This is a genomic window from Streptomyces sp. YIM 121038 (genome assembly GCF_006088715.1).
In the GTDB taxonomy this organism is placed as follows: Bacteria; Actinomycetota; Actinomycetes; order Streptomycetales; family Streptomycetaceae; genus Streptomyces.
On sequence record NZ_CP030771.1, the window covers coordinates 1 to 114,076 of the forward strand.

Here is a 114,076-nt window from a genome sequence, read left to right on the forward strand (position 1 = left end):
TGTTGGTGACGTTCTCGTACTGGCCCCATTGTGGCCAGGTCGACCACCGCGTCATTCACCCACGCGTCGTCCAGGGCCGCGTCGTTGCCGGTGCTCCAGGCGTCGACGATGCGGTCCCAGTGGCGGACGTTGAGGGTACGGAACTGCACGACCCGCTGGTGGGGGCGGCTGACACGGGACTGGTTCAGGGGGTGGAACTCCACCCGAGTACCGCGGCCTTCACGATTGAGACGACTGGTCAGGTACCGGGCCACGTTACGGCGGCGCACCGTGCGGTAGGCCGTCTCGATGTGCTGCAGGTTCTGCTTGGAGGGGCTGCGCTGGCCGGCCAGCCAGGCCTTCAGGGTGCGGTCGGTGACGGTGAGGCCGGCCGCACGGGCCGCTTCACGGGCGTGGGGGGTGCGGGTGAGGTAGTGCAGACGGGCCATCAGACCACGGCGCGCGGTAATGGGCGTGGCGATGAATCCAGCGAGCCGGTCGAGCTGCCGGGCAACAGCCTCGTGGCCCTTGACGCCATGGGCACCGTACTTACCGAACTCCATCGTCCTTTCCGGCACTTTCCCCTCCTCCCATCACCATAATCGCTTGGTTACACACTACCGCAATTCCCGCTACTCCGCAGTGAGTTGACGGCCATTTCACAGGCTTTTCATCGCCGGAATTTCGAGGTGGTGATTGGGGTGTGTGTTCGACTGCTCGCTCGGGCGAGGAGGGATGTCCCGCATCCGGCAGACAGCGCCGGGCGTGGCGGTCTAGGTTGTCACAAAAGGAAGTTGGTTGGGTGTTCGGCTGATCCGCGGGCACCCCTGCAGAGCATCTCCGGGAGCTGATCGTGAAGGTGGATGCGGCCGTCCGGTCGGAGGCCGAGCTCGCGGCGTTCTACGACCACCAGGACGACGCCGTCGCCGCCATCATGCGGGTCTACACCCCCTCCCCCAGGGCGCGGCGTCCGCGGTTCCGGGCCCAGCTGCACATGGCGCCCGGGCTGGGCAAGACGTGGGTGGCCGCGCGGATCGCGGGCCTGGTCGCGGCGCGGGGGTCGTTGCTGATGGTGGTGCCCACACGGGCGCTCCTCGAGCAGACCTACCAGGTGCTGCGCGCGGCCGGACGCGGCGGGCCGGTGATCGCGGTGTACGCGCCGCGGGACGCCGCGCTGGCCGGTGAGCCGGGGGTGCGGGTGACGACGGACCCGCGGGTGGTGGCGTGGCACGCGAACGCCTTCGCCGCCCAGGGCGGCCGGTTCACGGTGCTGGCGACGTACGCGAGCGTGGAGAACTCACTGATTGCCGGGCACCGGCTGAGTGTGGAGCGGGACGGGGCGCGGCCGCTGCCGGAATGGGACCTGCTGGTGTGCGACGAGTCCCACCACACCGAGACCTCGCGGGTGTGGGGGCGGATCAACGAGCAGCACCTCGTGCCCGCGTGGCACCGGTTGTCGATGACGGCGACACCGCGGCTGCTGGGGGCGGTGCACTGGGATGAGCAGGGGCGGCTTCGGGCGAGTGATCCGGTGGTGCGGCTCTCAGAGCGCAGGCACGGCCCCGTCGCCTACCGGCTGGGGCTTCGGGAGGCACAGCGGCGCGGGAAGCTCGCGCACAGCCCCGTGGTGGCCGCCGAGGTCGACGAGGCGCGTCTGCGCGAGCTCGTCGCGGCGCGGGGACGGGCTGACGCGGGAGTGCGGGCGGAACTGCTCACCGCGTCGCTGGGGGCCGTGCTGCGGGCCGCAGGGCGGGTGGGGTGCCGGCGGCTGCTGACCTACCACTCCACTGTGGCTGGAGCACGCGCGGCCGCGGCCTCGCTGGCGCAGCTGGCGCGGGTGCTGCATGGGCAGGGGACGTCGGCGCCGCGGCGGGTGTGGGCCGCAGCCCTGCATGAGGGCACCCCGGCCAGGGAGCGGCAGCGGGCCTTGGCGGCGCTGGCGGCGGGCACAGATCTCCGGGGGCGGCCGGTGGACCTGGCGGTCGTGTGTTCCGTGCGGCTGCTGAGTGAAGGCGTGGATGTCCCGGCCGTCGACGCCGTCGCCCTCGTGGACCCGCGCGCGGCGCAGGGCGACCTCCTGCAGATCGCCGGACGCGCCGTGCGCTACGACCACGGGAACCCGGACAAGGTCGCCTCCATCATCGTGCCCGTCCTCCACCTCGCCCAGGCCGCTGACGACACGCTGGTCGGGCCGGACTGGGTGCCGGTGATCAACATGCTGCGCGCACTGGAGTCCTACGAACCCGACCACACCGACCGCGCAGACGAGGAGCCGGAGGGGCCGCAGGAAGCCGTACGGCGGCTGGAGCGTGCCGGGCGCAGCAGCAGCCGCGGCCCCCACCGCGTGCAGCCGGCCACGGAGGCGCGTGAGCGGGCCGAGGAACGCGCGCGCGAGCTCCAGCAGATGCTGGAGCTCACCCGGCAGCGCTCAGCGGCCGTGGTCGCGGACTGGCTGAAGATCACCGTGCTGTCCGACCCCGTCACCGCCGACACCGAACGCCTCATGCGCGCCGTCACCGCCTACCACCAGCGCACCGGGCACCTGCGGGTGCCGGTGGACTGGCAGGAATCCCTCCCCGTCGACTACAGCCGCATCCCCCTGCTCGAGAAGGAGAGCGAGGAGCAGCAGGAGCTGGCGGAGGGGCTCGGGGAGGATCTGGTGCCCGAGCTCGCGCAGGAGCCGCAGGTCGTGGTGCGGCTGGGGTGGGAGCTGGAGCGGGTACGGCGGCAGTGGCGCCGCGACCGCGACGACCTGCGCACCCTGGTCGCAGAGCTCGGGCCCGAGGAAGGCCTGGAGGTCTGGCGCGCGCGGCCGCGGCGGATGCCCGCGGACCTGGCTGCCCTGCTCGGCGAGTACGGGTTCGTGTGGGAACCCCGGGCCTCAGCACGGCAGCTCCTGGTCGAGGCAGCGCGGGAGTACGCGGACCGGTACGGACACCTCCTGCCCGGCATCGAGGAGACCATCAGCATCGATGGGCAGGAAGTACGCATCGGGAGACTGCTGAGCGAATGCCGCAGACCCTCCTGGGGCGCCCGGGACGAGGAGCAGGACGTTGCCCGCGTGCTGGAGAAGCTCGGCGTGTGGCGGGTGCGGGACGGCGCACCCTGGAACGCTGGGTGGGAACGCAAGCTCGTCCTCCTGGAAGCCTTCCACGCCCAGGGCGGGCGCCGCGGCGAACTCCTCACCGGACAGCGGGTCTTCCGCGGGGACGATCTCGGCAAGTGGCTGTGCGACCAGCACCGACGGTGGCCCCGGCTGGCAGAGGAGCAGCGCCAGGTGCTCCTGGAGCTGCGGATGGGGCCAGCCACGGGCGACAGGCGGGTCAAGACTGCGGGCGCGGCCCGCGTGCCACGCAGCCGCACGGAGCGGCTGATGGAAATCGTCACCGCCGCCCGCCAACACCTCGAGGAGATCGGCCCGCTCGTCGGCGAAGACGGCCGGCACTGTGTTCACGACACCTACCGGCCCCGCGTTAACGGCATCGAGGTACAGCTGCGGCGACGCCTCAACGCAGTGCGCTCCCGCTTCCCCACCTATCCCCCGCAGCAGCAGGCGCTGTTCGCAGGTCTCGGCCTGCCCTGGGCGGAGACGGCCCACGACAGCGCGCAGGAGCAGCTGGGCGGCCCGGTACCGGGGCATGCCCCGGACGGATCTGGAGGCACGATAGGGGTGTGAAATGGGATACGAGCGTCGAAGTCCGCGTCGAAGCGGGCTGGCAGGCAGTGCATGCTGAGGGACGGGTGCGGGGCGAGCTGCTGGAAGCGGCTTACGAGGAACCCCGCCTGCGGCGGCTGTTTCCCTGGACTGGGATGGGAGAGCTGCACTTCAGCCGCTGTACCGAACCACGGTGGACCTGGGACATCCCTTACATTCGGCCCGCCGCTGGCGGCACCTACCGGGTCTCCGGCCCGCTACGGAGCCAGACGGTAGGCCCGGCAGCCACAGCGCGGGAGGCCATCGCCATGGTGATCCAGCACCTCCCGTCAGGCTGCGGCCCCGCTTTCCTCGGCACCCCCGAGGAACTCGCAGCTCATGAAGCCGCAACACAGAAGCAGCAGACACACGAAGGCTGAAGAATCGGGCACGCGGCCGTGTGCCGGAATCTGACCGGCCAGGCCGGGAGCAAGCCGGCTGCGGCGACGTCATGAAGTTCCGTGTCCGTGGAGCAGCTGCTGCATCGGGGCGTGAGGGGTCGGCGGTCCCTTGTGCCAGTCAGTCCTGCTTGAGGGGGAGAATGAAGGGAAGGAATGCCAGGTGGATTTCCCGCTCGGCATCGTCGTTGGCTCGAATCACGAAGTCGTAGCGGCCGTCGGACGGCCGGGCATCAAGGGTCCGCTTGTGGTTCGGGTGCTCTTCGATCTTCTGGATCGCTTTGCGGATCGTGCTCGTCGCGTCTCCCCGTCGGATGAAGAGCAGCAGGGCGCCCTTTGAATCGCGCCACACGTGATACTTCAAGAGTTGGGTGAGTGCATCACCGACGACTTTAGGGCCGTCCCAGATTTTGCACTCCCCAATGAAGACATTGCGGTCTTCCACACGGACCAGGATGTCCGTCTTGCCGTCCCCGTTGAACAGCTCGCCCCCGCTTGCTCCCATGAACGTGCTGTTCAAGCTGACCAAGAGCAGGTTCCTGATGTCTTCCTCGCCCAGTTTGGCGATGGTTCCAGGGGTCCGCTCGAGAGCGTTACGGGAGTGCGTAATGACGCGAATTGCCTCTTCGTAGTCCTTCTCCAGGAGTTCCCATTCGGGCTGGAACGGCTGCGCGGCTACGGGATGGCGCCGGGGCATCACCTGCCGACGGCTGACGGGAACGGAGAACGCTGGCGGCCCGTCATGCTGCCGCACAGGGATCCCGAGAGCAGCTTCGAGCTCCCGATCGGCGAGGATCTTGCGCTTCCTGAGCGACACCCGCTCGGACACCGTCTTCCTCAGGAATTCGTTGTGGCCCGCGATCTCGGAACGTGCGCTGTCCAGGTTCTTCTCGATGATGTCGAGTTCATCATTGATCTTGTGCAGGACGACGGCGGGGTCAGAGGTCTTCCCACGCCAGATCACCTCGATCTCTGAGCCCACGATCTTCGCGGTCTGTCCGCTCAGCAACGACGTGTAGGCACCCGGGCGGTATCTCATCAGGTCCAGGTCGCCCTCGCAGGGCACCAAGAAGGTGATCTCAGTCTGCCGGATCTCCCGGCGCCCCATGAAATCGTCAACGGTCGAGATGTGGTCGCTCGAGGGCAGTCGCTGCATCCGGTCCCGATGCACCACGGGAGCCTGTGCTCCGTACTCATCGATCAAGTGCTCAATGATGTCGGTCTCGGGCGACGCCAACAGATCATCCGCGTCCCAGGCGTTGATCGCTTTCATGGCCTTGTCCAGGCGACCTGCAAGAAGTTGCCGGAGACTGCCTTTACCGAATGGCCCACTGTGCTCACGCATGCCCCCATTGTGAACACCACCACTGACAATCGGTACGAGGGCAGCGGTACGCAGGATGCGTACGGCTTCGTCGGCAGGGCGGGCCGCCGAGTCCTGGACGCAGCCGCCAGCACCAGAGGACCGAAGCCGTCGCGGTGACAGCCCCGGGCCCGCTGTGCACTTCTACGCGAGCGCCCTGCCCAACGAGTGCCCTGCACCCTGGTCATGAGCCGGGGTGCCGGCGGAACACGGTCAGGCACAGGCCACACAGCACGGGTCCTTGCTCATAGAAGAACGGTGTGACCTGCTGGCGGCGGGGCGGGACGCATTCACAGGCGATCGCGAAGCGGGTACCGGACCGGGCGGTGCGCGGGGCTTCGACCATCTGGACGGCGGCTTGGAGCTGGACGGCGGCCGCGGCGTCGAGTGCGGTGATGACGTCGGTCCACCGGGCGGCCTCGGTGTCGGTGAGGATGCTGTGGGCCCTGCCGACAAAGGGGTCCGAGCGGCGGGGCGGCAGCAGACCCACCTCCCGGGCCAGGTACGCGCTTGTTGTGCCAGCGTCGGTCGCCGCCGCTGACATCGGTGATCCCCCGGTTCAGGGCCAGCCCGTGGGCGGCATGGTGCAGCAGCCCTTCCAGCATCAGACGCACTCCGTGGCTCAAGGTGGCGGCTGCGACCTGCAGTTCCATGACCAGGCGGCCGTCGCGGACGAAGCGGCGGCCTGTGCGCAGCGTGGTGCACCTGGTGGGATCGTGCTTGCTGGCGGTGGGCGGGGTGGTGACACAGATGTCCGGCACGGCCGGGTGGCGGGCGCGGATTTCCTTCCACACGGTCTCGATCGCGCTGATGATGACCGCGCCGTGGGCGACCGGTGCGGTGCTGGGCCGGACCGGCTCCAGACGGGCAGTGGCTTGGGCGGTGGGGGGCGGGCTGGTCACGGCGTGGTGCCTTCCGAGGTGGGTGGGATCCGCGGGCCCGCGATTGCAGGGCTCGGGGGAGGTTGTATCGGGTGTGAGGCCTGGTAGGCGTTGGGGGCGCGGGCGCGGCGGGGGCGGGGGTGTTGTCGGGGGGCTGGGGGGGTCCATCTCGTCCAGGCCGTCCAGGACCGGCAGTACCAGGTGGTGGCGGACCACAGCGAACGTCCGCAACGCCCGCTGATGACCCCTCTATGTCGTTTCTTTTGGATCATCTGGTCGCGATGATCCGACGTGCCCCGTCTGCTGGAGGTGCCCGCCGGGGCGGGTGTTTTGCCCCGGCGGTGGTGAGCCGTCCTGATCAGGGGTTGTCGCCGTCCGGCGGCGGGGGCGCGGACTGCTGGATACGTTCGCGCTCGACATCAGCGTTGATCTTCGTGCGGCGGGTCTCGCCGCGCTGCTCAAGGTGCGTCTTGACCATGGTTCCGGTCTGGCGCACCGTCTCGACGCCCACGGCGCCGGTGGCCATCGCCTCGTAGCAGGCGGAGCCGACCAGCGATTCGTTGAGTGCGGGATCGTAAGGATGGCCCGGGGTGGGCCCATTCGTCGTCATGACCTCATGTTCTGGGCCCGGCGCCTCACCGAGCCAGCATCTGCGGCCGAACGGGTGGGTGTACCGGAGGGCTGGAGGGTGCAGTGCCCGTGTTCAGCCCCAGGGGTGGCCTGACAGATTTAGCCGAACGGGCTCCCCGGGCCGTGCCGGGGCGATAGACCGGACATGACGAACAGTCAAGCACCGGGACGCCCGCAGGGAGGGAGCACCACATGACACGTGCTGCAGAGGGTCGCGGAGTGGAGGGGAGTCAAGACGGTTCGATGACCGAGACCGAGTCGATCTTCACGCTGCCGTACACCGCCGACATCACCCGCGCCGACGTCGATGCATTGGACGCCTTCATGACCGCCCGGCTGCACGAGCTGCGCCTGGCGCACCGCAACGACCCCGAGGTCTGCCGGGTAACCCACGGCCTGGGGGCCGCGATCAATCGGCAGCTGTTCGAGCTGCGCCGCGACTTCGCCGACGACGGCACCGCCGAGGCGCTGGAGGCCCGGATGGGGCACTGGAACGAGCTCTGCCGGCTCACCGCGGGCTGGCGGGACACCGAGGGATATGACGTCGACCGCTGGCAGCAAGTCGCTTTCCGCGAAGCCCGGCAGGCTGCCGAGGCAAAGAACCACAGCGACTGGTGGGAGGCCCAGCAGGCGGCGGATGCGGTGGTGGCGGACGAGCGCGCCCGGCGGGCCCACCCATGACCGCGGACCGGCCGGTGTGCCTGCTGCGCTACGCCGACGAGCTGACCTGGGCCGACGTCGAGGCGGTCCACGACTACCTCATGGATGGGGTCCGCCCGCTGGCCTACGACGGCCCGTCCGGCAACGCACAGAGGACCGCCCTCGGCTTCGCCACCGCGCTCACCCACCTGGCCGCCGCCCTGCACCACGACCTCCTCTACCGGCAGAGCGCCGGGCCTGCCGTCGAGGCCGAGCGGCTGCGCCGGGTGCGCGCCACCTGGAACAGCGTGTGGCACCTGGCCGCTCCGTGGCGCGGCGCCGAGGGCTACGACGCCCGGCGCTGGCTCCAGCTCACCTATCTCACCCGCCACGACGAGAAGGAGCACACCGCCCGATGAGCATCCTGCAGGCCACCGCCGACGCCGCGGCCACGCCCGAGACAAGGGAGCATGTGACGGGCGCTCAGCCCGGCGGCCGTCAGCGGACTCGGGAGGCGAATGGATGGCGTTGCTAGCCGCGCTCGGCGACGGCGGCCAGCGCATCACCGTCCACGTCGCCGACCAGGACGGCGCCGCACTCGTCATGGCGCTCTCCCACCAGGACGGGCCCGGCCCAAGCGGCGAGGCGTTCCTGGAGGAGATCGCTGCGCTGGGGGTGCTTTCCTGCGGGGCCGACACCGGACGCGACGAGCCGGGCAACCGGCTCTGGGCTCTGCTGGAGCTGTAGGCCAGGCTCGTAGAGGTCGTCTCACAGGTAGCGGATGTATTCCAGCTGGTCGCTGGCGAGCCACTGGGCTCCGTCCGGGCCGCCCGGCCCCTGCCGTTGGTGGAGTCGGTTGCGTCATCCCAGCGAAATCGGGCCGATCGGACCGCCGGCCACCGAGTCCCGGCAGGCGAGGCAACCGGCGTCGGCGCAGTGGGTGACGCCCTGATCGGAGATCATGGCGTCGACCGCGGCGGCAAGGGTCTCCTTCGCTGGGTAGACGCTCCACAGGCACCCGCCCACCCGGGCAGTGCGTGCCAGCGGCTGCAGCCAGGGTCCCAAGCGTGGGAATCCCTCTGAGCACGAGCCTGTCTCCACCATGATCACTCGGTCGTCTGCTGTGCGCGCCCAGCGGATGGGCAGCTGTCGGCCGGAATCCTGTTCGGCCAGGTGGAGCGCGGTCATCCGGTTCAGTCCGACACCCACCAGAAGGATGGAGCCGTTGGTGTCTGCAAGGGCACGCACGGGTCCATACACATTGGTCGGGGTCTGAGTGTCGACGAGTTCGGCGGCTTGTGGCCCGATGGCTGCGAAGGAATTGAGCGGGTGCTGGCCGCGCCTCGCCGCGCCTCGGGCGAGCAGTCGGGTCGGCAGTACGCCCATGCCTGGGTTGATGACGCCGCAGTCGACGGTGTAGTGGGCGGCTGCCTCGGGTCTGGCCGCCGCCTCGTCGGGCAGAGCCGCGTAGTCGATGCCGTTGCGGGCCGGGCGCATCGTAATTGGTGGAATGACGCCGAACTGCGGTTCGGTGAACGACGGGACCAACACGGTGCAGCCGCGGGAGAGCAAGGCGTCCAGTACAGCGTCCGCTCCGCCCTCGATGGGCTCGCCGAAGGACCGAAGCGATGCATGGATCATGACCGGCCGTTGCGCCAGTGCCAGTTCGTCGATGGTTGCGACGAGTTGTTCGGCAGTGATCACCATGATGCCGCGTTCCCTTCTGTCCGGTGCTCCGCGTGATCTGAGTGGTGAGTTGTGAAGTGTTCTCAGGCGACGTGGCGTGCGTCGGCGACTTGACCGTGCTCGAGCTGCTGGAGTGCCGAAAGGGTCGCCAGTGTGTCGGGGTGGGGCTCTCCGAGCACCCGGCGCCGGGCCCTCAGGACCTTCTCGTACTCCGCCGCCGCCTCGTTCCAACGACTTTGCAGGGTCAGGACCCAGGCCAGTTCGTGGTGGGCGGACAGGGTGTGGTGGTGCTCGTCGCTGAGTATCCGCAGGCGCGCGTCCAGCAGTTGCCGGTACATCACCTCCGCTTCGGTAGACCTACCGCGCCTGGCCATAATCCACGCCAACTCGTGGATTGTCGTCAGTGTGTGCGGATGTTCCTCGCCGAGTACCTGTCGCCGGGTCCGCAGGACGGGCTGCAGCTCGGCCTCGGCCTCCTCCAGCCGCCCCTGGTTCGCCAGCGCCCAGCCGAGTTCGTGACCGGTGTACAGAGTGGCGATGTGCTCCTCACCGAGTGTCCTTTGGAGAGCGGGCAGGACACTCCGGTAGCCGCTCTCCGCCTCTGCCCAGCGTTTTTGGGCGGCGGCGACCCAGGCCAGCTCGTGGCGGGTGACCAGCGTGTCGGGATGATCCTCGCCGAGTATCCGCCGACGTGCCAGGTACACCAGTCGGTACATGCCCTCCGCTTGGTCGTGGCCGCCCATGGTGGCCGTCTCCCACGCAAGCTGGTGCTGGAGTTGGAGGATCAGAGGGTGATCCTCACCGAGGCTGGACGCGTGGTCCAACGCAGCACGGCACAAGCTTTCGCCGACACTGATGGCTCCACTCTGGTCGAGGGCGCAAGCTGTGGTGCAGGCGGCTGAGATCAGCGCTGCGAGGGGCTCATGCACCAAGTGCAGGGCAACAGTGCCGAACAGGGCATGCAGATGCGCACCGATCAACTGGAAGCGTCGCCAGTCGGCGGGCGCGTACGGACTCAGACCGGACAGGGCCGAGGTGATGAGATCGACGGCGACTCGCCGAACGCGATCCGCGTCCGGCTCGCCCGGGCGCGCGACGCCCGACGCCAGGTGAATACGGTTGCTGTCAGCCACCACCGGGTGGATGACGATCGCAGTCTGCGGACCGGATATCCGCGCTTCGATCAGGCCCAGCCTGCTCAGGCCGCGCAGCGCCGTCTCTAGTTGGTCTGCGTCGCTCTCGTCCCCCTCACCGGCATGGCCAGCGGCTGGCGGCCGAAGCAGGCACGCGAGGTAGCGTACGTCGAGCAGGTCCAGCGGTATCGAGGTTGCGGCGGCCCAGCAGGAGAGCAGGCGGAGCAGGGGACGCGCGTGCGGCACTCCGCATCGCGCCAGATCGTCCAGGGAGATTTCCCACGTCCGCGTCACCATGGCGCGAGACTCCGCCTGAGGGTCGTCCAGTAGCGGCGCCCTCCCAGCGCTGTCGAGTGCGTGGTGGTAGGCGGTGAAGGTTCGCCACCGCGCAACGGCGGAGTCCAGATATGTTCCGGCGAGATACAGCGCCAGTGGCAGGCCGCCCAGCCGCTGGGCCAGCAGCCGCGCTCCGGCCTCGTCTCCCGCCTGGGGGGCCAGGTCGAGCAACACCCGGACGCTGGCGTCCTCATCCACCGGACCTATGGGACGCACCTTGGCGTGCCGCCCCCACGTTCGCGGGTCGCAGTCCCGGCTTGTCACCACGGTCAGTCCGCACGGGGACGGACGTATCCAGCCGGTTCCGTCACTCACCGCTGATCCGCCTCCCGCGACGGAACGCCTCCATCCGCCCCGCCATCTCGACATACCCCCGGCAAGCACCGCAGGATCGTCAGCGTTATCGAAGATCAACAGCCATCCGGGCGCTGTCTGCTCCAGCAGCGACCAGAACCGGTCAGGGGCGTCCGGCGCCCCTGATGCCACAGCATGCAGGTCGGCGGGGGTGGCATCCAGCTGCCGGGCGACCGTGACCAGCCCGGCCGTGAGACTCAACTCATCCGCGGCCGAAATCCACCACACCCGCCTGCCCCGACGGCGCACCCTCCTTCCGCGGAGAGCACGCTCGGCCAGCGCCACCGCCACCGTCGACTTGCCGACACCACCAAGCCCGACAAGCACAATGGTTGCCGCCGGGGGCCTGCGCAACCACTCCTGCAACTGTCCCAGCACCAGGTCGCGGCCGCGCGTCTCGACCGGCAACCGCCCAGTGGGCGGCACCACCGACGCCCCCAGCACCGACGGCGTCCGCGGCACCGGGTCCTGACGGTTGTCCACCGGCTGGACCCGTAACTGGATCCACGTCATACCTAACCCGGCACACGTCCCCAACGTGCCCGCCGCCGTCCACACCAGGCTCGCGTCCACCAGTCCCCCCGGAATAGAGCGCCTAGGGCTCCGTGACACAGACTTCCAGCCGTGCTCTGCGCATAAACCAGCGCAATGACGCAGCCGTGGAACACAGGGAGGCGCTCCACGGCAGTCCGCGGGACGAAGTACGCACCACACACAGGTCGAAGATGCGTGAAGGCCTTGATGCGGCTCCGCGAAGCCAGCCTCCGCGGCAACAGGCGCCTACGCGTACCTGTGGACTGGCACGAAACCCTCCCCCTCGGCTACACCCGCGTCCCTCTGTTCAAGAAGAAGGACAAGGAGCAGCAGAAGGTGGCGGAGGAACACGAGCAGGATCAGGTGCCCGAGCTCGCGGGAAGGCAGGAGCTGGCGCAGGAACAGAAGCCCGAGTCCGACCTGGACCGGGCCGCAGGACAGGGTCAGGAGCAGGTGGAAATGCAGGACCGGGAGCGGGCCGAGGGACAGGCAGGGGGGGCGGGGGCGAAAGTCGACGGAGAAGCAGGAGCGGGCTGTGGGGCTAGGGGTCGTGGTGGTCCGGCTGGAGCGGGTGCGGCGGCAGTGGCGCCGCACCCGCGACGCCCTGCGCACCCTGACCGCCGAGCTCGGCCCCGAGGAAGGGCTAGAGGTCTGGCATGGGCGGCCGCGGCGGGTGCCCGCGGACCTGTCCGCCCTGTTTGGCGAATACGGGTGCATGGGAAAGCCGCAGGCGTCGGCCCGGCAACTGCTGCTGGAGGCGGCTCGGTTGCACGCATAGCCATATGGGCACCGCCTGCCCGGCATCGAGGAGACCATCAGCGCCGACGGGCAGGACGTGCGGATAGGGAGACTGCTGAGCGAGTGCCGCCGACCCGCTTACGGTGCGCGGGAGCAGGAACGCGACGTGGTCCGCGCGCTGGAGGAGCTCGGCGTGTGGCGGGTACAGGACGGAGCACCCTGGAACGCCGCCTTCGAGCGCAAACTCGTCCTGCTGGAAGCCTTCTACAAAGAGGGCGGGCGCCGCGGCGAACTCCTCACCGGACAGCGGATCTTCCGCGGCGATGATCTCGGCAAGTGGCTGTGCGACCAGCACCGCAGGTGGCCCCGGCTGGCAGAGGAGCAGCGCGCGGCGCTCCTGGAGCTGCGGATCGGACCGGCCACAGGCGACCGGCGGGTCAAGACCGCGGGCGCGGCGCGTGTGCCGCGCTCGCGTACCGAGCGGCTGATGGAGATCGTCACCGCTGCCCGTCAGTATCTGGAGGACGTCGGGCCGCTGGTCGGCGAGGACGGCAGGACTTGCGTCCACGACACCTACCGGCCCCGCATCAACGGCATCGAGGTGCAGCTGCGGCGGCGGCTGAACGCGGTGCGCTCCCGCTTCCACACCTACCCCCCACAACAGTAAGCCCTCTTCCACGGCCTTGGCCTGCCCTGGACACAGACCGCAGACCACGGCACGCGGGAGCAGGCACAGCAGCGGGAAGACGGCAGGCAGTGACGGTGTCCACAGGGCGTGAGCCACGTTGTGTGGGGTGTGGCCGAAGAACCTGACGCCAGCGCCTCCACACCACACGCCAACGACAGGCCCGACTCACCGGTGAGCAGCTCCAGCAACTCGCCGACCTCGGACTCCACTGGGCAGCAGATGGACAACGGGCATATAGCTGAAGGGGAGCCTGTCATCCCGTACTTGATCAGATGCTTTGTCCGTGCCATGCCTGGTAGACGGCGATGGCAGTCGTGACGGCAGTCGCCACGACGGGTGTCCACAACCGTACGGTCCTGGCCCAGTTTCGGTTCCTGCGCCGCCCCTCGGACCATGTCTTGTGGTGTGCTGATTTCTTGCCGTGCATCTGTCTCTCCCGTTGGTCCCGTCCCCGATGTCTTGTTGGGACCAGCGTGTGTCTGCAGCATTCCCACAGTCACGGGAGTGTCCGACCGGGGGCACGGGAGGAGCGGGTCATGGCACTGCTCCGAGACCTGCGGTGCGCGCCATGGTGATGAGCTGCGCGCGGTCGGTGGCGCCGAGTTTGGCTTTGATGTCGGTCACAGCGTTCTCGACCCGCTTGGTGCTGATGCCTAGGCGGGCCGCGGCGCTGGCGGTGGTCTGCTTCGGGGTAGCGATGATGTTGAGGATCTCCCTTTCCCTGGAGGTCAGTTGGGGGAAGGCGGCTTCGCGTCGGGCTGTGCGCAGGTCATCGAACCAGGGGCGCATGCGGGCCGTGTCGGAGAGGTTGAAGATCCACGCGCCGGCGGCGACGTCGCGCACCGCGCGGATGATCTGTGTGACGTCTCCGGCCTTCATGAGGAAGCCCGAGGCGCCGGCTCGCATCGCGGCCATGACGTTGGGGTCTGCCTCGTACTCGGAGTGGACGAGAACCTTGGTTCCGGGGCGGGCTTTTTGGATTTCCTGGGTCGCCCACAGTCCGCTGCCGTTGGGCATTCGTACGTCCATGACGACGACGTCGGGACGGAGCTTGATGGTCTGCTCCACGGCTTCGTGGCCGTCGCTGGCTTCGGCGACGACGGTGATGCCGGGATCGGATTCCAGCAGTACGCGCAGTCCGTACCGGGTGAAGGCGTGGTCGTCGGCGATGACGACACGAATGTCCTGGTCCGTCATGTGATCCCGCCCTTCACTGTCTGTTTGCTGTGTTGTGTTTCTGCGCCGGGCAGGGAAGGCGGCAGGCGCGTGACGACTTCGGTGCCTTGGCCGGCACGCGGATGGATCTGGCAGGTTCCGCCGATCTCGGCGGCACGTTCGCGCATGGACCCCATCCCCACCCCGGGCCGGAAGCGGTCGGGAAGTCCCCTGCCGTCGTCCGCGACGGTCAGCACGAGAGCACCGCCCAGTTCGACGGTCACCCAGCAGTTATCGGCGTGGGCGTGCCGGAGGACGTTGGCGACCGCCTCGGCCACGATCCAGTAGGCCGCTTCCTCGGTTGCCGCGGGCAGCCGCGGGATCTCGTCGGGCAGTGCGGGGTGCACGGTCAGCGGCACGCGCTCGAGATAGATCAGAACGGCTTCACGCAGCCCCAGCTGATCGACCGGTGAGCGCAAGCCCGTGGAGATCCGGCGCAGGTCTTCGGTTCCTTGGCGCATATGGACCAGGGCGGTGGTCAGCAGTCCGTGCGTGGCGTCGAGGTCGGTGTGCAGCTTGGTGAGGGCCGCTTGGAGGGTCCAGGTGGCTCCGGTGAGCACGGGGCCAACCCTGTCGTGGAGGTCTCTGGCCAGTCGGCGGCGTTCTTCGGCCGCCGCGGCGACCGCGTGCTCTTGCGCGCTCAGCAGGGCCAGCGACAGCCGCACGGCTGATGCGGCCTGCGCGACGTGCCGGGCCACGTCCCGCAGCAGGCGAAGATCCGCCGCCGAGAAGCGCTCGTCCAAGGGGCGGAGCCCGACCATCAGGAGGCCGATCTCTTCGCTCTGATGTACCAGGGGTAGTTTCAGCGGTTCCCGGACCTCGGTGCCGTGGGTGGCTACGCGCATCCGGTCGATGCCCGTCGCCGAAGTGCTGTCCAGTTCGATGGCCACGTAGGGCAGACGCAGAGCTTCGGCCACGGTCGCAGCAGCTTCGGGCAGGATCTTCTTCGGATCGCTCGTTGCTTCCATACGGCGGCCGAGCAGGGCCAGTGCCGTATAAGGGTCATCCCTCAGGCCATAGACGAGCCGGCTCACCGAGCGCTGGAGCAGCGTGCGCAGGGGCTGCAGCACCACGGCCACCACGCCCGTCGCGAGCAACGGAGCCACCCCGGAGGCCGAACGTTGCAGCAGCAGCCCGAATGCGCTGACGATGCCGATGTAGAGGCCGACGACACCGGCGGTCAGTCCGGCGTAGATGAGCGTGCTGCTGAGCATCCGGTCGATGTCGAACAGGTTGTGGCGCAAGATCGCGATAGTGATGGCCGTGCCGAGGAGTACCGGCGCCAGATCAACAGCAATCGTTCCGGCAGGGTTGTCTCCCACCAGGATCTGTATCGCCACCAGGAGGATGGTCATCATGGTGGCCCAGGCCACCCAGTTCAGCTGCCGGCGCAGAAGCCCGGTGGAGTTCCGATACCGAAACAGCAACGAGGAAACCGACACCAGAAAGGGGACAAGGATCGCAAATACCGACACGAGGCCCACGTGGGTCACGCTGAACAGCAGTGCTGCGATGCCCACCGGGTTGGAGACCGAGGGAAAGTACCCGAACCCCAGCGGCCCCGGAGCGAAAGCCCCGATGGACACGCTGATGAGCCCGCAGACACTCACGTACCGGGCGGCGAACCGCCAGCGCACAGACGACAGATGGCCGTTGGGGAAGAGCAGGAAGAGGAACATCAGCGGGAAGATGAAGAGCACGAAGCCCCAGCTGCTGATCCAGGCAGCCAGCACGCCGCCCGACAGCTCCCGCGGCACCGCATAGAGCCCATAGGAATGGCTCAGGAGGTCGAGGGACGCACCGAATCCGGCGGCCAGCAGCAGCCACCCCGCGGGATTGCATGGTCGGCGGGTCGCCGCCAGCAGCCCAAGCGTTGCGAAAATCAGACCGGTCGGGGATTCCGCGGCGATCAGCCACCACGGGTGATATTCCGGGCGTGGCGTTGCACGCGACAGGACTGCGAAGACGCCATTCGCAGTTGCGGTGGCCATCGCAGCGATACACAGGCCCCAGGCTGTTCGCTTCGTCGCCAAACGTGACAGCCAGCCCAGTATGCGGGGAGTCGCCGTGTGCGCCGTGTGAGCTCCCGTGAGCTCGTTCATGGCTCACCTCCAGCACGGTCACTGTCGCGGTGGCGTGGTCCCGGCTGCAAGGGACTCGCCTCCCGGGTTGCCGGGAGCTGTGCGCCGGGCAGGCTGCGGGGAAGACGTGCGATGTACGCGCGGCCGCCGCCGGAGCGGGCACGGAACTCGCACATGCCCCCGATCGCGATGGCACATTCCCGTATCGAGGCCAGCCCTTCGCTCGGCCGAGCGGCTCCGGGCGGTCCCTGGCCGTCGTCGGCAACGGTCAATGTGAGGTGCCCGTCGCTCAGTTCCAGGCTCACCCAGCAGCATGCGGCGCGAGCGTGCCGGAGCACATCGGTTACCGCCTCGGTCAGGATTCGGTACACCGCCTCCTCGACCGCCGCAGGCATCGGGGGGAGCAGGTCGGGCATGTCGGTGTGCACGGTCACGGGGACGCGGTCGAGGTAAGCCAGAACGGCCTCACGCAGCCCCAGCTGATCGACGGGTGAGCGCAGCCCCAGCGCGATCCAGCGCAGGTCGTCGGAGCCCTGCCGGATATGGACCAGTGCCCCGGTCACGAGGTCAGCGGCCCTGCTGGGGTCGGTGTGCACTGCCGCGCAGGCCGTCTCTACGGCCGAGGCGGCATGGCTGAGCACCGGTCCGACACTGTCGTGGAGGTCCCGGGCCAGGTGCCTGCGCTCCTCGGCCCGTGCAGTCACCGCCCGCTCCTGCTCCTGCAGCAGGGCCAGCGACAGCCGTACCCCCGCTGCCGCCTGCGCGAGGTGGCGGGCCACGTCCGCGAGCAGACGCAGGTCCGCGCCCGAGAAGCCGTCCTCGGCCGCTCTCGCCGCGACCGCTAGCGTGCCGATCTCCTCGCCTTGATGGACCAGCGCGAGCCGCAGCGCCACGGGGCGCTCGGCTCCGTGTACCGCGAGGCGGCCTCCTGCGGCGCCGTATGCCGCCGCACGCTTCACTTCGACGGCTACGTAGGGCAGGCGCAGGGCCTTGGCGATGGTCGCGACGGCCTCGGGCAGCAGCTGGCGGGGGGCGAGCACCGTCTCCAGGCGGCGGTCGAGGCCGGCCAGTACCGCGTACGGATCCTCCCTCAGCCCGTAGACCAGACGATTGACCACGCGCTGCAGCAGCGCACGCAAGGGCTGGAGGACGACCGCCACGACACCGGTCGCCAGCAGGGGAGCCTTCGCGGTGATGAAACGCTGCGACATCAGTGCGAACAGGCTCACGGCGCCGATGTAGAGTCCGGCCACACCCGCGGTCATCCCCAGGTACAGCAACGACCGGCTCAACAGGCGGTCGATATCGAAGAGGTTGTGGCGGACGATCGCGATCGCGATGGACACGCTGAACGTCACGAGGATCAGATCGATAGCGACGCTGATCCAGGGGTCCTGGAGCAGCACCGCCCCCGCCAGCATGACCAGGCTCGCCAGCGCCGCGAACGCCACCCATTTGAACTGCTGCCGGGACTTTGCATTCGTGCGGCGGTAGCGGGCCAGGAGTGAGAGGGCGCAGAGCACGAAGGGGCCGGCCACCTGCACCGACGACAGCAAGGCTTCGTATGGGACGTAGAACGCCTCCAGCGGCAAGAGGCCGAGCGGGTTGCGTACGTTCGGGAAGTAGTCACGGTCAATCGTTCCCAGCAAAAGGGCAACGGACAGTGGGACCCATACTCCGCACACACCCGTGTACCAGGTGACGATCCGCCATCGGCCGGACGGCAGCGCGCCATCAGGGAAGCACAGCAGCAGGAAATAGAGCGGAAAGAAGTGCAGAGCAAAGGCCCAGTTGGACACCCACGCCGCCAGGATGCCTGCGGGAAGGTCCCGCCCAATTGCATACACAGCGTAGGCGTGCCCCAGCGCGTCGAGCGCGCCCCCGAACCCGGACACCAGCAGCAACCACCCGATCCGGTTCCCAGGGCGACGCCGGGCCACCACGAAGCCCGGGTAGGCGTAGGCGACGAGCGGCACGGGCTCCGCCACGGCGAGTAACCACGGGTCCCAGTCGGGCCGGGGGTCCCCTCGGGTCGGCACGACGCACACCAGGGTGAGGATCCCCATGCCCGCCGTAAGAATCCATAACACCCACGCGGCCCGCAGCCTGACCAGCCGGCCCCGCGCACCCCCCGTGCCCGGGGCCGGCTCCTGTACCAGTCCTGCCGATTCGTTCACGGCCCACCCCGCCACGTCACCCGCACAAGAGACCCAGCCCCTACAAGGCAGGTGCTCTAGTCACGTGACGAACCTCCCAGAACCACGCTCTTCAAGACAACGCAGAGAGACGCAAGTACGAAAAAAGCCATCCCGCCGCGCATTCTCGGGCCCCGAAGACCGCGAGCCGAGGAGCACCCTCCAGCGACCGCAGGTGTGTTCCTCAGCCGCTCAAGGCGCCGGTCTCCCCTGCTCACATGACGGAGGGACCGCACACACCCGGCGGACGGGATGCCCACCCATCAGGGCCCCGCCAAGGCACAGCAGACCGAGGTGGCAGCTGGAGGCTGGCCGGAAGGCAAACAGCAGGTCATACCCGGGGATGCGTCGGCGGGCGGGCAGCGCACCCCTGCGTCGCCGCAGGAGGGGACGCGTTCCTCCCGGGACAGGCCCATCGCACCGTCAGTCCGCTTCGTATACGGCCCTGCGGACCGTACGCGTCGGCCTTGCCAATGAGGTTTAGGGGCACCTTCGCCCACTCATGGTGGAAGGCGGGCGCTGCGGTGCGGACCTCGTCGGCTCCCAGGCGGTCGATCCTGTTCCAGGTAGAGATCCGCGCGGCCTGTTCCCTGCGCAGCTTCTTATAGCCGCGCTGGTCACCGATGAACACGACAGCAGGACGGCTGTGGCTGTCTCCCGCGTCCCACAGAGAGCGAATCAGACGCAGGCAGTCGGCGTTCAGGTTCTGTACATCGTCAAGCACCAGGGCATAGCGGCGGCGGGCGAGTGCCTCGTGCAGCAACGCGTCCACCGCTGCGGGCCGGTGGGGCACAGGCCCGTCCAGCACCAGGGCGTGGAAGAGTTTCTCGCGCAGGGTGCGCGCGGTGGAACTGAAGCGGAGCCATGGCCAGATCATTTGCTCGCATCCGATGGTGCGCAGCGCGATGGAGGCGCCGAGTGTCTTGCCGACACCTGCGTCGCCATGAAGGCACGTCATGCGACCGCCCTCAACGGCGTCCTTGATCGCGGTCTTGGCTGCGTTCAGTGCCCAGGTCGGCACCAGTCGGGCCAGTCGCCGGGAGTGCCGAACTCTTCTGTCTGGCCAAGGGCAGAACTCATGTCGGGATCCTCTGCGGTCAAAGCGGCTGTCGGCGGCAGTGCCGGAAGCCTCAGAGCGGACGTCGAGTGGTGGGTGGGCGCAGACGCGCCCGGGCCGAAAAGGCCGGGGCGGCGGGGGCGGCCGGGACAGGGACGTTCACGTGCTGGCAGCGGGCGGCGGTGTGCCAGTCCTCGGCGGGGTGCGGGTGTGTGACGGCCGGGATGTCGAGGCCGGCGTCGCGGATGAGGTGGTCGAAGCGGATGGAGGTGCCGAAGCAGCCGGCAAACAGCCCGAAATGGTCGGCGGTGCGCGGGGTGCGGTGGCGGAAGGCGAGGGCGGCGGCAAGCAGGGGGCGGGCGCGGGCCGGAATGGCGTACATGTGCCGGGGGCCGGGCGGCATGCCGATGTAGATCCTCGAGTCGCGGTCGATGGCCAAGAGGGTGGCCTGCTCGTCGACACTGGTGATCTGGGTCATGGACAGCAGGGACGGGTCGGTGCCGGTGAACAGCAGGGCGGCTGCCGCGGCGGCGCGCAGCGGATTGGGCAGGTTCGTGGTGAGAGTGTGAGCCACGTGCGGGGTGATCGGCACGGTGGTGACGCCGGGGCCGCAGCGCGCGGCGAGGTCGTCAGGGACGTCGAGGTGGAGCTGCCGGCCAAGGAAGTGGGCCTGGGCACCGCGTACGCGGGCGAGGGTGTGCCCAGGGCTGGGGCTTGAGACAGTGAGGCGGGACAGGAACAGGCGCAGGCTCTCCATGTCCTTCCAGTCGGTGGGTTCGTGCGGGCCGGTGCCCTCGTCCGGGGATATGACGGTGGCCGTCGCCGCGGGCGTGAAGCTGGGGTGACGGGCCAGCCAGGTGCGGGCGGCGGCGTGGCCGGCCCGGTACTGGCTGTCGGTGCGGGCGAAGTCGTCCTTGTTCAGGTGGCGTCTGCACTCCTGGAGGAAGGAGGCGGCGTCGCCATCGGGCAAGTCGGGCAGCGGAGGGATGTGATCGGGCGGGGGCGGGCCGTGGCGTCGGCTTGTGTCGGGCGGGCCGATGGCGTCCAGGATGGCGGGGGTGCCGGAGACGGTGTGTGGATCGGCGAGGCCGGTGGCGGCAAGGCGTGCCCGCAGGCGGTACTCGGTGGCCTCGGTGGAGGTGTGGGCGATGAGGACGAGGCGGATGCCGGTCTCGGCGCGCCAGGTGGCCAGGCGCGCCAGGCGTTCGGGGGTGAGGCGGTGGGCGCGCAGCACGATGGCCTGCTTGAGCCCGGTGGTCAGGGTCCAGCAGGTCACGGCGCGCCAGGCCGCGTCTGTGGACATCCGCTCGGCGTCGGGGCGGGTAAAACTGTCGCGGCCCATGGCGCGCAGCAGGTCCAGGGCGAGGTAGGCGAGGCTGTTGGTGTGCGGGGTGGGATCGGCGGTGATGCAGCCGCCCTGGGGGTGGGCTCGCTGGTGGGCGGCGTGGTGGATGGTTCGGTCGTCGCTCGCGTCCAGCAGGAGCGTGACGGGCGGCGGGGCCGACGGTGCGGTGAGGTGGGCGGGGGCGGTCATGGGCGGTGGGAGGTGTCGATACGGCGGATGATCTGCCGCAACAGACCCGGGTGGGGGCTGGTTGCACCGGTGGCGGTCAGGGTGCGTTGGATGTGGTGGGTGAGCAGGGCCCAGCGGCGCAGGCTTCCGTGGGCGAAGTCGCCGTCCAGCGACCAGAGATGATCGTGTGCAACGGTCTGCCACAGCGGGTGCAGGACGGGAACGGTACGGGGAATCTCATCACGGGCCAGCGGTGGGAGGGTGAGCCACTGCGCGGTGCGGGTGTGGAGCATCTGCTGGGCGCGCAGGGCCCGTTCACCTCGCTGTCCGGCGATCAGGACGGTGCACAGTCCGCCGGGAAGGTCGTCGTGCAGGAACCGGAGGTACTCGAAGCATGCCTCGGGCATCCGGTCGGCTTCGTCGACGACCACGATGCGCGGCCTGGCTCTCAGCGCACGGCGGATCAGGGCGTCGGCAGCCGCCGGTTCGGCCGGCGCAGCGTTCTGCAGTTCGAGAGCGTGGTGCAGGTGGGCGCGCAGGTCGGCCGGCCGGGGCCTGGCTCCCAGACGCAGCGAGACGCGCGCCTGAGGGAAGCGGGTACGGGCAGCGTGGTGGACGGCGAAGGTCTTACCGACTCCAGCGTCGCCCAGTACGCACAGGAAACGCTGCTGCTGGCAGGCCTCGGCGAGCGCGTGATCGACTGCCACGAGACCGGGAGTGAGGACGGTGCGCGCCCCAGGAAGGCTGAGGAAGTGCAGTTCCGGGGGCGCTGGTTGACCGGCGAGGGGGAAGGGCCGTGGTGCCGCCAAAGGCCGCGCCGCCGTCTTGGTCAGCATCGGGCCAGGGCCCAGTCGACGACCTCATCGTTGACCTGCTCGACGCCGAAGTACTCCATGCCCTTGATGACGTGCTTGGTCACCTTGACCCACTCGCGGAAGGAGCCCAGCGCGTACTGGGTGTCGACCCGCTTGAGCAGCGCCTCGTCCACACCGCGCCACACGGGGTGGGAGTCGGGGACGGTTTTGAGGATCTCGTCCTCGGTCATCGCGAGGATCTCCAGGCGAATGTAGATCCGGGAGGCGAGCGCCGGGTCGCTCTGCAGGGTCTCGTAGGCCTCGCGGCCGCCGACGAAGACGATGGCGGGCTGGGGGTCGCAGTTGTCCCACAATTTGCGCAGGAACTCGAAATTCTCCCGCCGGTACTGCTGGGCCTCATCGCACACGATCACATACGGACGCCGCGGCAGGGCTTCGCGCAGCAGCTTGTCGAACGCGGTCGCAGTGCCGGGCATCTTGCAGTTGAGCCGCATCTGGTGGAACAGCTCCTCGCGCAGGTCCTTCGGCCCGGGGCGGGAACGGGCGAAGTCGAGGGGGAGGATCAGGTCCGGGTTCATCTCCTGGATCGTGGCGCGGGTGGAGAAACTCTTGCCAAGCCCCGGGTCGCCGTAGATCACGGACATGGCCTTCGACTCGACGGTGTCGATGACGGTGTCCTTGATCTGCAGCAGGGTGTCCGTGGCGACCAGCGTGGAGTCCTTGAGGCCGAGGAAGTGCTGCGGGCGCAGGTCGGGGCGGCGCCTCGATGCCTCGCCCGGTGATGCGGTGACCGGCTGGCGGCGCTGGCCAATGTGCTTGTGCTTGGGGGCCGTTGTCACGATGCGTCGTCCTTAGATGTGGTGTCGGTGAGGCCGGGGCGTTTCCACGCGGCCGGGATCGGGGTCAGGGGCCGGTAGGGCTGTGCCCGACGGCGAGGCAGCGGGGGCGGGACGGTGCCCTTGAGTTCGGCGCGGGCCTCCCGCTCGGTCATACGCAGGGCTCGGACAGGCACCTCGGGCCGGGTGGACGGCAGGTGGCGTTCCCGCTTGCGCTCGCCGGAGCGTTTCAAGGCCCGCCGCAGCTCCGCGCTGTGCTCATCGCGGTCGTGCAGCACCTTGGCGCGCAGTTCCTCGCTGGCCTCGTTGCTGAGGAAGGCCCGGCCCAGGTAGCGGTTGCCGCGGAAGGTGTACAGATCGATCTCGTGATGGTGGTGCGGCATCCACCGCACCCGGACCTCGAGCCCGATCCGGCCCACCCCGTTCTCGGGCATGTAGGCACGCTTGTTGAACTCCACCCCGTGACTGGTGATCTTGCGGGGCCGGTGGTCGCTCTCCAGCATCAGGGCGCGCAGCTCGGCCGCGCTCGGCTCGGGCCGGACCTCAGCGGGATCGGCCAGCCAGGCCGCAAGCGGCGTCATACCGGTGCGCTCGATGACGTGCTCGGTGTTGTGCTTCTCGACCCACTCGCCCAGCAGGCCCACGAACGCCTCGAAGGTCAGCGGCGGGTCCGTCTCGCCGAGGCGGCGGCGGTGATCAAGCCGGGGCGCCTTCGTGTAACGGGGCAGGTCGGCGAAGAAGCGGGTCATGCTGGTGTGGTTCAGACGCTCGATACCGCCCTTGTGGCGGGCGCTGCGCACCCGGTGCACCGGCACGCCCAGCAGGCCGAAGGCGCGCAGGACGGTTTTGGACAGGAAGTCGGCGCCACCGTCGACGCGCACCAGGTGCGGCAGCCCGCCGGGCGGGCCGTAGGGGGCCTCGCGCAGCACGGCCATACGTACCGCGGCCAGGACCGAACCGCGGTGCGCGGAGCCAGCGGTGACCGCCCAGCCCATCACATAGCTGGTGCCGCGGTCCTCGAACCACGTCACCCACACCCTCGACGGCTTGCCATCGGGCATCATCACGACGGTCTCGGCCTGCTTGTGATCCCCCTCCCACACCTCATTACGGGCCACCGCCGGCCGCTGGAACGCCGGATCAAACCCCCGAGCCGCGGGAATCCCCTCCCGCAGGCCCGCCATGAACCCCGGATCAAGATCCCGGGCAATCGCATCGTGCAGCGTCGTCAGTCCCGGCGGCTTCTCCCCTGCCGCCACCGCCACCTCGACCAGGCGCTCATGAGCGCGCTTCACGTTGCCCTGATAATCAGCGAGGACATCGATGATCTCCTCGGTGATCCGGAACCGGCGACGTTCCGGCTTCTCCACACTGCCGGTCTCCTCCGCGCGGACCAGCCAGCTCCACACCGTCCTCTTGTGCACACCCACCGCGTCAGCGACCAGCCGTACATGTCCGGTCGTCAACTCCCCCGCGGCCCGCAGCCGCAGCAACTGAGCCACCGCCGCAGGCCTGAGCTCATCCCGATGCCGCCCCAAACCGATGTCCATGGCCTCGGACGCGTCGCCAGTCTCTGTCATCGGTACCCGTGACAGGGGTGAACGGATAACGCAACAAGGGGCACGATGCCAGCCTCCAGCAGTCAACAGCCGCCCCACACAAGGGCAGTTCAAGCAACGCCCGTGGCGAGCGCGACGGAAGCGACGCTAGAGCCCCCCACGCGGAGAGGCAGGCCGAGACCTCCCCAAGACGAGTGACACCCCATCGATCCGCCCCCGGCTCGGGCACACACGCGCTATAGAGCTCGCCACGAAGGAGATCCGACGAACACGCCACCCGCCGGTCCGGGGTCATCACCACCAAATCCGGATCACCGCCACCAAGATCAACCAGCTGACACGGCCAACGACCAGCACAAAAACGATCCCGCATCAATGGCGAGGAAACCCGAACACCCCAACCCCTCTTCCCCGAACCTCACATCGGCCAAAAGATCCTCACTGACCGATACGGGAGGCCGGCGGGAGCCAAGGTAATGCCTCAGGATCTCCACAACGGGGGCGGCCTGGTCGTGTGGGAGGGCAGTGTCGGTCGGGGGACCGATGGTAGCGAGTAGCTCGGCGCGTTGGTGTGAGCTCAGCAGGTGTGGTGGAGCTGCGAGTTGGAGTTCCTCTTTCGTCCGTGGGTGATGCTGAGGGGGCTGGTCGGTCGATGTGTGTGGCGTGGTGGTGGCTGGGCGCGCGCAGCGGGCGCGGTGGTGCCAGTCGGGGCCGGGCTGGAGAGGGCCGAGGGCGGGGATGTCCACTGCGGCGTCGTGGGCCAGGTCTGTGAGCCGGTGGCCGAAGGAGCTGCTGAACAGCAGGAAGTGATCTTGCGCCTGCTCTGAGCGGCGGAACCGGAGAGCCGTGCGCAGCACGGGGCGAGCTCGGGGCGGGACGGCGTAGGCCACGGCGGGTGGCGGAGTGGTCGAACCGTGTTCGGGGTGCCAGACGTCGGGGACGGCTAGACGTGTGCAGCGCTCGTCGAGGGCGGCGACGGGGGTGGCGTACAGGGCGTCGGGGTGGGTTCCTGTCGTCAACAGGGCTGTCAGTGCGGCTAGTTGGAGTGGGTGGGGAATGCCGCGGCTGATGCGGTGGGCCGTGTATGGCGTGAATGGGCGTGTGGTGGTGCCCGGCCCCGTGGCCGTTTCGAGGTCGTCGGGCAGGTCCAGGAGGAGACCGGCGCGCAGGAATCCGGCCTGGGCTCCGCGCAGCCGGGTCAGAGTGTGGCGCAGGCTGGGGCTGCTGGTCGTCAGCCGGGATAGGAAGAACTCCAGGTCCTGCTGGGTGGGCAGACCTGGGTGGCGGGTGAGGTAGGCCCTGGCCGCATACAGGCCGGCCCAGTACTGGGCATCGACCCGGGCGAAGTCTGCGGCGGGCAGACAGCGGCGCAGCTCGGCGCGGAAGCGGGCGACCGGGAGGCGTGGTAGGTCCGGCAGGGGCATGGTGTGGTCCGGGACGGGCTGAGGGCGGTGTGGGGTGGGCGGGCCGAGGAGATCGAGGGCCTCGTGGCTGTCGGTGATCTGCTGCAGGTCGTGGTCGAGGTGGTGGCGGGCGAGCCGGGTGCGCAGCTGTGCGGCGGCGGTACGGGTGGGCGGCTGGGCGATCAGGACGAGGTGGATGCCGGTGTCCTGGCGTAGCTGGGCGATGTGGCGGGTGCGGGCCTCGGCGAGGTGGTGGGCGCGCAGGATGACGAGGCGGCGGATTCCCAGGACGGTGATCCAGCAGGCGGCGGCCCGCCAGGCGGGTGCGGCGGTGATGGGCTCGGATGCGGTGGGCTGGTAGTCGGTGCGGCCCAGGGCGCGCAGGATGTCCCGCGGCAGGTAGGCGGTACGAGGTGTGTGCGGGGTGAGGTCGACCGTGGCCTGGCCGGCCTGGGGGTCTGAGCTGGCCCGGGCCGCTTGGAGCACGCGGGTGTCGTCGTCCACGTCGATGATCAGTGTGACGGGCGGAGGCGTTGGGGGTGTCATCGGGGGTCTTCGTGTGGCGGGAGACAGCCGTCGAGCGTCGTCTCCAGCAGGCGCTTGCCCGAGGGTGAGGCGCGGCGTTCGAGGCGCAGGGTGTGGTGGGTGATCTGGGCCCAGCGGCGGAAGTTGCCGTGCCCGTGACGGGCGTCGAGGCGGTCGAGGACGTCGTTGTCGGCGTCGTGCCATCGCGGGTGGAGCTGCGGGATGGCGCGGCGTACCTCGCCGGGGGTGAGCGGGTGGATCTGCAGCCAGCGGGTGGTGCGTGTGGCCAGCAGGGGCTGGCGGCGCAGGGTGTGGAAGCCCTTGGTGCTGGTGGCGAGGATGAGGGTGAGCTGGGTGGTGGGGTCGTCGAAGAGGTAGCAGAGGTACTCGACGCAGCCGGTGGTCAGGCGACTGGCCTCGTCCATCACCAGCAGGTGCGGGTGCGCGGCGAGTCGGGTGCGCAAGGCCGTGTCCAGGATGCCCGGATCCCGCGTCGGCGGGATGGGGAGACCGGCAGCGAGCAGCAGCTCGGCGCGTAAAACGAGCGGGGTCGGAGCAGGGCGCGGGCTGAGATGGCAGATGTGTACGTCGCCGGGCAGCGCGGGGCGGGAGTTGAGCGCAGTCTGCAGGGCGTAGGTCTTGCCGCAGCCTGCGTCGCCGTAGAGGCACATGACGGCTTGCTCTGCCAGGGTCTGCTCCACAGCGCGGGCGACCGCGTCGAGGGCAGGGACCCGGACGGTCCGGGCACCGGGGAGCGACAGGAAGTGCTGTGGGCCGGGGCCGGGTAGGGCCGGAGGCGTGCGCGTGCTGCTGACGGTGGGCGTCATGCCTCCCCCAGACGGGCGAAGGCCCAGCGCAGCACCTCTTGGTCGACGCGTTGCCTGCCCAGGCGCTTGAGGCCGAGGCGTACCTGGGTGGTCAGCCAGGCCCAGTCGCGGAAGCTGCCGTGGGCGGCGTGCGTGTTGGCGAAGAGGATGTCGTCGGGTTCCGCGTTCTCCCACACCGGGTGGAACAGGGGGATGGCCTGGAGGACTTCTTCGGGGGTGAGGCGGGAGAACTTCTGCCAGATGAAGATCCGCGAGGCGAGCATCGGCTCCTTGCGCAGCACGGTGTAGCAGCCCTGGCCGCCGACGAAGACGATGGCCAGCTGGGTGGCGTAGTCGTCCCACAGGTAGCGGAAGTACTCGAAGGCCTCGGAGTTGAGCCACTGGGCCTCGTCCACGATCAGTGTGCGCGGGCGGGCCGCGAGTGCGTCCTTGAGGAGGTGGTCGAACTCCGACGGGTGTGCGGGCGGGGTGCCGGCCAGGTCGAGCGCGGCGAAGATCTCGTGGCGCACCGCGCGGGCGGTAGGGCGGGAGCGGAACGCGATCCGGCGCACTTCCTCGTCGGGCTCCAGCTCGCGCAGGCAGGTGTTGACCGAGAGGGTCTTGCCGAAGCCCGCGCCGCCGTAGACGCACATCATCGCCCTCGCCTCGATCGTGTCGGCGAGGTTTTCCCGTGCTCTGAGCAGGGCGCGGGTGGCCACGATGTGCGCGCCGGGCAGCTTCAGGTACTGGTCGCCCTCGGCCGGGGGCAGGGTGGTGGTCACTGATGCTCCTCCTTAGGTGGAGCCGGGCCCGTCGGTGGGGCGTGGCGCAGCAGGGGTGCGCCAGTGGCTCGGCGCTGTGGCGGGTGGGATCAGGTCGGGCAGGGCGAGCTCAGCCGCATCGGTCAGGTGGGCTGCGGTCAGGGCCTGGTCGGCCTCGGCCGAGGTGAGGGCGCCCAGGCGTTTGGGCTGTTCGGCCCGGGTCACCGCCGCGTACTTCGGGCGGGTACGCCGCGAGGCCTGGGCCAGCGCGCGGGCTAGACGACGCTTCTCGGCGTCCTTGCCGCGGCGCAGTGCCCGGCGCTGCTCGTCGGTGGCCGCGTCGGCCAGGTGGGCCGTGCCCAGGTGCTTGCCCGTAGCGGCGTCGAAGACTTCGATCTCGTGGTCGTGGTGCGGCAGACAGCGCACCCGGACCTTCGTGCCCGCGTCCGCGCCTCCGGCCATCCACTCCCCCACGTAATACCGGTTATTCCACCGCACGCCGCTGGTGGTCAGCGTGCGGATGCGGCCGTCGTCCTCGAGCGTGAACGCCCACAGCAGGGAGCGGTCGACGTCGTGGACCGGGGTGGGGTCCTGCTGCCACGCCTCAAGCGGCGTACGCCCGCCCAGCGCCTGGGAGGAGTGCTCGGTGTTCCACCAGCCGATCCACTCCAGCAGCTGCTCGACGAACACGGAGAACTCCATCAACTCGCCCACCGGCACACGGCCGCCCCGTGCGGTGCCCGGTCGCACCGAGGCGGTCGGGGCGTGGGTGTAGCCGGGCAGGGCGGCGAAGAACATGCGCTGGGCGCAGCGGTTCAGGTTCTCCACCGTGCCCTTCAGTTCCGGCCGGTAAGCGGGCAGGTCCTGGATCGGCACAGCGAACGCACCCAGAGCCTGGGCGACGGTGTGGGAGAGGAAGTCGGAGCCGCGGTCGATGCGTACCAGGGCGGGCAGGCCCCCGATGGGGCCGAAGGCGTCGTTCTCGTTGCGCTGCAGGGCTATGCGTAGCGCGGCCAGGATCGCGTCTCGGGAGGGCTGGTGCGGAGTGATCGCCGCCCCCGTGATCGCCTTGGTGGCGCAGTCGATGAACCACGTCACCCATGGAAAGACCCGCTGGCCGTCGAGGAGGACCTCGATGGGGATGTGTTTGTGATCGGCTTCCCAGCAGGCGTTCCGCCATTGCTTCGGGCGGCGCAGGTGAACGTCATGCCTTCGCCTCGCGCGTTCTCCCCCGGCCAGGGCGGCCCGCTGGCCGGCGTTCAGGTCGAGGCGGATCGCACGGTGCAACGTCGCCAGCGACGGTGGTGGTGCGGGCGCCTCGTTTCCTTCGACGGCGTCCTGGGCGTGCTCGGCCAGGGCCTGGGCGTGCTCGGCCAGCAGTTCCCGGTGTACCGCGGCGGCGTTACCGCACCATCGAGTGAGGCGTGCGTGCAGTTCGGGCGTGACCGTGAAACGCAACCGTGGGGCGGGGCCGGTACGGCCCTCATGCCGAGCGGCCTCGAGCCACCGCCACACCGTCCGCAGTGACACCCCCAGCGACGACGCGACCAGACGAGCGTGCCCCGTGGTGAGTTCCCCGCGCTCGTCCAACGCCAGCAGACGCGTGACAGCCTGCTGGCGGCCCAGCAACCGCGGCACCACCGGGGCTGGCGTCTCGCTGGCCGCGTCGAGGTCCATGCCTGAGGCGGGGGTCTCGGATGGAATGGATCGGTGGGTCATACCGACACCCTCAGCCCACGGCGCTGATCCATCGGCGGGTACAGGGAAAATCTGCAGTCAGCCGGGAACAGCCCCTACACTCCCCTGCTCGCTCAGTGAGCAGCTCAACGACACCGCGATCGGCGCCGGGGTGACACTGTGCCCGCGCGATCGGCGAAGCTAGCGACGCCTATGCACAGGCGCGTTCCTCTGTCTGTGGGAGGCGGTGCGGTCTCACGTGTTGGGTAATGCGGTGAGCTTGGGGGTTGTTCCAAGGTCTGTCAGCAGGCTGATCTGCGGGGCTGGCTTACCTGCTCTTAGGCGTCCTTGTCGCTCTGAGCTGAGCGTCTCGACTGTGCCGTGTGACCACTGAGGCTTCGCAGTGGCCAGGATGAGGCCGGCTGCTCCGACGAGTGCGCATCCTTCCATGAGTTTGCCCGCCTCGCGCTGCCGCTCGCGGACGCTGTTACCAAGGGAGTCGTTGCTTTTGGCTTCTCCCAGCCACAGATCTTCGCTGGTGGCCAGGGCGAAATCCATCTCCACGAAACGGTTGCCGCTCTTGAGGAGTTCGAATTCCTCGCAGACGAGGGCTTGGCGTGACCAGTGCTGATTACGCAGGAACCTCGTGGCCAAGAGCGGTACGTCGCCGTTGTTCACGACGAGTTCCAGCACTGCTGGGTGCAGATCGTAGAACCAGCGGGGTTCATCTGCGGCTGGTCTCCAGTGGCTCTTGGTGAGCTGGTTCTCCCCTTCGCAGCGTCTGCAGCGGTAGCTCTGGCTGATCTCAGCAAGTGGGTAGAACTCGAGGATGGGGCAATGGCCGCAGCCAAGGATCAGCCCGCGGCGTAGCACGCCCTGTGACGTCCACTGGTCGATCTGGTTTCTGCGCGCTTCCAGGTTCCAGGTGTCGTCGTTATGAGCCACGATGGCTTCCCAGGACAGGACGACAGCGGACTTCAGTTTCCACCGGCTGTGTTCCGGGCCATCGTGGTTCGTGGTGTTCTGGGCGAAGCGGTGCAGCAGAGGCCAGCCCGGGCTAGCCGCCAGTGCTTCCAGAGCAGTGCGGGATCCAAGGAGCCGTTCCATGATGGCGGCGCGTTTCCCCGCCGGGCTGGAGCGGATGGTGGTGTCGTTTGCTGAAGCTGCGATGTGCAGGATGCGCTTGATGCCTGGCCAGGCCAGCTTGGGAGAGGCAAGCGTGCCGGTCAGGGATGCCCCGCTGGGTACGAAGTCGTAACGGTGAGACCAGTAGGTGATCCCTCCGTCTGCGGCACGGACGAAGGTCTCCCATGGGTTTTGGCCTGTTGCCGTGACCGTGGACGATCCCAGTACGGCGAGTGGGGGGACAGGGTGTTTGCCGGCGGTGAGAGTGATCTGCCAGCGGTGCTTGTCTGGGTCGAGGCCGCGTGGGACCTCGGCAGCCAGCGAGAGCGATGTCTGGAGTGATCCGTCGGGTTCCTCTCTCGCGGGAAGGGAGCGCGGCTGGTCCCAGGCGTCTTTCAAGACGACCATGATCGGGTGGTTGAGATCGATGTCGAGAGGGTCGACTGCCTCGAACGGGCGCTCCACCTCTGCAGGCTGAGTGTGCCTGACGGGGCGCTCGTCCCATCGTGCGTCGATGTGCCGTTGGGTCTCTGCCACGCTCAACGAGGCGCTCGTCACCTGCATTTTGCCGGATGCGCGGCCGGGGAACAGCCACATGTCGCTCACAGACGCTTCCCATGGCATCCATGTCACCGCGCCAGGGGTCTGCCGGAGGACCTCAGCCAGAGCAAAGTCCTCTGGCTGGTCTCCCAGAACGACGATCCGGTCTGGGCGCTGGAGGGCTCTCGTGACCGGGATACACCGTCCGGCCTCATGGGAGCGCACCGCGCGCGCTCCATCGGGTGCGCTGGGGTGCAACTGTGACAGCAGCGGGGACTCGGCGCCGCGGAGCGCTGCCTCCCGCCACTGTTCAGCCGAGACGTCCCCGCCGGTGCCAGTTGCCTGGGCCTGGATACCGACGTGCATCGCATAGGCCAAGGCCTCCACCGAGGTCACAAGTCCCCTTGGAACACCGATGACGGGAACTGCGGCAATCGCGGCCAGTGGCGTCAGATCACGCACATCGTCATGATCGAACAGGTGACTGCACTGGACATGCTCCTCGTGATGGTTCGTGCCCACCCGCGAGCGCAGTGCGTCAGCAGTCGCCACAGCCTCGCGGATCAGGGGATCGTCCCACGGGTGCTGGCGGACCATCACTTTGAACTGATCAGCACCGGGGCTGCCGGAAAGCTGCTGCACGGCCAGCATCTGCTCGATACTGCCGGGGTAGAGAGCGTCAAACGTGTCCCATGACGGCCCGTAGGCCATCACATGATCAGGGTGCGAATGCGCCAGGCACCGCTCGATTGCCGGATGTCCGACTGCGCTCGCCGGGATCACCACACTCCCGCTGCAGCCCCATATTGCCGACAGCCGGGCCAGGGCTGCTGCCGTCCACTGGACCCAGTCCTCCTCCCTGTGTGGCGCGACTACCACGACTCGGGGTGGTCTGGCTGCGTACGACAGCGGCAAGAAGGTGAAGGACTGACCAGGCATTCACCCAGTTTGTCACCCCATTAGCCGCTAGCCAGCACGAAAGCCTCTTCTCACACAGCACAGCCATCAAGACCACACGTCAGATGGGAGTATCCCGTCCCCACCACAAGTGGGTGATCGCCGTCCCCGTCCATTCGCTCAGGGATCTTCAGCACACTGACACGCCCATCGTCACCCAGATGACACCACACACCACCCATGTCGATGACACCGGCGAACACATCACCACAGACCAGCACGGTGCTGTACAAGTCCAGCGGCAACAGTGACACCCTGCTCAGACCAGTGACACACCCACACAGATTCACAGCCGGCGCCGGGCAACTCCGTTGCCCGGCAACCGAATCGCTCCGCGATTCGGTTCAGGAATTCGCTCCGCGAATTCCTGTGGCTGGCTACGGGGTTGACGAGCCGTCACTTTTGGCTTTCCCTTTCGATCTAACAGGGTGTCAGAAATTTCTGGGGCTCTGAAGTTCCATCAATCCCCAGTCGGAATCGGCGATCCCCCACAAATCCCGTGAAGCTAGGCCGCAAATCCAATATTCGAAACATACTCGAACTGCCCCCACTGCGAGCCGAGATCCACAACAGCGTCATCGACCCACGCCTCGTCAAGGGAAGCGCCATCACCTCTGACCCACGCCTCAACAATACGGTCCCAGTGACGGACGTTCAGCGTACGGAACTCCACCACCCGCTGACGCGGCCTCTCCACCTGCGACTGGTTCAACGGATGAAACTCCACCCTAGTCCCCCGGCCATCACGGTTCAGACGAGCCAGCAGATAACGGGCCACATTACGGCGACGAACCGCCCGGTAAGCAGCCTCGATCCTCTCCAGATTCCGCTTCGACGGACTCCGCTTACCCTCCAGCCACGCCTTCACCGTACGGTCAGTAACCGTCAAACCCGCCTCACGCGCAGCCTCACGAGAACGCTCAGTACGCGTCAGATAATGCAGACGCGCCACCAGACCACGCCTCACAGTAATGGGAGTAGCAATGAAACCAGCAAGCCGGTCGAGCTGACGAGCAACAGCCTCATGGCCCTTGATGCCACGAGCACCATACTTACCGAACTCGTCATTCCTCTCCGGCATCCCGATCCATTCCCTTTCCCACTACCCGTACACCACGGCCTCCAGAATACCTCAACTACCCTCACCCTGATGCGAGTTAGCACATATCCAAAGTGTGAAATCTAATAATTCTCTGGGGCGGCAGAATACAAGACGTTTCAGCTCGCGCTCCTGGTGCAGCGCGGCGAGTAAAAAGCCAAGGCTCTGGATAAAGCATGAGCGGCGGCTGGACACACTGGCGCGCTGGTGCTGGCAGCTGCCGACGATCGCCGCCCTCGCCGGGGTGACCGGCGCTGAGGCTGGCCCGGTCGCCCGCTGAGACGTCTGATCTCCCTTCGTCTTCGGATGGGAGGCCTTTCGTCTTTCGTACACGCGGCTACGCTCGCGGCATGGCTGACTATGTACAGGTATCGACAGCAACTGAACACCGCCAACAGGCAGTCGAGCTGGCCCGCAGCGTCGTGCGTGAGCGGCTCGCGGCAGGTGCCCAGATCATCGGCCCGGTCACGTCCGTGTCCTGGCACGCCGGGGAGTTCGGCACCGGAGAAGCACGAGCAGGAACGAGAGTCGGCAGACGGACAGGAGCAGCAGCGCACGAAGGCGCAGGGAAGCGAGCAGCATCGGGAGCTGGCGGAGGCGCGGCGGCAGGGGCAGGAGCTCGCGGAGGGGCAGGCGGGCCGAGCACAGGATCAGGAGCCCGCAGTGAGCCTCTTTCATCCTCTGCTGGAGGGTGAAAGAGGCTGGCCGAGGGGTGTGGTGAGGAAGCAGGGCACCTCGTCGTCGGCGTACAGGTTCCACTCATCACACCAGCGCCCGGAGGAGCCCACTGCAGCCAATTTTGTGCGCACAGAGAACACTTGGAAGGCGCTACCAGACAAGCATCGCTTGTACGGACCCGTAACTTCTACACGCAAGGGGCCCGTCTGCAACTGACGGTTCCGCGCGCTGTATCAAGGGAGTGAGTCATGAGTTCTCAGGTGAAGGCATTCGGGTTCGGCATGCCGTGGGAGTCGTTGTACGGGTACAGTCAGGCCACTCAGGTGGGTGACACGGTTTATGTGTCGGGGCAGCTGTCTCATGACCGTCACGGCAACTTCGTGGGTGCCGGCGACTTCGCACTGCAGGTCCGCACCACGCTGGAGAATCTGGACCTGGTGCTGAGGCAGTTCGGGGCCGAGCGTAGCCAGATAGTGGAGACCACGGTTCTGGTGAGGAACCTGCGGGAGAACTTCGACACGACAGCACGCCTCCACGCCGAGTACTTCGGGGAGCACCGGCCCGCCAGCACGGTCATGGGCGTTTCCGACTTGGCACTGCCGGACCAACTCGTGGAGATCGGCGCGCTCGTGCGTCTCGATGTGAAGCCATAGGTGAGGAGGCCGGCCTGATTCCTTCGGCCTCTTTCATCCTGAATAGTTACAGGTCAGCAGCGTCGAGGGCGACGACCGGCTACGACGCGGGGAAGAAGGCGACTGGGCGCAAGCGCCACCTGGCCGTGGACACCCGCGGCCTGCCGGTATCGATTTCGTGGATCATGAGATCCCGGCGCAACTGCCGCGACTACGAAACGCTGCCCCAGCACGCCGAAGCACACCTGGCCTGGAGTGTGATGGCCCTGATGACACGCCGCCTGGCCAAACCCGTGGCCGCATGGCGCGAGCCCAAGCCCCCGGCCCGCACCACTCACCGGAGAACTGCCGCGCAGGGCGCGCCACCTTGGCGGCGCACCCCTGCCGGCTAGCCGAAGAACACCGAGTGCACGGTCGTCGCTCCGCCGTACGCGCCGCCGGTGTTGGGCGGCAGCGTGTCCTGCGGGATGGTGCAGGCCTCGTCGCGGTAGAGCGTGGCCACGGTGTCCGTGAAGTTGTCGACGACGCCGGCGCCGCCCGGCATGACGATGCACTCGTCGTCCGGAGGGTTCTCCATGACCATCCGGAAGCCCGTGTCGGCCCGGTTGTAGGCGAACGTGCCGCTCGCGGCCTGAGCGCTGGTCGACAGTCCCGTCACCAGCACGGCCGCCGAAGCGGCCACCACGGTCATCCGGGCCAGTCGTTTCCACCTGTGCATGAGGGACCCCTGTTCTGTTTGCGGGCGGTATCCGGTTCCACAACAGCAGCCGTGTCCGCGAGCCCGCTGCCCTCCGGCCAGGAATGCACTCAAAAGGGGTGGCGGCACGGCGTACGCTCCGGGGCACGCGACCCGCCAGCCACCGACCCGCGAGGGAACCGACCGGCTGCACCCGAACACACCCTGAACCCGTTCTGGCCACCACGAATCACTCACAGCGAGGTGAGCGAGCGTGGCCTCGCCTCCCTGTGCGAGGACGTCATCAGGTATGGCCACAAGGGGCTCCAGGAGCTCCTCCACGTCGGCGTTCGCGAGGGCAGGGGCCGATGCTCCGTTTGCCGACCTGGGTGCCTCGGCGTCGGAGGCGTATGCGGCTGCTGAGGTCGTAAAGATGGCGCCTGCCGTGATCACCGCCAGTAACGCGGTGCAAGTGCGCGCGGAAGGGGCGCGGTTGGACGAGCTGTTGTACATGCTTGGTGTTTCCCCGTTTGTCTTTTCATGTGGCGCGGATTCTGCGCCGTGGGTGTCTTGGCCGCTCGGCCAGCGGCGAGAGCATGGCAGCTCCCCGGCCCCGGCAGCCGAAGACTGGGCTACGGCCGCGCCGTCGTACTCCACAAGCTGACGGCCCGGCCACCGCAGGGACACCTCCACAGCCCCTGCTCGCGTAACGGCCCACCTGGCGCGTGCAGGGTCCGGGGGACGGCGAGGCGCACGTGCGGGGTTCGGCGGCTTGATGGGCACGGTGAACGGCATGAGAAGAGCTGACGAGCGACACGCGGTCCCTGCGCCGGCCTCGTAGGTCAGCAACGTGGCGCCGACGCCGCTTGTCAGGGTGTCTTGACACTCGTTGCACGTCAGGGCACCCTGACAGATATGGGAGCTGAGGACACACCGGCCTCGCTGGCCGGACAGGTCACCGACAAAGACCCCGAGATCGGACTGCAGGCCGTCGTCGCCCTGCGCCGCCTGCTGGAGGAACTCGAGCGGGTCCACGTCGACAACGCCCGCAGCCAGGGCTGGTCCTGGCAGAGCATCGCCACATCGCTGAACGTCAGCCGGCAGTCAGTGCACGAGAAGCATGCGAGCAGGCGTAAAGCCGAAGGCAAGGAGAAGTAGGATGTTCGAGTTCTTCACCGACCGGGCACGGCACGCCGTGACCCTGGCCCAGGACGAGGCGATCGCCCTCGGCCACGACTTCATCGGCACGGAACACCTCCTGCTCGGCCTGGCCGGCACCGACCGGAGCACGGCCGGGGAGGTACTGCGCAAGCAGGGCGTCGAGCAAGCGCGGATCAGGCAGGAGACCCTCCGCATCCTGGAAGCCGCCGGAGTCGCCACAACCGGCGGGCAAGGCGCGAAGGACGCCCTGTCCTCCCTCGGCATCGACGTCGAGGAGATCCAGCGCAAGGCCGACGACAACTTCGGCCCCGGCGCCTTCCAGTACCCCCGGCCCACCTACACCCAGGACGCCACCAAAGCCCTCGAACAGACCCTGAGCGAGGCGCATGCGCTCGGCCACGACAGATTCGGCACCGAACACATCCTGCTCGGTCTGCTGGCCGCAGGAGAAGGCCGTGGCCTGGACGTCCTGAACGCCCTGGAGGTCGACCGCGCGGGGCTGCGCGAGGCGGTACTGGCCCGCGTGGCCGGGGGCGCCTCGTAGCACCGGCTGCGGAGATGAGCCGCCCCGCTCATCTCACGCGAAGGCCGGCCTCGCACCGGCCGTCTCGCCGCGGGCCCGTGCGGAAGCCCCGGCTCCCGCACGGGCCCGCGGCGTAGCGGGGGGGCGGGCCGGCTACCTGTCGTCGTTGATCCAGTCGGTGTAGGGCGGGACGGCGGTGCAGATGTCGGGCTTGAGCAGGCTGTTGCACCCGGGAGAGGGCCTGGTGGCCAGCGCGGTGAGGGCGCCGTCGCCATTGAAGGCGGGGCCGCCGTCGTCACGATACAGATACCCCGTGCGGTCAGATGCAGCCCGGCGCAGGCCATCGCGGGATGAATCTCCTGGTCGGTACCGTAGACGAGCTGGCACTGCAAGCAGCAAACGCAGGCTTTCGTCGTCCCCAGGGGCCCGAGGCGGGAGTGCCTGAGGGACAGGGCGGCCTGCACTGAAGGCGAGGCCAGGCAGGTTGAGGCCGGCGGTCGGTTGTGTGCGGGCAACTCGGCACCGACCCGGCCCGCGACTCGCGCCCGGTGGGCCGCCGCCCACCTCAGCCAGGCCCTGCGTCCGTCCCGCGCGTGCACGGGTGGTCCCCGCTCCCCCAGCACCGCCGATGCCAGCTGCACGCCTGCCGGGGAGCCCGCGGCGAATGCGCTGGAGCAGGGCGTGGCCACCCGGAGCCCAGACGACGGACGGCAGTGCGCGAGAACAGCGAGGCGGCCCGCGCCAGGAGCAAGCCGGTAAGCAGCGGTTGTGGGACCCCGGACTCCCCCACCACAGAGCCAGGGTGCCCCTGTCGGCGTCGATGATCCGGCCGGACAGGGGCTCTGGGTGCTCGGCAGTGTCCTCCCTGCCCCGCTTGGGGGCATAGAGGACACTGCCGAGCACAGTAACCAACCCCGTCCTGAGGCGTTGCGTTTCCCGGGGGAGGACGATCGGCTACGGAGAAACGGAAGTGACGGAATGTCGGACACCGCAAAGCGGCGAATCTTCGCCATGCTGGATGTCGACGGCGACGGAGTCATCACCCGGGCCGAATACCTCGGCCGGGTCGACCGGGCTGCGGACGCCTGCGGCCGGGACCCAGAGCATGCCTTGGTGGCCGCCGCCCGCGCGGCCCACGAAGAGGTGTTCCGCCAGATGGACAGCAACGCGGACGGCACCGTCACCTACGAGGAATACCGCGACTGGGCCGGACACGACGCCTTCGAAGAATCCTGCCGCCCCGCCCTCGGCTCCCTCTTCGATCTCGCCGACCACGACGGTGACGGACACCTCACCCGCGACGAGTTCACCCGGCTGCGCGCGGCCACCGGCAACAGCCCCGAAGGCGCCGACGCCGCCTTCACTGCCCTCGACACCCACCGCAACGGCCTCATCCAGCGCACCGTCTACCTCGCCGCGATCCACGACTTCCTCACCACCGGCCACTCCCCCATGACCCACGCCTACCCTCCCGGCACACCTGCAACAACCACCCACTGACCCGATCCGCCCCGTCCCGCGCCTGTGCCTGTGCCTGTGCCTGTGCCTGCAGCTAGGAGAACGGGCGGAGCTCGCCCGACCCTGACCCTCCGGTGCCGCTGCGGCGGGCCCGCAGGACTGTGGTACAGGCTGGTCACGGGCCCCTCGACGGGCAGCGCGTGGGTGGCGGTGAAGCCGTGCTCGTGCAGCAGGCACCACCAGGCGTCGGCGCCGTAGGAGTAGTGGACGACCGGCAGGTGGGCGCCGTTGCCCAGGGTGAGGTTGTCCACGCGGCGGCCGGGCAGCTCGCCGTCGCGCGGGCCGTTGACCGAGAAGGCCAGGATGCCGCCGGAGCGGAGCCGGTGGTGGATCACGGGCAGCAGCCGGGCAGGATCGGCGTGCCAGAGGGCTCCGTAGATGGAGAAGCACACGTCCAGCACGGGCAGCTCGCGGAGTACCTCGGCGGCGTCCCCGACCCGCCAGGCCAGGGCGGGCGGCAGCTCACCGTTCTGGGGCCAGGGATCTGCCATGGGGGTCCACCACGTCCTCTTGCTCCGCGCCCGCGGCTGGCGGGGGCGTTTCGAGTCCAGCTGATGCCCGGCGCTCGCTTTCTCCGGCGTGGCGTGCACCGCGCCATGGGGATCGGAGGGGCTGCGGACGTCCACCCGCCGCGCGGGAGCAGGCGTTTGGCCAGGCGGGCCAGTGCTGCCGCCCAGGCCAGAGACCTTAGATCCCTCCGACGAGGACGGCGAAGAAGATCACACCGACGCTCCCGGTGAGCACTCCGGCCAGCGACTGATTCCGGTTGAAGCCGCTGGCCAGCCCCAGCAGGCCGAAGGTCACCGCGAGGACGCCCGTCAGCAGAGCGAACGCGATGCCGATGACGGCGCTGAAGACGGAGGCGGTGACCGCGGCGCCCCCAGACCGAGAGAGACCGGCCCGTACAAGGTCGCCGCAGTGTCGTTGGCGCTCGGGCTGTCGCTCATGTCGGCTTCCTCACCCCGGTGACGGAACGGGGAATGCGAACCCTGCCTGCCCCCATCATGGCCCTGCCCAAGAGGGGGTGAACGGGCGGGGGCAACCCAGCGGCCACGAGGCCTGGCCAGGGAGCTAAGGACCTCCCGTACGCCTAAGGACCCGCCCCGCCGGAAGATGCGGAACCTTCCCGATGCCCCGGCCCCTCCTGGGAAGCGAGAGTGGAGTCATCGCACAGAGCGAGACACCAAAGCCCAGGGGGAGAAGAAAATGTTCGACTACGAAATCCACCAGTTCCGCACCGCCGAGCTCGCCGCCCAGGCCGCCCACCACCGCCTCGTACGCGAAGCCCTCAAGGCCGCCAAGCCGCGCCGCCGGGTCCTCGGCCGGGAAGGGGCCGAGGCCCGCCTGACGGCCGCCCGCACCGCGGCCACCGACCGCTACACCCGCGCCGCCTGACCCATGGGGCGAGCACCAGCATGGGTCAGTAGCCGCCATGAGGCCGCGTGACTCCGCACCGGTGCACGGCCTCGTTGACCTCCCGCCAGATCCCGCGCAGGAGGGACGGTGCGGCCCCGTCTCGCCGCTCGGTTCCGTCACCACTTGATGGTGCCGCAAGGCCCCTCGGATGGCCCGCGTGCTGGGCCTCGCGCAGTGCCAGCAGCCCGCACGAAGCGGCGGTGGCGGCCGCCTCGTCCAGGACCTGGTCCACGGTGAACGTGCCGGTGCCCGCCATCTGCAGGAACTCGGTCGTGAAGTCCGCGCCGTTTCCTGCCAGTGCGATGGCCGCGGCCTGCGGCGCCGTCGGCAGCGGGAGCAGGCCCGGCGCCTGCGGCCGGTCCGGGGCATCGCCGAACCCCACTTCGTGGATGGGCTGTTCCGCCTCGGCGGTGACGCACCGCGCGGTGAAGGTCCGCTGCTGGCCCTGCGTCTCCCTGGTGACGGCGGCCTGCCAGCACGCGGCGTCCTGCGCCCCCGCGCTGCCCACGCAGCAGGCGGAGGGGATCGTGGCCGCCCACCCGCGCGTCTCGAAGGAGTGAGCGGACGCCGGCCACCGCACCACCGCCATCGAGCGCGGCGCTCGCCCGGGCATCGACGTCCACCCCGTCCAACACGGCCCGGCGCCCCGGGGGTTCGCAGTCATCCCGCGCCGATGGGCGATGGGGCGAACATCGGCTGGCTCGTGCGCCAGCGCGGACTCGCCCGTGACTACGAGACCGGCCCAGGGGACGGCAAGCAGGAGAATCATCAGGATTCCCAGCCCCACAGTCATGAAGCCGAAGAAAATGCCGCAGAACCTGGCACCACGATTCCCCTGCCACAGCCCCCAGGCTATCGAGCCCGGCAGGACCGTCAGCAGGGCGAACAGGAGCCACTGCGGCGCGCCTCGTATGAGCGCGACGAGTACGATCGCCAGAGGCGTGACGGCCAGGACCCCCCAGATCACGACCGCCCACATGACCGGCGTCGGTGGTTTGCGCGTCTTTGCTGAAGTCACTTCGCGGAGCATAAAAGCACTGGACCGGGAGGGGTCCCGATGCGGCTTCCTCACACCAGACTTGAAGCACTCAAGCAACCCTGGCCTGCGGCAAGAGGATGTGCCCCAGACACTGCGAGCACGCTCCCCCAGCCGCCACCCGGGCCATGACGAACAGTCCGGGCTAAGGCCGAGGACGCTGTGCGTGCTGCTCGTGCGGGGTCTCGGGCTGGCGTATCCACGCGGCCAGGAGGCGGAGTGCCTCTTCGGAGCTGGAGCCTGCTTCGGCGGTGTAGACGCTCAGCCGCTGGTCGGGATCGGCGGGCAGGGTGAGGGACTCGTAGTTGAGGGTGAGCGGGCCGACGATCGGGTGGTGGAAGTGTTTGCTGCCATGCGTGTGGCGGTGCACGTTCTGGTCGGCCCACCAGCGGCGGAAGTCCTCATCCGCGATGGAGAGTTCACCGACGAGTTCGGCAAGGAGCGGGTCGTGGGGGTGGCGTCCGGCGTCGCGCCGCAGCGAGGCGACGATGTCCCGGGCGTGGGTGTCCCAGTGGGTGTACAGCGAGCGGGCGGTCTCGTCGCCGAACATGAACCGCACCAGGTTCCGCTCGCGGTGCGCCAGCGCGTCGAAGTCGGTGAGCAGCGCACGTGCCATCTGGTTGGAGGCGAGTACGTCCAGTCGCCGTCCCAGTACCAGGGCGGGGGTGTGTTCGAGGATCCGGAGCAGGTCGTGCAGCCCCGGGCGGACCGGCTGCGGACGCGTTGCCGTGCGGCGGGGCCTGCCCGTGACGGGCTTGGCGAGCTGGAACAGGTGGGTGCGTTCGACGGGGTCGAGGCGCAGCGCGCGGGAGATGGCGTCCAGGACGGTCTCGGAGACGTTCAGCCGGCGTCCGCGTTCCATACGTACGTAGTAGTCGACGCTCACGCCCGCCAGGTGGGCGATCTCTTCGCGGCGCAGTCCTGGCACGCGCCGGGTGCCGCCGTCGTCGGGCAGGCCCGCCTGGCGCGGGGTGATCCGTGCCCGCCGGGAGCGGAGGAATTCACCGAGAGCTGTGTTGCGGTCCATGCCGTTCACGATAGGGCCCAAGATCGGCCGGATGGTTCGCGAAGGGGGGACTGGCAGTCCCCCGGTCGGGCTGTCCCGGGGGCGGAGCGGGCCCCCGGGAAGACGGTCAGTGGCCCATTCGGGTGCTGAAGTGGAGCGTGTCGAGACCGGCCGGGCCTGACCGCCGCGGTGGGTCTGCGTTCGCATCGTACGAAGGGAACTCCTGTGTCGGACACCAAGACATTCCTGATCACCGGCGTCAGCACCGGCCTGGGCCGCGCCCTGGCGCGTGCGGCGCTGGCCGCGGGCCACCGGGTGGTGGGCACGGTGCGCACGCCCGCCGACGCACGGGGCTTTGAGGCGGTCGCCGGTGACGCGCACGCCCGCATCCTGGACGTGACCGACCACGACGCGGTGGACGCGGTCGTGGCCGAGACCGAGCGCGATCTGGGCCCGGTCGACGTACTCGTCGCCAACGCCGGGTACGGCCATGACGGGCTCTTCGAGGAGTCGTCGATGGACGACCTCCGCCGCCAGTTCGAGGTGAACGTCCATGGAACCGTGGCGGTGATCAAGGCGGTTCTGCCGCACATGCGGGAGCGCCGTCGGGGCCACATCATCGCCGTCACCTCGATGGGCGGGCTGATCACCATGCCGGGCCTCAGCTTCTACCACGGCAGCAAGTTCGCGGTGGAGGGCATCCTCGAGACGCTCGGCAAGGAGGTCGCCGGTTTCGGCATCCATGTCACCGCCGTTGAGCCGGGCAGCTTCCGGACCGACTGGTCCGGCCGCTCGATGATCCGTTCGCCCCGGGCGATCGCCGACTACGACGAGCTGTTCGAGCCGATACGCGCCCGGCGCGTCCACGGCAGCGGCACCCAGCCGGGCGACCCGGACAAGGCCGCGGCCGCGGTACTGCGGATCGTGGCGGCCGACCAGCCGCCGGCGCGCCTGCTGCTGGGCAACGACGCGCTTCGGCTCGTGCGGGCCGGACGCGACGCCTTCGAGCGCGACCTGCGGGCATGGGCCGGGCTCTCGGCCTCCACCGACTTCGACGACGTCGGCCGGTCCGCCTGACGTCACCTGTCGGCGGGGCCCCCGGGCGCGGGGTCCCGCCGGCGGCCGTCAGCAGCAACCCGGCCCGGCCCGTACTTGGTCCACACCGCAGACGGGGATGCTCGTAGCCGCCTCGCGCCACCCGGCGCCTGCTGGTCACCGGGTCACCGGGTCACCGGGGAGAGGCCACAGCTCAAGCCGAGGAGCCCAACGCCCTACGGACCGGCCCACGGCCACCTCCACGACCGCAGGTGCACGGCCTCCGCGAGCCGCCCGACGGCGCCGTAGGCCGTGGTGCCGTGCCCCGGCCCGCGAGTGCGGTGTCCGGCCCGGCCGGTCAGGCCGCGGGTGGGATGTTGTGGTTGACGCGGAAGAGGTTGTGCCGGTCGTAGCGGCGCTTGAGTGTCGTGAGGCGTTCGTAGTCGCGCGGCCGGTAGGCGCGGCGTACGCGCGTGGCGGTCTTGTCGTGGTCGGTGAGGAAGTTGGGCTGGGTGTGCCCGGTCAGGGAGGGGCCGAGGATGTCGAAGACCTGCTGCTGCCCGGCTTCGAGGGCGGCGTCCTTGGCCGGATCCGGGGCCACGTCCGCGACGAACAGGTTGAACGCGGCATCGCGCGGTCCGACCGCGTTGGGGTGCTTGGGGGCACGGGCGAGCGCACCGCCGAGGTGGCGGATCTCGACGACCATCGGGGGGCGGTCGGCGTCGGGGCCCGCGGCGCGCAGCAGGCGCCCAAGGGTCGCGTCGTCCAGTGCCCGCAGCGCACCGGCGCGCTCGCGCGTGCGGATCGGGCCCGCCGGGTCGGCGTAGATCTTCGCGAGGTCGGTGTAGGGCATCTCGGCCACGCTGTCCTGGGCGGGGCCGAGGGCGCGCAGCGGGCGCAGCAGTTTCTCGCCCTCGGCCGCGTTGCCGGTGAAGGCGACGCGCAGCTTGGCGAGGGTCTTGCCGCGCAGTGGCTCGGGGAAGGCGGGGCTGTCGGTGGGGACGTTCACGATCACCAGTGAGGTCGTCATGCGTTCGGTGAGGGTGCGGGTGAACTTCTGGTAGGTCTTGAGGAGTTCGGGTACGCCGCCGGTGAACAGCATGTTTCCGCCGTACAGGCGGGTGAGGGGGAAGAGCGCCGTCTCGATCTCGGTGATCACGCCGAAGTTGGACTTGCCGCCGCGCACCGCCCAGAACAGGTCGGCGTCGCGGTGCGGGGTGAGCCTGCGCCGCCGTCCCTTGGCGTCGACCAGGTCGACGCGGGTGACGTGGTCGGCCGCGAAGCCGACGGTGCGTCCGATCACCGGGAGGCCGCCGCCGCTGGTGTACCCGGTGACGCTGACGTCCACGGCCGAGCCGCTGGCGGGCGCCAGGCCGTGGGCGGCGGCCGCGTCGATGAGTTCGGAGAAGACCACGCCGGGGCTCACCACGGCGGTGCGCCGGGCGGCGTCGATGCGGATGCGCTTGAGCCGGCGGGTGTTGATGAGCAGTCCGCCGTGTGCGGAGCGGGCGATGCCGTGGCCGGTGGCCTGCACGGCGATCGGCACGCGGTGGTGGGAGGCGATGCGTACGGCGGTGGCGATGTCATCGGCGTGGCACGGCACGACGATCGCCGCCGGGTGGTGGTCGATGACCCGGTGGTAGGCGGCGCGCTCCGCGTCGTAGGCCGCGTCCCCGCGGACCAGTACCCGGTCGTCGGGCAGGGCGCGGCGCAGCTGTGCGGCCAGAGCGCGCTCGCCCCGGGTCGCGGTCGTGCTGTCCTGGGCGGGCGCCGGGGCGGCGGCCACCGCACCGGCGGCGACGGCGAGGGCGCCGGCCCCCGCGGCCTTGAGCGCGGTGCGGCGGCCGGGCTGCTGCTGTGACACCTGGTGCTTCCTTGTCTCTCGTGAACTCTCGTGCCGTACGGATACGGCGACGCCGGGGCGTCACGGAGAAAGCTGGCATCTGGTGATCAACAGCGGTTCAACGGTGGGTAAGCGGGCCGGGGTGCGGCTTCTGTGGCTGCGTGGGGTGGTCCGGGGCTGTTCGCCTCAGACCACCCCAGCTGCGGCGCGGCCGGGACGGCCAGCCAGGGGCGGTCGGCCGTGTCGTCGAGGTCGGGCCGGCCGTGCCGTCAGGGGCCTTTGCTACTGGTGCGGGGTGCGCGGCTGGATCCGGTGGTCGAAGGCGGCGCCGCCGACGTCGACCGTGGTCAGCCCGCCGTCGATGGTGAGGACGGCGCCGTTGACGTAGGACGCGGCGGGTGACAGCAGCCAGTCGATCGCCTCGGCGACCTCCTCCGGATCGCCCGGCCGCCCGGCGGGAGTCAGCAGGGTCGCCTCCTCGTACGCCGCCTCGGTGCCGCCCTCGAGGCCTGCCTCCGCCGCGAACCGGGCCATCCGCTGGTCGGCCATCTCGGTGCGCACCCAGCCCGGGCACACGGTGTTGGCCCGCAGCCCCTGGGGCCCGTAGTCGACAGCCAGGGAGCTGCAGAGGTGGAGCAGGGCTGCCTTGGATGTCGCGTAGGCGGCGTTGCCGGCGCCGTTGCGCAGGGCTGCGACCGAGGCGACGGCGACCACCGCGCCGCGGGCGGCCAGCAGATGCGGCAGCGCGGCGCGCAGCAGCAGGAACGGGCCGGTGAGGTTGGTCCGCATCAGCTCTTCCCAGTCCTCGACCGTGGTGTCGCCGACCGCGCCCCCTCTCCCGGTTCCGGCGTTGAGCACCACACCGTCGAGCCTCCCGTAGGCCGTCACCGTCGTTTCGACGAGGTCGCGCACGGCCTCGGGGTCGCCGGCGTCGGAGGGGTGGGCCAGCGCTCCGGTCTCCTTGGCCACCCGGTGCAGCGGCTCGGCTCGCCGCCCGGAGATCACGACCTGGTGCCCGGCCGCGCGCAGCAGCCGGGCGGTGGCGGCCCCGATTCCCGTTCCCCCGCCCGTCACCAGGACAACACGCTGTTCTGCCATGGTCGTTCGCCTCCAAAGATCGGCTTCCGGTTCCCCGCAGGTCGAGCATACGAAGCGCTCGTGCTGCCGGGTCGGCCGGGCTGGCCTGGTCGGAGCAGGCCGTGAAGTGCCAGGACTCTGCCTGTTGTTGGGGGCCCGCGGCTTCACGACAACGCACGGCATCCCGCCAGGTCCAGCCCGGCCGGAGTGAGGAGGCCTTCCTGGAGGCGGTCGCCGCGCTGGGGGTGCTGTCCTGCGGTGCCGCACCGGACGCGGCGAGCCGGGCGGGCGGGCCGCCCGGAGGGGAGCCGAGTTGGCATCGCGTGGTGATCCTTGGGGCTGCCCGGGCACCGGCCCGGGTGGGTACGGGAGGACCGGCCCCGCATCCGGCTGCGGCCCTTTAGGCTGAATCGCTCTGGGATCCGATCGGGTACATCACGGAGGTGTTCATGGGGGAACTGGACGGCCGTACCGCGCTGGTGACGGGCGGCTCGCGCGGGATCGGGCGCGCGGTCGCTCTGCGACTGGCCGCCGAGGGGGCGCTGGTCGCGGTCCACTACGGCGGCAACGACGCGGCCGCTGCGAAGACCGTGGCGCAGATCGCCGAGACCGGCGGCCGGGCGTTCGCGGTGCGGGCCCGGTTCGGTGAAAGCGGCGCGGTGGACCGGCTGTTCGACGGGCTCGCTGCCGGGCTCGCCGACCATGGTGCGGACGGCCTGGACATCCTGGTCAACAACGCGGGCATGCACTCGGTCAGTTCGATCGGGCAGCTCACCGAGGAGGAGTTCGCGCGGCTGCTGGCCGTCAACGTGAGTACGCCCGTCTTCGTGGTCCAGCGGGCGCTGGCGCTGCTGCGGGACGGCGGGCGGATCGTCAACGTGGGCTCGGCGTCCACCCGGATCGCGGACCCCCACCAGATCGGCTACACCGTCACCAAGGCGGCGCTGGCCGCCCTTGGCCCCTCGCTCGCCAACGAACTGGGCCGGCGTGGGATCACCGTGAACACGGTCGAACCCGGGGTGGTGCTGACCGACATGATCGCCCACTACGCCGAGGTGCCCGAGGCGGTGGCCGGACTCGAGGCGATCACCGCGCTCGGACGGATCGGCGAGCCGGAGGACGTCGCGGACGTGGTGGGCTTCCTGGCGGGACCGCGGGGGCGCTGGGTGACCGGCCAGAGCATCGACGTCTCCGGCGGCACCTATCTCGGGCCGATCGCGCCCCGGTGATCTGGCGCGGGCGCGTACCGGGGCCGTGACGTCGGCCTGCGCCGCCTCAGCGAAGTGCGGTGCTGGTCCTCCCCGGTGCCTTGGCGGCCGTAAGGGCCAGCGGCACCTTCTTCAGCTCCTGCTGCGCGGCCGCGCAGGCCGCCGGGGCCGGTGAGGATGAGCGGGGCGCTCCCGGCCGGATCCGGGGCACGGGTGAACTGGCCGCGCCCAAGGGACGGCGGACTGCGGCGCGGACCGGGAGCCCGCGGGCGCTGGCGGGATGAGGACCGGTATGTGCGCCTGCGTGTGCGGCAGGGGCCCGGGTAGCGCGCGCTGGGTGCGCGGGTGGCGGGCGGCGTATCGGCCCAGGCGCTGCGGCAGGCACATCAAGACTCGGGCGTGCCGGGCGGAGAGGGAGGCGAGGTCGCCGCGGTCCCGCGCGGCGAGCGCCCCGCGCACGTCGGCTTTCGCTTCCGTGAGCCAGGTGAGGGCGGCTCGGATTGCCGTGCTCCCGGCCGCGTCGGCCCCCTTGCAGCCGGGCCACGCCCTGGGGCCGTTCAGGCGGATGCTGTTGGCGATTTCGGACCTGATGCCTGCCCGCGCCGCGCTGAGGCGACTTCTGGCCGAGCTGGTCGGCGGGCATGAGGACGGGCGTGCGGGGCTCCCCGTCAACGGCGCGTGCCGGGGGCGTCCTGCCTCCCAGGCTCTGATGGTTGAGAGGAAGCCGCAATATCATTCATTCGGGTGATTATTCGCTAAAACCCTCAACTCTGCCTATACGGGGTGGATCCTGCAACTGCGGCGTGATTCTCACTGGCCACGACAAGAGGGGAAGGACCCTTCATGCGTGCACTCAACCGAATCGGCAGGGCAACTCTGGCCATCGGCGCGGCCGCCGCGCTGGTCACGGGCCTGTCCACCAGCAACGCCCAGGCCGCCACCGGCACGTTCTTCTACACGCGGGCGGACAACGGGCATGAGACGACCCTCAACGTCCCGACACCCAATGGCACATGCATCGCCGTCAGCGGTGGTGCACGTGATGCGCACAACGACACCGACACCGACGCCACCATGTACACGAACAGCACCTGCACGGTGTTCGCCGGCTTCGTCGGCTCCCGGAACTTCGAGACGTTCTCGTCCCCCTTCCCGACCTTCGTGAAGTTCGGCTAGCCCCGTTCCCCTGCCGGGGGCGGCGCCCGGTCGTACCGACGATCAGTCCGTCGCCGCCCCCGGCCACCGGCGGCCGCGCTCCGGCCGGAGGTACCTCGTTCACCGGCCCCTGGCAGCGCGTCGTCGCTGATGCCGCCCTCGCGGGCCGCCTCCGCACGCGTCCCGACGAGGCGGCAGGAGGGCATAGCGCCCCCGTCACGTCACGTCGGCCGGATGCGGGTGCGGATCGAACAGATGCAATAATCGTCGCTGTGACGATAATGATCGAGGATGTGCGGTCCGCGGTGCACGAGATGTCCGCGAAGCTCTACGGCGGGCGCCGGTACGACCTGGTCGGGTTCAGCATCCGCGACGGCTCCTACCCCTGGATCGAAGTCCACGACGGAGTCATCCACTGGACCCTGATGGAGCGCGGCGTGCGATACGGCCCCACCACCACCGAGGACCTGCACGAGGCCATGCACTGGGTCGCTCTCGACGCCACCAGGTCCATGGCCATGCGCTGGGAGCTGGGCCAGCGGGACCGGTGGCCCGAGGACCGGGACACACGGATCGGCTGGAACGCCAAGCAGGTCGCCCTCCTGCGTCTCCTCGATGACCAGTGGGCCGAGGAGTACCGGGCGGATATCCCCGTGCGATGCCCGGGAGTCCGGCTTGAGGACGTGGACGCCCACCCCCTCGCCGCCTGGGTCGCGATCAAAACCGCCGACGAGTCCTTCCTCGCCCGGCAGTGGCGCACCCTGCGCGACAAGCTGCGCGAACCGTACTGAGTTCCCCGTGCCCCTGGCCCTGCCCGCACCGCCACCGGCCGCATTGCGCCCCCTCCCCCGTCTCGCGCTTACGGTGTGCGGGTCACCCACAGCAGTTCCGCCGGCCAGCGGTGTGCCCAGTGGGGCGGGTCGGTTTCGTTGCAGCCGTTGGGTCTTCCGGGTTCGGGCCGCGGCTCGATGAGGTCGTCGATGACGAGACCCGCGCCGCGCAGGACCCTGACCCAGTCGCCGCAGGTGAGCTGGTCGCGCCGTCGCCTTCGGCGGTCGTGCTCGCGCTGGTAGGCGCTGCTGATCCGGTTCCAGAGCCGCCGGTCGGCGGGGATGCTGTCCACGCGCCGGCTCCAGCACTGCCTGCCGGGGGCGGTCAACACGATGAGGGCACCGGCCCGCCCTCGGCCCCGGTCGGGCCGGCGCGTGCGCGGGCGGTCACCGACGAGGCGCGCGGCTTGTCACGGCTGCTCATTCAGCAGCCTCGCCGTCACCGGTCCCGCGACCAGCGGCTGCAGGGGCACGCAGTCGTGGACGTTCCCCTTGAGGTCCGAACATGATCAGGTACTCGACCGGTCCGGTGGATCCGGCGTTGGCGAGTCCGTGGGGGACGCGGGTGTCGAACTCGATGACGTCCCCGGCGGTCAGGACGAGGTCCTGGTCGCCGAGCGCGATCCACAACCGCCCGTACAGGACGCACAGCCACTCGTAGCCCTCGTGGGTCCCCTGGCGGGGCCGCCCGGGCGGCTCCCCGACGGCGGGCAGGACGTGCTTGTGGGCGTGCAGGCCGCCGACGTACCGGGTCAGCGGCAAGACCGCCTTGTCGTCGCCGAAGCTGTGCGGCGCCGTGCTGCGGGGCCCGGCCGCAGGGGCGGGTGCGGTGCCGGCCAGCTCGTCCAGGGAGACTTCGTATTCCTTCGCCAGCTGCAGCACCACCTCCAGGGTGGGCTTGCGCCGGCCGGTCTCGATCCGCGACAGCGTGCTGGACGAGACGCCGGTCGCGCGGCTGACAGCGGCGAGCGTGACGCCGCGGCGCTCGCGCACGGCCCGCAGCCGCGGCCCCATCGCCGCCAGCGTCCGGGCCACGTCGTCCCCTGCCACCGTCCCCGTTCCCTCCCGCCGCGCCGCTTCACCGCCCTGTCCTGCAACCTTGCCAGACCGGCAACGCTGATCGCGCCGGACGGCCGCGGCACCGCATGATCGACGGGTCCCCGCCGGCCGCCCACGAACCGAGGAGAAGTCCCCATGCGATCCCAGCCGACCGCCGCACCGCGCCACCGCACCGTCCAGGCCCCGGCCGGGCGCCTGCACCTGGTGGAGCAGGGCACCGGCCCGCTGGTCCTGCTCGTCCACGGCTTCCCCGAGTCCTGGTACTCCTGGCGCCACCAGCTCCCGGCCCTCGCCGCGGCCGGGTTCCGGGCAGCGGCGATCGACGTACGCGGCTACGGCCGCTCCTCCAGGCCCGCCGCAACCGACGCCTACCGCATAGTCGACCTGGCGGAGGACAACGTCGCCGTCGTGCGCGCCCTCGGCGAGGAGAGCGCGGTGATCGTCGGCCACGACTGGGGCTCCAACATCGCCGCCGCCTCCGCCCTGCTCCACCCCGAAGTCTTCCGCGCGGTCGGCTTGCTGAGCGTCCCCTACGCACCGCCCGGCGGCCCCCGCCCCACCGACGTCTTCGGCCGGATCGGCGGCCCCGAGCAGGAGTTCTACGTCTCCTACTTCCAGGAGCCCGGTCGCGCCGAGGCGGAGATCGAGCCCGACGTCCGCAGCTGGCTCGCCGGCTTCTACGCGGCCCTGTCCGCCGACACGATGCCGGCCGAGGGCGAGCCCGACCCGCACTTCGTCACCCGCGGCGGCCGGCTGCGCGACCGCTTCCCCACCGGCCCGCTCCCCGCCTGGCTGACCGAGGACGACCTCGACGTCTACGCCGCGGAGTTCGAGCGCACCGGCCTGACCGGCGCCCTCAACCGCTACCGCACCATGGACCGCGACTGGGAAGACCTCACCCCCCACCGCGGAGCCCCGCTCACACAGCCCGCCCTGTTCATCGGCGGTGCCCTGGACGCCTCCACCACCTGGATGGCCGACGCCATCGACGCCTACCCCACCACTCTCCCCCGCCTGTCGGCCTCCCACCTCCTGGAAGGCTGCGGCCACTGGATCCAGCAAGAACGCCCCGACGAGGTCAACCGCCTGCTGACCGACTGGCTCACCACGACGCAGAGCTGAACCAGGCCGACTGCCAGGGCAGCTTGGCGCCGCGTTCCGGGCGGGCCGCACCGAGGCAGCCCGCGCCGGTCTGCTCGCCGAGGCCGAACAGCCGCACCGCACCTGGCCAACAACGCAGGCGTGGTCGGCCCCGCGCGCACGCCCGCCAGGTGCCTACCACGCACTTCGAACACCACCCGGGCACCGGCAGCCTGACCACGGATCAGGTCCGCCTGCGGGGCATCCGGCCGGACCTCCGGCCGGGATCCCTCACGACGTACAGGGCCGCTTCGGCGACCGTCCTCTCGGTCAGTTCCCCGCCCCCGCGCTTCACAGCGCGGCTGAAGAGCCGCCGCACCCGGGCGTAGAAGTCACCGCCCGCCTGCGTCGCGACGGCCTGGGCGAAGGGAACGACGGCCGCGGCCCCCCACGATCATCGCCGCATCGATGGCGCGCAGCACCGCCACGGCAGCCGCACCAGAAGGTCGCCCCTTCTGCTGCCCGGCGGTGCAGGCTCTGCGGTCCGCGTGCCGCTGCCATGCGCCCCCTCGAACGGGCTGCCGAGATCACGGCGAGCTCAGTTGAGCGGCAGCCCCTGACCGAGAAGGGATGATTGGTTCAACTATGCCTGAAACAGGGGGTTTTGGCGCTCAACGGAGGGGGCCGATGCAGTCTGATGGCAGGGGGAGACCCACATCAGGGCCGAGGTCGTCACGATCCAGGAGGTCGGTGCCGCCTCGAGCACCGGGCAGGCCAGGCTCGTTGGGGTGTGGCCCGTCTCCCTTCCCATCGCTGAGTCCGACGAGGACTACGACTGGGACTGGGACTGGGACATCGCGGACAAGATTGACTGGATCATTCATCACATCACCGGGGGCTTCAAGCTCTACGCCACCAAGGGCTGGGGCGGCCTCCTCCAGGCGAAGACCAACGGCACAGGCGCGCCCCGCGCTTCCCACGTGACGGAGGGCGCGGCTGCCGGCTCCAGCGGGCGTGATCACGTGCTGGGCCCCGCGCTGCCCCGGTCGTCTTCTAGGGTCGTTTCCATGATGATCGATACGGGGACCACCGGCCCGCTCTTCGATGCCCTGCGGGCGGACGCTCTCACCAGCCCGGATCAGCTGGCCGAGCTCTACTCGCAGCCGAACCCGAACGCACTGCGCAAGGAGACCGACCACCTGACCGAACAGACCCGCGCGCTGATCGGCTGTTCCTCCCTGGTGTTCATAGGCAGCGCCGACGCCGAAGGGCGGGCGGACGTGACGCCGCGCGGGGGCCCGGCCGGGTTCGTCTCCGTGCTGGACGAGCGGACCCTGGTGATTCCCGACGCGACCGGCAACAAGCGGCTCGACACCCTGCACAACGTGCTGCAGACCGGGCGTGCCGGACTGGTCTTCCTCATCCCCGGCCGCCCGACCACGCTGCGCGTCAACGGCCGCGCCTGCGTCTCCGCCCGCCCGGAACTGCTCGAACAGCTCACGCCCGTCGGCAAGCCGCCCGTCACCGCGCTGGTGGTGCACGTCGAACAGGTCTACCCCCACTGCCCCAAGTCGCTGATGCGCGCCCACGCGTGGCAGCCGGAGAAGTGGGTGTCCGCCGACGCCCAGCCCGCCAGCGCCGAGGTGACGCTGGCCCAGCTGAACCTGCCGGGCCTGACGGTCGAGCAGGTCGAGGAGGCCGAACGGGAGTCGCTGCGCCTGCGTTACGAGTGAACCGGACGCGGGCGCGCCCCTCGCCTCCCGCGCCCCGCCTCCTGGGCTCCTGCGGCCGCGCTGCGGCATGCCTGCGGGGCCCCCGGGGCGGGGCCCGGCCGGCGGGCTAAGGCACTCCCCTGCGTCTAAGGCCCCCGCCTCGCTGGAAGATGCGGAACCTTCCCGATGTGCCGCATCCGCCTGGGAAGCGACAGTGGAGTCATCGCACAGAGCGAGACACCAGCACCGCAGGGGGAGAAGAAGATGTTCGACTACGAGATCCACCAGTTCCGCGCCGCCGAGCTCGCCCAGGAAGCCGCCCGCCACCGCCTCGTACGAGAGGCGCGCAAGGCCGCCGCGCCGCGCCGCCGGGTGCTGGGCCGGGAAGGGGCCAAGGCCCGCCTGACGGCCGCGCGCACCAGGGCCGCCGACCGCTACACCCGCGCGGCCTGACCCCCGAGGTGCGGTGACCGGTGCCGGTGGCGGGCGTCGCCCGGACGGGTGTTCGGGGTTGCGGGGCTTGGGTCCCGTGCGCACGGTGAGTGCGCGTACAGCCTTGTCGCACGAGTCGCCGAGCGGTGCTGCGGGTACCCGCCGCCGGGGCGGCCCGGCCGATCTCCCGCCTGGAGGCCCCGTCATGCGCCACTCCGCCCGCCGCCGTGCCGCGGCCTGCGCGCCGCTCCTCGTCCTGGGTGTCCTGCTCGCGCCCTGCGCCCCGGCGTGGGCCGATACCGGGCGGGCGAAGAGCGTGCGTGCGCCGGACGGCCGGCGTGATCTGATCAACTTCGGCACCGTCAAGTGGTTCAACGCCGAGAAGGGGTACGGCTTCATCGCGCCGGACGTCTCCGGCCCGGACGTCTTCGTCCACTACTCGCAGATCATCGGCGTGGGGTACCGGAGCCTGCGGGAGGGCCAGCGCGTGGAGTACCAGGTGGCGGAGGGACCCAAGGGCCCGCAGGCCGTGAACGTCGTCCCTCTGTGAGCGTGCGTCACCCGGGCCGGCGGCGCTCACGGCCCGGTGCGGGTGCGGGGCCCGGCGGCCTGCGGCGTCACGCACCCCCGCCCCGCCCGGCGGGCGGTGCCGCGGGGCGGGGCGGGGGCGCGTGAGGGGCCGGGCGGGCCGGGGGCCGGACGGGGGTCAGCAGGCTCCGAGGTCCTGCCAGACGCCCCACTGGCCGGTGGTGCCGGGTTCCTCGCCGGTCGTCCACCACTTGGCCTTCCAGGTGTGGCCCTTGTGGGAGACCTGCTGGCCCGCGGTGTAGACCGTGCCGGAGGCCCAGGGGGCCGCGGTGCACTGGTTGCCGCTGCCGCCGGTGATGGTCAGGGAGTAGGTCGTGGAGTGGGCGGCCGAGGGGCTCGTGGCGGTGACGACGAGGCTGTAGGTGCCGTTGACGGCCGCCTGGGTGGTGGAGACGGTGAGGGTCGAGGTGTCGCCGGCCGTGACCGAGGCGGGGCTGAGGGAGGCGGTGACCCCGGCGGGTGCGCCGCTGACGCTCAGGTCCAGGGTGCGGGCGCCGCCCGCGGTGACCGCGGTCTTCAGGGTGCTGGTGGCGGAGGTGCCTGCCTTGAGGGTGGCGGCGGGCGGGGAGAGGGCCAGGGAGAAGTCGTCGCTGGGCGGGGTGTTGCCGCCGGTGAAGGGCGCGAAGACGCGGGAGAAGTCCCAGGTGCCCTGTTCGATGCCGGAGCAGTCGTCCCTGGCTCCGCCGCCGGGGCACTTTCCGTTGTCGCGCTGCAGGGCCCAGAAGCTGAGCGTGTTGATTCCCTTGGCGGTCGCCCAGTCGTAGACCGTTGTGGCGTTGGGCAGGGTGAAGGTCTCGGCGGGGCCGAAGTCGTCGACGCCCGGCATCTCGGTGACGCCGATCATGCCCCAGAGCTGGGCGGGGGTCTTGGCGGGGTAGAGCTTGGCGAGCTGGTCGTACAGGCCCTGGGCGGCGGTCTTGGTGTCCTGGGCCATGTCGTGCTGGGCGTTGTCGTAGTAGTCGAACGTCATGATGTTGGCGACGTCGACGCGCGCGCCGTTGGTGACCGCGTTCCTGAGCAGGGCCAGGCCGCTGGCCGCCAGGCCCCGGGTGGTCGTCGGCAGGGTGTAGGAGATCTCCAGCTTGCGGCCCGTGGAGGCGGCCCAGTCCTGGACCTTTTTGATCGCCTTGTTGCGGCGGTCGATGCCCGCGGTGTTGTCCAGGGCGTCGACCTCGATGTCCATGTCGAGCCGGGGGACGTCGTAGGTCGTGATGACCTTCTGGTAGACGGCGGCGATCTGGTCGACGTCGGTGCAGCTGTCGGCGATCTCGGTTCCGGTGGTGTCCGCCGTGTAGCCGCCGAAGGAGGGGATGACGTCTCCGCCGCGGCCCTGGATCGTCTTGATGTCGGCGCCGAAGGACTTGGTGTCGACGGGCAGTGAGGTGTCGCCGTTCCAGTAGGCGGTGCAGGAGCCCTTCGTCGCCGTCTGGAGGAAGGCCATCGTCAGGTGCTTGGCGCCGGACTGGGCGCTGAGGGCGGCGGGGCTCTCGCCCGTCCAGGACTCGAAGTAGGGGGCGAAGACGTGGGCGGGCAGCGGGGTGGCGGCCTGGGCGGGGGTGCTGGAGAGCGCGGTCAGGCCCAGAGCGGCCACCGCGGTGGCCGCCGCGGCGAGAGCGGCAGGGAGGGAACGCAGACGTCTCATGGCCATCCCAAAGGGGTGAAGGGGCGTCAGGGAGGGTCTGACGCAGGGCTGTTGCCCCACGAGGTAGCCATGTGGTCATAGGCATGTCAATGGTATGGACCAAGCAAGGACTAGGCCAATTCCGGGGCGTTCCGTGCCGACGGCGGCCGCGGGCGGGGCCGCGCGGCGGGGGCCGCTGGTCAGACGGCCGTCCCGCCCCGGGCCGCGGGCGGCCGTCCGGGGCGCCCGTCCGTACCGCTTGACCGTAATTTCAACAACCTCCGGGCCCGGCGGGACCCGCCCCCGTGCGCGCCGCCCGCGTACGCTCCAGGGCCTGGCGGGCGGCGAGATAGCCCGCGACCCGGAACGCCAGCTCGTGGGAGCCGAACGCATCGGCGCGGGCAGCGCGCAGCACCGCCCGGACGGCCACCACGATGCCGTGCCCGGGCAGGCGCAGCTGCTCCTCGATCCCCGCGGCCGCGGCCGCGAAGAAGCGCGGCAGGTCCCCGGCGGGCTCGTACTCCACCGTCAGCCCCGGGGCCGTCTCGAAGACGAAGCCCTCGGCGGCGGGCTCGAAGTCCACGGTGACCCCCGCGAAGTGCGGCGCGCAGTTCTGGCGCTGGTGCAGCACGCACACGCCGCGGACCGGGTACGGCGGGAACCGGGGCGGCGCCAGGGTCATGCCGCAACGCTACCCCGCACGGGTGAACGGCCGCCGCGTGCCGGGGTGTCCGCGTCCCCGCGACGGGGCAGGGTTCCCGCGGCGAGACAGGGTTCTCGCGGGCGGGCTTCGGGAGGCGGGCAGGGTGAGCGTGGACCGGCACGGCCAGGTGATGACGGACACCGGCGCCGCAGCGGTGCGGCACTACGAGCAGGCCCTGGAGGACCTCCTCTTCTTCCGCGGAGAGGTGTCCGGGCAGGTCGGGGCCGTGCTCGAGGCCTCGCCCCGCTCCGCCATGGGCCACGTCTTCCGCGCCTACCTCGGACTGCTCGGCACGGAGGAGAAGGACGCGGCCGAAGCGGCCGCAGCGTTCACCGCGTTCCGCCAGGGCATTGACGCGGGCGGGCTGAGCGTGCGCGAGCGCCTGCACACCGAGGCCGCCTCCTGCTGGCTGGCGGGCGACCTGCACCGGGCCGGCCGGCTCCTGGGCGACCTCGTGGTGGCCCACCCCAAGGACGTCCTCGCCCTGGCCGTCGGCCATCAGATCGACTTCTTCACCGGCAACGCCGTCCTCCTGCGCGACCGCATCGGCGGCGCGCTGGCCGCCTGGGACCGCGAGGATCCGCACTACGGCCTGCTGCGGGGCATGTACGCCTTCGGCCTGGAGGAGGCCGGGCACTACACCCTGGCCGAACAGGTCGGCCTGGAAGCCGTCGAACGCAACGCCCGCGACGTCTGGGGCATCCACGCCGTCGTCCACGCCCTGGAGATGCAAGGACGGCACGAGGACGGCATCGCCTACCTCGACGCCCGCACCGAGGCCTGGTCGGCCGGCAACTACCTGAACGTCCACAACTGGTGGCACTACGCCCTGTACCTGCTGGAGACGGGGCGCACCGACAAGGTCCTGGCCGTCTACGACGCGGCCCTGCACCACGACGGTTCGGCCGGGGCGGCGATGGAGCTCCTGGACGCCGCCGCGCTGCTGTGGCGCCTGTACCTGGCGGGCGCCGACACCGGCGGCCGCTGGCCCGTGCTGGCCGACGCGTGGGCGCGCCGGGGCGACGGGCCCCACTACGCCTTCAACGACGTCCACGCCGTCATGGCCTACGTCGGGGCCGCCCGCACCGGCGACGCCCAGCGCCTGATCCGTGAGCGGGAGAGGTGGCTGCGCGAGGCCGGTGCGGGGCCGTCCAACGTCTCGATGACCGCCGAGATCGGCCTTCCGGTGTGCCGGGCGCTGGTGGCCTACGGGCAGCGGCGCTACGCCGAGGTGGTGGACCTGCTGCTTCCGCTGCGCTACCGCTTCCAGGAGTTCGGCGGCAGCCACGCCCAGCGGGACGCCCTGCAGAAGACCCTCGTCGAGGCCGCCTTGCACGCGGGCCGGTACGACCTGGGCCGCGCGCTGCTGAGCGAACGCATCAGCCTGCGCTCCCGCTGCCCCTACAACCAGCGGGCGTGGGCGCGCCTGACGGCCGGGCGGCGGCCGGGGTCCGGGTGAGCGACGGGGCGGCCCGCGGGCGCCCCGGCCCGGCGGGCGGGTGCCCGGCTGTGTAGCGCCCTGCCGCGGGGGGGGGTGCTGGCGGTGGGTGTCGGTGTCAGGGGCGGTGTCAGCGGGGTGTCAGGGCGCTGACAGCAGCGGCGGAGATCGTAGAGACATCAAGCACCGACCCGGTGGCTCTCACCACCGGCCGAACCGCTCAAGGAGCACCCCATGTCTCTGGCCCTCATCGCCCTCACCGACCAGGACAAGAACACCCTGCGCACCGCCGCCTACGGCGCCGTCTCGCTGATGGCCGCCGCCGACGCCGCCGGAAAGCCCCACAAGACCGCCACCCAGGGCACCATCGCCCTGACCTCCGCCACCGGCCAGGTCGGACACGTCCTCGCCGAGAAGACCCCCCTCAAGAACCTCAAGGGCACCACCACGGCCGCGCTCGCCGAGCACGTCCTGCCCGCCCTGACCGCGGCGATGCAGCTGCTCCAGCGCCACTCCCCCGCCGAGGCCGCCAACTTCCGCGCCACCGTGACCACCGCCGTGCAGGCGGCCGCCCGCGCCCACCGGGCCGAGCCCGGTCCCGCCCTGGCCGCCATGGCCCGCAAGATCACCGATGCCCTCGACGCCGCCTGACCGCAGGGCCCGCCCGGGCCCTGCGCCCGCGCTGCCCGCGTCGCCGTACGGGGACGGCGGGCCGGCCGCCCGGCGGGGGTTACAGGTGCAGGAGCATGAGGATTTCGTCGCGGTCGTCTCCGGGGGCCAGGCGCAGGGCGCCCGGCCAGCGGCCGATCTCCCGCCAGCCCAGGCGGGCGTAGAAGGTCTCCAGGCCCGCTCCGGCGCGCGCGGCCAGGTGCAGTTGCTCCAGGCCCATCTCGTGGGCCGCGACGTGGTGGGCGTGTGCGGTCAGGGCGGCGCCGATGCCCCGGCCGCGCATGCTGGGGTGGGTCTGCACGTGGTGCACGGTCCCCCAGTGGGCGGTCAGGGGCGAGGAATCGCGGCGCAGGTGCAGCCAGCCCACCAGTTCGCTGCCGTCCCAGGCGGTCAGCAGGCGGGACGTGTGCGGGGCGAGGCCCTCGATGATGGTGTCGAGGGCGGGCGCGGCCTGCTGGGTGCCGATGGGCGGTAAGGGGAAGCCCGCGGCGCCGCCGTCGTTGGTGACATCGACCCAGCACTCGAGCAGGGCTTGGCGCACATGCGCGTCGATGTCCCGGGCCGAGGCGACTTGATGCAGGTGGAAGGAGTCGGTGGTCATGGCGCGGAGTCTGGCAGGGCCCACTGACATCGCCCGCCGTGCTCCGGGGCTCCGGCACACCGCCCGGGGTGACTTCGCGCCAGGGCGGGTGCGGCGGGTGTGCCGGTGCGCGCCGCCGGTTGTCGTGGCGGCGCACATCCGCTGCCTCGCCCGGGCGGGGCCCGCTCGTGAGGCCCCGCTGATCGCGCGGGTGGGCGGGGTCCGCGGGGCCGGTCGCCTTGTGGGTGGTGTGCGCCGTGTCCGGGCTCGCCGGGTCGATCCGTACCGGCCATCCCGCAGGCACCGCGGCCAGGACGGCGCCATGCCGCACGGCCACCGGGTGTCCTCGGCGCGCCCGGCCCGGCGGGCAACTCGGCGGCCTGCCCGGCGGCATGCGTCACCCGGTGGCCGTCCAGGCGGTGGCCGTCCAGGCGGTGCGTGTCAGTGGCAGGGACTACCTTCGGGTGGCCCGAGGTATCCACCGGTCTCTACGGGCTCCACGGGCTCGACGAAGAGGATCGCCACGCATGGCTCTGCCGGCTTCCGCCGTTCACGGCGTCGCTCTGACCGAACGCGTCATCGCCCGCGTCGAGGCCGACCCTTCCCGGCCGGTCCTGGACTACGCCCCGTGGGCCGGGCCCTGGAGGTCCGCCCCGTCCTCGCCGCTGCCCGCCGGCGTGCTGGACGGCGCCGTGTTCCCCAGCGGCCGCCCGCTGCCGCCGAGCCTGCGGCGCTGGCTTGCCTTCGACAGTGAACTGCTGTGCCGCTTCGGCTGGTTCGGGCCCGCGTACGGGTTCACGCCGCGCACGCTCGGACAGCTCGCGCGGGAGGAGTTCGGCGACGGGTGGGGGGCGTGTTACGAGCCGCTGTCGGCGCGCTTCGACGAGTGCTTCCTGCTGCCGGGCGGATCCGACTCCCGCCGGGTCCTGGCCACCGGCGCCGTCGACGAGTACGGCGAGTACCCGGTGTTCGCCCTCGACATCGACGACCTCCCCTGCATCGAGCTGATGTACCCGGGCCTGGATGTGTACCTGGCGGACACGGCCGGGCTCGTCACCCGTGCGGGGCACGGCTATTCCGCGCTGGCCGACGACCCGGCGTACGGGCCGCGGATGCGGGCCCACGCGCGCCAGGTGTTCGCCGGCGAGCTCGCCCAGGAGTGCCTGGGGTGAGTTCGCCCCGGTGTGCCGTGCCGTCGGGGGTCCAGGCGCTCGTCGCCGCCGGTGGCGCGGGCAAGGTCCCAGGTGGGGATCAGGACGTCAAGCGGTGAGCATGCGGCTGCCCTGCGTGTCCCCCTGGTGGCTTTCCGCGCCCGGCCGCGCTGCCGCCGGGCGCGGCGGCAGCGCGGGGCGCCCGTGCGCAACAGTGGCTGCCGCGGCTCTTGTTCTCGGTGAGCCGTGGGGGCACGCTCGGTGACCGAGTGGGCGACGTAGAGTTCGTCCTGATCTTTTCCGAGGGGCGCGGGCGGTGACCGTACGAGTGCGTGCGGGTGCCGGGAGGGAATGTGGGATGCGTTCACGCAGCAGGGCAACGGGCGCGGCCGGGGCGGGAGTTGAGCCGCAGGGCGCGGCGGGGCCGGGCGGGGAGGGGGTGGGGCGGCGGCGGTTCCTCGGGTTCGTGCTGGCCGCTCCCACCCTGGTGACGGCCGCCGAGCTGGGGGCGGCGCCCGCGGCCGAGGCGGACATCACCGAACTGGTGGACCTCAACGACGTGATGACCACCGCGGCGCTGCCGACGTCGAACCTGATCACGGTCGAGGTGCACGCCGACGGCACGGTCTCCTTCGCGCTGCCGCGGGCCGAGGTCGGCCAGGGCATCACCACGTCGACGGCCATGCTGATCGCCGAGGAGCTGGACGTGCCCCTGGAGCGGGTGCGCGTCACCCTGGCCGATGCCCGGCCGGAGCTGGTGTTCAACCAGCTCACCGGCGCCTCCAACACCACCATCTCCACCTATCTGCCCATCCGGGTGGCCGCCGCCGTCGCCCGGGAGCGGCTGCTGCGGGCCGCGGCCGCCGAACTGCGCGCCCCGCTCGCCGGTCTCACGCTGCGGGCGGGCACCGTCACCGACGGCGCGGGCACCGCCATCGGCATCGGTGCGCTCGCCGCCAAGGCGGCGAGCGTCACGGTGCGGCGCGCCTGGGTGGACCTCAAGGACCGCGCGGACTTCACCGTCATCGGCCGGCCGCACAACCGCATCGACGCGCTCGCCGCGGTGACGGGCCGCAAGAAGTTCGCGATGGACCTCGACGTGCCCGGCGCGCGGCCGACCATGGTGTGCCGGGCGCCGACCATCAACGGCCGGGTGGGTTCGGTGGCCAACCTCGATGAGGTGCGTGCCATGGCGGGCGTCACCGATGTCGGCGTGGTCTCCACCGGGGTCGCGGTGCGCGCGCGGACCTTCGGGCAGTGCATCGAGGCCGTGCGCGCGCTGCGGGTGGCGTGGCGGCCCGGCAGCGCGGACGGGGCCTCGGACGAGTCGGTGCTCCAGGAGCTCAAGGAGGCGGAACTGCCGCTGGGGCTGCCCGCGCTGACGCCGTCGGTGGAGGCCCGCTTCACCTTCCACTTCCGCGGCAACAGCGCCCTTGAGCCCAACTGCGCGATCGCCGACGTGCGGGCGGACCGGGCGGAGATCTGGTCGGGCCTGAAGGCGCCGATCGTCGCCAAGCAGGCCATCGCGGCCCGCCTGGGGCTCGCCCCGGGCGCCGTGACCGTGCACGTCACCGAGGGCGGCGGCTCCTTCGGGCGCAAGCTGTTCCTCGACGCCGCGCTGGAAGCCGCCGAGATCTCCCAGACGTTCGGCAAGCCGGTCAAGCTCATGTGGCACCGGGCGGACGACGCGCGCCAGGGCCGCGCCCACCCCATGGCCACCTCCCGGGTGCGGGCCGCCTACGCCGGCGGCACGGTGCTCAGCTACAAGCAGCGGCACACCAGCGTGGCCACCGACTTCGGCCACGGGCTCGGCGAGGTCTTCACCGCCCTGGCCGCGAAGCTGCCGGTGGGCGACGCCGCGTTCTCCCAGACCTTCTTCCACCTCACCCAGTCCATGCCCTACGACATCGCCGTGCACAGCCGGCTGCTGAGCGAGACCAACAAGGGCTTCAACACCGGCAGCATGCGCGGGGTCTACTCCCCCGACGTCGTGTGCGCGCGCGAGCTCATCATCGATGAGCTCGCCGCGAAGACGCGCCAGGACCCCCTGGCCCTGCGGCGCGGTCTGCTGCGCGAGAAGCGCTTCCGGGCCGTCCTGGACAAGGCGGCCGAAGCCGGCGGCTGGGGGCGGCCGATGCCGGCCGGGACCGCGCAGGGCATCGCCTTCCACGGCGAGTACCGGTCGGCCAGCGCCGTCCTGGTCGAGATCGACTGCCGTCCCGAAACGGTGAACAGGCCGGTGCGGGACGGGGTGAGCGGGCCGCGCGTCACCAAGGCCGTCGTCGCCGTGGACGTCGGCCTGGCCGTCAACCCGCGCGGCCTGGAGGCGCAGATGACGGGCGCCGTCATGGACGGCATCGCCCAGGTGCTGACCTCCAGCCTGCACCTGCGCGAGGGACACTTCCTCGAGGCGAGCTGGGACAACTACTTCTACACCCGGCAGTGGAACACCCCCCTGGAGCTGAAGGTCCTGCTCATGCCCTCCGCCGGCGGCGAGCCCGGCGGCGCCGGGGAACTGGGCGTGGCCGCCTCCATGGCCGCCGTCGCCTGCGCCTACGGGCGGGCGACGGGCACCATGCCCACCCGCTTCCCGGTCAACCACGGCACGCTCTCCTTCACGCCCAAGCCGACCGTGCCGCCCGTGCCCGCCTCGCCCACCGACGGCCTGGACCACGTCCGCTGAACCGCCCCGCCCCCACCCCCGCCCCCTGCCCGTCAAGGGCCGCCCCACACCGAGGAGTTGCCGTGCCCGAGCACACGTTCCGTCTCAACGGCGAGCAGGTCACCGTCGAAGCCGCCGATGACGAGCGGCTGTTGTGGGTGCTGCGCGACCTGCTGGGCGTGACCGGGCCGAAGTACGGCTGCGGCATCAACGTCTGCAAGGCCTGCACCAGCCACCTCAACGGCAAGGCGGCCAACCCCTGCGCCATCCCGGTCAAGGACCTCGCCCCCGACGACGAGGTCACCACCATCGAGGGCCTGGCCGCCACCGTGGACGCCGAGCTGCACCCGATGCAGCAGGCCTGGCTGGAGCAGGACGTGGCCCAGTGCGGCTACTGCCAGCCCGGCCAGATCATGGCCGCCGTGGCCCTGGTGCGCCGCCTCGCCCAGGAGGGCCGCGCCGTCACCGACGCCGACCTGGACGGCATCCGCAACATCTGCCGCTGCGGTACGTACCCCCGCATCCGCGAGGCGATCCGGGCCGGCGCCGAGCGGATGTGAAGCATCCCCGCGGGCCTGCGGGGCGTGCCGGGCGCGGTGGCACCGGCGGGCCCGCGGCCGGTGTATGATCTTCACGTAACTCCGGTGCAGGGCACGGGAGTCACGCGTCTGTGGTCCAAGGAAAGACGTCCATCATCCGATGGGAAATGCAGGTGCAAGGCCTGCCGGGCGCTCCACACGAAGGCCCCCTCCGCCCGGAGGGGGCCTTCGCCGTTCCCGGGCGGGGCCGGGGGCTGCGGCGGTGTGTCACGGGGCCTTCAACGTACGGAAAACGCTATGTTGCGTTCATTTTCGGGTCAACGAATGAGGTGGCCCGTATGGGGTGGGTGCCCAGTTCAGCAGGGGGAAACTCTTGCAAAGGGCCTGCTGGTTAATGCAATGAGTGGCTGATTCATGCTTTGCAACGAGCTGTATCTGTACGCACACTGGCCACCGCACACCCAGCGCACGAGGTGACCATCCATGCCAGGAAACAGACTGACGCAGCAGGACCGCCGGCTCATCGCGGCGGGGATGGCCGACGGGCTTTCGTACACCGAGATCGCCAAACGCCTGCGGCGGCCGACGTCGACCGTCACCCGGGAGGTGATGCGCAACGGCGGCCCCCGCGAGTACCGGGCCGACCGCGCCCACCACGCGGCCGGGCGCCGGGCCCGGCGCGGCAGGCCCCCCGCCGCGGGCGCGGCGCAGCCCTCGGTGCCCGATGCCCAGGCCCACGGCTACGGCCGTGACGCCCAGGCGGTGCGCGACTTCGAGCAGCAGCTCGTGCGGCTCCTGGTCGGCATCGGCCTGCAGGGGATGGTCTCGCGGGTGCTCGCCTGCATCTGCGTCACCGACTCCGGCAGCGTCACCGCCGCCGACCTCGCGCGACGCCTGCACGTCAGCCCGGCCTCGGTCTCCAAGGCCATCAGCCAGCTGGAGCAGCAGGAGATCGTGCGCCGCGAGCGCGACGCGGGCCGCCGCCACGACCGGTACCTGATCGACGGCGACGTGATGCACCGCGCGATCCTGGGCAACCTGCGGCGCAACGCCGCCCTGGCGCAGACCGCGTACGAGGGCGCGGGCATCCTGGGCGCCGACACGCCCGCGGGGGCGCGGCTGCGGGGGATGGGCCTGCTGCTGGACCACGTCAGCCAGAGCATCATCCGCTCGATGCGGCAGTGGCGGGACCTGACCGCCCCCGTCCCCTCCCCCGCCGCCGCGGTGGAGCAGGAGTAACAGCGCGCCGCGGCGGGGTGGTTCACAGCTGGCGCAGGGCGCCGCCGTCCACCGCCCATTCGGCGCCGGTGACCTGCCCGGCCAGGGGCGAGAGCAGATAGGCGATGACGCGGGCGACGTCGTCGGGGGTGCCGATGCGGCCGGTGGGCAGGCGGCGCACCTCGCGCACGAAGTGGTCGACGGCTTCCTCGCGGGGGCGCTGGAAGCGGGCGGCGAGCTGGTCGGCGAAGCCGCCGGGGGCGTCGAACAGGGCGGTGCGGGTGGGGCCGGGCGAGACGACGTTGGAGCGCACCCCGCGGGGGCCGAACTCCGCGGCCAGGGTCATGGAGACCGACAGCAGCGCGGTCTTGGCGGCGGCGTAGTCGACGACGGGGGCGTCGGGGAAGCGGGCGGCCTCGCTGGCGACGTGGACGATGCTGCCCGCCCCGCGCTCCAGCAGGGCGGGCAGGGCGGCCCGGCTCATGCGCACCGCGGAGTGGAAGTTCAGCGCGAAGCTGTGCAGCCACTGCTCGTCGCTCACGTCCAGGAAGCCGGTGCGCGAGGTGAGGCCGCCGACGTTGTTCACCAGGCCGTCCAGGTGCCGGTGGCGCTCCAGGACGGCCTCCAGGAGGCGGGCGGGGGCGTCGGGGTCGGTGACGTCGGCGGCCAGGCAGTCGACGGCCGGGCCCGGGGCGGTGATCGTGTGGGGGGTGCGGGCGACGGTGACGACCTGTGCGCCCTCGGCGGCCAGCAGCCGGGCGGTGGCCTCGCCGATCCCGGCGGAGGCTCCGGTGACCAGGAAGACCTTGTCCTTCAGGTGCAGTTCCACGACAGAGGTGTCCGGTTCCTTGACGTAAAAAGGGGGGGCCACCGCGCGCGTCCCCGGCGGATCGGGGGGCGGGCGCGGTGCGGAGACCTCAGGCTAGGGCCGGGCGGGGCGGGCGCGGGGCCCGTGGGGGGTGACTGCGCTCGATCGGGTGTGGGTGGATCACCTGTCGGTCGTTCAGGTGTCCGCCCGCCGGGGCAGTGCCCGGTCCACCAGCGGGGCGGCGGCGCCGGTGTAGTGGGCGGGGTCCAGCAGCGGGGCGATCAGGGCGCGGTGGGCGGCCAGTTCGGGCCGGGCGGCCAGGACCTCGGCCAGCGGGCGCCCGGTGCGGGCGGCCTCGTCGGAGGCCTGGGACAGCAGCGCCTTGGCGCGGGCGCGGCCCAGCGGCGCGCTCAGGGCGGCGGCGAGGCGTTCGGCCAGCATGCGGCCCTGGGTCAGGCCGGTGTTGTGGCGCATCCGCTCGGGGTCGGTGCGCAGGCCCTCGGCGAGGGCCGCCGCGGTGTGGGCGGCGCCGCCGACCAGGCGCAGCGCCTCGCGCAGCGGCTGCCATTCGGCGTGCCAGGCCCCGGCCGAGCGCTCGTCCTCCGAGAGCAGGCAGTGGAAGAGGGTGGCGGCCAGGGCGGGCACCTGCAGGGCGGTGCTGCGGATCAGGGTGGACAGCACGGGGTTGCGTTTGTGGGGCATCGCCGAGGAGCTGCCGCGGCCGGGCCGGGTGGGTTCGGTGACCTCGCCGATCTCGGTGCGGGTGAGGGTCTGGACGTCGATGGCGAACTTGCCCAGCGCGCCCGCGGTGAAGGCCAGGACGGCGGCGGTGTCCGCGATGGGGGTGCGCAGGCTGTGCCAGGGCAGGTCGGGGGTGGCCAGGCCGGTCTCGGTGGCGAAGGCCAGGGTGAGGTCCTCGGTGTAGGAGGCGGGGTCGGCGGCGGCGGTGGCGTGTTCGAGGTAGCCGGCCAGGGTGCCCGCGGCGCCGCCCAGGGAGACGGGCAGGCCGCCGTCGAGGAGGCGGTCCAGGCGGGTGAGGGCGTCCTGGACGAGCTGGCGCCAGCTGGCGGCCTTCAGGCCGAAGGTGGTGGGCAGGGCGTGCAGGGCCAGGGTGCGGGCGGTGGCCAGGGTGTCGCGGTGGGTGCGGGCCAGGCGGGCCAGGGCCTGGGCGGTGCGGTGCAGGTCGGCGCGGATCAGGCGCAGCGCGTGCGCGGTGACCAGCATGGTGGCGGTGTCGAGGATGTCCTGGCTGGTGGAGCCGCGGTGGACGTGTTCGGCGGCCGCGGGGTCCAGGGCGGCGACCTCGCGGGTGAACTCCTTGACCAGCGGCACGACCGGGTTGGCGCTCTCGCGTGCGGCCAGGGCCAGCAGGCGCGCCTCGATGCGGGTGGTGGCGGCGGCCCGGGTGATGACGGCGGCCGCCGGGGCGGGGATGGTGCCCAGGCTCGCCTGGGCGCGGGCCAGGGCGGCCTCGGCCGCCAGCATCGCGTGCAGCCAGGCCTGGTCGGTGACGGCTTCCTCGGCCGGGACGCCCGCGCGGACGGGGGCCAGCAGGCCGGTGTCCTGGGCGGGCGCGCCCGCACCGGTGCCGGTGCCGGGTGCGGGGTGGCCGCTGCCGGGCAGGGGCGGGGCGGGGGCCGGGGCGGGCCCGCTGGGTTCGGGCATGGGAGCACCTCGCTGGGCGGGACGGGCACAGGGCGGCGGTAGGGGGCCGGGGCCCGCCCCCGGCGGCGGGGGGGGCGGGCGTCCGGCGGGTCCCGCCGCCCGGCGGGCCGGGGCGGCGGGAGGGGCGGGGTCAGGGGGTGATGGCCTGGGGGAAGCGGAAGAAGCCGTGCGGGTCGTAGCGGCGCTTGACCTGGGTGAGGCGCGGCAGGTTGGTGCCGTAGTAGGCCTGGGCGAAGTCGGCGAGCTTGGGGTCGGGGTAGTTGACGTAGGCGCGGCCGTTGGAGTGCGGGTCGACGGCGGCGAAACAGCCGTCGACCCAGTCCTGTGCGGCCTTCTCCTGTGCCGCGGTGGGCTGCGGTGTGCTCAGGTCGATGCCGCACACGCAGGTGAACTCCGCGTCGCGGTGGACGTAGGCGGTGGCGTCGGAGGCGACGTGGTTGGCGTTGCCGCCCAGGGCCATCAGGCTGATGACGCGGGTCTGCCCGGCGCTGCGGGCCGCTTCGAAGGCGCTCAGCAGATCGCCCAGGCCGCCGGCGGGCAGCGGGCGGCTGAACATGCGGCCGCGGTTCTTGGTGTAGGTGGTGCGCGGCAGGCTCGCGCCGGTGCCGCTGGTGTGGCACTGGGGGGTGGTGAGGGTGGCGCAGCCGAAGCGCTGCATCATCGCCTTGTCGTAGGGCAGTTCCTCGCTGACGCGGGAGGCGGGCGCGCTGCCGACCAGGGAGACCAGCTGGTCCAGGGAGGTCTTCAGGGGGCCGGCGGTGCCCAGGTAGGCGCCGGTGACCATGGCGGTGGGCACGGCGCCGGGGCGGGCGTCGGGCAGCAGCAGGACGGCGTCGGGGGCCACTTCGGGGGCGGCGTTGCGGGCCCACTGCTGGTAGCCCACCAGCATGTCCTGGGCCTTGGCCCAGTCCCAGGTGAGGGTGAAGGTGGTGGCCACGGGCACCTGGGTGGGGGCCAGTTCGAGGTCGGTGATGACGCCGAAGTTGCCGCCGCCGCCCCCGCGCAGCGCCCACAGCAGGTCGGGGTTCTGCTTGGCGGACGTGGTGACGACGCGGCCGTCGGCCAGGACGACCTGGGCGCCGACCAGGCGGTCGCTGGCGGGCCCGTACTTGCGGTGCTGCCAGCCGTGGCCGCCGCCGCTCACGAAGCCGCCGGGGCACACCGTGGGGCAGAAGCCGCCGGGCACGGCCAGGCCGTGGGCGGCCAGCTGGGCGACGACGTCGACCATCTGGGTGGCGGGCCCGACGTGGACGGTGGAGCCGCTGGTGCGCACCGAGTTGAGGCGGGTGAGGTTGATGACCAGGCCCTGGGTGGTGGACCAGCCGGTGAAGCTGTGGCCGCCGCTGCGGATCGCGGTGTGGATGTCGTTGTCCTGGGCGAAGCGGATGCAGGTGGCCACGTCGGTGGCGTTCTCGCAGTAGGCGACGGCCTGCGGGCGCAGGTGGTCGAACTGGGCGGAGGCCAGCTGCCGGGCGCGGTCGTAGCGGCTGTCGCCGGGCAGGACGAGGTCGCCCTGGAGGGCCGCGCACAGCTGTCCCCAGTTGGTGCGGGGCCCGCGCGGCGGCCGGGGCCGTGCCTGGGCCAGGGGTGAGCCGACCAGGAGTGTGCTGGAGGAGGCGAGGGCGATACCCGCGCCGGCGCCCAGGAGGGCCCTTCTGGTGGGCATGGTGTTCCCTTTCGTGACGGTGTGCGGGGTGCTTGAGGTGGCGGGCCCGTACGGGCGTTGCGTACGGGGTACGGATCGTGGCGTGGCGTACGGGGTACGGGGCGTGGCGTGGCGGGTGGTCAGGGGGTGTGGGGGGCGAGGTAGCGCATCTGGTCGGCCGGGTAGCGGTCGCCGCGGGCCGCGTCGGGAGGGATGGCCTCCTCGATGCGGGTGAGCTCCTCGGGGCTGAGGGGGGTGTCCAGGGCGCCGAGGGCCTCGGCCAGGCGCTCGCGGGTGCGGGCGCCGATCAGGGGCACGATGTCGGGGCCCTTGGCCAGGGCCCAGGCGATGGCGGTCTGGGCGACGGTGGTGCCGCGCTCCTTGGCCAGGGCGCGCACGGTCTCGACGAGGTCGAGGTTGTACTCGGCGTTGGCGCCGGTGTAGCGGGGGGTGTGGCCGCGGACGTCGTCGGGGGTGAAGGCGCGGCCCCGGGGCCAGTTGTCGCTGATCAGGCCGCGGGCCAGGACGCCGTAGGCGGTGGTGGCGATGCCCAGTTCGCGGCAGACCGGCAGGATGTGGGCCTCGATGCCGCGGCCCAGCAGGGAGTACTCGATCTGCAGGTCGGCGATGGGGGCGGTGGCCGCGGCCCGGCGGATGCTGTCGCAGCCGGCTTCGGACAGGCCGATGTGGCGCACGTATCCGGCGCTCACGGCTTCGCTGATGGCGCCGACGGTCTCCTCGATGGGGACCTGGGGGTCGCAGCGGGCGATGCGGTAGACGTCGATGTGGTCGGTGTCCAGGCGCTGCAGGGAGTAGGCCAGGGAGGTGTGGACGGCCTCCGGGCGGCCGTCGTAGCCCAGGAAGGTGCCGTCGGGGCGGCGCAGGGCGCCGAACTTCACGCTCAGCTGGACCTCGTCGCGGCGGTGGTGGCGCAGGGCGTCGCGGATGAGCAGTTCGTTGTGGCCCATGCCGTAGAAGTCGCCGGTGTCCAGGAGGGTGATGCCCGCTTCGAGGGCGGCGTGGACGGTGGCCAGGGACTCGTCGCGGTCGGCGGGGCCGTACAGGGCGGACATGCCCATGCAGCCCAGGCCCAGGGCGGACACCTGGGGGCCGGTGGTGCCAAGAGCGCGGTGGAGCACGGGGGTTCTCCTTGGCGGGTCGGTTGCGGCACAGCGTGGTGTGCTCGCGGGTGGGGGGCAACACGCAGGGGGTTACTGTGGCAAGTCGCTCAACTCGGCTGTGGGGGCCGGGTGGTGAGGGGGCGTCAGTAGTGGACGGTGTGCAGGGGCGGGCCGAAGGGGGCGCGGTCCAGCCAGCGGCCCGCGCGGGCGACGCGGGGGGCGAGCAGGGCGGCGGCGTGCTGGGTGGTGCGCCGCAGGGGCCGGGCGGCCTGGAGGTGGGCCAGGGCGCTCGCGGCGGCGCGGACGTTGGCGTGGGCCGCGGCGCGCCGGGCGCGGGCGCAGCCGGCCAGGGCCTGGGGGGTGGCTTCGGCGATGGCGCGGGCGGCGGCGACGGCGTCGGCGATGCCGGAGTTCATGCCGCGCGCGCCGAAGGGGGGCAGCAGGTGGGCCGCCTCGCCGGCCAGGAGCACGCGGTGGTGGGGGTCGGTGAAGCGGGCGGCGACTTTCTGGTGGAAGCGGTAGGCGGAGGACCAGGACAGGTCGTCGGGGCGGGCGCCGGGCAGCAGGTCGGGCAGCCAGCGGGCGGCGGTGGCGGCCCAGGTGGCGGCTTCCTGGCCGTCGCGGCACTGGACGTCGACGCGCCAGCCGCCGGCGAAGGGCACGAGCAGCACGTTGCGGCCGCCGGCGGCGGGGTGGCGGTAGTGGAAGACGCGGGCGGGGGTGAGGCCACCGGCCTCGCCGGTCAGGTCGGCCACGGCGAAGCCGGTGGGAGCTGTCGTGCCTTTCAGGGGGATGCCCAGGCGGGTGCGCAGGGTGGAGCGGGCGCCGTCGGCGGCGATGACGTAGCGGGTGCGGTGGCAGTAGCCGCCCGCGGTGATGAGTTCCGCGGCGCGCGGGGTGGTGCGGATGTCGGTGACGGGCTGGTCCCAGCAGATCTCGGCGCCCGCCCGGTGGCAGGCGGTGCGCAGCAGGTCCTCCACCACCGTCTGGGGCAGGCTGGTGAAGGGGATGCGGTCGGCGGGGCCGTGGTAGGTGCGGGTGTGGACGGGCCGGCCGCGCCACAGGGTGCGCCGGGTGCGCCAGACCAGGCCCTCGTGGGCGATGGTGCGGCCCAGGCCGGGGTCGATCGCATCGAGCAGGTCCAGGGTGGCGCGGTGCACGAAGATGGCGCGGCTGCCGGGGCGCGGGCGGTGTTCGGGGTGGGCTTCCAGGACGGTGACGGGCAGGCGGTGGTGGCGGGCGGCCAGGGCCGCGGCCAGGCCCACCGGGCCGGCGCCGACGACGGTGACCTCGCTCATGAGGCCGCCGCGGGCTCGAGGTGCGCGGCGGGGCGCAGGCGGGCCGGGGCGATGGCGGGGTGGAACAACTCCTCCACGTAGAAGGGCTGTTCGTCGTCGACGTGTACGACGTAGCCGCGCCAGGCGGCGGTGGTGGCCAGGGGGCGCCACGGGGAGCAGCCCACGCGCAGCAGGCGGCGGCACTGGGGCAGGCGGTGCTCGGCCAGGGCCCGCCCCAGCGGGACGGTGGTGCTGGTGAGGATGGTGCACAGGTCGGCGCGGCGGGGCACGGGGCCCATGACGAGGTTGCGGGAGACGGCCGCGTGGGCGTGGTGGCGCAGTTCGGTGCGGCGCACCAGCCAGGGCTCGTCGGCGCGCAGGCCCAGCAGGGGCAGCAGGTGGGCGGCTTCCATGCCGGTGCGCCGCACCCGCTGGGCCACCAGGCGCAGGGCCAGCGGCGCGCCCAGGTGGTGTTCGAGCAGCGCGGTGGTGGAGCCGCGGTGGGTGAGCAGGCGCCGGGTGAAGGGGTCGGCGAACTGCTGGGCGCGCAGCAGGGCGGGCTGTTCGGCGGGGTGGCAGGGGGTGCGGCGGGTCATCTGCGGCCCTTTTCAGCGCGGGTGCCGCCCGGCGCGGCCGGGGCCGGGGCCGGGAGCGCCGGCGGCACGGTGGGAGTGCGCGGTCAGGGGTGTCACGCCTTGGGGGTGTAGTTGCCGGGCACCATGCGGGTGGAGATGGCGATGCGGTTGTAGGCGTTGATCACCGCGGCGGCCCAGATGAGCTGGGCGACTTCGGCCTCGCTGAACTCCTTGAGGGCCGCCTGGTAGACGTGCTCGGGCACGTGGTCGGTGTGGATGACGGTCACGGCTTCGGTCAGGGCCAGGGCGGCGCGTTCGCGGGCGGTGAAGAAGGGGGTCTCCTCCCAGGCGCTGAGGGCGTACAGGCGCTGTTCGCGCTCGCCTGCGGCGCGGGCGTCCAGGGTGTGCATGTCGATGCAGAAGGCGCAGCCGTTGATCTGCGAGGCGCGGATCTTGACGAGTTCGAGCAGGGAGTGCTCGAGTCCCGCTTCCTGGGCGGCTTTCTCCGCGGTGGCGTGCAGGCGTCCCATGGCGGAGTAGACCTGGGGGGCCAGCTCGGACAGCTTCAGGCGGGGGAAGGACTCGGCAGTGGTCATGCCCTGCACGGTAGGAAGGGTTCCGGTGGCGGGGGAAGCGCGACTTCCCACTGTCGCAGCCATTGGCCGGGGGCGGCCCGGGGCCGGGGGTGCGGCCGCGCCGCCGCCGGGCTCCGCGCCCGTGCCGGGTCCCCTGCCCCGCCGCCGGGGTGCGGCCGTGCTGCCGCCGGGCTGGTGTGCCGGCGTTGCCGGGGTGTGACCTCCTCGCCCCCGGGGTGCTGGCGCGCTGGCACCGGGAGGCCTCGCCGTAGCCGGGCGGTGGCCGGGCTGCCGCCGGGGCTTCGTCGTCATCGGGTCGCCTCTCTGCCCGCGTGGCACCGGTCGCCGCCGGGGGCTGTCATCGCCGGGCTTCGACGGCTGTGCGGCCGTTCCGCCGGGCCGCTGCCGACGGGCCGTCATGGTGAGGCCGCCGGGCTGCCACTGACGGTCCATCAGGCGACGGGCACCTCCCCACCACCCCGCCCCACTCCGGGGCCTCCGCCCCCGCCCGCCTACCCCAAGAAGCTTTTCCGAAAGAAGCCAGACCCGTGGAGTCCACCCGCCCTTCGCCGGTCTCGCGTTGCTGAATCACCGTATTTGTAGGGGTTGTTGGGGATTCACTGATGCCCAATTCGCTGCGCATCGCGGCTGACTCTTGACATCAAGAAAGCTTTTCTGAAAGCTATTTATGGGTGCTCCCCCCGCCCGGTACCTCCCTGCCCGCGATGCCCGCCCAGGCCTGAGCGCGCCACCGGCTCAGGCCTGCCCCGTTTCCACCCCACCCTGACGAATTGGGCTGACACACCATGACCGAACTGCTCCCGCACGCCCCCCTGGTCCCCCTGGACACCGATGCCGACGCCCATCTGCGCCGGACGCTGCGCTGGCACTTCGGTGCCGCGACCGGCTCGCCGTTCTGGCTGCGCATCGCCCCCACGCTGGACTTCGACCCGGTCCGTGACATCCAGGGCCTGTCCGACCTGCACCGCTTCCCCGACGTCAGCGACCAGCTGCGCACCGTGGCCGTGGAGGACCTGATCCCGGCCGGGCACACCGGGGCGCCCTTCGAGGTCTTCGAGTCCGGCGGCACCCTGGGCGCGCCCAAGCGCGTCGTCGACAGCGTCTCGCGCGGCCTGAACGTCGACTGGGTCAGCACCGTCCTTGACGCCCACGGCTTCCCCGCCACCGGCAACTGGCTGCACGTGGGCCCCACCGGGCCGCACGTGGTCGGGCGCACCATCCGCCATCTGGCGCAGCGCCGCGGCGGGGTGGCCTTCACCGTCGACTTCGACCCGCGCTGGGTCAAGCGCCTGCTGGGCTCGGGCCGCACCGACCTGGCCGGCGAGTACCGCGCGTACCTGCTGGACCAGGTCGAACTGATCGTGCAGTCCCAGGACATCAAGGTCTTGTTCATCACCCCGCCGGTCCTGGAGGCGCTGGTGGGCCGCCGTGATCTGTACGAACGCCTGGCCGCGGGCCTGGAGGGCATCGTGTGGGCGGGCACGAGCATCAGCGCGGAGTCGCTGCGCCAGATCGAGGAGACGTTCTTCCCGCGGGCGCGGATCGCCGCGATCTACGGCAACACCCTGATGGGCATCGCCCCGCAGCGCCCGCGCCTGGACGGCGATATGCACCCGGCCGTCTTCCGCCCCTTCTTCCCCCAGTCCGTGGTCGAGCTCGTCGACGGCCACGGCGCGCCGGTGGCCTACGGCGAGCGCGGCCAGGTGCGCGTGCACCTGCTCAGCCGCGACATGTTCCTGCCCAACGTGCTGGAGCGCGACACCGCGATCCGGGTGCGCCCCGCGCCCGGCGACAGCGTCGACGGGCTCGCCGACATCGCCCCGCTGCCCTCCCAGGGCGGCGCCCGCGTCATCGAGGGGGTCTACTGATGCACGCCCCCGCCCCCGCCGCCGTCGAGGAGCTCGCCCCTGCCGTGCGGCTCAACCCGGTCATCGCCGGACGGGAGGTCGACAGCCGCGACCGGGCCGAACTGACGGGCGTGGACGGCCAGGTGGTCGCCGAGATCGGCCTCGCCCCCCGGCTGCTGGCCCAGGCCGCCGTGCACGAGCTGCGCGCCCACGCAGGAGCCGGCGCGCCCGGGGCCGAGGTGTTCGCCGCCGCCGGGGAGCTGTTCGCCACCGCCTCCCTGGACGGCGAGAGCCCCCAGGAGTACCAGCGGCGGGTGGCGCTGGCCACCGGCTCCCCGCGCGGCACCGTCGAGCGCGCCACCGCCGGCATCCGCTCGGCCCTGGCCCGCATCGAGGAGCTCAACGCCGCCGAACTGCCCGCCCCCTTCGCCGAGGGCGCCTTCGCCCGCCACTGGGTGCCGCGCGGCCGGGTCCTGGCCGTCATCGTGCCCAACAACCACCCCGAGCCCAACGTCACCTGGGTGCGCGCCCTCTCCCTGGGCTACAGCGTGCTGCTGCGCCCCGGCAGCAAGGACCCCTTCACCCCCCGCCGGCTGACCGCGGCACTGCTGAAGGCCGGGCTGCCCGCGCACCGGCTCGCCTTCCTGCCCGGCGGCCACGACCTGGGCGACCACCTGCTGGACCAGGCCGACCTGGGCATCGTCTACGGCGGCCCGGACGCGGCCGCCCGCTACGGCAACCGGCGCGACATCCTGGTGCGCGGCCCCGGCCGCAGCAAGGCCCTGGTGGACGCCGACAGCGCCGCCGCCCTGCCCGCGAGCCTCACCTCGTGGATCGCCGACGACGGCGGCGTGCGCTGCAACAACATCTCCGCCGTCCTGACCAGCGGTGACGTCAGCGCCCTCGCGGACGCCCTGGCCGAGCGCCTGGCCGCGCCGGCGCCGCTGCCCGTCACCTCGGCACACGCCCTGCTGCCCGCCACCACCCGGGCCAACGCCGAGGCCCTTGGCCCCTATCTGGCCGGGCTCGCCGCCCAGGGCACCGACCACTCCAGCGCCCGCTACCCGCAGGGGCCGCTGACCGCCCTGGACGACACCAGCGTCGTGATGCGCCCGCTGGTGATCTCCGTGGACGACCCGCACCACCCCCTGGTCGGCACCGAACTGCCCTTCCCCTTCGTCGTCGTCGCCCCCTGGGACGAGACGCACGGCACCGCCCCCCTGCGCAACTCCCTGGTGGTCAGCCTGACCGGCCGCCACACCCACCTGGCCGAGCAGCTCCTGCACGAGCCGAGCGTCCGCAAGGTCACCACCGGGGACGTCCGGCCCTGGCTCTCGCGCCCCGAACTGCCCCACGACGGCAGCCTCGCCGGATTCCTCCTGGAACCCAAAGCCCTCATCCGCCCCGCCTGACCCCCTGCCCCGCCCGAGTCCTTGTCCGCACCGGCCGGTGCGCCCGCCCCGCCCGGGGGCGCACCGGCCCCCACCCCAGCACCACCGCCCCGCCCGCCCGCCCCGCCCGCCCGCCGTTTCGCGGCGCACCCCGGTGCCCGCCCCGCCTTCGAAAGAGATTCGCCATGCCCCTGGCCGCACCCGCTCCCCCGGCCCGCACCGCCACCCTGACCGCGCCGCCCTGGCGCGGCCTGCCCGCCGCCCAGCAGCCGCCGTGGCCCGACCCGGCCGCCGTCGCCGACGTCGCCGGGGAGCTGGCCCGCCTTCCCGCACTGACCGCCGCCGCCGACGTGCGCCAGGTCGGCGCGGCGCTCGCCGACGTCAGCGCACACCAGGCCTTCCTGCTGCAGGCCGGTGACTGCGCCGAGCCCACCGGCGCCATGGGCGTGGCCGCCCTGCAGGGCAAGCACCGCGTCCTGGGCGAGATGGGCGAGATCATCAGCAACCGCCTGGACGTGCCCACCATGACGGTGGGCCGCATCGCCGGGCAGTACGCCAAGCCGCGCTCCAAGCCCGAGGAGATCGTCGGCGGCCGCGCCCTGCCCGTCTTCCGCGGCCTGAACGTCAACGCCCCCGACGCCGACCCGACCGCCCGCATCCCCGACCCGCGGCGCCTGCTGGCCGGCTACCACAGCGCCCGCGCCCTGCTCAGCGAGCTGCACATCATCGCCCACCGCGCCGCCTCCGACCTCACCCCGCTGTCGGCCGCCAGCATCAGCACCCGCCGCCCGCGCTCCTGGGACGGCACCCTGCGCGCCGTCCTGGACGACTACGGCCGCACCCACCGCACCGAGGAGGGCTGGCGCCGCACCGGCCTGTGGACCAGCCACGAGGCCCTGCTGCTCGACTACGAGGAGCCCTTCGTGCGCCGGGACGCGCGCACCGGCGAGGACTACCTGCTCTCCACCCACCTGCCCTGGGTGGGCGACCGCACCCGCCAGGTGGACGGCGCCCACATCGCGCTGCTGGCCCACATCGCCAACCCCGTCGCCGTCAAGATCGGCCCCGGCATCAGCCGCGGCGACCTGATCGCCCTGTGCCACCGGCTCGACCCGCACCGCCGCCCCGGCCGCCTGACCCTCATCGCCCGCCTGGGCGCGGCCGACGTGCGCCGGCTGCTGCCGGAGATGATCCGTACCGTCGCCGAGGCCGGCCACCAGGTGGTGTGGGCGTGCGACCCCATGCACGGCAACACCTTCACCGCCGCCACCGGCCACAAGACCCGGCACATGGACGACATCGTCGCCGAGACGAGCGCGTTCATCGAGATCCTGCACCGCGCCGGCCAGTGGCCCGGCGGCCTGCACCTGGAGGTCGCGGGCGACCGCGTCACCGAGTGCCTGGGCGCCGGCGGCCCGCGCAACGAGCAGGGCCTGGCCCGCGCCTACCGCACCCTGTGCGACCCGCGCCTGAACGACGACCAGGCCCGCCTGCTGGCCCAGACCGCCGCCGACCTGATCGCCCGCGGCTGACCCGCCCCCGCCCCTCTGCCAGCCCGCGCCCGACGGAGCCGTGATGAAGACCCTCCTGATCGACAACTACGACTCGTACACCTACAACCTCTTCCAGCTCATCGCCGAGGTCAACGGCGAGGAGCCCGACGTGGTCACCAACGACGCCCCCGGCGCCGCCGACCTCGACCTCAGCGCCTACGACAACGTCGTGATCTCCCCCGGCCCCGGCCACCCCGGCCGCGCCGAGGACTTCGGCGCCAGCGCCCGCATCATCGAACGCGCGGCCATCCCCGTGCTCGGCGTGTGCCTGGGCCACCAGGGCATCGCCGCCGCCGCGGGCGCGGTCATCGCCCGCGCCCCCCAGGCCCGCCACGGCTACCTCAGCCGCATCACCCACACCGCGCAGGAGGTGTTCGCCGACCTGCCGCAGGACTTCACCGCCGTGCGCTACCACTCCCTGGCCATCGCCGAGCCCCTGCCCGCCGCCCTGGAGGCCACCGCCTGGGCCGAGGACGGCGTGATCATGGCCGTGCGGCACCGCGAACGGCCGCTGTGGGGCGTGCAGTTCCACCCCGAGTCGGTCTCCACCCAGTACGGCCACCAGATGCTCGCCAACTTCCGCGACCTGACCCTGGCCCACCAGGCCCGCCACCCCGAGGCCGCCGCCCGCCCCGCCCCCGCGCCGCGCCCCGAGGCCGCCGCGCCCGCCCCCCGGACCGCCGCCCCCGCCCCGGCGCCCTACCAGCTGCACCTGCGCATCCTGGAAAAGGAGATCGACACCGAGACCGCCTTCACCCACCTGTACGGCGCCGCGAAGGCCCCGGTGTTCTGGCTCGACAGCGCCCTGGCCGAGGCCGGGCGGGCCCGGTTCTCCTTCTTCGGCGACGCCGCCGGGCCGCTGGCGGAGACCGTGCGCTACCGCACCGGCCAGGGCCACGTCGAGGTCACCCGCACCGGCCGGGCCACCGAGCAGGTGCCCGGCACCGTCTTCGACTACCTGCAAAGCGAACTGCGCCACCGTCAGACCAGCGCCCCCCACCTGCCCTTCGACTTCACCGGCGGCTACGTCGGCTACTTCGGCTACGAGCTCAAGGGCGACCTGGGCGCCACCAACAAGCACCGCGCCCCCACCCCCGACGCCGTCTGGCTCTTCGCCGACCGCTTCATCGCCGTCGACCACCACGACGGCACCACCTATCTGGCCGCCCTCAGCGCCACCGGGCAGCCGGGCGGGCCCGGCGGCGCCGAGGACGCCGTGCGCTGGCTGGAGTCGACCGCCGCCGCCCTGCTGGCCCTGCCCCCGCGCACGGCCACCACCGCCGAGCCCAGCACCGCCCCCGTCGAGCCCTGGCTCGTCCACGACGCCGACGCCTACGCCGCCCGCATCGCCGACATCCACCAGCAGCTGCGCGCCGGCGAGAGCTACGAGGTCTGCCTCACCAACGCCGCCTGGGCCCCCGCCGGCGGCAGCGGCCTGGACTTCTACCGCACCCTGCGCCACGTCAACCCCGCCCCCTACGCCTCCTATCTGCGCCTGGGCGAGGACGTGGAGATCGCCGGCTCCTCCCCCGAGCGCTTCTTGACCATCGACCGCGCCGGCACCATCGAGACCAAACCCATCAAGGGCACCGTCCCGCGCAGCGACGACGCGCGCGAGGACCGGCGGCTGCGCGACTCCCTGACCGACAGCGCCAAGACCCGCGCCGAGAACCTCATGATCGTCGACCTGCTCCGCAACGACCTCGGCCGGGTCAGCAAGGTCGGCAGCGTGCACGTGCCCCGCCTGATGGCCACCGAGAGCTACCGCACCGTCCACCAGCTCGTCTCCACCATCCGCGGCACCCTGCGCGAGGACACCGACGCCATCGACGCGGTGCGCGCCTGCTTCCCCGGCGGCTCCATGACCGGCGCCCCCAAGCGCCGCACCATGGAGATCATCGAGTCCCTGGAGACCGAGGCCCGCGGCGTGTACTCCGGCTCCATCGGCTGGCTGTCCACCAACGGCACCGCCGACCTGAACATCGTCATCCGCACCGCCGTGCGCATCGGCGACCAGTGGCGCATCGGCGCCGGCGGCGCCATCGTCCTGGACTCCGACGCCGACGACGAGTACCAGGAAATGCTCCTGAAGGCCGCCGCCCCGCTGCGCGCCCTGCACCCCGCCACCGCCACCGCCGCCGCCGTCCAGGAGGCCCAGGCCGCGGAGGTGCCCGCCACGGTCTGAGCCCGCCACGCCCCCGCGGGGGGCCACGGCCCCGCGCCGCGCGCCCTGGCCCCCACCCCCCTTTGCGCAGAACAGGACCCCTCCCGCCATGAACATGGCCGCAGACCTCGCCCGCCGGGCCGCCCGCAACCGATGGCTCGACCGGCCCGCCTACCACGAGAACGACCTCACCCTCACCCACGGCCGCCTCCACCAGCTCGCCGCCCGGGCCGCCACCGTCCTGGCCGACGCCGGCGCCCGCCCCGGCACCCGCGTCCTGCTCGCCCTGCCCGACGGCATCGCCTGGGTCACCGCGTTCCTGGCCACCGCCCGCCTGGGCGCCGTCGCCGTCCTGGCCAACCCCCACCTGGCCGCCGGCGACCACGCCCACATCGTGCGCGACGCCCGCCCCCGCCTGGCCCTGGCCCCCACCGCCCTGGCCCCCCGCTTCACCGCCCTGGCCCACCTCACCGGCGCCCAGCTCCTGCACCGCGCCGCCGCCCAGCCCCCCGCCCCGCCCGCCGAGAACGACCCCGCCCACACCCTCTACATCCAGTACACCTCCGGCACCACCGGCGCCCCCAAAGGCGTCATCCACCGCCACCGCGACCCCGCCCACTACTACACCGGCGCCGGCGCCCAGCTCCTGGACATCGGCGAGGACGACGTCAACCTGTCGGTGTCCAAACTGTTCTTCGCCTACGGCCTGGGCAACTCCCTGGCCTTCCCCCTGTACTCCGGCGGCTCCGCCGTCCTGCTGCCCGGCCCGCCCCGCCCCGCGGCCATCGCCGACCTGGCCGCCCGCCACCACGTCACCCACCTGCACGCGGTCCCCTCCGCCTACGCCGCCCTGAGTGCCCACAGCGACCCGGCCGCCTTCGGTGCCCTGCGCGCCGCCGTCTCCGCCGGCGAACGCCTCAGCCCCGCCCTGGCCGCCCGCGTCAGCGCCCACCTGGACGCCCCCGTCCTGGACCAGCTCGGCTCCACCGAAGCCGGCCACGCCTTCGCCTCCAACAGCCTCACCCGCCACACCCCCGGCACCGTCGGCACCCCCGCCCCCGGCTTCGAACTCCAGCTGCGCGACCGCGACCTGAAACCCGTGGCCGACGGCACCGAAGGCGAACTGTGGGTCCGCGGACCCACCGTCATGCCCCGCTACCTGAACCGGCCGAAGGAAACCGCCCGCACCCTCATCGACGGCTGGCTGGCCACCCGCGACCGCGCCGTGCGCAACCCCGACGGCACCTACACCCACCACGGCCGCACCGACGATCTGGAAATGGTCGGCGGCATCACCATCTCCCCCGCCGAAGTCGAAGAAGTCCTGGCCGCCCACCCCGCCGTCCGCGACGTCGCCGTCGCCTCCCTGCCCAACACCGAAGGCGCCACCAAACTGCGCGCCTTCGTCGTCCCCCACCGCGGCGAGCACACCAGCGGCCTGGAAGCCGAACTGACCGCCCTGGCCCGCGCCCGCCTGGCCCCCTTCAAAGTGCCGCGCAGCGTGCAGTTCGTCGACTCCCTGCCCCGCACCGCCACCGGCAAGCTCCAGCGCTTCCTGATCCGCACCGCCCCCGCCCGCTGACCACCCCCGCCCAGACCCGCGCCCCGGGCCGGCCGCCCGCGGCCGCCACGAAAGGACACCCCTCATGCCCAGGCTCACCCTGCCCGAAAAGGCCTTCTACCTCGGCCTGCTGTGGGAGAAGGCCGCCGACAAGCACGGCGACGTGCCCGTCACCCTCGACCAGCCCCTGGCCACCTTCCCCCACGCCGGCACCGACCTGACCTACCGCCGCGTCGCCGACCTCGTCGACGACCTCGCCGCCCGGCTGTGGCACGTGGGCATCCGCCCCACCGAACGCGTCGCCATCCACAAGGACGACAACTTCGACATCGCCCTGCTGGCCGCCGCCACCGCCCGCATCGGCGCCGTGCCCGTGGTCCTGTCCGCCGCCCTGAGCCCCGACGTCGTCGCCCAGCTCCTTCAGCGCCTGGCCCAGCCGTGGCTCATCAGCGACGCCGCCAAACTCTCCGGCCCCCTGCAGGAGACCGACCTCACCGCGCTGGTACGCGACACCGTCCTGGCCGGCACCACCGCCCACGCCTCCCTTCGCCTGCTCGCCGACATCACCGACGCCCCCCGCCGCGAACCGGTGCGCCTGCACCGCCGCCAGACCGCCCTGATCACCCACAGCTCCGGCACCACCGGCGTCAACAAGCTCATGGTCCACAACGCCCGCGCCCTCTTCCACCGGCTGCTGCCCCAGCAGCTCATCGCCTGGCCCATCCGCAAGAAGGAGACCGTCGCCCTGGCCATGAGCTACGTCCACTCCCGCTTCTACCACTCCCTGGGCGTCTTCCTGAACTACGGCAACCCGCTGGTCATCCTCACCGACCCCGACCCCGACACCGTCGGCCCCATCTTCACCCGCACCCGCCCCGGCCTGGTCGAGACCCACCCCAACAACTTCATCCAGTGGGAAGACCTCGCCGACGCCCCCGGCGCCCCCCTGTCCAGCGTCCGCTACTACAGCAGCACCTTCGACGCCATCCACCCGCGCACCATCCAGCGCCTGCTCGCCGCCTCCCGCCGCCGGCGCCCCCTGCTCGTCCAGCTCTACGGCCAGAGCGAGACCGGCCCCATCTCCGGCGCCTGGTACACCCGCAAGAGCGCCGCCAGGAACGACGGCCGCGACGTCGGCTTCGTCCTGCCCGGCTTCATCCGGCTGCGGGCCGTCGACGACAACGGCCGCCGCCTGCCCCGCGGCCAGGCCGGCCACCTCGAACTGCGCGGCCGCGGCACGATCATGACCTACCTCGGCGAGGACGAACGCTACGAGAAGCAGCGCCACGACGGCTGGTGGCGCCTGGGCGACATGGGCTCCCTGCACCGCGGCGGCAAACTCCGCCTCATCGACCGCGAGATCGACCAGATCGACACCATCGACAGCAACCTCGAACTCGAAGACGTCCTGATGTCCCGCCTGGACGAACTCCTGGAAGTCATCATCGTGCCCGGCACCGACCACACCCCCGTGCCCGTGGTCTGCACCCGCCGCGACGCCCCCCTGGACGAAGAGCGCTGGCGCACCGCCACCGCCGGCCTGCCCGCCCTGGCCGCCCCCCTGCACTGGCCCTTCGCCGACGTGCCGCGCACCTCCACCTGGAAGGTCCGCCGCGTGGAGATCACCCGCATGCTCCACGACGGCCAGAGCCCCGCCGCCCCCGCCAACGCCACCTGACACACCGCCCCTTCACCTCCCGCACCCGCCCCGCCCGCACCGTTTCGTGGAAGGACCCACCATGGCACCCCCCTCGCCCCAGCCCGCACCCCACCCCGTCCTGGTGGTCGGCGCGGGCCCGGTCGGACTCGCCGCGGCCCTGGCCCTGCGCCACCACCGCATCCCCGTCACCGTCATCGAAGCCGACCCCGCCGACCGCCGGCGGCCCGGCAGCCGCGCCCTGTTCGTCCACCGCGACACCCTGGCCCTGCTCGCCACCATCAGCCCCGGCCTGGACCAGACCCTCATCGACCACGGCGTCATCTGGCCCACCCGCCGCACCGTCTACCGCGACCGCGACGTCTTCACCCGCACCTACCCCGCCAAGCCCGCCGCCGGCGGCCTGCCGCCCTTCACCAGCCTGCGCCAGGTCGAGACCGAAAAGCACCTGCTGCGCGCCTGCCACGCCGCCGGCGTCCGCTTCCTGTGGGACTCCCCCGTCACCGGCACCGAACCCGGCCCCGAGGGCGTACGGGTGTTCACCGCCGACGGCACCGTCCACCACGCCCGGTTCGTCATCGCCGCCGACGGCGCCCGCTCCGCCGTGCGCCACGCCCTGGGCATCCCCATGAGCGGCACCCGCTCCAAGGCCTTCCACGTCGTGGTCGACGTCGCCGAGGACCCCACCGACCCCCTGCCCCTGGAACGCGTGTTCACCTACGAACACCCCGCCCTGGACGGCCGCAGCGTGATGCGGGTGCCCTTCGCCGGCGGCTTCCAGCTCGACCTGCAGTGCAAGGACGGCGACGACCCCGAGCAGTGGGCCACCGAGGAGGCCGCCCGCGCCTGGGTGGCCCGCGTGGTGCCCCCCGCCTACGCCGAGCGCCTGCTGTGGGTCTCGCGCTACCACTTCCTGCAGGTCGTCGCCGACTCCTTCACCGACCCCGCCCACCGGGTGATGCTGGTGGGCGAGGCCTCGCACCTGTTCCCGCCGTTCGGGGCCCGCGGCATGAACAGCGGCATCGCCGACTCGGTGGCCGCCGCCGAGGCCGTCGCCCAGGCCCTGGCCGGCGGCGAACACACCGCCGCCGTCGGCGCGTTCGCCCACGCCCGCCGCGAGGCGGCCCTGTTCAACTCCCGCGCGGCCGGCACCGCCCTGGCCCACCTGCGCCCGCGCCACCGCAGGACCCGGCTGCTGCAGCAGTTCTCCGCCCGCATGGCCCCGCTGGTGCCCGCCTGGGGCGAGTGGCTGGAGCGCGCCCCCTACGGGCCGCGCACCGCACCGGCCACCGCCGTGCACGGAAGGTACTGAAGCGCCGTGCCCCACCAGCCCACGGCCTGGTTCGCCTGGCGGCCCGGCTCCCACCTGGCCCCCGCCGACGCGCCCCGCGCCCCGCTCCTGGCCGCCGACTCCTTCCTCGTCCAGGACGGCCGGGCCCGGTTCCTGGCCGGGCACCGGGCCCGCTTCCAGGCCGCCTGCCGGGCCGCGGGCGCCGGCCCCGGCCTGGACGTGGCGGGCTTCCTGGACCAGGCGGCGGACCGGCTGCCGCGCACCGGCGCCTGGTTCCCGCGCATCGAACTCCTCGGCGGCCACCGGCCGGTCCTGGGCCTGCGCCTGCGGCCCGCCCCCGCCCGCACCACCCAGGTGCGCCTGAGTCCCTGGTACGGGCCCGACCCGCGCACCTGCCCGCGCCGCAAGGGCCCCGACCTGGACGCCCTGGCCGCCCTGCGCGCCCACGCCCGCGAGAAGGGCGCCGACGACTACCTGCTGACCGCCCCCGGCGGCTGGGGCAGCGAAGCCACCTCCGCCACCCTGCTGTGGTGGGACGGCGAGCAACTGTGCCTGCCCGCACCCCGCCTGCCCGTCCTGCCCGGCATCACCGCCGCCTGGATCACCGCCCGCGCCACCCGCCTCGGCGTGCCCCTGGCCCCCCGCCCGGCCCGCCCGGCCGACCTGAGCGGACACGAGGTGTGGCTGGTCAACGCCCTGCACGGGATCCGGCCCGTGACCGCCTGGCCCCACACCCCCTACCGGGCCGGACCCGCCCCGCGCGCCGCCGCCTGGCAGCAGGCCTGGCAGGACGCCGCCCGCCCCCTGCCCGCCCCGCAGCCGGCCGCCCGCCCCTGAACCACCACCCGCCCCCGCCACCCCCGGTGCCGCCCCCGCGCCGCCCTTTCCGCCCGCCCAAGGAGAGCTTTCTGCCATGAACAGCCGCCCCCTGACCCTGGCCATCGTCGGCGCCGGCCCCCGAGGCCTGTCCGTCCTGGAGCGGACCCTCGCCGGCGCCCGCACCCTGGCCACCCGCCCGCTGACCGTGCACGTCATCGACCCCTTCCCGCCCGGCGCGGGCGCCGTGTGGCGCACCGACCAGCCCGCCCACCTGCTGATGAACACCGTCGCCTCCCAGGTGACCGTCTTCACCGACGCCTCGGTGCGCATGAAGGGGCCGCTGGTGCACGGCCCGAGCCTGTACCAGTGGGCGCGCTCCCTGCCGCGCTCGCGCACCGTCCACCCCGCCTGGGTGCTGGAGCAGGCCCGCACCCTGCGCCCCGACGCCTACCCCACCCGCGCCTTCTACGGCCACTACCTGCGCTGGGCGTTCGCCCACATCGTCTCCCGCGCCCCCGCCCACACCAGCGTGCGCACCCACGCCACCCGCGCCACCGCCCTGGAGGACACCGGGCCGCACCCGCACGGCCCGCAGACCCTGCGCCTGGCCGACGGCACCGTCCTGACCGGCCTGGACGCGGTGGTCCTCGCCCAGGGCCACACCCCGGTGCGCCCGACGGCCACCGAGAGCGGCCTGGCCGCCTACGCCGCCCGCCACCAGCTGCGCTACCTCGCCCCCGCCAACCCCGCCGACCTGGACCTGTCCGCCATCGCCCCGGGCGAGACGGTGCTGCTGCGCGGCCTGGGCCTGAACTTCTTCGACCACATGGCCCTGTTCACCCTCGGCCGCGGCGGCACCTTCCACCGCCGCCAGGGCCGCCTGGCCTACCGGCCCTCGGGCCGCGAACCGCACCTGGTGGCCGGCTCCCGGCGCGGCGTGCCCTACCACGCGCGCGGCGAGAACGAGAAGGGCGCCTTCGGCCGCCACACCCCCCGCCTGCTGACCGCCGAGCGCATCGCCCGCCTGCGCCGGCAACAGCCCCTGGACTTCGCCGCCCAGCTGTGGCCGCTGATCGCCACCGAGGTGGAGGCCGTCTACTACCGCACCCTGCTGGCCGCCGAAGGCCGCCCGCGCGCGGGCCGGGACCTGGCCGAGCGCTATCTGGCCGCCCCCTCCCCCCAGGCCCGCGCCTCCCTGCTGGACACCCACCACGTGGCCGCCGGCCGGCGCTGGGACTGGGAGCAGATCGCCAAGCCCTACAAGGAGACCTCCTTCACCGGCCCCGGCGACTTCACCGCCTGGCTCCTGGCCCATCTGCGGCGCGATGTGGACCAGGCCCGCCAGGGCAACCTCAGCGGGCCGGTCAAGGCCGCCCTGGACGTCCTGCGCGACTTACGCAACGAGATCCGCCAGGTCGTCGACCACGGCGGGCTGAGCGCCGACTCCCACCGCGAGGACCTCGAGCGCTGGTACACCCCGCTCAACGCCTACCTGTCCATCGGCCCGCCCGCCTCACGCATCGAGGAGATGGCCGCGCTGATCGAGGCCGGCGTGCTGGACGTGATCGGCCCCGAGGTGGACATCCGCCCGGCCCAGGGCCCCGACGGGCCCGTGTTCGCGGCCACCTCCGCGGCCGTGCCCGGGCGGCCGGTGACCGCGCGCACCCTCATCGAGGCCCGGCTGCCCGACGGCGACCTGCACCGCACCGCCGACCCGCTGCTGCGCCACCTGCTGGTGAGCGGGCAGGCCCGCCTGCACACCCTGACCGGCCCGCACGGCGACTACGAGACCGGCGGCCTGGCCGTCACCGCCCGCCCCTACCACCTCATCGACAGCGCCGGGCGCGCCCACCCGCGCCGCTTCGCCTACGGCGTGCCGACCGAGGCGGTGCACTGGGCGACCGCGGCGGGCATCCGCCCGGGAGTGGACTCCGTCATCCTGGGCGACGCCGACGCCATCGCCCGCAGCCTGCTGGCGCTGCCCGCGCACAGCACGCCCCCCGGCTACGGCGCCGCGCTCACCGGGCGCGCACCCCGGCCGGTCACCGACAGCGTCCCGCCGGTCATGGCCGCCGCCACCGGCCGCGAATAGCGCCGCGTTCCAGGACCCGCCCCCGATTGTCTACACTGCGCTGCCGCTCGGTGCCGCGCCTGGCGCCACCGAGCGGCCGGCACAGGAAGAGGTACTGATGGCCCAGACACCCCCGCCACCGTGCACCCCGGCGCACCTGGCCGCCCAGGCCACCCGCCTGGCGGCCGCCATGGACGCCGTCACCGACGCCGAAGCCGCCCAGCGGGGCCTGACCCGCGCCGACTTCGAGGTCCTGGCCGCCCTGCGCGGGGCCGGCGCGGCGCTCGGCTACCGGCTGCGGCCCGGTGAACTCGCCGAGCGCTGCCACCTGTCCTCCGGCGGCACCAGCAACATCATCCGCAGGATGGCCGAGTCCGGCTATGTGGTCCGCGAGGCCGACCTGCACGACGGGCGCGGCTCGTGGGCGCAGCTGACCGAGGAGGGGCGCCGGGTGGTGGACGCGGTGCGCCGGGCCGCGGACGCCGTCTACGGCGAGCTGCTGCGGGTGCTGCCCGGCGGCGCGGTGGACGCCCTGTCCGGGCTGATCTCCCTGGTGGCCGCCGCCCTGGAACAGGCCCCCGCCCCGGGGGCGGGCGGGGTGCCGGCCCCGGGGCGGGCCCGCAGGATCGTCCGGGCCCCGCGGCCCGCCCCCAGACGCTGAAACCCCCCTCTCCCGCGCCCGCCGCGCAAGGGGGGGGCGGGGGCCCGCGGGCGGGCGAAGAGGGGGCAAGAAGAAGGAAGCCGGGCGCGTGAGCGGCGGGGCATACCGGTGTGGTGCCCGGCTTCCTGCCCTCCATGGTGGCGTGCTGCCGCGGGGGGCGGCAAAGGCCGCGGCGCGACTTCGGCACCTGCCCCGCCCCTGCCGGGTCCGCCCCAAAAGGGCGGGCCGGCAGGGGACTTGGCGAAGTAGGCGGCGGGCGGGTCACGGCGGGAGGGGCCGGCGACGGCCCGGGCGTTCAGCCCCGTGATGCGCGGCCATGTGGCCCCCACAGGGGGGCCGGGCCGCGCCCCTGGCACGCCCGGCGTGCCCCGCACCGCCTAGGAGGCACTGGATGAACACCAGCGTGACGCGCCCCGACGCCCATATCGGGGCGCTGCTGCGGCACTTCGGAGATCTTCGCGACGGCACCCACGGTGACGGAGCCGTCTCGCGCGCGGCCAAGGAGGAGCTGTTCGAGCGGGCCGTCGCGCTGCTGGACCCCTATGCCCGCCAGGTCTTGGAGGAGTTCAACACCCATCTGCTCAACGGGGCGGGCCAGGTGCGCGTGAGCGGTGCCACCCGGGCCCGCGACGGCGGTCTGGCGGCCACCTGGGCGCTGACCTGGCCCCAGCAGCGCGATGAGGGCATCGACCCGATCAGCCTGGTGGCGCACTACGGCCGGGGCTTTCACCATCCGCACCTGCGCGGCGCCACCGTCGCGGAGTGGCCGCTGAACGTCTTCAGCGACGCCCAGGCCGCCGCGGAGGTGCCCACCCTGCGCGCGATCGCCACCGCCGACCTGCACAACCTGGTCTTCCAGCGCGACTTCCGCATCGTGCCCGCCATCACCGACCCGCACCGCGCCCCCGCGGGCGCCGCACACCAGGAGGCCTGATGGACCGGGCCCCGCTGCGCCTGTCGGTACTGGACCAGTCCCCCATCGGCGAGGACCAGTCGGCCGCCGAGGCCCTGCGCGCCTCCGCCGGCCTCGCCCAGAGCGTGGACACCCTGGGCTACACCCGCTACTGGGTGGCCGAACACCACAACTCCCCCGGCTTCGCCGGCACCGCCCCCGAGATCCTGGCCGGACAGCTCCTGGCCGTCACCCGCCACCTGCGCGTGGGCACCGGCGGCGTCCTGCTGCCCCGCTACCGGGCGGCGAAGGTCGCCGAGGTCTTCAACGTCCTGGCCGCCCTGCACCCGGGCCGGGTCGACCTCGGGATCGGGCGCGCGGGCGGACCCGCCGACCGCTTCCCCGCCCAGGTGGAAGAGGTACGCCTGCATCTGGGCCTCATCGACGGGCGGCGCCCGGAGACCGACCAGAGCGCGCCGGTGCCCCCGCAGCTGTGGCTGCTCGGCGCGGGCACCAACTCCGCCCGCCACGCCGGGCAGCTGGGCGCCTCCTTCGCCTACGCCTACTTCCTGACCCACAAGCCGGGCGGACCGGTCCTGGACGCCTACCGTGCCGCCCTGACCCGCGCCGGGCAGCCCGGGCGGCGCGGGGTGGTGGCCGTGCGCGCGGTGACCGCGGACACCGCGGCCAAGGCCGAGGAGCTGGCCCAGAGCGTGCTGCTGTGGCGCAGCCGCAAGGACCTGGGCCAGGACCTGCCCCTGCCCTCACCGGCCAGCGTGCGCGCCCACCGGTGGAGCTCCCTGGAGACGGAACGGGCCGCGGTGCTGCGCCGCACCCTGGTGGCGGGCACCCCCGAGCAGGTCCACGCCCGCCTGAGCGCGCTCGCCGCCGACCACGGCACCGACGAGCTCCTGGTGAACACCCTCACCGCCGACCCCGCCGACCGGGTGCGCTCCTACCAACTCCTCGCCCAGGCCTTCCAGCTGACGGCCCCCCGGCCCGACGCCGTCCCCGTCTAGGACAGCGCAGCCAGCACGGCGCCGCACACGCGCACAGAAGCGGGAGAGCCCGGTCCGGGCTCTCCCGCTTCTGCTGTGCCCCCAGGAGGTGTGCGCACGAAAAGAAGGGGGCGGCCGTTGGGATACGGCCGCCCCCGGGGGGGTCTGGGTCCTCCTGTCTGCTGTTGTGGCCTGTCCTGCGGTGGATGCGTCTGGTCCGGCGTGCGGCTATCGCGTGCTCCTCTCGCCGGGGGCTGTCATCTGCCTCCTCCTTTCTTCTTCGGTTGTTCTGCCGCTGGCGGGATCGGGGAGGTTCGGGGTCGAAGGGGCGGGGGTCAGGGGCCGAAGGGACGGGGTCGGGGTCGGGGTCGAAGGCGGTCGGGGGGCTGGTGGCCGGGGTCGGGGTCTGATGGCCGGCAGGCCGGGGTCGGGGGCTGGTGGTCGGGGGTGGGGGTTACTGGGCGTCGATCTCGTTGCGGTAGACCATGAGCTTGGCGTCCTTGGCCACGTAGTAGTGCTGCACCGAGTAGGCGATGGTGGCGAAGTCCAGGCGGCCGTCGCCGTTGAAGTCGGCGGTGGCGATGCGGGCCACGGACTCGTCGGAGACCCGCCACTTGGCCCAGACGCCGTTCTTCAGGTCGATGGCCTTGTAGTACATGACGCCCTGCCAGGGCCACGGGCCGCGCAGGGCGACCAGGAACTCGTCCTCGCCGTCGCCGTCGAAGTCGGCGGTGACGATCTGGTGGCCGGGGCCCTCGCCGTTCTCGTTCGGGTCGCCGTAGACGTCCAGCAGGACGCGGTTCCACTCGACGTCCTCGGGCCGGCCGTCGGTGGCCTTGGTGTAGACGGCGACGGTGTTGCCGTGGAAGGGCTCCACAGCGGCGACGTAGCCCATCGCGTCCTCGCCCATGCGGCCGACGTTCAGGTCGCCGCTGCCGCGGAAGCCGGTCTGCTCGAACTGGGTCAGTTCGCCGGTGCCGATGAGCTTGCGGACCCACTCCTTCTTGTTCTCGTCGTAGAACATCCAGGTGACGCCCTCGTCGGAGGCCAGCAGGAGGGACTCGCGGTCCGAGCCGGGGATGAGGCCCTGCTTCTTCTCCGCGCCGTGGATCATCCGGTAGTGGCAGTCGTCGATGACCGTCATCGGCCACTCCTCGGCCGTCTGCGCGTCGTCGGGCTGGGTGAACATCACCACCGGCAGGACGGCGTGGACGTCTTCCTTGGCGACGATGGGCAGGCCGATGATCTCCAGGCGCTCGGTCTGGGTGAAGTAGCCGGCCCGCAGGCGGTGCATGCCGGTGGCGCGGCCCACGTAGTGCCTCTTCCAGCGGGACTCGTCCTTGTCGGGGCTGCCGGGGTTCTCCAGCCAGTCGATCTTGCCGCCCTCGGTGTTGGCGTCCTGGATGGTGCCGATGGGGCCGTAGAGGTCGTAGCAGAGGATGATGTCGGGGCGGCCGTTGCCGTTGACGTCGGCGTAGTCGGCGCCGACCGGCATCTTGATCTTGTCGGCGACCAGGCGGCGGGTCCACTTCTCGTCGTTCTGGTACCAGTAGATCTCGCCCAGGCGCAGGCCGTAGCCGAACAGGTCGGGCTTGTTGTCGCTGTTGAGGTCCGGGGCCTCCAGCCAGTAGCCGTCGCGCAGCTGGTCGGCGACGAGCTCGGCGGTGAACTTCGGGGCGCGGAAGGCGGACAGGGAGTCGGCGCTCATGGTGGTTCTCCTTGGGGTGTCGTGGGGCGCGGCGGCCAGAGGAAGGCAGGGGGCGGGGGTCAGGGGGTGAGGCGGTGGTATTCGACGGCGAGCCAGACGCAGTCGGTGTCGGCGTAGTACTGGTGCCAGGGGTAGTGGTAGGAGCCGTCGGGGCCGATGGTGCAGAAGGGGTCGGGGGTGGTGTAGCCGGGGCTCATGCGCAGGTCTTCGTAGAGGCGGGTGTGGTCGGGGGCGGTGAACTTCTGCATGCGGCCCAGGCCGTGGACTTGGGTGTGGACTTCGATGAAGTCGTGGCGGTTGTGGATGTGGCAGTCGGTGCCGGCCGGGGCGAACCAGAGGTTGGCCTTGATCTGGAAGTCCTGGGCGCGGGCGGGGGCGGGGGTCTGGCCCAGCAGGTGGGCGGGGTCGAAGCGGGCGGTGCCCGCGTCGTCCTGGGGGCTTTTGAACAGGGGGGTGGTGCGGGGGAAGGCGGCCTCGTCGGGGAGCAGGTCGGCCAGGTGCTGCCAGCCCGGTTCGCCGGTGATGGCGCCGATGGGGGCGTCGAGGTCGGTGCGCAGCAGGATGAGGGTGTCGGCCTCCTGGATGCGGGTGTCGCGCAGGATCGTGGAGGACAGGGGCGGGATGCCCTTGCGGGGGTGCTCGCTGATGGTGACGGGGCGGGGCTGGGGGTTGACGACGAGGGCGGTGCCGTGGACGGCGTAGTCGCGGGCGTGGGTGATGAGGGTGGCCTTGACGTGCGGCCCGGAGAAGTTGAGCTCCGTGGCGGTGTGGGTCTGCTGGCGGCTGGCGGTGGTGGTCATGGCGGTGCCTCCTGCCGGGTCGTCGGTCCTTGCCGGGTGGGGACGGGCGCTCAGGCGCGGGCGAAGGTGGCGGTGCGGGCCAGCTCCGCGGACAGCTCGTCGATGGCGATGGCCGGGGTGAACTGGTCGGGGGCGGGGCTGTCGCCGAAGTAGTGGGCGATGGCGTCGACGGTGCGCTCGGTGGCGCGGCCGTCGCCGTAGGGGTTGGTGGCGTTGGCCATGCGGTCGTAGGCGCCGGGGTCGCGCAGGAGTTCGCAGGCGGCCTGGACGATGCCGGACGTCTTGGTGCCGACCAGGCGGGCGGTGCCGGCGACGACGGCCTCGGAGCGCTCGGTGACGCTGCCGAGCACCAGGGTCGGCTTGCCGAGGGCGGGGCCTTCCTCCTGGGCGCCGCTGCTGTCGGAGACGATGAGGTCGGCGCGGCGCATCAGCTTGCTGAAGCACAGGTAGGACAGCGGGTCGACGACCGTGATGTTGGGGTGGTTGCCGATGCGGGGCAGCAGCGCGTCGCGCACGACGGGGTTGCGGTGCAGCGGGATGACCACGCGGACGTCGGGCTCGTCGGCGATGCTGGCGAAGGCCTCGGCGATCTGCGGCAGGTCCGGCCAGGCCTCGCGGCGGTGGGCGGAGGCCAGGACCACGCGGCGGTTGTCGCTGTCGAGGTCCTCGATGGCGTCCGAGCCGTAGTCCTGGGCGCGGTCGCTGGCCCAGCGCAGGGCGTCGATGACGGTGTTGCCGGTGACGACGATGGTGTCGTCGGCGATGCCCTCGCGCAGCAGGTTGGCGCGGTTGCCGGGGGTGGGGGCCAGGTGCAGGGCGGAGACCTGGGCGACCAGGCGGCGGTTGCCCTCCTCGGGGAAGGGGGAGTTGAGGTGGCCGCTGCGCAGGCCGGCCTCGACGTGGATGACGGGGATCTGGTGGTGGAAACCGGACAGGGCGCCGGCCAGGGTGGTGGCGGTGTCGCCGTGCACGAGGACGGCCTCGGTCTGCAGGTCCTTGAAGACCTCGCCCAGGCCCTGCAGGGAGCGGGAGGTCACCTGGGACAGTGTCTGGCGCGGCGCCATGATCTCCAGGTCGATGTCGGGCCTGAGGCCGAAGGCCTCCAGGGTCTCGTCCAGCATCTGGCGGTGCTGGCCGGTGGAGATGACGGTCGGGGCGAAGCGCGGGTCGTCCTTCAGGGCGCGGATGACGGGGGCGAACTTGATGGCTTCGGGGCGGGTACCAAGGACAACGGCTACGGAACGCATGGCTTTTATTCCTTTTCTGTGTCAAGGGAGAGGAAGGCTCATGAAGGGCTTTACGGAAGGCGCGGCACCGGATGTCGGGGTGCTCATCGCGCCGGGCTCATCAGGGGCGGCCCGTTTTATCCGCGGGCGGCGCTTGCGGTGTTTCCCGCCTTGGGGATTCCTTCCGGTTTCCCTGCTGGCACTAGATATCTTTCCTGTGAGCTAGTTCCGCGTCAATTGAGCTTTCTCCCGCCGGTTGCACAGGAGTTGGACACCCGCGCCCCCTCTTTTCCGGGAAAGGGGGCGCGGACATGCGAAAACCCCCGTGCCCGGACATGCGAAACCCCCGTGCCCGCGAGGCGGGCACGGGGGTTTCCCGGGCTCTGGGGCGCCGTGCGGCGCCCGGTGCGCGGCTGGGCGCGCGGGCCGCTCAGGCGCGGACGATGGCCAGCACCTCGTCGCGGACGCGGGCCATCACCGCCTGTTCACGGGCCTCGACGTTCAGGCGCAGCACGGGTTCGGTGTTGGAGGCGCGCACGTTGAACCACCAGTCGGCGCCGCTGACGGTGAGCCCGTCGAGTTCGTCCACGCGCACGCCCTCACGGCCCCGGTAGGCGGCGTGCAGGGCCGCCAGGCGGGCCTGGCTGTCGGTGACGGTGGAGTTGAGCTCGCCGGAGCCCGCGTAGCGGTCGTAGGCGGCCACCAGGCCCGACAGGGGGCCGTCCTGGCCGCCGAGGGCGGCCAGGACGTGCAGGGCGGCGAGCATGCCGGTGTCGGCGTTCCAGAAGTCGCGGAAGTAGTAGTGCGCGGAGTGCTCGCCGCCGAAGATCGCGCCCGACTTGGCCATCTCCTCCTTGATGAAGGAGTGCCCCACGCGCGTACGGACCGGCGTGCCGCCGTTCTCCCGCACGACTTCGGGGACGGTCCAGGAGGTGATCAGGTTGTGGATGACGGTGCCGGAGCCGCCGTTGCGGGCCAGTTCGCGGGCGGCGACCAGGGCGGTGATCGCCGAGGGGGAGACCGGCTCGCCCCTCTCGTCGACGACGAAGCAGCGGTCGGCGTCGCCGTCGAAGGCGATGCCCAGGTCGGCGCCCTCTTCGCGCACCCGCTGCTGGAGGTCCACGATGTTCGCCGGGTCCAGGGGGTTGGCCTCGTGGTTGGGGAAGGTGCCGTCCAGCTCGAAGTACATCGGTACGAGTGTCAGGGGCAGGCCCTCGAAGACGGTGGGCACCGTGTGACCGCCCATGCCGTTGCCCGCGTCCACGACCACCTTCAGCGGCCGGATCCCCGACAGGTCGACCAGGGACCGCAAGTGCGCCGCGTAGTCCCCCAGGGTGTCGCGGCGGGTGAGCGCGCCCGCCGCGGTCAGCGAGGGCGGCGCGCCCTCGGCCAGCCAGCGCTCCACCAGGGCGCGGATGTCGGCCAGACCGGTGTCCTGGCCCACCGGGGCGGCGCCCGCGCGGCACATCTTGATGCCGTTGTACTGCGCCGGGTTGTGCGAGGCGGTGAACATCGCCCCCGGCAGGTCCAGGGCGCCCGAGGCGTAGTACAGCTGGTCCGTGGAGCACAGGCCGATCTGGGTGACCGCGCAGCCGCCCAGGGCCGCGCCCTGGGAGAAGGCCAGGGCCAGGGCGGGCGAGGTGGGCCGCATGTCGTGCCCGACGACGATCGCGGCCGCGCCCGTCACCCGGGCGAAGGCGGCGCCGAAGAGCTCGGCCAGGGAGGCGTCCCACTGCTCGGGGACGATCCCGCGGATGTCGTAGGCCTTGACCAGGCCCGACAGATCGGCGCCGCCGGCCGCGGCGGCACGGGCGGCGACGGAGGTGGCGGCAGTGACGGCGCACTGGTGCGCGGCGTGGTCCGAGGTGAGGGACAAGGGGGTGCCTCCGGTTCGAGGGGAACGGAACGTACGGGAGGAGAACGGGACATGCGGGGGAACGGGAAGGACGGGGCCCGTGCGCGGGGTGCGGTGCGCGGGGGCCGGGCAAGTGGGGCCGGACGGGGGGAGGTTGCCCCCCGGGGGGCGCGCCGGGGGTTGCGCCGGGGGCAGCACGACGCCGGGCGCGCGGTCCGCGGGGGGTGCGGCGGCGCGCCCGGCGGCGGGTGGCCCCCGCCCCTTGGGGGAAGGGGCCCCGAACAGAGGGCGGGGGCGGGGCGGTCCCTAGCGGCGGGGCAGTTCCACCGACAGGGAGTGGCGGAAGACGTCGGCGGGGTCGTAGCGCTTCTTGACCTGCTGCAGACGCGGGTAGTTGTCCTTGTAGTAGAGCCGCTGCCAGGGCACGCCGGAGGTGTTGCGCTTAGGGTCGGCCACGTCCCGGTCGGGGTAGTTGATGTAGCAGCCGTCGGTGCGGTCGTCCAGGACGGGCACTCCCCCGGTCCTGGCGAAGAAGTCCTCGTACAGCTCGCGCACCCAGCCCAGGTAGAAGTCGTCGTCCTTCTTCTCGGCCCAGAAGGTCTGGAAGCACATCTTGAACACCGAGCTGCGCTGGGCGTTGGCGGTGGCGTCCGGGGCCAGGGCGTTGACCTGGCCGCCGAAGGAGAACAGCACCAGCATGGTGTCGGGGTTGTGGAAGTCGGCGCGGGTCATGTGCTTGTACAGGGCGGCGACCTGGTGGTCGGTGAAGTTCTTGCGCATGTAGCCGGACTTGTGGGCGCCGCGCGAGGTGGGGTTGGTGATGGTGGGGTTGTCGGTGCCGACCAGGCGGGTGGCCTGCAGCCAGGGCATGCGCCGGGGGGTGTGCAGGCCGGGCATGGCGGGCAGTTCGCCGTTGCCCCGGGCCAGGGTCCCCGGGCGCAGGCCGGTGCCGGCCAGGACCGCGTCCAGGAAGGACCGCAGCAGCCCTTCGGCGCCCTCGACGCCCGCGTCGACCTGGGTGAACATGCCCAGGCTTCCGTGGGCCCTGGCGCTGACGTTGAACAGGCTGCTCAGATGCCGGTAGGGGGAGTCGGGGGCGCTGTGCTCCTCGTGCCAGGCGCCCCAGTTCTTCAGCAGCCGGGTGAAGCGGGTCTCGGTCAGCTGCTCCCAGGGCAGGTCGATGGCGCTGACCAGGACGGTGGAGGGCGGCTTGAGCAGCTGGTCGGCCGGGTCGCTGCCGTGGGCCTGGGGCGAGCGGAAGTAGTAGCGGGTGATGAGGCCGAAGTTGCCGCCGCCGCCCCCGGTGTGGGCCCACCACAGCTCCCGGTGGGGGTCGTCCTTCTCGCGGGTGGCCAGCACGGTGCGGGCCTTGCCCTTGGCGTCGATGACGACGACCTCGACCGCGTACAGGTGGTCGGAGACCAGGCCGTGGGCGCGCGAGAGCAGGCCGTAGCCGCCGCCGCTGATGTGCCCGCCGGCGCCGACGCTGTAGCAGATGCCGCCGGGCACGGCCACGCCCCAGCCCTTGTAGAGGGTTTCGTAGACATTGAGCAGGCGGGCGCCGGGCTCGACGGTGAAGGCCCGCATCCGCTCGTCGTAGCCGACGGCCGTCATCGGGGAGAAGTCCAGGATGACCTGGGTGTCGGGGTGGGCGGCGAAGTCGGCGAAGCAGTGGCCGCCGCTGCGCACCGAGATCCGCTTGCCGTCCTTGACGGCCTGCTCCAGGGCCGCTTCGGCGTCCGCCGCCGATGTGATCATTTTGATGTAGTCGGGTCTGGCCACGAACCGCTGGTTGTTGCCGGTGGTCAGCAGCGGGTAGCGGGGGTCGTCGGGGCCGATGAGGGCCCCGGCCGCCCGCGGCGCACGCGTGGCCGGGGCCGCGGCGGCGGGGGTGCTCAGCAGGGCGGGGGCACCGGCTGTGGCGGCGACCGCGGCCCCCGCGACCGCGGCGCCGCGCCCTATGAGCGTGCGGCGATCGACATCGTTCATCGTCAGCTACCTCGTCTTTCGACAGCTCGTCACGGGCCCGCGCGACAAGGCGGGGCCCGGGAGCGGACCGGCCCGGCGGATGCCGGGCCGGAGCACTTCGCCCAAGAGGGCGGCAGCACAAGAGGGTTGAAGGGGGCCAGGGACAAAGGGGGGGTGGTCAGGCGGGGGCCTGGGCGGGGGCGGTGCCCGTCTCCTGCGGCTGGATGTCACCGGCGGTGGCGGCATCGCCGTCCGGGGAGGGCCCGCGGCCGCGGCGGTCCAGGCGCACCGAGTACGCGGCCACCGCCAGCGCGCCGCCGGCCAACAGCGCGCCGATCCAGTTCGGCGCGGTGTAGCCCAGGTCGTGGTCGATGGCGAAGCCGCCCAGATAGGCGCCCACGGCGTTGCCCAGGTTGAAGGCGGCGATGTTGGCCGCCGAGGCAAGCGCCGGGGCGCCGTCGGCCTTCTGCAGCACCCGCATCTGCAGCGCGGGCACGGTGGCGAAGCCCGCGGCGCCGAACAGGCCCAGCGTGATGGCCGCGGGCACCTGCGCGTGCGCGGTGAACACGAAGATCACCAGGACGGCGCTGAGGGCGGCAAGCGCGATCGACAGGGTGCGCATCAGGGCGCGGTCGGCCAGGCGGCCGCCGAGCACGTTGCCCGCGCACAGGCCGACTCCGAAGATGACAAGGAGCCAGCTGACCGCGCCGTCGGAGAACCCGGCGACCTTGGTCATCATCGGGGCGATGTAGGTGAAGGAGGCGAAGACCGCGCCGAAGCCGAGCGCGGTGACCGCCAGGGCCAGCCACACCTGGCCGCGGCGGAAGACGGCGAGCTCGCTGCGCAGCCCCCCGGAGTCCTCGCGCGGCTGGGGCGGCACCAGGGCCAGGATGCCGAGCAGGCCCACCACGCCCAGGCCGGTGACCACCCAGAAGGTGGAGCGCCAGCCGAAGTGCTGGCCCAGGAAGGTGCCCATCGGCACGCCCAGGACGTTGGCGACGGTCAGGCCGATGAACATCAGGGAGATCGCGCGGGCCTTGCGTTCGGGCGCGACCAGGTTGGCGGCGACCACCGAGCCGATGCCGAAGAACGCGCCGTGCGTCAGGGCCGCCACCAGACGGCCCGTCATCAGCAGGGCGTAGCTGCCGGCGACCGCGCACAGCAGGTTGCCCAGGATGAACACGGCCATCAGCACGGCCAGCATGGTCTTGCGCGGCAGCCGGGTCCCGGCGGCGGTCATCAGCGGGGCCCCGACGACCACACCGAGCGCGTAGCCGGTCACCAGCAGGCCGGCGGAGGGGATCGAGACGCTGAGATCGTCGGCGACCTCCTCCAGCAGGCCCACGATCACGAACTCCGTGGTGCCGATGCCGAAGGCGCCTAAAGCCAGCGCCAGAAGGGCGATGGGCATCTTCTAACTCTCCTTGTCGTGGTGGTGCCAGGTGGGGGTGCGCACACCGCGTCCCGGGTGGTCTTCGAGCAGGGCCCGCAGGCGTCTGCGGCCGCGGTGCAGCCGGGAGTTGACGGTGCCGGAGGGGATGCCGACGGCCGCGGCGATCTCCTCGTAGCGCAGGCCCTCGACATCGGCGAGGTAGACCACGATGCGCAGCGCGGCGGGCAGGGAGCGCATCGCCTGGCTGATCGCCGCGTCGGGGATGCGGTCGACGACCTGGGCCTCCACCGAGGCGAGCCCGGCGGAGGTGTGGGAGGCGGCGCCCGCCTGCTGCCAGTCCTCGATGTCGGGCACCGGCGCGAAGTGCGGCCTGCTCTTCTGGCGCCGGTAGGAGGTGAGGAAGGCGTTGGTCAGGATGCGCGACAGCCAGGCCCCCAGGCTCGTGCCGGGGCGGAACTGGTGGAACCCGCGGTAGGCGCGGGTGTAGGTCTCCTGCACCAGGTCCTCGGCATCGGCCCGGTTGCGGGTCAGCCGCAGCGCGTAGGCGTACAGGCGGGCCCGGTGGGCCAGCGCGTCGCGTTCGAAGCGGGCCGTGCGCTGCTCGGCCGTCTCCGGCCCCGGCACGGCGGGCCCGGGGCCGGGTGGGGCCTTCGCCGCCCGCACCGCATGCCAAGGGCCCGGCGGCCCCGCGGGGCGGCTCGGGCTGGACAGGGTGCTGGTGCCGCTGCGGGCCGCGGCGGACGCGGGCTGCGGTTCCATGGGGCGTTTCCTTCGGTACGGGGGCAAAGGGGCGAGTGCGGGAGGAACAAGAGGGCGGGGGCGGAGGGGAGGTGAGGGGCGGTGCGTCCCCGGCGGGGGAGACTCAGGACGCACCGCCGGTCTGGTGTCCCCGCGGCGGGCCCCGGCGCGCACTGCCCTGCTGTGCTGCTCCCCCGCGTCCGGGGGGGCGGTGCGCAAGGAGCGGGGCGGGGCGGGCCGGGCGGGCTGCTACTGGGGGTGGCCGTGCTCGATGGTGTCGGCGAAGTGCTGCCAGGCTCTGGCGCATTCGGCGGCGGCGGCCGCGACCATGCCCGCCCGGTAGGAGGGCACGGAGGCGGTGATGCGTCTGAACTGGGCGGGCAGATGCATCTCCAGCAGGCGCAGCAGCAGCCGTCCCGTCTCGCTCTGGCGCAGTGAGGGGTCCTTGCACAGGCTGGTGAAGACCCGCTCCAGGCCCGGCCCCTGGCCCGCGGTGCGCGCCGCGGGCAGCGGGCGGTCCCGCGGTGTGGGCGCGGCCCGTTCGTGCCCGCCGGGTGCCGGGCGGACCGGGCCGGGGGCCGCTTCGGGGGCTGCTTCGGGGGCCGCCTCGGGGGTGCGCAGGGCCGGGGGCAGGGGGTCCTCGCCGCGTTCGAGGCGGGCGCGCACATCGCGCACGGTGCCCGGGGAGACGCCCGCGCGGCGCGCGATGTGGCGCAGCGAGGCCTGCGGTTCGGCGCTGATGAGCCGGCTGGCCGCACGGCGTCCGGCCACCGGGTCCACGGGGCGGAACTTGCCGTCCTGGCCCACGCGCACCGCGGGGGCCGCCTCGGGCGGCATGCCGCGGCGGCGCAGGGCGGCGACCGTTTTGGGGTCCAGGCCCGCGACCGCGGCGATGGCCCGGTCCGACCACTGGGTGTGCGTGATGATGATGCGGGCGGCGGCCGCGGCGCGTTCGGCCAGGGTCAGCGGCATGCCGTGGGCGATGTTGCTCTCCACGGCGAGGACGAAGGCGTCTTCGGTGCTGCCGTCGAAGTAGGTGACCTCCACCAGGTCGCGCTGCTGCATCAGCGCCGCGCGCAGCCGGTGCATGCCGTCGATGACCCGCATCGTCTCGCGGTGCACCAGGATCGGCGGCAGCACCGCGCCGCAGGCGCCCAGGGTCCGCGCGTGCTGGAGGTTCTCTCCGATGCGCGGTGAGTCGGCCGGGCGCAGGACGGCGATGGGCACCTGGTGCACGGCTCCGTCCCGGGCCGTCTCGGCACCGGGGGCCGCCGTGCCGGGCGGGCCGGGCGGCTCCAGCAGGTTTGACCGGTGCGGGAAGCCGGGGTGTTCTTCGGGGTTGACGCCCATGCTCGGTGCACCTCCTCCACAGGGGGTCGAAACCGGCGTCGGCGGTGCGCGCGAGGCGGCCCGCCGCTGGCGCGGGGGATGCCCCGTCCAGCACCCCCCGACCGTACATAGCTGTCGTTCGGTTTTTCCGCCGCCCGTGGGCGCCGCGGCGCGACCTGGGCAAGTCCTGCGGCCCGGGCGGGGCCGGGGTGTGCAACCGGGGAGTTTCCGCGGTTGCACACCCCGGGCGGGGCGGCCCCCGGTGTGCGGCCGGGGGCCCGGCCTGGCGCGGCGGGGTCAGGCCGCGGAGGCCAGCGAGTGCTGCGCCACGAAGTCGCGCAGCCAGGAGCGGAATTCCGGGCCCAGGTCCTCGCGCTCCCAGGCCAGGCGCACGGTGGCGCGCAGGTAGTCGGCGCGGTCGCCGGTGTCGTAGCGCCGGCCGCGGAAGACCACGCCGTGCACCGGTCCGGCCGACGCGGTCGCGGCCAGGGTGCGCAGTGCGTCGGTGAGCTGGATCTCGCCGCCGCGGCCCGGCGCGGTGGTGCGCAGCGCCTGGAAGATCTCCGGGGCCAGGACGTAGCGGCCGATGACCGCGTAGTTGCTGGGGGCGGTGCCCGGTTCCGGTTTTTCCACCAGGTCGGCGATGGCCACCACGTCGCCGCCTGCGCCCGGGCGCAGGCGGGCGCAGCCGTACAGGTGGGTCTGGGCGGGGTCGACCTCCATCAGGGCCACCACGCTGCCGCCGTGCTGGGCCTGGACCTGGGCCATCTGGGCGAGCAGCGGGTCGCGCGGGTCGATGAGGTCATCGCCCAGGAGCACCGCGAAGGGCTCGGCGCCCACGTGGCGGGCCGCGCACAGCACGGCGTGGCCCAGGCCGCGCGGGTCGCCCTGGCGGATGTAGTGGATGTCGGCGAGGTCCGTGGGGGCGCTGACCCGCTGCAGGCGGTCGGCGTCGCCCTTGCGGCGCAGGGTCTCCTCCAGTTCGTGGTTGCGGTCGAAGTGGTCCTCCAGCGGCCGCTTGTTGCGCCCGGTCACCATGAGGATGTCGGACATTCCTGCGGACACCGCTTCCTCGACGACGTATTGGATAGCGGGTTTGTCCACGACCGGAAGCATTTCCTTGGGCGTGGCCTTGGTCGCCGGGAGGAATCGGGTGCCCAGGCCCGCGACGGGAACAACTGCCTTGGTAATACCGACAGACGCGACATTCATGGGATTCACGCTAGGGGCGTGTTACCGGGCGTGGAAGCAATAGGGGGCGCGCAAGGGCGACTTCGGCAATTGTGCGGGGCACTGTTGTGGTGGGTGTTCTCCCCTCCCGTCTAGACTGCGCTGCTGACGGGGAATTCCGGCGGCCGCCCACGGCGGGCGGGCGGCACCGAGTGCGGGAGCGGGTACGACGTGAGGGCTGAGACGGCCGGGCGGCGCGGCGGGCAGCAGGTGCCCTCCATGGAGCTGGCGCAGCTCGCGGCGCGGCTGTGTGCCGCACTGGATGCCACCACCAACAGCAGGGTGGCCCAGCACGGGCTGACCCGGGCGGACTACGACGTGCTGGCCGCGCTGCGCGGTGCGGGCGGTGAGCTGCGGCTCAAGCCCACCGAGCTGGCGGCGCGCTGCCGGCTCTCCTCGGGCGGCACCAGCAATGTGCTGCGCCGGATGTCGGAGTCGGGCTATGTGGTGCGCGAGGCCGATCTGGCCGACGGGCGCAGCGCCTGGGCCCAGCTGACCGAGGAGGGCCTGCTGATCACCTCGCGGATCCAGGACGGGGTCGCGGCCGTGCAGGAGCGCCGCCTGGCGCTGCTGCCGCCGGGCGCGGTGGACGCGCTGTCGGCGCTGCTGGCCCAGGCCGCCGAGGTCCTCGAGGCGCCCGAGTAACGCGTAGCGCCCCGGGGCAGGGGGTGTTCAGGCCGGTACGCGGCTGCGGGCGTGCAGGGTGTGCACGGCGCGCAGCAGGCGGGCGGCGTCGGGGACGCCCTCGGTGCGCCAGGAGCCGATGACCAGGGTCGGCACGGTGTGGATGCGGTGGGCGGCCCGGGCCTCCTCCTGGGTGGCGCGGTGGTGTTCGGCCGCCTCCGGGGAGGCGGTCCAGGAGGTGAACCGGCCGCGGTCCAGGCCGCTCTCGCCGGCCAGGGCGGCCAGGGTGTCCAGGTCGGCGATGTCCTGGTCGTGGTGGAAGTAGGCATCGAAGACGGCCGTGTCGTAGGCGTGTCCGGCGCCGTGGCGCCAGGCGAAGGTGTGCCCGTGCATGGCCAGGTCGGTGCGCGGCAGCGGCCCGGAGGGGGCGGTGGTGAAGGGCACGCCGAGCCGGTCGGCCATGGGCACCACGGAATTCTCCCAGACGCCTTGCGGATAGTCCTTCTTGCCGCCGGCCGGTATGCCCCCGGGGTGCAGTTCGTAGGGGCGCCAGCGCACGGCGTGGTCCTGGGCGAGGCCGGTATCGGCGATCACTTTGCCCGTCATGACGGAGAAGGGGCACAGATAGTCGAACCAGACGTCGATAGTGAGGGACATCAGGACTCCTTACACAAAAACAAAAGCAGGAGGGGCGCGGTTTCAGGGGCGGCGCCGCGGGCTGCGGTGCCGCCCGCGGGAACGCCGGCGCCGGGTGCCTGGGCCCGCGGCCCGGCACCCGGAAGAAGGGGGCCGGGGCCGCGGGGCGGGGCGACGGAAGTGCGGTGTGGCGGGAGGCTGTTGTCGCACGGGGCAGGGGGCGGGGGTGGGATATCAGGGCAGGGGGTGGTCTCCGGCAGGGCGCAGGACAGCCCGGGCCGGGGGCGGGGGCGGGGGCGGGGGTGGGGGTGGGGGTGGGGGCGGCTGGCAGATGACGACGTCGTCGAGGACGGCGATCAGGCGCGGCACCGGACCCGCGCCCCCGCCCCCGCCCGCGGCCTCGGTGAGGTCGGTGAGGTCGCTCAGGGGGTGGATGGCGATGGCCAGCCGGCAGGTGCCGGTAGTGCCGTCGGCGCGGTGGGTGCGCAGGCCCAGGAGCAGGCCCAGGGCCTGCCCGGCGGGCCGGGGGCCGGGCGCGGCCAGGGCGAGCTCCTGGATGCTGACGCGCTCCAGGGCCTGCCCCGCCGGGCCGGGCCGGGCCCGGCGGGCTCCGGTGCCGGGCGGGCGGGCGGACAGCCAGGCGGCCAGGGCGCGTTCCAGGCGGTCGAAGGGGATGGCCAGGGCGGTGCAGGTCACCGGGTCGCTCCGTGGCGGCACACGCAGAACCAGTAGAAGCTGTGGCCGGTCAGGCTCAGCTGGTAGGGGCGCGGGCCGATGGCGGGGAAGGTGGTCTGGCCGGTGACCTCCACCGGGACGACGCCGTTGTAGGCGCGCAGGTCGAGTTCGACCGGCTGGGGGTGGCGCGAGAGGTTGTTGACGCACAGCATCTCGGTGGGGTGGCCGTCCTCGTCGAAGTGGCGGCGCACATAGGCCAGGACCGCGGCGTTGGAGGTGGGTATCTCCTCGAAGTCGCCCAGGCCGAAGGCCTTGTGGTGGCGGCGCCGGGCGGCCAGCATGCGGCGCGTCCAGCGCAGCAGGGAGGCGCGGTTGTCGCGCTGGCTCTCCACGTTGACGGCCGGGTAGCCGTAGACGGGGCCCAGGTTGGTGGGCAGGGTCAGGCTGGCCGGGTCGCCGTCGGAGAACCCGGCGTTGCGGTCGGGCGTCCACTGCATGGGGGTGCGCACCGCGTCGCGGTCGCCCAGCCAGATGTTGTCGCCCATGCCGATCTCGTCGCCGTAGTAGAGGATCGGCGAGCCGGGCAGGGAGAGCAGCAGCGCGGTGAACAGCTCGATCTGGTCGCGGTCGTTCTCCAGCAGGGGCGCGAGCCGGCGGCGGATGCCGATGTTGGCGCGCATGCGCGGGTCCTTGGCGTACTCCGCGTACATGTAGTCGCGTTCCTCGTCGGTGACCGTCTCCAGGGTCAGCTCGTCGTGGTTGCGCAGGAACAGGCCCCACTGGCAGGCGGCGGGGAGTTTGGGGGTCTTGGCGAGGATCTCCGAGACGGGGAACTTCGACTCCTTGCGCACGGCCATGAACAGGCGCGGCATGAGCGGGAAGTGGAAGGCCATGTGGCATTCGTCGCCGCCGCGTTCGTAGTCGCCGAAGTAGTCCACGACGTCCTCGGGCCACTGGTTGGCCTCGGCCAGCAGGATGCGGCCGGGGTAGTGGGTGTCGATGACCTCGCGCACCCGCTTGAGGAAGGCGTGGGTGGCGGGCAGGTTCTCGCAGTTGGTGCCCTCGGCCGCGTACAGATAGGGCACGGCGTCCAGGCGGAAGCCGTCGATGCCCAGGTCGAGCCAGAATCTGAGGGCGGAGATGATCTCGTCCTGGACGGCCGGGTTGTCGAAGTTCAGATCGGGCTGGTGGGAGAAGAAGCGGTGCCAGTAGTACTGCTTGCGCACCGGGTCGAAGGTCCAGTTGGAGGTTTCGGTGTCGACGAAGATGATGCGGGCGTCGGGGTACTTCTCGTCGTCGTCGGCCCACACGTAGTAGTCGCCGTAGGGGCCTTCGGGGTCGGCGCGCGAGGCCTTGAACCAGGCGTGCTGGTCGCTGGTGTGGTTCATCACGAAGTCGGTGATGATGCGCAGGCCGCGCGCGTGGGCGGCCTCCAGCAGGGCGCGGAAGTCCTCCAGGGTGCCGAACTCGGGCTGCACCGCGCGGTAGTCGGACACGTCGTAGCCGCCGTCGCGCAGCGGCGACTGGAAGAACGGCGGCAGCCACAGGCAGTCCACGCCCAGCCACTGCAGATAGTCCAGCTGGGAGGTCAGCCCCTGCAGGTCGCCGACGCCGTCGCCGTCGCTGTCCTTGAAGGAGCGCACCAGCACCTCGTAGAACACCGCCCGCTTGTACCAGTCGGGAGGGTCGGTCACCGCCTTGGTGGACGGGGTGACGGGCACGGGCGCGCGCCGGGCGGTGGTGGCTTCGGCCTGGTCGGTGCTCAAGGGTTCCTCCAGGTGACGATGCGGGTCCCGGAGTGCTCCGGGCGGTTCGAGGGGGCGTCGCCGAGCGGGGTGTGCCGCGTGCCCGCCCCCGTCTTGTCACCCCGTGTGCGCGGGGCGGTGAGGGGCGGGTGGGGGGTGGGGCGGCACGGCGGGGGCCTTGCGGGGGCCGGGGGCCACGGCGGCGCGGACGGTGCGGGGGCCGGGGGCCGGTGCGTGGTGCGCGACGGGGCCGGCGGGAGGGGCGCGGTCAGGGGCGGCGGGGCCGCTCATCGTCCACCCCCTTGGGCGGTCGTCGTTGACCTGGCAAGGGTTTCAGCATTCTGAGGCCTTCCGGCGCGGGCAAGGAATGCCTTTTCATCCCGGCAAGTTGCCCAAGTCGCCGGATTTCCGCGGGAATTGCCGGGGTGTTCTCGCGGTGTTTCGCGGACACCGCGAGCAGGCGCATCGCGGGTTTTTCCACCGCGTGGTAAAGCAGCGCGGCAAGGAGCAGGCTCACCGTGAAGGCGGCGGCCAGAACGAGCAGGGCGGCCGGGGTGCTGAACGCGCGCCGCCCCAGCGCCTGGTGGCCGTGGATGAGGACCAGGCGGTGCACCAGGTACAGCGCGAAGGACAGCTCGCCCAGGCGGACCCACACGGGCCCGGCCAGGGGGGTGGGGCGCCCGGTGGCATCGGCGTGGGCCAGGGCGCCGATCAGCAGGGCGATCGGCACGACGGTGGCGGCCACCAGCCCGGCCAGGTAGGGCAGCTGGGTGGCCAGCACATAGCCGGCGCCCAGCAGCAGGGCCGCGGGCAGCGGGCGCGGGCCCCGCCAGCGGCCCTCGCGCACGATCCGAGCCACGACCATGCCCAGCGCGAACTCCGCCGCGCGCACCGGCGGGAAGACGTACAGCAGCCAGTACTGCCACTGGCCGGTGGTGCCGTCGGGCAGCACCAGGGCCGGGGTGGCGGGCAGCAGCGCGACGGCGGCGGGCAGGGCCGTCACCACCGCCGCCAGGCCCGCGGCCACGGGCACCAGGGCGCGGGCGGGCAGCGCGCGCAGGGCCCGCCACAGCAGCGGGAAGGCCAGGTAGAACAGCAGCTCGCAGGAGAGCGACCAGCTGACCGGGTTGCCGCTGACGTACAGGTGCGGCTGGGGGAAGAAGGACTGCAGCAGCGTCACGTTGACCGCTACCGCGCCGGGGCCGGGGGCCGCGGCGGTGGCGGCGAGCAGGACGAAGGCGGCCAGGGCGGTCACCAGGTGGCTGGGGTAGATCTTGGCGAGGCGGCGCCGCCAGAAGCGGTGCGCGCGCTCGGCGGGCCGGGCCGACCAGGTCAGCACGAAGCCGCTGAGCACGAAGAAGAACGACACCCCCACCCAGCCCGCCTTGGCCAGCACCTGGGCCAGGCGGTGCTGGGTGCCCGCGTCGGCGAAGACGCCCGCGAAGGAGGCGTGGAAGGCGAACACCGAGGCGGCGGCGGCGAAGCGCATGCCGGTCAGGGAGGGCAGGCGGTGCGGGCGGACGACAGCGACAGCGGCGGCCATGCGGAACACTCCTGGGCGATCACGCCGCGCGCCCCCCGGTCCGGGGCGGGGCACGGCGGGGCGCGGGGCCCCGGCCGCCGGGGTGCGGCGGTGCGGCGGTGCGCGGGGCGGCGCGGGCGACAGGGCGGGCGGGCACGAGGGGGCTCGGCGGGAGGCGGGGCGGGGGGCCTGGCGGCGCGCGGGGCGGGCGGCGCGCGGGGCGGCGCGGGTGAGAGGGGCGGGAATAGAGGGGGTGTTCTCTTCACAGGTGACCAGTGAATTCGCCGCATCCTCGTACGGATTTGGTGACTCCGTTGCGACTGGGGCAAGTTGGCCGAGTCTCCCGGTGCGCGCCGCCGTTTATTGCCCCCTTGCGCGAACAGCGGGTTGACTCCGAATGTCCCTGATTTCGGCCATCGGCCGGGCTATTTCTTCTCTCGCGGGGACGGATCTCATCCGACGACAGGGAGACCTCGTGTCCAAACGCATCCTGGTCGTGCTTTCCGAATACGGCTACTGGGGCGAGGAACTCGTGGGCCCAATCGAGGCTTTCGACGCACGCGGGTATCGCACCACGTTCATGACTCCGCACGGCAAGCGGGCGCAGGCCCTGCCGCCCAGTCTCGATTCCGAGTACATCGACCCACCGCTGGGCCGTGCGGTCACCTCGCGGGACATGGCCCGCCGCGCGAGGGCGCTGGATGACTCCAGCCGTCTGGACAATCCCCTGAGCCTGGCGGAGATGATCCCCGAGCGCCCGTACTACAGCGCGCTGAACCACCTGCGGGAGCTGGAGAGTTACCACAGCAACCTGGCGGCGGCCGTGCAGGAGCTGCTGGGCGGCTTCGACGCGCTGGTCATCGTCGGCGGCAGCGGCCCGATCGTGGACCTGGCCAACAACGAGCGGCTGCACGAGCTGATCCTGGCCTTCGCCCGGGCCGACAAGCCGATCCTGGCCGAGTGCTACGGCGTGGCCGCGCTCGCCTTCGCCCGGGACTGGGACGCGCGGGCCAGCCTGCTGTGGGGCAAGCACGTCACCGGTCACCCCAAGGAGTACGACTACAAGGACGGCACCGGGTTCGTGGGGGTCGACTTCAACATGGGGCCGCCGCCCTACCCGCTGGAGTACATCCTGCGCGATGCCACCGGCCCCGGCGGCGCCTTCCACGGCAACGTCGGCAAGGAGGTCTCGGTCGTCGTGGACTTCCCGTTCATCACCGCGCGCTCCACGCCGGACTCGGTGACGGCCGGGGAGATGCTCATCGAGGTCCTGGAGAGCGGCCTGCGCCGCTACGGCTGGTGAGCGTTCCCGGGCGACGGTGAAGGAGGAGAGGCCCATGTCCGCCAGGCCCGCCAAGGCCGCGGTGTTCGAGCAGCTGGCCGCCGACGGGGTGCGTCATCTGTTCGGCAATCCCGGCACGGTCGAGCAGGGCCTGCTGGACCTCGCCGGTGACAGCGAGGTCGGCTATGTGCTGGCCCTGCACGAGAGCGTCGCGGTGGCCATGGCCGACGGCTACGCGCGCGCCGCCCAGCGCCCCGGTGTCGTCCAGCTGCACAGCGCGGTGGGCCTGGGCAACGCGGTCGGCATGCTGTACCAGGCCCGGCGCGGCGGTTCGCCGCTGGTGGTCCTGGCCGGGGAGGCCGGGGTGCGCTATGCGGCGCTTGACGCGCAGATGGCCGCCGATCTGGTGGCCATCGCGCAGCCGGTGACCAAGTACGCCGCCCGGGTCCTGGACGCCTCCTCGGTGCTGCGGGAGCTGCGCCGGGCGGTGAAGATCGCCATGACGCCGCCGCGCGGCCCGGTCCTGGTGGTGCTGCCCGCCGACGTGCTGGAGCAGCCCACCGCCGAGCCGGCGGTGCCCGCCTCCGTCCCGCACACCCGTGCCGTGCCCGAGCCGGCCGCCCTGGCGCGGGCGGCCGCGCTGCTGGCGGGCGGGGCGCGCCCGCTGATCCTGATGGGTGACGGCGTCGCGGCCAGCGGCGCCCAGCAGGCCCTGACGCGCGTCGCGGAGGCGCTGGGCGCGCCGGTGTGGGGGGTGAACTCCTCCGAGGTGAACTTCGATGCCACCCATCGGCTGTTCGGCGGGCTGCTCGGGCACATGTTCGGCGCCGACAGTGCGCGGGTGGTGGGCGGCGCGGACGCGGTCCTGATCGTGGGCACCTATGTGTTCCCCGAGGTCTTCCCCGAGCTGGCAAGCCCCTTCGCGCAGGGCGCGGCGATCGTGCACATCGACGCCGACGCCTATGAGATCGCCAAGAACTTCCCGGTCGATCTGGGGCTCGCCGCCGATCCCGCGCTGGCCCTTGACGCCCTCGCCGAGCACCTCGCCGGGCTGCCGGGGCGGGCGGGGGGCGCACGCGAGCCGCAGGCCGCGCACGCGCCCACCGCCGCCGCCCCGGTCCAGGGGCGCGGGCGGGCCCGGCAGGCGGACGGGGCGGGGTCGTTGATGGAGTGTTTCGCCCGGGAGCTGGCCGCCCAGGCCCCGCCCGGCCTGGTGGTGTTCGACGAGGCGCTGACCGCCTGCGCCCCGCTGCTGCGCCATCTGCCGCCGCGGCGGGCGGGAGGCTACTTCCAGACCCGCGGCGGCTCGCTGGGGGTGGGCATCCCCGGCGCCCTGGGCGCCAAACTGGCCCGCCCCGAGCTGCCGGTGGTGGCCTTCACCGGCGACGGGGCGAGCATGTACACCATCCAGGCGCTGTGGAGCGCGGCCCGCTACCGCATCGGCGCCAAGTTCGTGATCTGCAACAACCGCCGCTACCAGCTGCTGGACGACAACATCGAGCGGTACTGGGCCGAGCTGGGCATCGCTCCGCGCGCCCACCCCGAGGCCTTCGACCTGTCCGGGCCGGACATCGACTTCACCGCCCTGGCCGGCGCCCTGGGCGTGCCGGGGCGGCGGGTGGACAAGCCCGGCCAGGTGCCCGGCGCCGTGCGCGCCCTGCTCGCCCACCGGGGTCCCTACCTGGTGGACCTCGACACCGCCTAGCCCCTCCTGCCCCCGCCCCCCTCTTTTTTGTGCCCCCGCCTCTGTGGGCGCAGGCCTTCCGGGGGGGGCGGGGGCGGGCAAGTCCTCGTGGAGCCAAGGAGCCTTTCCATGTCCCCCCTGCGGACCCCTCCCGCCGAGCACACCGCCACGGCGGCGATCGGCCAGCTGGTCACCGACTGGTACCGGGCGCTGGACCGGCACGATCCGCTGCCGGTGCTGAGCGCGCTGGTCACCGACGACGTGGTGCTGCATCTGCCCGAGGGCGCGGTGCACGGCCACAGCGGTCTGGCCCAGTGGTACGAGGCCGTCACCCACCGCTTCTTCGACGAGGAGCACACCCTGGCCTCGCTGGAGGTGCGCCTGGCGGCGGGCCCCTGCGCGGAGGTGGACCTCGTCGTGAACTGGCAGACCAAGGTGTGGCAGGCGCCCGCCGCGCGCAGCACCTGGCTGGGCTTCGATGCCCACCAGCGCTGGACGGTGGCCCATGACGGCGCCCGCTGGCGCATCCGCACCTACACCGTCACCGCGCTGGCCCCGATGCCCGGCTCGCCGCCGCTGTAGCCGCGCCCGGCCCTTGGGGCCGTTGCGGCCCCGCTCCGTGTCTTTGCCACGCCACCTATGACTTCGGGATCGTCCACATGGGAATCGTCAAGCCCCTGCCCACCGGCCGGCTCGCCGGCAAGCGCCTGGGCATCCTGCTGGAAAGCGGCTACGTCGAGGAGGAGATCGCCTACTACCAGCGCCGCTTCGCCGAGGACGGGGCCGAGGTGACGCTGCTGACCCGTCTGTGGGGGCTGTCGTCGATCACCTTCACCGGCCAGGGCCACCAGGCGCCGCTCACCGTCGAGGGCGACCTGGAGGCGGTCGACTTCCACGAACTGCTGCAGTACTCGGCGCTGATCGTGCCCTCCGGGCTGGTCGCGGAGCGGCTGCGCTACAGCGAGGACGTGGAGCAGATCTCGCCCGCCCTGGAGCTGCTGCGCCGCGCCTTTCGGGTGCCCAGTGTCCTCAAGGCGTTCTCCTGCCACGGCCTGCAGCTGCTCTCGGCCGCCCCCGAGCTGCTCCGTGACCGGCCGGTGACCTGCCACAACAACGTGGCCGGCGATGTGCGCAACATGGGCGCGGTCTACCTCAACCAGGACCTGGTCGTGGACCGCGACCTGATCACCTCGCGCACGGTCGAGCACTGCCATCTGCTGGCCCGCACCGTCATCGAGCGCCTGGACATCCCGGCGAGGGCGGCCGCATGAGCGCGCCCGCCGTGCTGCCGTTCTCCTTCTCCGACCTGAGCACCGGCTACGTCACCGGCCGGCTCGGCAGCCGCTTCACCCTCACCACCCCCGACGGCCGCGAGGTGCTGATCCATCTGAGCGCCGCCACCACCGGCCAGCGCCTGCGCAACCTCGGCGAGCCCTACCAGGACGTCACCGGGCAGCTGGCCGACCTGCTCACCCCGGGCACCTACGTGTTCGTCTACGGGCCCATCTACCCCGCGGGCAGCGGCCTGGTCTACCAGGCCGACCGGGTGGTCATCGCCGGCGGGGCGGGCGCGGTGCCGCCCTGGCAGGAGCGCGGCTGGTGGACGCGCCAGCTCACGGAGCTGGCCTGCTTCTACCGGCGCTCGCAGTTCGGCGCGGGCGCCGTCGACTTCGCCGAGTACCGCACCGAGATCCACGGCAGCGGCCACAAGACCACCCAGCACGTCCAGGAGACCGACACCCTCTCCCGCCTGGTCTACGGCATGGCCAGCGCCTACCTGCTCACCGGCAACGAGGACTTCCTGGACGTCGCCGAGCGCGGCTCGCGCTATCTGCACGAGCACCTGCGCTTCCATGACCCGGACGAGGGCATCGTGTACTGGTACCACGGCGTGGACGTGGCCGGGCCGGTGGAACGCAAGCTGTTCGCCTCGGAGTTCGGCGACGACTACCGCGCCATCCCCGCCTACGAGCAGATCTACGCGCTGGTCGGGCTGGCCCAGACCTACCGCGTCACCGGCGCCCCGCGCATCAAGCAGGACCTGGAGGCGACCGTCAAGCTCTTCGACACCGCCTTTTACGACCCGCGCCTGGGCGGCTACTTCTCCCACATCGACCCGGTCACCCTCAGCCCCCACCACGACAGCCTGGGCCCCAACCGCTCGCGCAAGAACTGGAACTCGGTGGGCGACCACGCCCCCGCCTACCTGATCAACCTGTACCTGGCCACCGGCGAGGAACGCTACCGGCGCATGCTGGAGCACACCTTCGACATGATCGTCACCCATCTGCCCGACCGCTCCCGCGACCGCAGCGTCTTCGTCAACGAGCGCTTCCACGCCGACTGGACGCCCGACCACGACTGGGGCTGGCAGCAGAACCGCGCGGTCGTCGGCCACAACCTGAAGATCGTGTGGAACCTGATGCGGATGCACGCCGTGCTGCCCAAACGCGAATACCGCCAGCTCGCCGAGCAGCTGGCCGCCCAGCTGCCGGCCGTGGGCCGCGACGGGCAGCGCGGGGGCTGGTACGACGTCCTGGAGCGCGAGGCCGAGGACGGCCGGCACGCCTTCGCCTGGCACGACCGCAAGACCTGGTGGCAGCAGGAGCAGGCCATCCTCGCCTACCTGGTCCTGGCCGGCGCCACCGGCCAGGACACCTACACGCGCCACGCGGACGAGGCGGCCGCCTTCTACAACGCCTTCTTCCTCGACCACGACGAGGGCGGCGTCCACTTCACCGTCCTGGCCAGCGGCATCCCCTACCTGCTGGGCAACGAACGCCTCAAGGGCAGCCACGCCATGGCGATGTACCACAAGGCCGAACTGTGCTACCTCGCCGAGGTCTACACCCGGCTGCTGGTGCGCGGCGAGCCGCTGGACCTGTGGTTCAAGCCGCACGCCGACGCCGACTTCCCCGACAACCTGCTGCGGGTGGCCCCCGACCTGCTGCCGCCCGGCCGCGTCGAACTCGAGCACGTCCTGATCGACGGCGCGCCCTACAGCGACTTCGACGCCGAGGAGCTGACCGTGCGCCTGCCCCGGCGCGCCCGGCGCATGACCGTCCAGGTCCGCCTGCGCCCCGCCCCCGCCCGCCCCTGACCCCCGCCCTCTTCTTTCCTGCTCTTCTTCCTGCTCTTCTTCCGCGTCCGCCGGGCGCCGCCGGGCGCGGTGCCCCCTCCTTGTCTGTGCACGGCTGCTGTTGATCCGTCCGTACCGCGATGAAAAGACTCCAAGGGATGACGTGATGAGTTTTGAGGCCTACTTCGGGTTCACCGGTGACACCGCCACGATCTACCTCAGCGGGGATCTGACCGACAAACGGGTGCCCGCCGTGCGCACCCTGATCGATCAGGCGCTGTCGCGTCCGGTGAACCGGCTGGTGCTGCGCATGCACGGGCTGACCTCGCTGTCCGCGGCCGGGGTGCGCTGCCTGTGCTGCACCCAGCAGCAGCTGCCCGCCGGCGCGCAGATCGTGGTGGACGGCGCCTGCGACCGCGTCCGCCGGGTGCTGCAGGCCAGCGGCTTCGCCCAGGCCGTCACCCTCATCGAGGGCTCGGTGAGCCTGCCCGACGAGCCCGCCGCCGCCTGACCCCGAACACCCCTTTGTCTGCCGTATGTCCCGCCTTTCTTGTACGTCCTGCGACACCCGCGCTACCCAAGGGAGATTCTCCGACATGAAGGCTGTTGTGATGGCCGGCGGCGAGGGCTCACGGCTGAGGCCGATGACCTCGGACCTGCCCAAGCCGCTGCTGCCGGTCGCCGACCGGCCGATCATGGAGCACGTGCTGCGCCTGCTCAAGCGCCACCGCCTGGACGACACGGTCGTCACCGTGCAGTTCCTGGCCTCCCTCATCCGCGAGCAGTTCGGCGACGGCAGCGCGCTGGGCATGCGCCTGAGCTACGCCACCGAGCCCTACGCGCTGGGCACCGCGGGCAGCGTGAAGAACGCCGCCGGCCTGCTGGGCGAGGAGCCGTTCGTGGTGATCTCCGGGGACGCGCTGACCGACATCGACCTCACCGACCTGATCGCCTTCCACCGCGCCAAGGGCGCCCTGGTGACGGTGTGCCTGACGCGGGTGCCCGAGCCGGTGGAGTTCGGCATCACCGTCCTGGACGCCGGCGGGCGCGTGGAGCGCTTCCTGGAGAAGCCCACCTGGGGCCAGGTGTTCTCCGACACCGTCAACACCGGCATCTACGTCATGGAGCCCGAAGTCCTCGACTACGTCGCCGCGGGCGAGAGCGTGGACTGGTCCAGCGACGTCTTCCCCCGCCTGCTGGAGGAGGGCCGGGCCGTCTACGGCTACGTCGCCGAGGGCTACTGGGAGGACGTGGGCACCCACGCCAGCTATCTGCGCGCCCAGGCCGACGTCCTGGGCGGGCGGGTGGGCGTGGAGCGCGCCGGGGTGGAGCTCTCCCCCACCGTGCGGGTCGACAAAACCGCCCGCATCCACCCCACCGCCCAGCTGACGGGGCCGGTGTATGTGGGAGCGCACGCCCAGATCGGGGCGGGCGCCCGCATCGGCGAGCACACCGTGGTGGGCGCGCACGCGGTCGTCGACCAGGGCGCCCAGCTGCGCCGCGTGGTGGTGCACCCGCACGCCTATC

Annotated in this window: 97 protein-coding genes and 4 pseudogenes (1 of these 101 cut by a window edge); 49 read left to right on the plus strand and 52 right to left on the minus strand. The window is 72.0% G+C overall.

Annotated features, from left to right (window positions below):
• Positions 1–557, minus strand: a pseudogene (locus C9F11_RS00005) (transcriptional regulator); the annotation flags it as partial.
• Between the two features lie 275 nt (positions 558–832).
• Here C9F11_RS00005 and C9F11_RS00010 point away from each other — a divergent pair.
• Positions 833–3,655 (plus strand): DEAD/DEAH box helicase family protein, encoded by a 2,823-nt coding sequence (locus tag C9F11_RS00010; RefSeq protein ID WP_138957273.1) that lies wholly within the window; start codon positions 833–835, stop codon positions 3,653–3,655.
• Complete coding sequence (locus C9F11_RS48385) at positions 3,652–4,053, plus strand: DUF6193 family natural product biosynthesis protein (RefSeq protein ID WP_269078063.1); 402 nt, start codon at positions 3,652–3,654, stop codon at positions 4,051–4,053. The genes C9F11_RS00010 and C9F11_RS48385 overlap by 4 nt, the downstream gene beginning before the upstream one ends.
• Before the next feature lie 139 nt (positions 4,054–4,192).
• Here the strand turns inward: C9F11_RS48385 and C9F11_RS00020 are convergent, their stop codons facing one another.
• From C9F11_RS00020 to C9F11_RS00030, 3 genes are all read right to left on the minus strand, one after another.
• Entirely contained in the window at positions 4,193–5,416 is a 1,224-nt protein-coding gene (locus tag C9F11_RS00020) for a hypothetical protein (protein WP_138957274.1), read from the minus strand.
• Between the two features lie 202 nt (positions 5,417–5,618).
• Complete coding sequence (locus C9F11_RS48390) at positions 5,619–5,978, minus strand: hypothetical protein (RefSeq protein WP_249401518.1); 360 nt, start codon at positions 5,976–5,978, stop codon at positions 5,619–5,621.
• 695 nt (positions 5,979–6,673) lie between these two features.
• A complete protein-coding gene (locus C9F11_RS00030) occupies positions 6,674–6,925 on the minus strand; it encodes a hypothetical protein (RefSeq protein ID WP_138957275.1) in 252 nt (83 codons plus the stop codon).
• Positions 6,926–7,188: 263 nt separating this feature from the next.
• Between C9F11_RS00030 and C9F11_RS00035 the strand changes: the two genes are divergently transcribed.
• From C9F11_RS00035 to C9F11_RS00045, 3 genes are all read left to right on the plus strand, one after another.
• Positions 7,189–7,626: a hypothetical protein gene (locus tag C9F11_RS00035; RefSeq protein WP_138957276.1), complete on the plus strand. Its 438-nt coding sequence runs from the start codon at positions 7,189–7,191 to the stop codon at positions 7,624–7,626.
• The gene (locus C9F11_RS00040; protein ID WP_138957277.1) at positions 7,623–8,003 is read left to right on the plus strand and encodes a hypothetical protein; all 381 of its coding nucleotides are present in this window, start codon (positions 7,623–7,625) and stop codon (positions 8,001–8,003) included. Before C9F11_RS00035 ends, C9F11_RS00040 begins: the two co-directional genes overlap by 4 nt.
• Before the next feature lie 103 nt (positions 8,004–8,106).
• Positions 8,107–8,331, plus strand: a complete 225-nt coding sequence (locus C9F11_RS00045) for a hypothetical protein (RefSeq protein WP_138957278.1) — start codon at positions 8,107–8,109, stop codon at positions 8,329–8,331.
• 114 nt (positions 8,332–8,445) lie between these two features.
• Here C9F11_RS00045 and C9F11_RS00050 read toward each other — a convergent pair whose 3' ends face one another.
• Together C9F11_RS00050 and C9F11_RS00055 are read right to left on the minus strand one after the other, a co-directional pair.
• Positions 8,446–9,291 (minus strand): AAC(3) family N-acetyltransferase, encoded by an 846-nt coding sequence (locus tag C9F11_RS00050; protein WP_138957279.1) that lies wholly within the window; start codon positions 9,289–9,291, stop codon positions 8,446–8,448.
• A 62-nt stretch (positions 9,292–9,353) separates the two neighbouring features.
• Positions 9,354–11,606: a tetratricopeptide repeat protein gene (locus tag C9F11_RS00055; protein ID WP_138957280.1), complete on the minus strand. Its 2,253-nt coding sequence runs from the start codon at positions 11,604–11,606 to the stop codon at positions 9,354–9,356.
• Between the two features lie 556 nt (positions 11,607–12,162).
• On the opposite strand from C9F11_RS00055, the gene C9F11_RS00060 reads away from it, so the two are divergent.
• On the plus strand, positions 12,163–12,405 hold the full coding sequence (locus tag C9F11_RS00060; protein WP_138957281.1) for a hypothetical protein: 243 nt from the start codon (positions 12,163–12,165) through the stop codon (positions 12,403–12,405).
• Positions 12,406–12,531: 126 nt separating this feature from the next.
• On the plus strand, positions 12,532–13,032 hold the full coding sequence (locus C9F11_RS00065; RefSeq protein ID WP_138957282.1) for a hypothetical protein: 501 nt from the start codon (positions 12,532–12,534) through the stop codon (positions 13,030–13,032).
• A 555-nt stretch (positions 13,033–13,587) separates the two neighbouring features.
• On the opposite strand, the gene C9F11_RS00070 is transcribed toward C9F11_RS00065, so the two are convergent.
• The 14 genes from C9F11_RS00070 to C9F11_RS00135 form a co-directional block, all read right to left on the minus strand.
• Positions 13,588–14,250, minus strand: a complete 663-nt coding sequence (locus tag C9F11_RS00070) for a response regulator transcription factor (protein WP_138957283.1) — start codon at positions 14,248–14,250, stop codon at positions 13,588–13,590.
• Positions 14,247–16,370: a GAF domain-containing sensor histidine kinase gene (locus tag C9F11_RS00075; RefSeq protein ID WP_138957284.1), complete on the minus strand. Its 2,124-nt coding sequence runs from the start codon at positions 16,368–16,370 to the stop codon at positions 14,247–14,249. The genes C9F11_RS00070 and C9F11_RS00075 overlap by 4 nt, the downstream gene beginning before the upstream one ends.
• Positions 16,367–18,415: a histidine kinase gene (locus C9F11_RS00080; protein ID WP_138957285.1), complete on the minus strand. Its 2,049-nt coding sequence runs from the start codon at positions 18,413–18,415 to the stop codon at positions 16,367–16,369. Before C9F11_RS00080 ends, C9F11_RS00075 begins: the two co-directional genes overlap by 4 nt.
• Before the next feature lie 460 nt (positions 18,416–18,875).
• A complete protein-coding gene (locus C9F11_RS00085; protein ID WP_138957286.1) occupies positions 18,876–19,565 on the minus strand; it encodes an ATP-binding protein in 690 nt (229 codons plus the stop codon).
• A 109-nt stretch (positions 19,566–19,674) separates the two neighbouring features.
• The gene (locus tag C9F11_RS00090) at positions 19,675–21,135 is read right to left on the minus strand and encodes a hypothetical protein (protein ID WP_212767777.1); all 1,461 of its coding nucleotides are present in this window, start codon (positions 21,133–21,135) and stop codon (positions 19,675–19,677) included.
• Complete coding sequence (locus C9F11_RS00095) at positions 21,132–21,821, minus strand: ATP-binding protein (protein ID WP_249401519.1); 690 nt, start codon at positions 21,819–21,821, stop codon at positions 21,132–21,134. Before C9F11_RS00095 ends, C9F11_RS00090 begins: the two co-directional genes overlap by 4 nt.
• A gap of 122 nt (positions 21,822–21,943) precedes the next feature.
• Positions 21,944–22,768, minus strand: coding sequence for an ATP-binding protein (locus C9F11_RS00100; protein ID WP_138957288.1), 825 nt, complete (start codon positions 22,766–22,768; stop codon positions 21,944–21,946).
• Positions 22,765–24,423, minus strand: a complete 1,659-nt coding sequence (locus tag C9F11_RS00105; RefSeq protein ID WP_249401520.1) for a Mu transposase C-terminal domain-containing protein — start codon at positions 24,421–24,423, stop codon at positions 22,765–22,767. Before C9F11_RS00105 ends, C9F11_RS00100 begins: the two co-directional genes overlap by 4 nt.
• A 227-nt stretch (positions 24,424–24,650) precedes the next feature.
• Entirely contained in the window at positions 24,651–26,273 is a 1,623-nt protein-coding gene (locus C9F11_RS00110; protein WP_138957289.1) for a hypothetical protein, read from the minus strand.
• The gene (locus C9F11_RS00115; RefSeq protein WP_138957290.1) at positions 26,270–27,079 is read right to left on the minus strand and encodes an ATP-binding protein; all 810 of its coding nucleotides are present in this window, start codon (positions 27,077–27,079) and stop codon (positions 26,270–26,272) included. The genes C9F11_RS00110 and C9F11_RS00115 overlap by 4 nt, the downstream gene beginning before the upstream one ends.
• Positions 27,076–27,840, minus strand: a complete 765-nt coding sequence (locus tag C9F11_RS00120) for an ATP-binding protein (protein ID WP_249401521.1) — start codon at positions 27,838–27,840, stop codon at positions 27,076–27,078. The genes C9F11_RS00115 and C9F11_RS00120 overlap by 4 nt, the downstream gene beginning before the upstream one ends.
• 12 nt (positions 27,841–27,852) lie before the next feature.
• Entirely contained in the window at positions 27,853–29,538 is a 1,686-nt protein-coding gene (locus C9F11_RS00125) for a Mu transposase C-terminal domain-containing protein (protein ID WP_138957291.1), read from the minus strand.
• A 213-nt stretch (positions 29,539–29,751) separates the two neighbouring features.
• Positions 29,752–31,875 (minus strand): hypothetical protein, encoded by a 2,124-nt coding sequence (locus C9F11_RS00130; protein ID WP_138957292.1) that lies wholly within the window; start codon positions 31,873–31,875, stop codon positions 29,752–29,754.
• 748 nt (positions 31,876–32,623) lie between these two features.
• Positions 32,624–33,199 carry a transcriptional regulator gene (locus tag C9F11_RS00135; RefSeq protein ID WP_138957293.1) on the minus strand — a complete coding sequence of 192 codons (576 nt, stop codon included), beginning with the start codon at positions 33,197–33,199 and terminating at the stop codon, positions 32,624–32,626.
• 368 nt (positions 33,200–33,567) lie between these two features.
• On the opposite strand from C9F11_RS00135, the pseudogene cutA reads away from it, so the two are divergent.
• A pseudogene (gene cutA, locus C9F11_RS00140) lies at positions 33,568–33,726 on the plus strand (divalent cation tolerance protein CutA); the annotation flags it as partial.
• On the opposite strand, the gene C9F11_RS47185 reads toward cutA, so the two are convergent.
• Positions 33,683–33,895: a hypothetical protein gene (locus tag C9F11_RS47185; RefSeq protein ID WP_171075581.1), complete on the minus strand. Its 213-nt coding sequence runs from the start codon at positions 33,893–33,895 to the stop codon at positions 33,683–33,685. The pseudogene cutA and the gene C9F11_RS47185 overlap by 44 nt on opposite strands.
• Positions 33,896–34,143: 248 nt before the next feature.
• On the opposite strand from C9F11_RS47185, the gene C9F11_RS00150 reads away from it, so the two are divergent.
• Together C9F11_RS00150 and C9F11_RS48395 are read left to right on the plus strand one after the other, a co-directional pair.
• Positions 34,144–34,548: a Rid family hydrolase gene (locus C9F11_RS00150; RefSeq protein WP_138957294.1), complete on the plus strand. Its 405-nt coding sequence runs from the start codon at positions 34,144–34,146 to the stop codon at positions 34,546–34,548.
• A gap of 59 nt (positions 34,549–34,607) precedes the next feature.
• Positions 34,608–34,706, plus strand: a pseudogene (locus C9F11_RS48395) (IS5/IS1182 family transposase); the annotation flags it as partial.
• 209 nt (positions 34,707–34,915) lie between these two features.
• Here the strand turns inward: C9F11_RS48395 and C9F11_RS00160 are convergent.
• Positions 34,916–35,245, minus strand: coding sequence for a hypothetical protein (locus C9F11_RS00160; RefSeq protein ID WP_138957295.1), 330 nt, complete (start codon positions 35,243–35,245; stop codon positions 34,916–34,918).
• An 873-nt stretch (positions 35,246–36,118) separates the two neighbouring features.
• Here C9F11_RS00160 and C9F11_RS00165 point away from each other — a divergent pair.
• The 4 genes and pseudogenes from C9F11_RS00165 (at position 36,119) to C9F11_RS00175 (ending at position 38,387) form a co-directional block, all read left to right on the plus strand.
• Positions 36,119–36,361 carry a hypothetical protein gene (locus C9F11_RS00165; RefSeq protein ID WP_138957296.1) on the plus strand — a complete coding sequence of 81 codons (243 nt, stop codon included), beginning with the start codon at positions 36,119–36,121 and terminating at the stop codon, positions 36,359–36,361.
• Between the two features lies 1 nt (position 36,362).
• Positions 36,363–36,551: pseudogene (locus C9F11_RS48400) on the plus strand (Clp protease N-terminal domain-containing protein); the annotation flags it as partial.
• Between the two features lie 186 nt (positions 36,552–36,737).
• A complete protein-coding gene (locus C9F11_RS49605; protein ID WP_269078120.1) occupies positions 36,738–36,908 on the plus strand; it encodes a Clp protease N-terminal domain-containing protein in 171 nt (56 codons plus the stop codon).
• Positions 36,909–37,865: 957 nt separating this feature from the next.
• Positions 37,866–38,387 carry an EF-hand domain-containing protein gene (locus tag C9F11_RS00175; protein ID WP_249401522.1) on the plus strand — a complete coding sequence of 174 codons (522 nt, stop codon included), beginning with the start codon at positions 37,866–37,868 and terminating at the stop codon, positions 38,385–38,387.
• Here the strand turns inward: C9F11_RS00175 and C9F11_RS00180 are convergent.
• A complete protein-coding gene (locus C9F11_RS00180; RefSeq protein WP_138957298.1) occupies positions 38,351–38,896 on the minus strand; it encodes a hypothetical protein in 546 nt (181 codons plus the stop codon). The genes C9F11_RS00175 and C9F11_RS00180 overlap by 37 nt on opposite strands.
• A gap of 715 nt (positions 38,897–39,611) precedes the next feature.
• Here C9F11_RS00180 and C9F11_RS00190 point away from each other — a divergent pair.
• Complete coding sequence (locus C9F11_RS00190) at positions 39,612–39,800, plus strand: hypothetical protein (protein WP_138957299.1); 189 nt, start codon at positions 39,612–39,614, stop codon at positions 39,798–39,800.
• Between the two features lie 25 nt (positions 39,801–39,825).
• On the opposite strand, the gene C9F11_RS00195 is transcribed toward C9F11_RS00190, so the two are convergent.
• Positions 39,826–40,434 carry a hypothetical protein gene (locus tag C9F11_RS00195; RefSeq protein WP_138957300.1) on the minus strand — a complete coding sequence of 203 codons (609 nt, stop codon included), beginning with the start codon at positions 40,432–40,434 and terminating at the stop codon, positions 39,826–39,828.
• Between the two features lie 568 nt (positions 40,435–41,002).
• Positions 41,003–41,884 carry a helix-turn-helix transcriptional regulator gene (locus tag C9F11_RS00200; protein WP_138957301.1) on the minus strand — a complete coding sequence of 294 codons (882 nt, stop codon included), beginning with the start codon at positions 41,882–41,884 and terminating at the stop codon, positions 41,003–41,005.
• A 204-nt stretch (positions 41,885–42,088) separates the two neighbouring features.
• On the opposite strand from C9F11_RS00200, the gene C9F11_RS00205 reads away from it, so the two are divergent.
• Entirely contained in the window at positions 42,089–42,940 is an 852-nt protein-coding gene (locus C9F11_RS00205) for an oxidoreductase (RefSeq protein ID WP_138957302.1), read from the plus strand.
• Between the two features lie 316 nt (positions 42,941–43,256).
• Here C9F11_RS00205 and C9F11_RS00210 read toward each other — a convergent pair whose 3' ends face one another.
• Positions 43,257–44,762, minus strand: coding sequence for an FAD-binding oxidoreductase (locus C9F11_RS00210; protein ID WP_138965817.1), 1,506 nt, complete (start codon positions 44,760–44,762; stop codon positions 43,257–43,259).
• Between the two features lie 261 nt (positions 44,763–45,023).
• Positions 45,024–45,839 carry an SDR family oxidoreductase gene (locus C9F11_RS00215; protein WP_138957303.1) on the minus strand — a complete coding sequence of 272 codons (816 nt, stop codon included), beginning with the start codon at positions 45,837–45,839 and terminating at the stop codon, positions 45,024–45,026.
• A gap of 428 nt (positions 45,840–46,267) precedes the next feature.
• Between C9F11_RS00215 and C9F11_RS00220 the strand changes: the two genes are divergently transcribed.
• From C9F11_RS00220 to C9F11_RS00230, 3 genes are all read left to right on the plus strand, one after another.
• Positions 46,268–47,047, plus strand: a complete 780-nt coding sequence (locus tag C9F11_RS00220) for an SDR family oxidoreductase (protein ID WP_138957304.1) — start codon at positions 46,268–46,270, stop codon at positions 47,045–47,047.
• 822 nt (positions 47,048–47,869) lie between these two features.
• Positions 47,870–48,202: a hypothetical protein gene (locus C9F11_RS00225; RefSeq protein ID WP_138957305.1), complete on the plus strand. Its 333-nt coding sequence runs from the start codon at positions 47,870–47,872 to the stop codon at positions 48,200–48,202.
• Between the two features lie 260 nt (positions 48,203–48,462).
• Positions 48,463–48,972, plus strand: coding sequence for an Imm63 family immunity protein (locus C9F11_RS00230; protein ID WP_249402121.1), 510 nt, complete (start codon positions 48,463–48,465; stop codon positions 48,970–48,972).
• Between the two features lie 68 nt (positions 48,973–49,040).
• On the opposite strand, the gene C9F11_RS00235 is transcribed toward C9F11_RS00230, so the two are convergent.
• Positions 49,041–49,304 carry a hypothetical protein gene (locus tag C9F11_RS00235; RefSeq protein WP_249401523.1) on the minus strand — a complete coding sequence of 88 codons (264 nt, stop codon included), beginning with the start codon at positions 49,302–49,304 and terminating at the stop codon, positions 49,041–49,043.
• Between the two features lie 127 nt (positions 49,305–49,431).
• Positions 49,432–50,061: an XRE family transcriptional regulator gene (locus C9F11_RS00240; RefSeq protein ID WP_138957307.1), complete on the minus strand. Its 630-nt coding sequence runs from the start codon at positions 50,059–50,061 to the stop codon at positions 49,432–49,434.
• Between the two features lie 144 nt (positions 50,062–50,205).
• Between C9F11_RS00240 and C9F11_RS00245 the strand changes: the two genes are divergently transcribed.
• From C9F11_RS00245 to C9F11_RS48050, 4 genes are all read left to right on the plus strand, one after another.
• Positions 50,206–51,192, plus strand: coding sequence for an alpha/beta hydrolase (locus tag C9F11_RS00245; RefSeq protein ID WP_138957308.1), 987 nt, complete (start codon positions 50,206–50,208; stop codon positions 51,190–51,192).
• A gap of 1,025 nt (positions 51,193–52,217) precedes the next feature.
• Positions 52,218–52,883, plus strand: coding sequence for an MSMEG_1061 family FMN-dependent PPOX-type flavoprotein (locus C9F11_RS00250; RefSeq protein ID WP_138965827.1), 666 nt, complete (start codon positions 52,218–52,220; stop codon positions 52,881–52,883).
• 243 nt (positions 52,884–53,126) lie between these two features.
• A complete protein-coding gene (locus tag C9F11_RS00255) occupies positions 53,127–53,315 on the plus strand; it encodes a hypothetical protein (protein WP_138957309.1) in 189 nt (62 codons plus the stop codon).
• Between the two features lie 325 nt (positions 53,316–53,640).
• Positions 53,641–53,844: a cold-shock protein gene (locus C9F11_RS48050; protein ID WP_212767888.1), complete on the plus strand. Its 204-nt coding sequence runs from the start codon at positions 53,641–53,643 to the stop codon at positions 53,842–53,844.
• Between the two features lie 156 nt (positions 53,845–54,000).
• Here the strand turns inward: C9F11_RS48050 and C9F11_RS00265 are convergent, their stop codons facing one another.
• Together C9F11_RS00265 and C9F11_RS00270 are read right to left on the minus strand one after the other, a co-directional pair.
• Positions 54,001–55,524 (minus strand): glycosyl hydrolase family 18 protein, encoded by a 1,524-nt coding sequence (locus tag C9F11_RS00265; protein WP_138957311.1) that lies wholly within the window; start codon positions 55,522–55,524, stop codon positions 54,001–54,003.
• 250 nt (positions 55,525–55,774) lie between these two features.
• Positions 55,775–56,185, minus strand: coding sequence for a hypothetical protein (locus tag C9F11_RS00270; RefSeq protein WP_138957312.1), 411 nt, complete (start codon positions 56,183–56,185; stop codon positions 55,775–55,777).
• Between the two features lie 124 nt (positions 56,186–56,309).
• Between C9F11_RS00270 and C9F11_RS00275 the strand changes: the two genes are divergently transcribed.
• On the plus strand, positions 56,310–57,665 hold the full coding sequence (locus C9F11_RS00275) for a tetratricopeptide repeat protein (protein WP_249401524.1): 1,356 nt from the start codon (positions 56,310–56,312) through the stop codon (positions 57,663–57,665).
• A 213-nt stretch (positions 57,666–57,878) separates the two neighbouring features.
• The gene (locus tag C9F11_RS00280; RefSeq protein WP_138957313.1) at positions 57,879–58,295 is read left to right on the plus strand and encodes a hypothetical protein; all 417 of its coding nucleotides are present in this window, start codon (positions 57,879–57,881) and stop codon (positions 58,293–58,295) included.
• A gap of 79 nt (positions 58,296–58,374) precedes the next feature.
• Here the strand turns inward: C9F11_RS00280 and C9F11_RS00285 are convergent, their stop codons facing one another.
• Complete coding sequence (locus tag C9F11_RS00285) at positions 58,375–58,914, minus strand: GNAT family N-acetyltransferase (protein WP_138957314.1); 540 nt, start codon at positions 58,912–58,914, stop codon at positions 58,375–58,377.
• A 506-nt stretch (positions 58,915–59,420) separates the two neighbouring features.
• On the opposite strand from C9F11_RS00285, the gene C9F11_RS00290 reads away from it, so the two are divergent.
• The 4 genes from C9F11_RS00290 (at position 59,421) to C9F11_RS00305 (ending at position 64,484) form a co-directional block, all read left to right on the plus strand.
• Positions 59,421–60,065 (plus strand): hypothetical protein, encoded by a 645-nt coding sequence (locus C9F11_RS00290; protein WP_138957315.1) that lies wholly within the window; start codon positions 59,421–59,423, stop codon positions 60,063–60,065.
• 337 nt (positions 60,066–60,402) lie between these two features.
• Positions 60,403–62,727: a molybdopterin cofactor-binding domain-containing protein gene (locus tag C9F11_RS00295; protein WP_138957316.1), complete on the plus strand. Its 2,325-nt coding sequence runs from the start codon at positions 60,403–60,405 to the stop codon at positions 62,725–62,727.
• Between the two features lie 62 nt (positions 62,728–62,789).
• On the plus strand, positions 62,790–63,266 hold the full coding sequence (locus tag C9F11_RS00300; protein WP_138957317.1) for a (2Fe-2S)-binding protein: 477 nt from the start codon (positions 62,790–62,792) through the stop codon (positions 63,264–63,266).
• 462 nt (positions 63,267–63,728) lie between these two features.
• Entirely contained in the window at positions 63,729–64,484 is a 756-nt protein-coding gene (locus C9F11_RS00305; protein ID WP_138957318.1) for a helix-turn-helix domain-containing protein, read from the plus strand.
• Between the two features lie 22 nt (positions 64,485–64,506).
• Here the strand turns inward: C9F11_RS00305 and C9F11_RS00310 are convergent, their stop codons facing one another.
• From C9F11_RS00310 to C9F11_RS00340, 7 genes are all read right to left on the minus strand, one after another.
• Positions 64,507–65,292, minus strand: a complete 786-nt coding sequence (locus tag C9F11_RS00310; RefSeq protein ID WP_138957319.1) for an SDR family oxidoreductase — start codon at positions 65,290–65,292, stop codon at positions 64,507–64,509.
• Positions 65,293–65,466: 174 nt separating this feature from the next.
• Positions 65,467–66,936 carry a lyase family protein gene (locus tag C9F11_RS00315; protein WP_138957320.1) on the minus strand — a complete coding sequence of 490 codons (1,470 nt, stop codon included), beginning with the start codon at positions 66,934–66,936 and terminating at the stop codon, positions 65,467–65,469.
• A gap of 130 nt (positions 66,937–67,066) precedes the next feature.
• Positions 67,067–68,602 carry an FAD-binding oxidoreductase gene (locus C9F11_RS00320; protein ID WP_138957321.1) on the minus strand — a complete coding sequence of 512 codons (1,536 nt, stop codon included), beginning with the start codon at positions 68,600–68,602 and terminating at the stop codon, positions 67,067–67,069.
• Positions 68,603–68,721: 119 nt separating this feature from the next.
• Positions 68,722–69,720 carry an aldo/keto reductase gene (locus C9F11_RS00325; RefSeq protein ID WP_138957322.1) on the minus strand — a complete coding sequence of 333 codons (999 nt, stop codon included), beginning with the start codon at positions 69,718–69,720 and terminating at the stop codon, positions 68,722–68,724.
• 125 nt (positions 69,721–69,845) lie between these two features.
• Positions 69,846–71,000, minus strand: a complete 1,155-nt coding sequence (locus C9F11_RS00330; RefSeq protein ID WP_138957323.1) for an FAD-dependent monooxygenase — start codon at positions 70,998–71,000, stop codon at positions 69,846–69,848.
• Entirely contained in the window at positions 70,997–71,575 is a 579-nt protein-coding gene (locus tag C9F11_RS00335; protein WP_138957324.1) for a hypothetical protein, read from the minus strand. Before C9F11_RS00335 ends, C9F11_RS00330 begins: the two co-directional genes overlap by 4 nt.
• Positions 71,576–71,667: 92 nt before the next feature.
• Positions 71,668–72,150 (minus strand): carboxymuconolactone decarboxylase family protein, encoded by a 483-nt coding sequence (locus C9F11_RS00340; protein ID WP_138957325.1) that lies wholly within the window; start codon positions 72,148–72,150, stop codon positions 71,668–71,670.
• A gap of 785 nt (positions 72,151–72,935) precedes the next feature.
• On the opposite strand from C9F11_RS00340, the gene C9F11_RS00345 reads away from it, so the two are divergent.
• The 12 genes from C9F11_RS00345 (at position 72,936) to C9F11_RS00405 (ending at position 89,076) form a co-directional block, all read left to right on the plus strand.
• Complete coding sequence (locus C9F11_RS00345) at positions 72,936–74,018, plus strand: AMP-binding protein (RefSeq protein WP_138957326.1); 1,083 nt, start codon at positions 72,936–72,938, stop codon at positions 74,016–74,018.
• The gene (locus C9F11_RS00350) at positions 74,018–75,409 is read left to right on the plus strand and encodes an aldehyde dehydrogenase family protein (RefSeq protein ID WP_138957327.1); all 1,392 of its coding nucleotides are present in this window, start codon (positions 74,018–74,020) and stop codon (positions 75,407–75,409) included. The genes C9F11_RS00345 and C9F11_RS00350 overlap by 1 nt, the downstream gene beginning before the upstream one ends.
• A 164-nt stretch (positions 75,410–75,573) precedes the next feature.
• Positions 75,574–76,920, plus strand: a complete 1,347-nt coding sequence (locus C9F11_RS00360; protein WP_138957329.1) for a 3-deoxy-7-phosphoheptulonate synthase — start codon at positions 75,574–75,576, stop codon at positions 76,918–76,920.
• A gap of 43 nt (positions 76,921–76,963) precedes the next feature.
• Entirely contained in the window at positions 76,964–79,126 is a 2,163-nt protein-coding gene (gene pabB, locus C9F11_RS00365) for an aminodeoxychorismate synthase component I (RefSeq protein ID WP_138957330.1), read from the plus strand.
• An 88-nt stretch (positions 79,127–79,214) separates the two neighbouring features.
• Positions 79,215–80,687, plus strand: coding sequence for an AMP-binding protein (locus C9F11_RS00370; protein WP_138957331.1), 1,473 nt, complete (start codon positions 79,215–79,217; stop codon positions 80,685–80,687).
• A 64-nt stretch (positions 80,688–80,751) separates the two neighbouring features.
• Positions 80,752–82,344: an AMP-binding protein gene (locus C9F11_RS00375; protein ID WP_138957332.1), complete on the plus strand. Its 1,593-nt coding sequence runs from the start codon at positions 80,752–80,754 to the stop codon at positions 82,342–82,344.
• Positions 82,345–82,405: 61 nt separating this feature from the next.
• Positions 82,406–83,635, plus strand: coding sequence for an FAD-dependent oxidoreductase (locus C9F11_RS00380; RefSeq protein ID WP_138957333.1), 1,230 nt, complete (start codon positions 82,406–82,408; stop codon positions 83,633–83,635).
• A gap of 6 nt (positions 83,636–83,641) precedes the next feature.
• Positions 83,642–84,451, plus strand: coding sequence for an aminotransferase class IV (locus C9F11_RS00385; RefSeq protein ID WP_212767778.1), 810 nt, complete (start codon positions 83,642–83,644; stop codon positions 84,449–84,451).
• Positions 84,452–84,527: 76 nt separating this feature from the next.
• Positions 84,528–86,525 carry an FAD/NAD(P)-binding protein gene (locus C9F11_RS00390; protein ID WP_138957334.1) on the plus strand — a complete coding sequence of 666 codons (1,998 nt, stop codon included), beginning with the start codon at positions 84,528–84,530 and terminating at the stop codon, positions 86,523–86,525.
• 97 nt (positions 86,526–86,622) lie between these two features.
• Positions 86,623–87,165 carry a MarR family transcriptional regulator gene (locus C9F11_RS00395; RefSeq protein ID WP_138957335.1) on the plus strand — a complete coding sequence of 181 codons (543 nt, stop codon included), beginning with the start codon at positions 86,623–86,625 and terminating at the stop codon, positions 87,163–87,165.
• 391 nt (positions 87,166–87,556) lie between these two features.
• Positions 87,557–88,099: a hypothetical protein gene (locus C9F11_RS00400; protein WP_138957336.1), complete on the plus strand. Its 543-nt coding sequence runs from the start codon at positions 87,557–87,559 to the stop codon at positions 88,097–88,099.
• Positions 88,099–89,076, plus strand: a complete 978-nt coding sequence (locus C9F11_RS00405; RefSeq protein ID WP_138957337.1) for an MsnO8 family LLM class oxidoreductase — start codon at positions 88,099–88,101, stop codon at positions 89,074–89,076. Before C9F11_RS00400 ends, C9F11_RS00405 begins: the two co-directional genes overlap by 1 nt.
• Before the next feature lie 433 nt (positions 89,077–89,509).
• Here the strand turns inward: C9F11_RS00405 and C9F11_RS00410 are convergent, their stop codons facing one another.
• The 9 genes from C9F11_RS00410 to galU all read right to left on the minus strand — a co-directional run bounded on the left by C9F11_RS00410 (position 89,510) and on the right by galU (position 101,284).
• On the minus strand, positions 89,510–90,763 hold the full coding sequence (locus C9F11_RS00410) for a VCBS repeat-containing protein (protein WP_138957338.1): 1,254 nt from the start codon (positions 90,761–90,763) through the stop codon (positions 89,510–89,512).
• Positions 90,764–90,822: 59 nt separating this feature from the next.
• Entirely contained in the window at positions 90,823–91,563 is a 741-nt protein-coding gene (locus C9F11_RS00415) for a hypothetical protein (RefSeq protein ID WP_138957339.1), read from the minus strand.
• Positions 91,564–91,613: 50 nt separating this feature from the next.
• Positions 91,614–92,810: a UDP-N-acetylglucosamine 2-epimerase (non-hydrolyzing) gene (gene wecB / locus C9F11_RS00420; protein ID WP_138957340.1), complete on the minus strand. Its 1,197-nt coding sequence runs from the start codon at positions 92,808–92,810 to the stop codon at positions 91,614–91,616.
• Positions 92,811–93,219: 409 nt separating this feature from the next.
• Positions 93,220–94,572, minus strand: a complete 1,353-nt coding sequence (locus tag C9F11_RS00425) for a phosphomannomutase/phosphoglucomutase (RefSeq protein ID WP_138965834.1) — start codon at positions 94,570–94,572, stop codon at positions 93,220–93,222.
• Positions 94,573–94,950: 378 nt separating this feature from the next.
• Positions 94,951–96,633, minus strand: a complete 1,683-nt coding sequence (locus tag C9F11_RS00430) for an FAD-binding protein (RefSeq protein ID WP_138957341.1) — start codon at positions 96,631–96,633, stop codon at positions 94,951–94,953.
• A gap of 157 nt (positions 96,634–96,790) precedes the next feature.
• Positions 96,791–98,023 (minus strand): MFS transporter, encoded by a 1,233-nt coding sequence (locus C9F11_RS00435; protein ID WP_138957342.1) that lies wholly within the window; start codon positions 98,021–98,023, stop codon positions 96,791–96,793.
• A gap of 3 nt (positions 98,024–98,026) precedes the next feature.
• A complete protein-coding gene (locus C9F11_RS00440) occupies positions 98,027–98,764 on the minus strand; it encodes a sigma-70 family RNA polymerase sigma factor (RefSeq protein WP_138957343.1) in 738 nt (245 codons plus the stop codon).
• Positions 98,765–98,992: 228 nt separating this feature from the next.
• Complete coding sequence (locus C9F11_RS00445) at positions 98,993–100,093, minus strand: ParB/RepB/Spo0J family partition protein (protein ID WP_138957344.1); 1,101 nt, start codon at positions 100,091–100,093, stop codon at positions 98,993–98,995.
• A 276-nt stretch (positions 100,094–100,369) separates the two neighbouring features.
• The gene (galU, locus tag C9F11_RS00450; protein ID WP_138957345.1) at positions 100,370–101,284 is read right to left on the minus strand and encodes a UTP--glucose-1-phosphate uridylyltransferase GalU; all 915 of its coding nucleotides are present in this window, start codon (positions 101,282–101,284) and stop codon (positions 100,370–100,372) included.
• A gap of 189 nt (positions 101,285–101,473) precedes the next feature.
• Here galU and C9F11_RS00455 point away from each other — a divergent pair, with 189 nt between their 5' ends.
• Entirely contained in the window at positions 101,474–101,947 is a 474-nt protein-coding gene (locus C9F11_RS00455) for a MarR family transcriptional regulator (protein WP_249401525.1), read from the plus strand.
• Positions 101,948–101,974: 27 nt separating this feature from the next.
• On the opposite strand, the gene C9F11_RS00460 is transcribed toward C9F11_RS00455, so the two are convergent.
• From C9F11_RS00460 to C9F11_RS00475, 4 genes are all read right to left on the minus strand, one after another.
• Complete coding sequence (locus tag C9F11_RS00460; protein ID WP_138957346.1) at positions 101,975–102,583, minus strand: DsbA family protein; 609 nt, start codon at positions 102,581–102,583, stop codon at positions 101,975–101,977.
• A gap of 213 nt (positions 102,584–102,796) precedes the next feature.
• Entirely contained in the window at positions 102,797–103,258 is a 462-nt protein-coding gene (locus tag C9F11_RS00465; RefSeq protein ID WP_138957347.1) for a hypothetical protein, read from the minus strand.
• Positions 103,255–104,958 carry a maltose alpha-D-glucosyltransferase gene (gene treS / locus C9F11_RS00470; protein ID WP_138965838.1) on the minus strand — a complete coding sequence of 568 codons (1,704 nt, stop codon included), beginning with the start codon at positions 104,956–104,958 and terminating at the stop codon, positions 103,255–103,257. The genes C9F11_RS00465 and treS overlap by 4 nt, the downstream gene beginning before the upstream one ends.
• A gap of 292 nt (positions 104,959–105,250) precedes the next feature.
• Positions 105,251–106,525 carry an acyltransferase gene (locus tag C9F11_RS00475; protein ID WP_138957348.1) on the minus strand — a complete coding sequence of 425 codons (1,275 nt, stop codon included), beginning with the start codon at positions 106,523–106,525 and terminating at the stop codon, positions 105,251–105,253.
• Between the two features lie 454 nt (positions 106,526–106,979).
• Here C9F11_RS00475 and C9F11_RS00480 point away from each other — a divergent pair, with 454 nt between their 5' ends.
• The 7 genes from C9F11_RS00480 to C9F11_RS00510 all read left to right on the plus strand — a co-directional run.
• A complete protein-coding gene (locus C9F11_RS00480; protein ID WP_138957349.1) occupies positions 106,980–107,807 on the plus strand; it encodes a type 1 glutamine amidotransferase domain-containing protein in 828 nt (275 codons plus the stop codon).
• Between the two features lie 34 nt (positions 107,808–107,841).
• Complete coding sequence (locus tag C9F11_RS00485) at positions 107,842–109,491, plus strand: thiamine pyrophosphate-binding protein (protein WP_138957350.1); 1,650 nt, start codon at positions 107,842–107,844, stop codon at positions 109,489–109,491.
• 108 nt (positions 109,492–109,599) lie between these two features.
• Positions 109,600–110,052 carry a nuclear transport factor 2 family protein gene (locus tag C9F11_RS00490; RefSeq protein ID WP_138957351.1) on the plus strand — a complete coding sequence of 151 codons (453 nt, stop codon included), beginning with the start codon at positions 109,600–109,602 and terminating at the stop codon, positions 110,050–110,052.
• Positions 110,053–110,129: 77 nt separating this feature from the next.
• On the plus strand, positions 110,130–110,741 hold the full coding sequence (locus C9F11_RS00495) for a DJ-1/PfpI family protein (protein ID WP_138957352.1): 612 nt from the start codon (positions 110,130–110,132) through the stop codon (positions 110,739–110,741).
• Entirely contained in the window at positions 110,738–112,570 is a 1,833-nt protein-coding gene (locus tag C9F11_RS00500) for an AGE family epimerase/isomerase (RefSeq protein ID WP_138957353.1), read from the plus strand. The genes C9F11_RS00495 and C9F11_RS00500 overlap by 4 nt, the downstream gene beginning before the upstream one ends.
• A 145-nt stretch (positions 112,571–112,715) precedes the next feature.
• Positions 112,716–113,060 carry an STAS domain-containing protein gene (locus C9F11_RS00505; protein ID WP_138957354.1) on the plus strand — a complete coding sequence of 115 codons (345 nt, stop codon included), beginning with the start codon at positions 112,716–112,718 and terminating at the stop codon, positions 113,058–113,060.
• 85 nt (positions 113,061–113,145) lie between these two features.
• Positions 113,146–114,076: the start of a sugar phosphate nucleotidyltransferase gene (locus C9F11_RS00510; protein ID WP_138957355.1), read on the plus strand. It continues 1,568 nt past the right edge of the window; 931 of the gene's 2,499 nt are visible here — the first part of the coding sequence; its start codon is at positions 113,146–113,148; its stop codon lies off the right edge, out of view.

Excerpts from the sequence above, each read along its gene's own strand:
- C9F11_RS00020 (WP_138957274.1), bottom strand. The coding sequence starts at position 5,416 with ATGCGTGAGCACAGTGGGCCATTCGGTAAAGGCAGTCTCCGGCAACTT.
- C9F11_RS48390 (WP_249401518.1), bottom strand. The coding sequence starts at position 5,978 with ATGTCAGCGGCGGCGACCGACGCTGGCACAACAAGCGCGTACCTGGCC.
- C9F11_RS00030 (WP_138957275.1), bottom strand. The coding sequence starts at position 6,925 with ATGACGACGAATGGGCCCACCCCGGGCCATCCTTACGATCCCGCACTC.
- C9F11_RS00035 (WP_138957276.1), top strand. The coding sequence starts at position 7,189 with ATGACCGAGACCGAGTCGATCTTCACGCTGCCGTACACCGCCGACATC.
- C9F11_RS00040 (WP_138957277.1), top strand. The coding sequence starts at position 7,623 with ATGACCGCGGACCGGCCGGTGTGCCTGCTGCGCTACGCCGACGAGCTG.
- C9F11_RS00045 (WP_138957278.1), top strand. The coding sequence starts at position 8,107 with ATGGCGTTGCTAGCCGCGCTCGGCGACGGCGGCCAGCGCATCACCGTC.
- C9F11_RS00050 (WP_138957279.1), bottom strand. The coding sequence starts at position 9,291 with ATGGTGATCACTGCCGAACAACTCGTCGCAACCATCGACGAACTGGCA.
- C9F11_RS00055 (WP_138957280.1), bottom strand. The coding sequence starts at position 11,606 with ATGACGTGGATCCAGTTACGGGTCCAGCCGGTGGACAACCGTCAGGAC.
- C9F11_RS00070 (WP_138957283.1), bottom strand. The coding sequence starts at position 14,250 with ATGACGGACCAGGACATTCGTGTCGTCATCGCCGACGACCACGCCTTC.
- C9F11_RS00075 (WP_138957284.1), bottom strand. The coding sequence starts at position 16,370 with ATGAACGAGCTCACGGGAGCTCACACGGCGCACACGGCGACTCCCCGC.
- C9F11_RS00080 (WP_138957285.1), bottom strand. The coding sequence starts at position 18,415 with ATGGGGATCCTCACCCTGGTGTGCGTCGTGCCGACCCGAGGGGACCCC.
- C9F11_RS00090 (WP_212767777.1), bottom strand. The coding sequence starts at position 21,135 with ATGACCGCCCCCGCCCACCTCACCGCACCGTCGGCCCCGCCGCCCGTC.
- C9F11_RS00110 (WP_138957289.1), bottom strand. The coding sequence starts at position 26,273 with ATGACACCCCCAACGCCTCCGCCCGTCACACTGATCATCGACGTGGAC.
- C9F11_RS00115 (WP_138957290.1), bottom strand. The coding sequence starts at position 27,079 with ATGACGCCCACCGTCAGCAGCACGCGCACGCCTCCGGCCCTACCCGGC.
- C9F11_RS00125 (WP_138957291.1), bottom strand. The coding sequence starts at position 29,538 with ATGACCCACCGATCCATTCCATCCGAGACCCCCGCCTCAGGCATGGAC.
- C9F11_RS00135 (WP_138957293.1), bottom strand. The coding sequence starts at position 33,199 with ATGCCGGAGAGGAATGACGAGTTCGGTAAGTATGGTGCTCGTGGCATC.
- C9F11_RS47185 (WP_171075581.1), bottom strand. The coding sequence starts at position 33,895 with ATGAAAGAGGCTCACTGCGGGCTCCTGATCCTGTGCTCGGCCCGCCTG.
- C9F11_RS00150 (WP_138957294.1), top strand. The coding sequence starts at position 34,144 with ATGAGTTCTCAGGTGAAGGCATTCGGGTTCGGCATGCCGTGGGAGTCG.
- C9F11_RS00160 (WP_138957295.1), bottom strand. The coding sequence starts at position 35,245 with ATGCACAGGTGGAAACGACTGGCCCGGATGACCGTGGTGGCCGCTTCG.
- C9F11_RS00165 (WP_138957296.1), top strand. The coding sequence starts at position 36,119 with ATGGGAGCTGAGGACACACCGGCCTCGCTGGCCGGACAGGTCACCGAC.
- C9F11_RS00175 (WP_249401522.1), top strand. The coding sequence starts at position 37,866 with ATGTCGGACACCGCAAAGCGGCGAATCTTCGCCATGCTGGATGTCGAC.
- C9F11_RS00180 (WP_138957298.1), bottom strand. The coding sequence starts at position 38,896 with ATGGCAGATCCCTGGCCCCAGAACGGTGAGCTGCCGCCCGCCCTGGCC.
- C9F11_RS00190 (WP_138957299.1), top strand. The coding sequence starts at position 39,612 with ATGTTCGACTACGAAATCCACCAGTTCCGCACCGCCGAGCTCGCCGCC.
- C9F11_RS00195 (WP_138957300.1), bottom strand. The coding sequence starts at position 40,434 with ATGCCCGGGCGAGCGCCGCGCTCGATGGCGGTGGTGCGGTGGCCGGCG.
- C9F11_RS00200 (WP_138957301.1), bottom strand. The coding sequence starts at position 41,884 with ATGGACCGCAACACAGCTCTCGGTGAATTCCTCCGCTCCCGGCGGGCA.
- C9F11_RS00215 (WP_138957303.1), bottom strand. The coding sequence starts at position 45,839 with ATGGCAGAACAGCGTGTTGTCCTGGTGACGGGCGGGGGAACGGGAATC.
- C9F11_RS00220 (WP_138957304.1), top strand. The coding sequence starts at position 46,268 with ATGGGGGAACTGGACGGCCGTACCGCGCTGGTGACGGGCGGCTCGCGC.
- C9F11_RS00225 (WP_138957305.1), top strand. The coding sequence starts at position 47,870 with ATGCGTGCACTCAACCGAATCGGCAGGGCAACTCTGGCCATCGGCGCG.
- C9F11_RS00230 (WP_249402121.1), top strand. The coding sequence starts at position 48,463 with ATGATCGAGGATGTGCGGTCCGCGGTGCACGAGATGTCCGCGAAGCTC.
- C9F11_RS00245 (WP_138957308.1), top strand. The coding sequence starts at position 50,206 with ATGCGATCCCAGCCGACCGCCGCACCGCGCCACCGCACCGTCCAGGCC.
- C9F11_RS00250 (WP_138965827.1), top strand. The coding sequence starts at position 52,218 with ATGATGATCGATACGGGGACCACCGGCCCGCTCTTCGATGCCCTGCGG.
- C9F11_RS00255 (WP_138957309.1), top strand. The coding sequence starts at position 53,127 with ATGTTCGACTACGAGATCCACCAGTTCCGCGCCGCCGAGCTCGCCCAG.
- C9F11_RS00265 (WP_138957311.1), bottom strand. The coding sequence starts at position 55,524 with ATGAGACGTCTGCGTTCCCTCCCTGCCGCTCTCGCCGCGGCGGCCACC.
- C9F11_RS00270 (WP_138957312.1), bottom strand. The coding sequence starts at position 56,185 with ATGACCCTGGCGCCGCCCCGGTTCCCGCCGTACCCGGTCCGCGGCGTG.
- C9F11_RS00280 (WP_138957313.1), top strand. The coding sequence starts at position 57,879 with ATGTCTCTGGCCCTCATCGCCCTCACCGACCAGGACAAGAACACCCTG.
- C9F11_RS00285 (WP_138957314.1), bottom strand. The coding sequence starts at position 58,914 with ATGACCACCGACTCCTTCCACCTGCATCAAGTCGCCTCGGCCCGGGAC.
- C9F11_RS00290 (WP_138957315.1), top strand. The coding sequence starts at position 59,421 with ATGGCTCTGCCGGCTTCCGCCGTTCACGGCGTCGCTCTGACCGAACGC.
- C9F11_RS00295 (WP_138957316.1), top strand. The coding sequence starts at position 60,403 with ATGCGTTCACGCAGCAGGGCAACGGGCGCGGCCGGGGCGGGAGTTGAG.
- C9F11_RS00305 (WP_138957318.1), top strand. The coding sequence starts at position 63,729 with ATGCCAGGAAACAGACTGACGCAGCAGGACCGCCGGCTCATCGCGGCG.
- C9F11_RS00315 (WP_138957320.1), bottom strand. The coding sequence starts at position 66,936 with ATGCCCGAACCCAGCGGGCCCGCCCCGGCCCCCGCCCCGCCCCTGCCC.
- C9F11_RS00320 (WP_138957321.1), bottom strand. The coding sequence starts at position 68,602 with ATGCCCACCAGAAGGGCCCTCCTGGGCGCCGGCGCGGGTATCGCCCTC.
- C9F11_RS00330 (WP_138957323.1), bottom strand. The coding sequence starts at position 71,000 with ATGAGCGAGGTCACCGTCGTCGGCGCCGGCCCGGTGGGCCTGGCCGCG.
- C9F11_RS00335 (WP_138957324.1), bottom strand. The coding sequence starts at position 71,575 with ATGACCCGCCGCACCCCCTGCCACCCCGCCGAACAGCCCGCCCTGCTG.
- C9F11_RS00340 (WP_138957325.1), bottom strand. The coding sequence starts at position 72,150 with ATGACCACTGCCGAGTCCTTCCCCCGCCTGAAGCTGTCCGAGCTGGCC.
- C9F11_RS00345 (WP_138957326.1), top strand. The coding sequence starts at position 72,936 with ATGACCGAACTGCTCCCGCACGCCCCCCTGGTCCCCCTGGACACCGAT.
- C9F11_RS00350 (WP_138957327.1), top strand. The coding sequence starts at position 74,018 with ATGCACGCCCCCGCCCCCGCCGCCGTCGAGGAGCTCGCCCCTGCCGTG.
- C9F11_RS00360 (WP_138957329.1), top strand. The coding sequence starts at position 75,574 with ATGCCCCTGGCCGCACCCGCTCCCCCGGCCCGCACCGCCACCCTGACC.
- pabB (WP_138957330.1), top strand. The coding sequence starts at position 76,964 with ATGAAGACCCTCCTGATCGACAACTACGACTCGTACACCTACAACCTC.
- C9F11_RS00370 (WP_138957331.1), top strand. The coding sequence starts at position 79,215 with ATGAACATGGCCGCAGACCTCGCCCGCCGGGCCGCCCGCAACCGATGG.
- C9F11_RS00375 (WP_138957332.1), top strand. The coding sequence starts at position 80,752 with ATGCCCAGGCTCACCCTGCCCGAAAAGGCCTTCTACCTCGGCCTGCTG.
- C9F11_RS00380 (WP_138957333.1), top strand. The coding sequence starts at position 82,406 with ATGGCACCCCCCTCGCCCCAGCCCGCACCCCACCCCGTCCTGGTGGTC.
- C9F11_RS00390 (WP_138957334.1), top strand. The coding sequence starts at position 84,528 with ATGAACAGCCGCCCCCTGACCCTGGCCATCGTCGGCGCCGGCCCCCGA.
- C9F11_RS00395 (WP_138957335.1), top strand. The coding sequence starts at position 86,623 with ATGGCCCAGACACCCCCGCCACCGTGCACCCCGGCGCACCTGGCCGCC.
- C9F11_RS00400 (WP_138957336.1), top strand. The coding sequence starts at position 87,557 with ATGAACACCAGCGTGACGCGCCCCGACGCCCATATCGGGGCGCTGCTG.
- C9F11_RS00405 (WP_138957337.1), top strand. The coding sequence starts at position 88,099 with ATGGACCGGGCCCCGCTGCGCCTGTCGGTACTGGACCAGTCCCCCATC.
- C9F11_RS00410 (WP_138957338.1), bottom strand. The coding sequence starts at position 90,763 with ATGAGCGCCGACTCCCTGTCCGCCTTCCGCGCCCCGAAGTTCACCGCC.
- C9F11_RS00415 (WP_138957339.1), bottom strand. The coding sequence starts at position 91,563 with ATGACCACCACCGCCAGCCGCCAGCAGACCCACACCGCCACGGAGCTC.
- wecB (WP_138957340.1), bottom strand. The coding sequence starts at position 92,810 with ATGCGTTCCGTAGCCGTTGTCCTTGGTACCCGCCCCGAAGCCATCAAG.
- C9F11_RS00430 (WP_138957341.1), bottom strand. The coding sequence starts at position 96,633 with ATGAACGATGTCGATCGCCGCACGCTCATAGGGCGCGGCGCCGCGGTC.
- C9F11_RS00435 (WP_138957342.1), bottom strand. The coding sequence starts at position 98,023 with ATGCCCATCGCCCTTCTGGCGCTGGCTTTAGGCGCCTTCGGCATCGGC.
- C9F11_RS00440 (WP_138957343.1), bottom strand. The coding sequence starts at position 98,764 with ATGGAACCGCAGCCCGCGTCCGCCGCGGCCCGCAGCGGCACCAGCACC.
- C9F11_RS00445 (WP_138957344.1), bottom strand. The coding sequence starts at position 100,093 with ATGGGCGTCAACCCCGAAGAACACCCCGGCTTCCCGCACCGGTCAAAC.
- galU (WP_138957345.1), bottom strand. The coding sequence starts at position 101,284 with ATGAATGTCGCGTCTGTCGGTATTACCAAGGCAGTTGTTCCCGTCGCG.
- C9F11_RS00460 (WP_138957346.1), bottom strand. The coding sequence starts at position 102,583 with ATGTCCCTCACTATCGACGTCTGGTTCGACTATCTGTGCCCCTTCTCC.
- C9F11_RS00475 (WP_138957348.1), bottom strand. The coding sequence starts at position 106,525 with ATGGCCGCCGCTGTCGCTGTCGTCCGCCCGCACCGCCTGCCCTCCCTG.
- C9F11_RS00485 (WP_138957350.1), top strand. The coding sequence starts at position 107,842 with ATGTCCGCCAGGCCCGCCAAGGCCGCGGTGTTCGAGCAGCTGGCCGCC.
- C9F11_RS00490 (WP_138957351.1), top strand. The coding sequence starts at position 109,600 with ATGTCCCCCCTGCGGACCCCTCCCGCCGAGCACACCGCCACGGCGGCG.
- C9F11_RS00495 (WP_138957352.1), top strand. The coding sequence starts at position 110,130 with ATGGGAATCGTCAAGCCCCTGCCCACCGGCCGGCTCGCCGGCAAGCGC.
- C9F11_RS00500 (WP_138957353.1), top strand. The coding sequence starts at position 110,738 with ATGAGCGCGCCCGCCGTGCTGCCGTTCTCCTTCTCCGACCTGAGCACC.
- C9F11_RS00505 (WP_138957354.1), top strand. The coding sequence starts at position 112,716 with ATGAGTTTTGAGGCCTACTTCGGGTTCACCGGTGACACCGCCACGATC.